We start from the raw sequence: 97684 nt of genomic DNA on the forward strand, positions 1-97684 counted from the left end.
GGCCGTCGTGCGTGCGATCCTCGACGAAGTCGTAGGACCAGACGTGGTTCGGCCGCTCCACGGCCTGCGCCACGCGCCGCACATGGCCTTCCGGCCAGCCGAGCAGACGGATCGCGGCCCCATGGCGGCCGGCGAGCAGCCAGTAGTGCATCTCGCGCACGAGCTGAGGCGCCAGCACTGGCAAGGAAGAGGGGCGCTCGAACAGCCGCATCAGGCGGAGCGCCGCGTCCGCTGTTTCCGCGTCCGTCGGATGCACGCGCACTGGCGCGCGGTCGCCGGTCTCCTCCTGCGGCATCTGCGCCGTCAGGTCGGCGATGACGGCCGGATCGAGCTCAAGCACCAGAGAGACATACGGCGCGGCCGGGCTCGCGCGGGTTATCTTGCTCAGCGTCGGCACGTCGGCGGTGACGAGCAAAGAGTCGCCGGCGGAGAAGTCGAAGGCCGTCACGCCCATCGCGACATGCTTCGATCCCTGCAGCACCAGCGCCGCCAGCGGGCGCGGGATCTGGTGGACGAGCTCGCTTGGGGCTGTGACCCGCACCAGGGTCAGGCCCGCGACGGGCGTGTCGAACACGCCGTCGCCGGCCCCTTGCAGGTCGATATGCGCGCGGACGGCGTCAAGCAAAGCGGTCATGGCCGAAAGCTAAACCGACCGCGCAGGGATTGCACGCCCCTTCGGAGGAATAGGCAAAAACCTTCGAGATTCGGGAAACAAGCCGGGACGGCGGCGGCCCATGTTCGGCCCGTCCTCAAAACGGAGCTTCCGAAGATGACCACAATCTCCCTCGTCACCGGCGCCAGCCGCGGCCTCGGGCGCAACACCGCGCTCAGCATCGCCCGCGGCGGCGGCGACGTCGTCATCACCTATCACAGCCGTTCCGAAGAGGCCGAAAAGGTCGTGGCCGAAATCGAGGCGATGGGCCGCAAGGCGCTCGCCTTCCAGCTCGACAGCGGCTCGGTCGCGGCGTTCAAGCCGTTCGCTGACACGCTGAAAGCGGCGCTCCGGCAGACCTGGCGCCGCGAGACCTTCGACCATCTCGTCAACAACGCCGGCCATGGCGACTACGCGCTGATCGCGGACGCCACCGAGGCGCAGTTCGACCGGCTCGTCGACGTGCACTTCAAGGGCGTGTTCTTCCTGACGCAGGCGCTGCTGCCGCTGATCGCCGACGGCGGGCGGATCGTGAACCTGTCGTCGGGCCTGACCCGCATGTCCTATCCAGGTTACGGGGCCTACGCCGCGGTCAAAGGCGCGGTGGAAACGCTCACCCTCTACATGGCGAAAGAGCTCGGCTCCCGCGGCATCGCGGTCAACACGGTGGCGCCCGGCGCGATCGAGACCGACTTCGGCGGCGGCGTGGTGCGCGATGACGAAAACCTCAACAAGGCCTTCGCGCAGATGACCGCTCTCGGCCGCGTCGGCGTGCCGGACGACATCGGCTCGATGATCGCGAGCCTGCTCGCCCCCGCCAACCGCTGGGTCAACGCGCAGCGGATCGAAGTGTCGGGCGGCCAGATCATCTGACCGCCGCGGACGGCGGAGTTCCACGAGATCCGCCGCGCGAGCACGAGGACCGGGCCGGCCACGCCGAACGACAGGAGCGAATACGATGAACAGGCGACACGCCCTTGCGGAACTGGCCGGCGTCGCGGCCGGGGCCGCTTTGGCCGCGCCGTGACGAGCGCGCGCGGCTTCCGAAGAGAAGGTCCGGCGACGGCAGCGATCGTCGGTGGAGGCGATCGCGTCAGCGCCCAAGCCTGATCACGCCACGGCTGGTCGCCTGGCGGCGACCGAGATTGCTGCGGCGGAATTAGGCCAACAACAGCCGAGAAGACGGCTCATGGCGATCCGGCCGAGAGATCGCACACGTTGTTCCTTAATGCGCGGCTGCGCGAGTTTGCTCGCTGAGCGTCGGCTCCGGCGGCCGCGATCGGTCTTAAGACCGCGGCCGCCGGTCGGATCGGGCTTGGGGGACGCTTTCCCGATCCGAACTCAATCCGCCGCGCCGAGAACCCGGCAGATAGCGACGTGGTTGCCACGCTCCGTCGAGGCGCAGGAGCGCCAGGGCAGCTCCGCCCGACGCGCGAGCGGCAGACGGTCGCCCTTCGCGGAGCGGTTCGAGATCTCGGCCGGCGCGCCGAGTGGAACGCGGCTTTCGGCGTATCCCACCACGGCGGGCAGAGGCAGCAGCAGCAACGACAGCCAGCCCAAAGCTGCGCGACGCAATCTGGCGGCCATCGCTTTCTCCTAGACTTGTTCGACGGACGAAAGGCGCGCCGTCGCGGCCTCCGGTCCGCCGGGCACCGCGACCGCTTCCGACGTCAGCAAGAGCGATGCGCCGAACGCGCCGGTTCGGGCGAGCAGGACCGCGCAGACCGCGGCGAATCTCATCATGCGCATGCGAGCGGCTCCTGGATGCGTGCGGAGGCGGCGATCGTGGAAGCCGCAAGCGGCCGGTTCGATCAACGACTGGCCGGCACCATGCAGGGCTGAGCGGTTGCGATGAGTTTTTGTTTGTTAAGAAATGTTGAGTCGAGCGCGGCGAGGTATTCGGACCCCGCCCCTCAGCATGGTGCGCGCCCGAACATCTCTTAACAAAGAGACATCCAAAGCAACGTCACAGCGCGGCAGGTCTGGTTCCGGCAAGCGGCGACGCGCCGACGCGACAGGACCGACCCATGACAGCCACTCTATCCTTCGACGGCATCACCTTTCTTCGCGAATGGCTGGCCGCGCCGCTGCGCGTCGGAGCTCTGGCGCCGTCCGGCGCCACGCTTGCGCGGGCTATCACGGCCGAGATCGGGCCGGAGATGGGTCCGGTGATCGAGCTGGGACCGGGCACCGGCGTCTTCACCCGCGCGCTCCTCGATCGCGGCGTGGCGGAACGCGACCTGACGTTGGTCGAGGCGGGCTCGGAGTTCGCCGTCATGCTGGAGGCGCGCTTCCCCGAGGCGCGCGTCTTGTGGATGGACGCGTCCCGGCTGCGCGCCGTGGATCTGTTCGGCGGCGGACAGGCGGGCGCGGTGGTGAGCGGCCTGCCGCTCCTCTCAATGTCGCCTCGGAAGGTTGTGGCGATCCTCGACGGCGCCTTCCGCCATCTGAAACCCGGGGGGGCGTTCTACCAGTTCACCTACGGGCCGGGCTGCCCGGCGCCGCGGCCGATTCTCGACCGGCTCGGCCTGAAGGCGAGCCGCGTCGGCCGCGCGCTGTCCAACGTCCCGCCCGCCACCGTCTACCGCATTCAGCGCCGTTCGCAGCGCCATCCCACGGAAGGCTGGCGTTGACCTCGGCTCCGGTTCGCAAAGGAGATTGCCTCATGTCCCATTCCATCTCGGTCAACGGCGAGGAGCGGAGCGTCGACCTCGACGGGCGGACCCCGCTGCTGTGGGTGCTGCGCGACACGCTGCAGCTCACGGGCGCCAAATATGGCTGCGGCGCCGGTCTCTGCGGCGCATGCACGGTTCATGTGGACGGCCGCCCGACACGGTCCTGCGCGATCCCTCTCGAGGAGGCGGCCACGGCGCGGATCGTCACGATCGAGGCCCTGAAGGGCGCCGAGGCCGAGGCCGTGCGGACTGCATGGGTCGCGCGTGACGTGCCCCAATGCGGCTTCTGCCAGTCCGGTCAGGTCATGAGCGCCGTCGCGCTGCTGCGCGAGGAGCCCTCGCCGAGCGACGACGACATCGACGCCGCGATGAGCGGAAACATCTGTCGCTGCGCCGCCTATCCGCGCATCCGCGCCGCGATCCACGACGCGGCTGAACTCTTGCGCCAGCAGGCGAGCGAGCAGGCCAGGCGATGAGAACCTCCGCATCCGACAGCCCCAATCCAAAGGGCCGCTTCCCGCTGTCTCGCCGTCGCATCCTGCTCGGCGGGGCGCTGGTCGGCGGCGCCATGATCGTCGGCTACACGGTCGCTCGACCTCTGAAGGTCGCGGGCGCCGTCCTGCAGGCCGGCGGCGAGCCCGTCGAGACCGGCGTCTTTGGGCCGTTCATCCGCATCGGTCCCGACGGCTGGGTGACGGTCGTCAACAAGCAGCAGGAGATGGGCCAGGGCGTCCATGCGGGCATCGCGGCCATGGTGGCCGAGGAGCTCGACGCCGACTGGGACAAGGTCCGCGTCGTCGACGCTGCCGGAAATCTCAGCGCGTACGGGCCGCAGTTCACGGCCGGCTCCGGCTCGATCGCGAACAACTGGGACACGCTGCGCGCCGCCGGAGCGGCCGCACGGGCGATGTTCGTGGCGGCCGCCGCCGAACGCTGGGAGGCGCCTCCGGACACGCTCGTCGTGCTGGACGGGGTCGTGTCCGACCTCGCCTCCGGCCGCTCCGCGAGCTTCGCCTCCCTGCTCGAGGAGGCGGCTCGCCAGTCCCCTCCCTCCGCCCCGGTTCTGAAGCTTCCGCCAGACTTCCGGCTGATCGGGACCGATCGCGTTCGCCGCAAGGACAGCCTGGGCAAGAGCACGGGCGAGACGATCTACACGCAGGACGTTCGGCTGCCGGACATGCTTTCGGCCGTCGTGGCGCGCAGTCCGCGCTTCGGCGGCAGGCTGGCGAGCTTCGACGACACGAAAGCCCGCGCCGTGCCGGGCGTGATCGACGTGTTCGCGATCGAGAGCGGCGTCGCTGTGGTGGCCGAAACCACATTCGCGGCGATCGAGGGCCGCAAGGTCCTCAGGACCGCTTGGGACGACCGCGACGCGGAACGGCGCTCTTCGCCGGAGCTCTCGCGTTGGTTCGGTGACATCGCGGAAGGGCGCACGGAGCTGAAGCCGAGCGCCTTCGGAACGCACGGCGACAACAGAGCTCCGTTCGGACCGAACGCCCTCGAGTTCTCGCTGGACGTCCCGTATCTCGCCCATGCGCCCATGGAGACGCTCGATTGCGTCGTCCGCGTCGATGGCTGGTCCGTCGAGGTGATGTCGGGCTCGCAGATGGCGACCGTCGATCAGATCCAGGCTGCCCGCGTCGCGCTGACGCTTCCGGGCAAGGTGGAGATCAAGGTGCTTCCGGCCGGCGGATCGTTCGGCCGGCGCGGCGTCCTGTCGGCCGACTGTCTCGTTGAATGCGTGCGGATCGCGAAGCGCATCGAGGGGCGGCCTGTCAAACTCCTCTGGACCCGCGAGGACGACATCACCGGCGGCTACTACCGGCCAATGGCCCATCACCGCGCCTGGATCGAGCTCCGTCCCAACGGCTATCCAACGCGCTGGCGCCACCATGTGGTCGCGCAGCCGTTGCTGCCGATGATGACGGGCGTCACGGCCGAAGGCGTGGAGGGGTCGCCCTACTTCTCGGGCGCTTCGGCGATCGACGGCAAGGTGTTTTCCCCGAGCTTCCCCGTGCCGGTGCAGTTCTGGCGCTCGGTCAGCCATTCGCACGCCGCGATGGCGATGGAGCACATCGTCGACCAGCTCGCCCGGCGCGTCGGCCGCGACCCCGCGGACTATCGGCGCGCGCTCTACGAGAAGGCGGGCTCTGCTCGACGCATCGCGGTCCTGGACGAGCTCCGCCGAAGATCCGGATGGGGGTCGCCGATCGAGCCCGGCTGGGCGCGCGGCATGGCGGTGCATGAGAGTTTCGGCACGGTCGTCGGCCAGGTGGCGGAGGTCCGGATCGCCGACGGCCGGCCCTCCGTGCGCAGGGTGGTCGCGGTCGTCGATTGCGGCTTGGCGATCGCGCCGGACCAGATCGCGGCGCAGATGGAAGGGTCTGTGGGCTTCGGTCTCTCGGCGGCCCTCTATGGCGCGATCACGCTCAAGGACGGGCTTGTCGAGGAGCGGAACTTCGACCGCTATCGCTTGCTGCGGATGAGGGAGGCTCCGGCGGTCGAGACGCACGTCATCCCCTCGGCCGAAAAGCCCTCCGGCATGGGCGAGCCCGGCGTGCCGCCGATCGCGCCCGCGGTCGCGAACGCGATCCTGGCCCTGACCGGCGCCCCCACGACCGCGCTTCCATTCGCACGGATCGGCGGTCGGCAGGCCGCGTTCCACCCCGCGCAGGAGGGCTGACCATGGCGCGGTGGTCGACGTCCGACATGCCCTCCCTGAAGGGCCGATCCGCAGTCGTCACCGGGACCGGCGGCCTTGGCTACGAGACGGCGCTTGCGCTCGCGCGCTCCGGCGGGGAGGTGATCGTCGCCGGTCGCGATCCGGAGAAGGGCGCGGACGCGGTCGCGCGGATCCGGCGCGAGGAGCCCTTCGCCGACGTGACGTTCAAGCAGGTCGATCTCGCGGATCTGAAATCCGTGGCGCATTTCGGCGAGCGGCTCCGCGCCCAGCGGGACAGTCTCGACCTGCTGGTCAACAATGCTGGCGTGATGACGCCCCCCGTGCGTCGCGAGACCGCTGACGGCTTCGAGCTGCAGCTCGGGGTGAACCATCTCGGCCACTTCGCGCTGACCGCGCAGCTGCTGCCGATTCTGAAGTCCGGCCAGGACGCCCGCGTGGTCTCGGTGTCGAGCGTCGCGGCGAGACGCGGGACGATCGACTTCGACGATCTGAACGCCGTGAAGGACTACCGTCCGATGCCGGCCTACGCCCAGTCGAAGCTCGCTTGCCTGATGTTCGCCTTCGAGCTCCAGCGCCGCAGCGAGACGGGCGGCTGGGGGATCTCGAGTCTCGCCGCCCATCCGGGCGTCTCGCGGACGGACCTGCTGCTCAACGCCCCCGCCCGCTGGAGCGCCGCGGGTTTGGCCCGCCGGATGCTCTGGTTCCTGTTCCAGCCGGTCCCGCAAGGCGCGCTGCCGACACTGTTCGCGGCAACGTCGCCGGAGGCGCGGCCCGGCGGCTATTACGGCCCGGACCGGCTCGGCGAAACGCGCGGCTTTCCGGCCGCCGCGGCCCCACCGCCGCAGGCGCTCTACAAGGAGGCGGCGTTGCGTCTCTGGCGCTATTCGGCCGCGCTGACGGACGCGCGCTTTGAATGACCAGGCGCTAAGGCTTCACAAAACAAAACATCTCGCCCCGTGACACCGCGGCGTCGGGCGGCGATTCTACTGCCCGACGATCGCGAGAAGGGGCGCCATGACCGCGCACATGCAGGCCTACGCCCGGGATTCGACGGCAACGATCCTCCTCGTTGAGGACGATCGTGACATCGCCGACATGCTGTCCGAGACGCTCCTCCAGAACGGCTACACGGCGGTCTCGGCGCAGTCGGGCGCCGAGATGGACCGGCTTCTGCGACGGCAGTCCTTCGATCTGGTGGTGCTCGACGTCATGCTGCCCGGCGAGGACGGTTTTAGCATCTGCCGGCGGCTGCGGGCCGCTGCGCGCACGCCCATCATCATGCTGACCGCAGTCGCGACAGACGTCGACCGCATCGTGGGGCTCGAATTCGGAGCCGACGACTACGTGACGAAGCCCTTCAACACGCGCGAATTGCTGGCGCGCATCAAGAGCCTGCTGAGGCGCGCCTCCTACGGCGCGGAACGCCCGGAGCGTCCGGGCGCGATGAGCTTCGCCGGCTGGAGGATCGATCCCGTCTCACGCACCCTGGTCGATCACGCCGGCTCGCAGGTATTCATGACGACGGCCGAGTTCGACCTGCTGGTCGCGCTGTGCCTCAACTCCGGCCGCGTGCTCACGCGCGAGCAACTGCTGTCGCTCACCCATGCCGGCGTCGCGGGGCCGGTTGAGCGCAGCGTCGACGTCCACATCAGCCGCATCCGCCAGAAGATCGAGCCCAACCCGAAGGACCCGAGCTTCATCAAGACGGTTCGCCTCGGCGGCTATCTTTTCACGCCCATGGTCGAGGCCGAGGCATGAGCCGCTGGCGGTCGCTTTTCCTCTGCGGCTCGATCCGCCGGCAGATCATCGTCCTGACGGCGCTGCCGATCATCGCGGTCGTCGTCATCGCGAGCCTGATCTACAGCAGCGAGTCCAAGACGCCCTACAAGAGCCGGGTCGCCATCAAGATCCAGACCGTCATGGCGCAGATCTCAGCCGCGCCGAGCCCCGAGATCGCGCGCGCCATCATGGCCGCGACAGGCGCGACCGGGCTGAAGGTCGATCTGCTGACGCCTCAGGCGGCCGCAGCGCAGCTCAGGCCCGCGCAAAGCTTGGACTGCGACCTCGCCGAGATCGGCTCCGAGCTCAAGACGACGCTCGGCGCGGAGCTCCGGCGCAGGACGACGCAAAGCACGACCGAGGACACGATCGCGGTTCCCTTCGGCGACGGCGCGGTTCTGACCTTCACACCGGCCGCCCGCGCGCCGCTTCCGCTCCTCCACCCGGAACGCTTCTTCTTCCTGCCCAAGGTTCTCGTCGTCGTCCTGCCGATGCTGCTGCTCGCGCTTTACGCCGGCGGGGTCATCATCGCGCCGCTGACGACCTTCGCGCGCGAGGCTCAAGGGCTCAGCCCGGACGAGGGGCCCGACCGCCCGTTCGACGAAGAAGGGCCGCGCGAGATCCGCTCGCTCGCCCGCGCGCTCAACGACATGCGGGTCCGCATCCGGGAGATGATCGACGGGCGCACGCGCATGGTGCGCGCGATCAGCCATGACCTCAGGACCCCGCTCACGCGGCTGCGGATGCGCGCCGAGCGCACGACCGACGCGGGACTGCGCGACGCCATGCTGACCGACATCAGCCGCATCGACGCGATGATCGAGGAGACGCTGACCTATCTGCAGCGCGACGTCGCCACGGAGGCCGTCCAGCGCGTCGACCTGCCGAGCCTGCTCCAGACCGTGTGCCACGATTTTGCCAATGCGGGCATGCCCGCGACCTATGACGGGCCCGACCGGCTCGTCTTCGCCTGCAAGCCGCAGGCGCTCGTCCGCGCCGTCACCAATCTCGTGGACAACGGCGTCAAGTTCGCGGGAGCCGCGACCGTGCGGCTCGAGACGCAGACCGAAGGCGGCGTACGGATCGAGGTCGTCGATCTCGGTCCGGGAATCCCGGAAGATCTGAAGGCCAAGGTGCTCGAGCCCTTCTTCAAGGGCGACGCCAGCCGCTCCGCCGCGGGTCCGAGGAGCTTCGGTCCGGGCGGCTTCGGGCTCGGGCTCTCGATCGTCCACGAGGTGGCGGGCGCCCATGGCGGAACGATCGAACTGCGTGACGGCAAGCCCCAGGGGCTCGTCGTGCGGCTGGATCTTCCCCGGCAGGCCGCCGCCGAAGCGCCCGGTCACACCGAGCGGTGGCTGCGCCGTGCAGACCTTGCGGCCTCGCCGGCGCGCACCTGACCCTCTTCGTCCGGAGGCGCGCGCCGGTTTGCCTCTCGCCAAACTTGGACGCGCATCAAGGAGACCACGCATGGCCCGCTTCGCCATCGACCGCCGCAAGGCCATATTGTCGGCCGCCGCCGGCGCGTCCGCGCTGAGCTCCGGAATCGGCTTCCAGCCGAGCGCCCTCGGCCAGCCCGCGACGCCCGTTATCGGCAACGCCTCCACCTACCGCTTCAAGGTCGGAGAAATCGTGGCAACCGTCCTCAGCGACGGGCAGATCAGCGGCCCGCCCCGCGTCTACGCCAGCGACGCGCCGGAGCCCGAACTGACCGACGCGCTCCGCCGCGCATTCCTGCCGACCGACAGAATGACGCTCGACCTAAACGTCGTCCTCGTCGAAACGGGGGGCAGGCGCATCCTGCTGGAGGCCGGCGCCGGCGGAACAATGGGCCCGAACGGCGGCAGACTGGTCGGCAATCTCGCGGCGCTTGGATTGCGCGCCGAGGACATCGACGTAATCGTGGTCTCGCACACGCATCCCGACCATGTCGGAAATCTGCGGAGCGCGGACGGCGTCAAGGCCTTTCCGCGCGCGACCGTGCTCGCGCCGAAGGCGGACTGGGACTTCTTCGTCCGGAGCGATCCCGATCTCTCCTACATGCCGGTTCCCGCCGACTTCAGGAAGCGCTTCACCGAGGCCATCAAGCGGAGCGTGGAACCGATCGCGCGGGAAATCGAACTTTACGAGGCCGGCGACGCCATCGCGCCCGGGCTCACGACGATCGCGGCCCCAGGGCATACGCCCGGGATGGCGACCTTCCTGATCGATTCGGGCGCGGAGCAGGCGATTTTGACCGCCGACCTCGCCTACCACCCGGTCGTCAACATCGACAACGCTTGGAAGCCCGGTCCCGACCGCGACAAGGATGCGGCGCTTGCTTCGCGGAAACGGATCTTCGACAGGGCGTCGGCCGACCGGATGCTCGTGCTGGGCTTCCACTACCCGTTCCCGGGGCTCGGCCGCCTCCTTAAGACCGCCACTGGGTACACTTGGGTCCCGAGCCCCTGGCGGATCTGAAGTCGCGAAACGCGACAACCGAAATCGTTTGGACGCCCCTCAACGGACCACCCCCGCGTCCGCTGTGGGTCAGCCGCGGCGGATGCCGATAAGCCGAGATGCGCCAACAGCTGACCTCTGCGGCAGCGCCAAAAGTAGACGTCGCGATCTTGTCGCCGCGCTTCCAGCTATGCGCGGTCGAGTAGTAGAAGTGTGGCGTGTTCGCTCGCCGTCGATTCTACTCTCCTGACCTCCAATCCCTCACGATCCGTGATGCCGTCGCCGGAGAGCGGTCTCGTCGTATCTGCGGGGCGTCGGACGTGCGCGCGACGGAGACCATAAATTGAGCTCGCCCGGGTCCGACGACGAGCCGCCACAGGGTGAGATTGGCCGCCAGGCGGTGGCGGCGTTGGGCGGCTACGTCTATCAGGTCTATGCCTCCACGCTGGCGTGGTTGAGGCTGTCTGACGGCGAACTGCTCTATCTCGAAGTCGCCGAGGACTACGCGATCGCAAGCCGCGGCGCGCTGACCGGCGTCCAGGTGAAGAACACGGCGGGCAGCGGCCGTGTCACCCTCCAGACCGAAGACGTCCGTACGGCCATCGACACCTTTGTCGATCTCGTGTCGCGCAATCCTGACCGCGTGGTCTCGCTTCGCTATCTGACGACGGCGGAGATAGGGCACGAGCGGATGATCGAGCACCGCGTGCCGAAAGGGCCGGCCCTCGCCTATTGGCGTCAAGCCGCGCTGTTCGCTGACTCCGCTCCGCTCCGCTCAGTCCTGCTGAAATCGAAGCTGAAACAGGACACGCTCGATTTCATCGCAGCACTCGATGAAGAGGCGTTCCGCAGCCAGTTCCTGAAGCGGATCCACTGGCTCTGCGGCGCTCCGAATCTTGCAGATCTAATATCCGACATCGACGACGAACTGATTGAATTCGCCTCGACGCAGCGTCGGCTGACGAGCAGTCAGGCGCGCCGTCTGCGCCCGGCGCTCGCCGAAAAGGTTCTGAGCGTGGCGTCCGGGGAGCCTCCACGGCGCCTGCGCAAGAAAGATCTTCTCGAGCTGATCGATCGGCACGCGCGCATCGACGTGCCGATCGGGCATTATGAAGATCTGGTCGCCAATCAGCGTGACAAAACGGTGCCGCAGGAAGCTCTCCTGGCGCCGCCCGCCGTGGCGTCGTCGCAGGATTTCTCTCCGGCCAACATCTCGACGATGAGGCAGACCGCGGAGGAGCTGCTCTCGGTTCTCGACCAGATCGGATCCGTGCTCGCCGAGAACCTTCAGACCGCACTTGAGGACGATCGAGCCGGGCGCTCGCGCAAGCTGCGTGAATGGTTGAGGCAGACGCGCAGCGACGAACCGCGCTGGAATTCGCTGTCGGCGGAAACCCGGGCCAAAGCGCTGCGGGCGCAAGCCGTGCTCGCCTTGCGCGACGTCGATGTCGCGACGGCTGAAGGCCTGTTTGACCAAGCCGACGAGTTGAGCGCTCCGGTTGATCGGTCGGATCGCGCCATGGCGTTAAGTGTCAAGGGCGAGCCGCATGAGGCGATCAAGCTTCTTTCGGACCCCGTTACGGCCCACGAGCGCGAGCTCCGTGCAGGCTTGCTGCTCGAGACCGGCGATCTGGAGTCCGCCAGTCGGGAGCTCGAGGGCGTCGCGGCAAGCGAAGTGACCGCCGAGATCGTCCGTCTGCGCGCGATCCTTGCGATGCTCAATGGCGACAGGGTCGCAGCCTTGCGCTTTGCGTCTTCTGCGGTCGAACGCGGTCGCGGCGCGTTTGCGCCCCTTATGACGCGTGGCGCGATCCGCTTTTTCTGCGCGCTCACGCCAGGCGCTGCGCCGCAGTTCGGCGGCCGGCTGCAGCCGGTTCATCCTGGCCTGCTCGCCGAGGACGCAACGGTGCGCCGAAATCTCGATCTCGCGTTGGCGGACTTCGACAGGCTGATAGAGGGGGACCGCCCCGAGACGTCCGAGGTCGAGACGTGGCGGCTCGGTTCTCTCCTGCTGCACCCGGACCTGGCGGACGAGGCCGACTTTACGTGCCGGCAGCTTCTGCGCCGCGACCCTGTCGATCCGATTGTCGTGATGTGGTGCTGGTCCTTCGGACGGCTGCAGCGTCTGGGGAAGACCAGGAAGTCGCTCGGGGACGCTGTCCGCCAAGGAAAGGGCTCCGAGACGCACCTCATCGCTTGGGCGACGCTCAGCGCCGGGGCTTCGCGACCGGAGCGCGGTCTCTCCATCATCAAGCAGCATCAAGACCGTTACCCGAAGAGCCGCGCGCTCCTCGACAGCTGGCGCATTCGTTTTGGAGACGAAACCATCGAGCCGTCGACGCCCTATGAGCGCGCGATGCGGAAGGCGGTGGCGGGAGACTACGGATCGCTGGTCGAAAGGCTTCGCGAGTCTTCGGTCCCTCCGGCGGAGGTGGCCGTTGGCGCAGATTTCCTCGCCTCTCGCTCGGCCTGGACCGAAGTCGTCAGCTTGCGGCCCGTCATGTTGTCGGTCGCCACTCCTCGGGTCCTGAGGCTAGCGGCCGCGGCGGCGCTTCAGGTCGAGGACGCTGCAGGTTGTCTCGAGGTGATAGCCGCCGCAGAGGGCGCATTGAATGGATTGCCGCCTGAGTTCCGCGGGCTGCGGATCCGCGCTTTCCAGATGCTCGGTCAGTATCAGCCGTTGATCGACGATTTACGCGCGATCCGGGGAGAGCCCGGGTCCGATCCCAAGATCGGCGGCCTCCTGCTCGACGTCTACTACAAGATCGGCGCCCTGGCGGATTTTGCAGACGAAGCTCGACGCTCGATGGCCGCCGGCGAGCTCGATCCGCATCAGACGCTGAACGTCGCGCACGTCATGCGGGGACACGACCAGGAACTGGCGAGCCAGGCGCTTCAGAAGGCGGTCGAAGCCGGGGTCGGAGCGGAAGCGTTGCAGAACGCCTTTGTCCTGGCGATCGAGCTCGGGCAGCACAAGATCCAGAAGGAGATCGTCGAAACATCCGGGCGTTCGCTCGAAAGCCAGGCGGTGCGCTCATTCCAGACCGTCGAGGAACTTCTGGGCTACCTCGAAGAGAGAAACGAGGCCTACAGAACAGATTTCGAAAGATGGCTTCGCGGCGAAGTGCCCGCCGCTGTCGCCATGCTGGGCGATCTCAAGGGCTTCGCTCGGTTGTTCCTGGCCGATCCAGCTGAACGCGAGAACCTTCTCCGTGAGCGGTTCCCGATGTTGCTGCTTTCCGGCGGGCGCAGGAAGGCGCCGCTCCCGCAAGTGGAGGAATGTCCGGTCCTGCGGCTCGACCTGTCGGCTCTGTTGCTGGCCGCCAAACTCGACATGCTCGATGCGGTCGAGCAGGCTTTCGTCATCGAGACACCCGTTTCGCTCTCGGAGGCGCTGGCCGATCTCGACGACAAATTCGTCGGCCTCGATCCGGAGGTGGCGTCTCGGTCGCGCAAGGCTCTGGCGCCTGCGGGGCCACTGCGCGTGGTCGACGCGTTCGAGCCCGATTGGGTTTCGCTCGATGGCGAAGAGGAAACCGGCGGCCTCGACCCGCAGGCGCTGCGCCGTGTGTCCGAAGCTGCGTTCTCCGAAGGCCATCTCGACCCAGATCAACTGGCGAAACTTCAAGCGCTCATCGCTCAGGGCGCCGGCGAAGTTTGGGGGACGGACATGACGCTGCGCGAGAGCCCGCCGGTCACCGTGTCCCGGCGATGTTTCTGGCGGCTCGCATCGAGCGGCATGCTCGAGCAGCTCTCTCGCTCGACCGAAATCTACATTCAGCGATCCGAGTTCGCCGCGCTTGTCCGTGGTCTGCACGAAGCCGAAGCCGACGCCAGGATCAAGGCGACGATCGGGGACCTTCGACGTCGCGTGACCAACCGTCTGATGACGGGCAAATGGACCGGCGTCCAGATCGCGCCGTCCCACGAGCACGCTCCGGCGCCGGCGCATATCCGTTGTCTGATGGAACTGCTTTGGAAGCAGGAGCGCGAGCCGACGCTGCTCTGGATCGAAGACCGCGCGGTTTCGCACAACCCGCACGAGCGGGCGCTATGCGTCACGGAGGTCCTCGCGCATCTGCGGCGGAGCGGGGTGGTCGACCACGCCTGGGTCAAGCAGCGCGTGAACAGGCTGATGACAGCCGGGTACGCCTATCTGCCGGTCGAAGCGCTGGAGGCGTCGCGAAAACTCCTGGAGACGCCGCTCGGAGAACGCGGCCTCGTTGAGACCCCAGAGCTCGTGGGGCTGCAGAGCTGGTACGCGCAGGAAAGCCAACGGTTGGGCTGGCTCGACGCGACCCCACGCCATGATCGCGAAGGCCGGGTCGTGGGGGAGATTCGCCGAGCGCTCGATCTGGATCTCGCTCATACGACGTTGATCGACATCTGGGGCCAGGCCCCCGTCGACCAGGACTACGCCGCCGCCAGAGCCCGGTCGGAATGGGCGTGGGCCCGCCTTCGCCAGCAGGCGCCGTATGCGCCGTCCAAGCTCGTCGATTCTCATGTCCGCAACTACGTCGCCATCCATCTGGCGCATGCCCTGACCATACCGTTGTCGAGCGAGCTCACGCCGAAGCCCCTGTCGCGAAGCGCGCAGTCCGAACTCGCGAACTGGTTCGTGGACTCGGTCATCGCGCCGCTTGAACGTGCAGATCCGGAGACTTTCGAGCTCGTCATGGAGACGGTCGCTCAGAGCGTCTCGCGGATCATCGATCTTGAAGGCTCCGACGACACTGGCATGGATGACGACCTTCGCGAGCGGCTGGCGCGCCGCATGAACGCCGTCGCAGGCCGCTTCCTCGACCTCCTTCCCGACAGGATGATCGAACACGTTCTCGATCATGGGGGCCTGAGAGAGACGCTCCCGCGGCGCACTTTCTCGGCCTTGCCGCTCACCGACGACGTCAGCTTGCCGCTCGAGAGCTTCACGGGAGTTGCGGAAACCTTGCTCGCCGCAGGCGTCCCGAAAACGCTCGCCGTGACGCTCAGTGATGGCAAGCCTGCACGCCTTGAGGCGCGGTTTGTCGATGACGAGCTCGAACTGGCCGTCGTGCTCAAGAAACGCCGCTTTGCGATCGCGGCCGAGACGCGTGCGATCGTTCATCCCGACGAGGCCTCGCGCCTGGCCGGCGTGGAACTGTATTTCCTCGATCGCGCCAGCGCCGTCAGCCGAGACCGACACGACGCCGTCATGCGGCTGCCGACTGCACAGGAGCGGTTCGACGCTCTGAAGCGCCTTAGAAGTCTCGATTTCTATTACCGTTCGAGACTCGTGAGATCGAAAGTCGAACGGCGGCAGCGTCTTGCCGTCGACGATCTGACGCCGCCCTCGGTCGAGGAGATGTCGCGTTTCTTGCGAAGCTCCACGGCCGATATGAGCGCCATCGTTTCACGCGAAGACGTGCTCGGTCTCTCGGAGTCGTTGGGCGCGCGGCCTGCGCTTGAACGTCTGGCTTCTCGTCCGACCGGCTTTTCAAGCGAAGCTCTGCTGGAGCTCGGGGCCCGTATTCGTGAAGAGGCGCCGCAGAGCGATCCCAACGCGATCGTGACCCCCGCCGAGGCGCTGCTCAGACTACGCGCGGCCCTCGCCGCGAAAGCCGATCTTGAGGAGCTGAGGGCGCTTGTCGCTGGTCTTGCAGCCAGTTTCGAGCGGAACGGCAAGCTGTTTGTCGCGCTGATCCGGTACGGCGCGCTTGCCGCATGCAGGATGGCGGAATGGCGTGAGCTGTCGCCAGAAGCCTGGACCGGGTTTGTTTGGGCATATGCCGACCAAATGCTGCGGGCGATAGCGCCAGACTATGTCGATGCGCAAGGCGTCGCCGCGATCATCGCCGGTCAGTCGCATCGGACATTTCGGGACATCGCCGCCGTCGAGAAGATGCCGCGCTGGGCGCGTGAGATCTCCAGCGAGATGTCGGCGGACCGCCTAATTCTTACGGCTGTCGCTGCGCTCATCGGCGACGGAGCCTCGGATCGCGACTTCGAGCTGCTTGATCCGCTTCAATTTCTGATCGGCCGAGAGAAAAACAACGCCTGGTGGCCGCCAACGGGCACGCTTGCGCCACCGCCCGAGGCGCCTGCCAACATATGGCCGGCCCGCGATGTGGTTCCCGCTTTGATCGCGGGCGGCTGGCTACCGCCTGACCATCCTTTCGCCGTGCGGGACCACGACGTCATCGCGCGTCGGATCATGGATGATGCGCCTCTCGACGAGGCCCGCCACCTGCGGTCGTGCATGCTGTCGCATGTCGATGCCAGCCGCGTCAGCCCGGAAACTCTGGCTAGGATCCGATCGACCCTCGTCGATGATCCCGTAGCGGCGGGCTTGGAGCCTCAGATGATCGGGGCGCAGATGGTTCTGTCGGCCTGGGCCGACGTCCTCGCGCAGCTTGACGACAGCGAGGGGTTTACGGCCGTTGTCTCGACTTTCGCGCGGCGTTGCGCTTCACGGTGGCCGACATATCGCACCCAGTCCGGACAGGTGAGGCCCGAGCCGTCGGGCGCGCTTCACATGGTGGCGGACAGCGCGCTTGAGCATGTTCTAGCGCTTCCGCGATCCCGCTTCGATCAGCTGACGACTTTCAGCTCGATCATGACCGCCGTGGCCGCAGCTTGGCCCAGTATGTCTCGCGAGATCGCGTCAGTCATTCGGGGACTGGCGGACGCGGCGGAGGCGCCGGATGCGGTTCCTCTGTGGCGCGCCGCATCTCGGCTCATTGCTTGTGCTGGCGGCGAACCTGATCATCCCTCGCCTTAGCCGTTGGCATTCAGCGCGGCTCGCCGCCTGCGTCCCGCGGTTGGCAGGATTGGCTGTGGCGAGTGAGGCGCCGCACGGCGACGCGACGCTTGCCTTGGTCGAGCGCCTGCAGGCGGACGTCTCCGACGTCCGATTTGGGTCAGGCCGGGACAAGTGCCTCTAGCTGAGACGCGCCAAAGGCGGACGTTCCTGCGATTGTCACAAAAAGCTGTCCAACGTGAACCTGACTAGGTGGCCAGCTATGTGACGGGTGTTGAGGCTCGACATGCGAGGATGTTGTGGATGTGAGCTAAACGACGCGATGCAGCCCGTCATCCTGAAGGCAATCTAGGTGGCGTGCGCGTTCTGATGAGGCACGATGCGATCCGAGTAGCGGTTGAATGCTGTGACGCGCGCAATCGGCAGAGCTACCTCCCGCTTGTAGATCTTGGCGCACAGGTATGCCTTCTCTGCCTCGATGTCGCTCTCAGCAACGTCTGTCCACCATGCGCGGGGCCGACCGTCCTCGCCGCCGTTCCACCGATATCCCCGGCGTTTCAGCAAATCCTTCGCGTCAAACGGCGAGTTCTCGGCCCAGCATCGCAGAGTTGTGCTTCGTGCTGAAGTGAGGAGCGCCGCCAGCGCTGTGACGCCGGATGTCGGCAACGGTCGGGAGAGCAACTCGATCGTCGCGTGGCAGTCGTGCACCGCCCGGTGCCGATCGTAGTAGAAGCCGCTGCTCATCGCGAGATAGGCGAGTTTGGTGCTCTCGAATCCCTCGTCGGCCCAGCGCACTTCGCTAAGCGAGCATGCCCATGGATTTTGCGATAACGCCGGGCAGAACCGCTCAAGGAATCTGCGGTCGAACGAGGCGTTGTGCGCGATCATTAGGGTTGTTGCCGACAAATGCGGCGACCTCAGCGGGATCGATCGACCGCCCGGCCACCATCGCGTCGTCGATGCCCGTAATCTGCGTCACCTCAGCGGGGATAGGCGAGGCGGGCTGCCTGAGAGCGTTGAAGGGCTTGCCGACCCCGACAATCTCATCGTCTGCCGTGTAGAAGAACGGGACCATCGCGAGTTGGATAATCTCGTTGATATCGGGATCCAGCCCGGTCGTCTCGACGTCTGCGAGCAGGGCGCGACGCGTGCCAGCCGGAGCCTCAGATATGGGTTCTGGTGGTCGCAGCCGCCGCAGTACACGGTAGTCGCCAAGCGCCTCCAGCGCTGTGATCATGTCGTCGAGTTGGCCGCTAATCATGGCCTTCCGCGCCATCTTCGGCGGGGCCGAGCGGAAGAAGGGACGGTCGCCCAGCTTCGTGGAACCACAAGTCAACGATCTTCGCATCGTCGCTCGCAGGAAGAGGATCGGCTTTCCGCACCCTGAAGGTAGTGGGAAGGTTGACGGAGTTTCCAAATACCAGTGCGTGCTGCTTAGGCAGTGAGGGGAGCCTGCGCAGAACACTGTCAGAGATGAAAGGTGTCATCTGGCGTATCTGGGAAAGGTCGTCCGGATTTTGAATCCGGTGGACAACAAAGTTCGAGCATTGCGACAGCACGGTCTTCGACAGTTCGCTGGGACGCTGCGATGCAACAAGCAAGAACAGCCCGTACTTGCGTCCCTCTTTTGATATCCGCTCGAAGATCCGGCTCGCGTCGACCGCGTGGCGGGACGGCGTGGACGCGACGTAGCGATGGGCCTCCTCAAGTAGCAGGTGGACGGGGAAGCGGTTGCGGGGATCGGCTTGACGGAGAAGGCGGAAGACCATGCGTGCGATCACGGCGCTGACCAGTTCGACGACCTCGTCTTCAACCGCGTTCATGTCGAGGATGACGATCTGTGCACCCTTGGTGTGACCGTCAGCGATAGGTTCCAGGCCCAGCAGCGTGGCGAGAAACATTCGTCTGTCGCCAGCGGCGACGGCGTTGTGGCGCAAGAAACGATAGTCTCCGCGTTCCTCCAGCGCCTTGAAGCGTGTGACCATCTGCGCACAGTAGTCGCGGATCTGGCGGTTGCCGTGCGCCTCCTCGTATAGCAGCGCTAGGTCGATGGCGTCGCCTAAGGCGGAGAAGTCGAAAGGCGTGCCATCGTAGTCAGGGAGCTTCAGGTTTGGAATGATGAAGCCGGCGTGCCCACCGCCACCGGCGAGATATTGGTACGCCGCCTCGATCCCGGCCATATTGCCCCAGTTGACCCCGATCATACCCCCGATCTGCGCAGGGTTGATTTGCGCCGTACTGAATCGTTGCAGGATCCCGCGGATGCGCGTCTCTTTAGCTCCTGGCGGGGTCTCATCACTGAGGATGAGGGTGATACAGGTCGCCAGCATGTGATTTCGTATGTTGTTCAGCGGACCAACATCGGCAGCACCAAACAGCGTCGCGAGGCCAAGCGCCATGCGCAAGATCGGCACCTGGGTGCGCTCGCTGGCCTGAAGTAATAGCTCCCATTCGGAGAGGTCGAGGTACCAGTGCGGAAGCCGGAACCGGTCTGGCGACGCCGTTCCGTCGAGGATAAGACGCTTGACCCCGATGTCGGCGACCTCGGGTAGCCGGGCGAACGCCCGATCGTATTCGCCGTTCACGTCCAGCACGACGAACGTGGCACCACGCGCGTGGTGCTCGTCTGGCTTCTCAAACAGCGCTTGGAGGATTGACGCGACCGTGCAGGATTTCCCGCTCCCGGTATTGCCAAGCACCGCGACGTGACCGCCGAAAAAGTCGTCAATCCTCACCTTGACCGCGTAATCTTCGAACACGACAGACTGCCCGATGCCCAAGTTCCGGTAACGAGTAGCCTCCGCAGGCACACAGTCGGCTCCGTTGTGACCAAGCGCTGGAATGGTGTCCGTCTCGGTATCGAAGATGCGGTCAAGTTCGCCGTCGAGAGCGTAAAGCGCGTCGGCGTAGAGCGAAGGGAAGATGGAGATGCCGAACCGGAACTTGCGGTCGCCATCGGCCGGCAGCATCCCAACGGGCACTACGTCGAGGTATTTGGCGGAACTGGCTTTCTCGAGTTGCCAATCGGCGGCGCCGCCGGCGACATCCCGCTCGCGCAACCCGACGACTTCGGCAACAACGTACTCGGACTGAGCGGGGATCATGATAAAGGAGCCCAGCCGGGCCACGTAGTGGAGGTCGTCGAAGCCGACGACGGTGAAGTTGTCGGTGCCGCCGAGCATCTCGATGACGAAGCGATCCGCAGCGACCGACGTGACTTTGCCGATTGCCCGGCGGCGATCGTCAGATCCCATCGTCGCCTTCGTTCGTCTTGCGACCGAAGGTCTCGAGCACAAGCTTCACCGCGTCGTCGATTCGCTCGGCTGGCCGCTGGGGGAGGAAGCGCTCGACCACGATGTCGAAGTAGTGAGCACGGGTGCCAACGGCTGGTCCGTCGCCACCAATGATCCAGACGCGGGGGTCGTTGAGTGCGCGGAGCTTAGCGATCTCTCCCGGCGAATCCGGATCGGCGAAAATGATCAACCGGAATGTCGGGATCGTCAGCGCTTGGTAGATTATGTTGTTGAGGTGTTCGTCGCCGAAGGCGAAGCCCGCGGTGATCAGGACGCTCTGCTCTCGCACGACATGCGACTGGAATTCGCGGAAGAGGTCGGCATAAGGCGATCCGAGGCTCGAATTCTGCTTCGCCGGCGTCGGATAGATCATGACCTTGTTCGGCGCGTCCTGCGGCCAGGTTTCCCGCACGGGGAAGAGCCCGTGGTCGTCCTCGGTCCAGCTGATCGATCCGTGGACCTTGCAGAGATAGACGAACCCATCGACAGCCGACCATTTGCGGTTCGACAGATCGAGCTGTTCGGCTAGGGCGTAGCGGAAGGTAGCGGGATTGAAGCGACGCTCGACGACGCCCGAGAACCCGTTAGCGTAGGGCAACCCTAGCCGATCCATCGCACGTTCGTTGAATAGGTCGTAGTTGGTAGTGAATACCCAAGGTCGCGGCAGTGAGCGGTCACGCATCACAAGCTTGCGGTAGAAAGATTCGTATAGCTTGAGCACCGCGCCGTCGCCGTGAGCGAACGCGCCGTTGGTACAACGCTCCCAAAGGAAGTCCTGGATCTTCTTAATTAGCGTCTCGACCTTCACCCTACGCTCGACGTGCTCGGGCTTGTCACTGCGCGTGAACACGAAGCGTAGGCTGTGGAGCAGCTCCATCAGGCGCTCGAGGTTGCGCGCGTATTCGGTGCCTTCGAGCTTGGCGCCGAGCTTGCCGAGAAACTCGACGTCGCTTGCATCGAGCGCCCATGCGGGCGGCGGTACGAGCTCGAGGTCGTCATCATACGTAGGTGTCGGAACGACGCAGAATTCTTTCGCCAGAGGCCCCATTGTTGGGACCCCGAGCTCCTTGCCCTCCTCCACGCGCGATGAGCAACCGGCGCCGAGCAAGAAGGCGACGTTGCGTGCATTCAGCGCTTCGCTGACGGCCTTGCGGACCTGCTCTTCGTCTTTCCCCCACTCGAGCGGCGCTCCTGGGGCATCGCCGGCCCGCACGAATTGGAACTGTTGGGCGGGCACAGGCGGAATTTCATCGGCCACGGCCAAAATCCTCCCGCAGCCTTTCATTCTCTCCACTAAAAATGGTCATTCTTAGTGCTCCCCCCAGCTGGCAACCTTACTCTGGTTGCACTTTGGATCCATCACCTCATGAGCGGCGGACTGCCCTGCCTAGCGACGATCCTGGGGATGACAGCACCGCGGCGCAATCACGATGGAGCACTGATCCTCTCTGCATGACCGGGACCGTCGAGGAGTAACGGTCCCGCAACGGCTAGTTGTGCGCTAACTCGTCAGAGTGCCCACGAGCAGACATTTCGGACGTCGGATAGGGGTCAGGAGCGGGCTGCAGCTGAGCTTCAAGCTCGCGACGGGAGCCCGGCTGTGGGCCGCCCCGTCAGCGCTAGGAAACGACTTCACTTCGTCTCCAAACAGAGCGTCAGTGCTGACGTCGCGGACGGAGGCCTGAGCATGAAATCGAAAAAGATCTGAGTTGCTTGTTTGAGCGCGATGGTCCGCCGGGTCGTCCAGAGCGGCGAGCGGGCGTAGAGTGCAGAGGAGCTTTTTTTTGAAGCTTGGCCGCTTCGACGAGGCCATGGACATCGCATTTAAGATCGAGCCCCTTCTTTACGAAGCGAACCATTTCCTTCAGAGCGCCAGTCTGTTGAGGAGCTCCGACGGGAAAGCCGAGAAACGCTGTTCAGAGTCAGCCTGACGGCGGCTTTTGGATCCAGTCGGCTCCCTTCTCCCACCCCGCACTTGCGGGGCGCCTCAGTAGCAGCGGCCCTCGCTGCGAAGATGCGATGGAGAAGTACTCATGCCCCACACCACTTCGGCGGAACCCAAGCTCACGGACGCCCAACTCGTCCTCCTGTCCGCAGCCTCGCAGCGGGAAGACGGTCTCATCGTTCTGACGGACGCTCACCCGTCGGTTGCCCGCACCATCGCTGCGCTGCTGCGGAAGGAGCTGCTGATCGAACTGGTCGTTCAGCGTCGCCAGCCCCACTGGCGCCAGGACGAGAACGGCAAACCGATCGGGCTTAAGCTCACGAAGATCGGATATTTGGCAATCGGCGCTGAAGGTGGTGTGGACGCCACCACCGAGCCCGCGCGCGCCGCTCCTGAGATCGACACCATCCGAGCCGGTACCAAACAGGCGATCATTGTCAATCTTCTGGCCAGGCCGGAAGGTGCGACACTGGGCGACCTGATCGACGCGACTGGTTGGCTGCCGCACACGACGCGGGCGGTGTTGAGCGGCCTCCGGAAACGAGGTTTCGTACTCTCGTCGGAGAAGCCCGAGCAGGGCGAGTGTCGCTATTCGATCGCCGCTTCGGCCCAAGCGTCGGCGGTCTGAAGATGTCCCGCACGCCCGGGATCGAAGTCGAGCTTCGCCGACTGGAGACGCTCGACTTTACTACGCTTAAAGCTCGTTGGCGCAGCGTCACCGGTCGCGCTGCGCCAACCGTTGTCACAAGATCACTGCTGCTAAAATTGCTGGCGTATCGAGTGCAGGCCGATGCGCTCGGCGACCTCGATCCGGACACGGCGCGGTTTCTCGACCGCGTCGCTACCGATCGAAAGTTCGCCAAAGCCAAATCACTGCCCATGCCCGACAAGGTTCGGGCGGGGCAGGGGGCGATCTTCATCCGTGAATGGGAAGGCGTCACCCATCACGTGATGCACATCGCTGACGGCTACGCCTGGAACGGCGCCACCTACCGCAGCCTGTCCGAAGTCGCTCGCGCGATCACAGGCGTCCGATGGAACGGGCCTCGCTTCTTCGGCCTGAGGGCGAGGGAGAATGTTCGGTGAGCCGCCAGCCGCCAACCATCCGACGCTGCGCGGTCTATACGCGTGTCTCGACCGATCATCGGCTGGAGATGGACTTCAACTCTCTCGACGCGCAATGCGAGGCGGCCGAGGCCTATGTGCGAAGCCAGGCCGGGGAGGGCTGGAAGCTCGTCAAAAACGGGGTGTTCTCCGACGGCGGCTTCTCCGGTGGTTCAATGGAGCGGCCAGCGCTGCAGCGGCTGCTCGATCTGGTGCGGTCACGCGGCGTTGACGTGATCGTCGTCTACAAAGTCGATCGCCTGACCCGCTCGCTCGCCGACTTCGCCAAGCTCGTTGAGCTGTTCGACGCCAACGGCGTCTCGTTCGTGTCGGTGACGCAGTCATTCAACACAACCACCAGCATGGGGCGGTTGACCCTCAACATGCTGCTGTCCTTCGCGCAGTTCGAGCGGGAGGTCACGGGCGAGCGCATCCGGGATAAGATCAGTGCCTCGAAGAAGCGCGGCATCTGGGTCGGTGGGGTCGTGCCGCTCGGCTATCGGGTCGAGGCGAAGAAGCTGGTGGTCGACGAAGCTGAAGCCGCGACCGTCAGACAAATTTTCGATCGCTATCTCGCGCTTGGATCGCTGAGCGCTCTCCAAAAGGAGCTTCGGGAGCAGGGCGTCGTCACGCGTCAGCGGATCCTTGCGTGCGGCAAGACGATCGGCGGCGTGCCACTGACAAATGGTCCGCTCGCGCATCTGCTGGCGAACCGGGTCTATCTTGGGGAGCTCAACCACAAAGGCATGAGCTATCCTGCCGAGCACCCAGCGATCATTACAACGTCACTGTTCCAATCGGTCGCAGCGAAGATCTCTGAGAACCGGAACGGCCATTGCACGAAGCGATCGAGCTCCGCCGCGCTGCTGGTCGGTCAGCTGTTCGACGATCGCGGGCATCCGATGACCCCAAGCGTCACAAACAGGAAGGGTGTTCGGTATCGCTACTATGTGTCCTGCGTCGTCGCGCAGGGGAGGGGAGATGAGGCCGGATCGATAAAGCGCATCTCAGCGCCGCAAATCGAAAACGCGATCATCGCGGCGCTTCGTGCGAGATCAGCCGAAAGCTTCGATGAGCGGGAACTGGTTGCTGAACATCTCAGCCGAGCGATCGTTGCTGCGGATGGCGTCGAGCTCACTCTCGCCAACGGTGACTCGATTCGCATCCCTTCGCCAAAACGATCAAGCGCCCAAAGCATTCTTGGGCTGGCGAACGACTCTGCTCTTCCGATGAAGGCGGAGGCGCGCGCCGTCCTGCTCAGGTGGATCGCGATCGGTCGGCAATGTGTCGCAGAGCTCGAGCGAGGCCGAACTATCGATCTCGATCAATTCGCCGAGCGTCGCGGATGCACCCGGCGTCACGTCGAGCGGATGATCGATTACGCCTTCCTGGCTCCTAGCCTTGTGAAGGCCATCGCGGATGGCCGTTTACCTCGCGGCGTCGCCGCCAAAGCGCTCGCCGACGCTCCGATGATCTGGTCGGAGCAGTGGCGGATGATCGGTTTCGAACAGCCCGCAGCCTGAGCTTCCTACGCTCGGTCAAATCCTGAAACCCAAGAAGTTTTCCACAGCCTGGCGAGCCGCGAGGTCGTCTGGCCGGCCAGTGCATCGTCGCGCGGGTACGACATGGCTTTGCAGGACCGGAGACCAGCGCGCTCGAAAGCGGATATCGCGGCTTATGACGACTTCTAGAGACCGGTAATGCGCCTCGATCGCCCGCTAAGTGGCGGGAACTGCGACGTTTTTCGTGCGACCGACAGAACCGAAATTTTCCGAGAAATGTTTGGTGGAGCCAGGCGGAATCGAACCGCCGACCTCTTGAATGCCATTCAAGCGCTCTCCCAACTGAGCTATGGCCCCACCCGGGGTGCGGTCCTTCGAAAGATGCGCGGGGCTTGGGATCCGCCGCGCGAAGAACCGGACATTTCTAACTCGCTTCTTTCGAAGCCTTCAGCCCGTCCGCGGCTGGCGCCGGGAGGGCTTGCGCCGCGTCGGGGTCCGTCGCGGCGCGTCTCTCAATCACAGTTCGCGGGGCTGTTCAAGCCTCGTCGTCTTTTTCTCTGTCGCCGATGATGTCGGTGACGTCGTCGTCGCCTTCGTCGTCGGCCTCGAGGAAGCTCTCGTCGTCGTCGTCCGAGTCGTCATCGTCGTCCGAATCGACGTCGACGTCCTCGTCGTCATCTTTTTTGGACGACGACTTCTTGGTCGCGCCGACGGTCTCCTCGTCGGCGTCCTCGAGCGAGATCGCCTCGGCGTCCTCCTCCTCGTCGACTTCCGGCTTCTCGACGTCGTCGTCATCGTCGATCGGCGCCGGCTTACGGGCTTCGGCGCGCGCCGAACGGGCGACCGCGGCGGCCGAAAGCAGGCTCACGGCCACGAACGTCGCCCCGCATTTGGGACAGGTGATCGGGTCGCGCATCAGGTCGTAATATTTGGAGCCGCAGGACTGGCAAGTCCGCTTGGCTCCGAGTTCTGGCTTGGCCATTCAGTCGTTCCAGGATCTCGAAGCGAGGCGGTGGATTGACGTGGGCGGACCGGACTGTCAAGAGCCCACCGGCTTGCCCAAGGCGAAAGCCGCCGACGCGCCAGCCCATTTGGCCGGCCCCCCGAACGTCCAGCGGAAGAGCGAGAAATCTTGTCCTCCCTAGAGCCCGCACCTGCTCGCGCCCGCCGTTCCGGCGCGCTCACCGGCCGCGTCCGCGCCCCCGGCGACAAGTCGACGTCGCACCGCGCGCTGATTCTCGGCCTGCTCGCCGTCGGCGAAACCCGGGTGGAGGGGCTTCTGGAAGGCGACGACGTCATCGCGACGGCGCGCGCCGCCCGCGCGCTCGGCGCCGAGGTGGAGCGCCTCGCGGCCGGCCGCTGGCGGGTGAGGGGCGTGGGCGTCGGCGGACTGAAGAGCCCGGCCGGGACGCTCGACTTCGGCAACGCCGGCACCGGCTCCCGGCTGATGATGGGCGTGGTCGGCGGCTCGAACGTCGAGGCGACCTTCGACGGCGACGCCTCGCTGCGCTCGCGCCCGATGCGCCGGATCCTCGATCCGCTCGAGAAGATGGGCGCGACCGTGGTCTCCCAGGCCGAGGGCGGGCGCGTGCCGCTGACGATCCGCGGGCCTGAGCGCGCGATTCCCATCACCTACGAGACGCCGGCTCCGTCCGCTCAGATCAAGTCCGCGGTGCTTCTCGCCGGCCTCAACGCGCCGGGCGTCACCACGGTGATCGAGCGCGAGGCGACGCGCGACCACACCGAGCGGATGCTGCGCGCCTTCGGGGCGCAGGTGACGGTGGAGCCCCACGGGGCCCATGGCCGCGCGATCCGCCTCGTCGGCGAGCCCGAACTGAAGCCGACCGAAATCTCCGTGCCGGCCGATCCGTCGTCGGCGGCGTTTCCCCTCGTCGCGGCGCTGATCACGCCGGGCTCGGAGGTCGTGATCGAGGGCGTGATGACCAATCCGCTCCGTTCGGGCCTTCTGACGACGCTCATCGAAATGGGCGCGGACGTCGCCTTCTCGGAGGAGCGCGAAGAGGGCGGCGAGCAGGTCGCGGACCTCATCGTGAAGGCGAGCGCGCTCAGCGGCGTCGACGTGCCGGCCGAGCGCGCCCCGACCATGATCGACGAGTATCCGGTGCTCGCCGTCGCCGCGGCCTTCGCGACCGGCGAGACGCGGATGCGCGGCCTGCACGAACTGCGCGTGAAGGAAAGCGATCGGCTCGCGGCGGTCTATGCGGGCCTGGTAGCCTGCGGCGTCGAGGCGCGGATCGAGGGCGACGACCTGATCGTGACGGGGCAGGGCGGAGTCCGGGGCGGCGGCGAGCCGATCGCCACCCATCTCGACCATCGCATCGCCATGAGCTTCCTTGTGATGGGCTTCGCCTCCGACCAGCCGGTGGCCATCGACGACGCCGCCATGATCGCGACCTCGTTCCCGGACTTCATGCCGCTGATGCGCGGGCTCGGGGCGGCGATCGACGTCGGCGGGCCGGAGGGCGCGGCGTGATCGTGGCGATCGACGGGCCGGCGGCCTCGGGCAAGGGCACGCTCGCGCGGCGCATCGCGGCGCATTACGGCCTGCCGCATCTCGACACCGGCCTGCTTTACCGGGCGGTCGCGGTGAAGCTCATCCACCGCACCATGCTCGACGACGCCGAAGCCGGCGCGGAAGAAGCCCGCCGGCTCGATCCGGCAGGGCTCAACGATCCGGAGCTTCGCAGCGAAGCCGCAGGGGCCGGCGCCTCGGTGGTGTCGGCCTATCCGCAGGTGCGCCAGGCGCTCGTCGAGTTCCAGCGCCGCTTCGCCGCGACGCCGCCCGGCGCGGTGCTCGACGGACGCGACATCGGCACGGTGATCTGCCCCGACGCCGAGGTGAAGCTCTATGTCACGGCCTCGGCCGAAGAGCGCGCCCGCCGGCGCGCGCTGGAGCTCCGCGCGCGCGGCGAGACCGTGGACGAGGCCGAGATCCTCGCCGACATTCGCGCCCGCGACGCCCGCGACATGGGCCGGACCTCCGCGCCGCTGAAGCCGGCCGAAGACGCGGTCCATCTCGACACGACGGAACTTGACGCCGACGCCGCCTTCGCCGCCGCGATCGCGATCGTCGAGCGGCGCACGAAGGCCGCGTGAGAACTGGCTGAGCAGGACAGGGGAGTTCCGACCACAGCGCCGTCCCGCTAGGGTTGAAGGGCTGACCTCAACCCGACGGCCGCTGAGAAATGCTCCCGAAGCTCTACGCCCATGTCTTTTCCTCCTACTCCCAGAAGGCCTTCATCGCCTTCTGCGAGAAGGACGAGCCGTTCGAGCTTCGTCATCTCGCGCCCGAAAATCCGTCCGCGGGCGAGGAATGGCTGAAACTCTGGCCGATCGCGAAGTTTCCGGTGCTCGAGCACGACGGCGAGACCGTCGTCGAGGCGAGTTCGATCATCGAGTGGCTGGAGCTGCGCCGCCCCGACGGACCGAAGATGATTCCCGACGATCCGCGCGCGGCGCTTCAGGCGCGGATGCGCGACCGGATCTTTGACGCTTACGTCATGGAGCCGATGCAGCGGATCGTGTTCGACCGGCTGCGTCCCGAGGGCGATCGCGATCCGCACGGCGTCGCCAAGGCGCATGAGATGCTGGGCAAGATCTACGACTGGCTCGACGGCGAGATGGCCGCGCGCGAGTGGGCGGCGGGCTCGGAGTTCGGGATCGGCGACTGCGCCGCCGCGCCCTCGCTGTTCTACGCCGACTGGGTGCAGCCTTTCGACGGGCGCAAGCACCTCATCGCCTATTACGAGCGGTTGCGCGCCCGGCCGAGCTTTGCGCGATGCGTCGAGGACGCGCGGGCGTGCCGCGACTTCTTCCCCGGCGGCGCGCCGAAGGACCGGGTGGGATAGGCAAGCAAGGCGCCCACGAATGTCGTCGAAGCTCTCCTCCTTCGTTGCGCGCCGTCCCCTGATCTGCTAACGACCGCGCGTCCGGAAAGGCGGGTCGCTCGCTTGGGCCGCGCGAGGTTTCGCGTCGCGGCCGCGAGGGGCCCGTTTCTTCGGATTGGTTCTTCGGACGCGCGCGTCCCGGCGCCGGCCTGCTTCCTTCGGGAGGCGGACACCGGACCGCGGCGGCCGACAGGGCCTCAAGATCAACCCGAACGCCGGCGCCGTCAGCCCGAAGAAGGGCACCAGGAGATTTAATGAACGCCACTGCTGCCGCGCCCTCGCGCGACGATTTCGCCGCGATGCTCGACGAGTCCTTCGAGCGCGCCGACTTTTCCGAAGGCTCCGTCGTCAAGGGCGTTGTCATCGCGATCGAGAAGGACATGGCCGTCATCGACGTCGGCCTGAAGACCGAAGGCCGCGTCGCCCTCAAGGAGTTCGGCGCCACGGGCCGCGAAAGCCCGCTGAAGCCCGGCGACGTCGTCGAGGTCTATCTCGAGCGCGTCGAGAACGCGATGGGCGAAGCCGTCCTGTCGCGCGACAAGGCCCGCCGCGAAGAGAGCTGGGTCAAGCTCGAGGTCGCCTTCAACGACAACCAGAAGGTCGAAGGCGTCATCTTCAACCAGGTCAAGGGCGGCTTCACGGTCGACCTCCAGGGCGCGACCGCGTTCCTGCCGCGCTCCCAGGTCGACATCCGCCCGGTGCGCGACGTCGGCCCGCTGATGGGCACGCCGCAGCCGTTCCAGATCCTCAAGATGGATCGCCGCCGCGGCAACATCGTCGTGTCGCGCCGCACCGTGCTCGAAGAGTCCCGCGCCGAGATGCGCCAGGAGCTGGTCCAGAACCTCGAAGAGGGCCAGGTCATCGAGGGCGTGGTCAAGAACATCACCGACTACGGCGCGTTCGTGGACCTCGGCGGCATCGACGGCCTGCTGCACGTCACCGACATCGCGTGGCGCCGCGTCAATCACCCGACCGAGCTGCTGCAGATCGGCCAGCAGGTGAAGGTCAAGATCATCAAGATCAACCACGAGACGCACCGCATCTCGCTCGGCATGAAGCAGCTGCTCGAAGATCCGTGGCAGGGCATCGAGGCCAAGTACCCGGCCGGCGCCAAGTTCGCGGGCCGCGTGACCAACATCACCGACTACGGCGCGTTCGTGGAGCTGGAGCCGGGCATCGAAGGCCTGATCCACGTCTCCGAGATGTCGTGGACCAAGAAGAACGTCCACCCGGGCAAGATCGTCGCCACTTCGCAGGAAGTGGAAGTGATGGTGCTCGAGGTCGATCCTGTGAAGCGCCGCATCTCGCTCGGCCTCAAGCAGACCATGCAGAACCCCTGGGAGGCGTTCCTCGAGAACCATCCGGTCGGCTCCGAGGTCGAGGGCGAAGTCAAGAACAAGACCGAGTTCGGTCTGTTCCTCGGCCTCGACAACGACGTCGACGGCATGGTCCACCTGTCGGATCTCGACTGGAACCGCGCCGGCGAAGTGGTCATCGAGGAGTTCAAGAAGGGCGACATCGTCCGCGCCCAGGTTCTCGACGTCGACGTCGAGAAGGAGCGGATCTCGCTCGGCGTGAAGCAGCTCGGCGGCGACCCGTTCGTCGACACCACCGGCGAGATGCGCAAGGGCTCCGTGGTGACCTGCGAGGTCATCGAGGTGAAGGAGGGCGGCCTCGAGGTGAAGATCTCCGAGACCGAGCTCACCGCCTTCATCCGTCGCGCCGACCTCGCCCGCGAGCGCGGCGACCAGCGTCCGGAGCGTTTCGCCGTCGGCGAGAAGTTCGACGCCCGCGTCACGCAGTTCGACAAGAAGGCGCACAAGATCGCCGTCTCCATCAAGGCGCTGGAAATCGCCGAGGAGAAGGAAGCGGTCGCGACCTACGGTTCGTCGGACTCGGGCGCTTCGCTCGGCGACATCCTCGGCGCCGCGCTCAAGAAGCGCGAAGGCGGCTCGGAAGACTGAGCTCTTTGAAACGCGGGGCGCTCCGGCGCCCCACATCGATCGATCAGAGGGCCCGCGCGGAGTTTCCGCGCGGGCCTTCGTCGTGTTAGGTCATCGTCTCGAAGCGTCCTGAGAGACGCGGTTTATCGCGAGACATGATCCGATGCCCCTCGACGCCGACGCCATCCTGGATCGCCGGGCGCTGCGACGGCGGCTCGCCTTCTGGCGCATCGGCGCGATCGCGCTCGTCGGCGTCGCGATCGTGGTCGGCGCGCTGGCTTACGGGGCCGGCGGCGAGCGGCGCGCGGGGCCCCGCGGAGCGCATATCGCCAAGGTCGCGATCTCGGGCGTCATCTTCGACGACGAGAAGCGCTCGAAGCTCCTCGCCGACCTCGCCAAGAGCGACGCCAAGGGCGTCATGCTGATGATCGACAGTCCCGGCGGCGGCGTCACGGCCTCCGAGGACATCTACGAGGCCGTGCGGCTGATCGCCAAGGATCGCCCGACGGTGGCCGTGGTGGGCACGCTCGCGGCCTCCGGGGGCTATGTCGCGGCGATCGCGAGCGACCACATCATCGCGCGCAAGACCTCGATCACCGGCTCCATCGGCGTGCTGGCGCAGTTCCCGAACTTCACCGGCCTCCTGAAGACCGTCGGCGTCGAGGTCGAGAGCGTGAAGTCCTCGCCGCTCAAGGCCGCGCCCTCGGGCGTCGAGCCCACGAGCCCGGAGGCGCGCAAGGCGCTCGAGGCGCTGATCCTCGACTCATACGCCTGGTTCAAGGGCGTGGTGGGCGAGCGGCGCGGCCTTCAGGGGCAGGCGCTCGCTTCGGTCTCGGACGGGCGCGTCTTCACCGGCCGCCAGGCGATCGATCTCAAGCTCGTCGACGAGATCGGCGGCGAGCCCGAGGCGCTGGCCTGGCTCGCCGGCAAGGGCGTCGACGCGTCGCTGCCGGTCAAGGAGTGGAAACCCAAGGGCGACGGCCCGTTTGGGCTCGGCGCCGCGGGCCTTGCGGCGGCTTTCGTCGACGCGCTCGGCTTCCCTGGCCTCGCCGCTTCTCTCCGTCGAACGGGGGAGGGCGTCGTCCTTGACGGTGTTTTGGCCATCTGGCACCCTGCGGCCTGATTTTCCGTACAAGTCCCTATACTTAGCGTCTCTGCACGAAACCTTCGCACTGCAGGGGAGCGGTGAATGATCAAATCAGAACTCGTCACCAAGATCGCGACGCTCAATCCGCATCTCTACCAGCGGGACGTCGAGAACATCGTCAACGCCATCCTCGACGAGATCGTCGACGCGCTCTCGCGCGGCGACCGGGTCGAGCTTCGCGGCTTCGGGGCCTTTTCGGTGAAGGCCCGTCCGGCCCGCGTCGGGAGGAACCCGCGCACCGGCGAGCACGTTCCGGTCGACGGCAAGGTCGTGCCGTTCTTCAAGACGGGCAAGGAGATGCGCGTGCGGCTCAACAAGGACGAACTCGAGGCGGGCGTGCCGGCATGAGGTTTCGGCGTTTTCTCGCCGGGCTGATCGGCATTCCGCTCGCTCTGTTCATCATCGTGTTCGCGGTGGCGAACCGGCAGTCCGTGACGGTCGGCTTCGATCCGTTCGCGCCGACGACGCCGGCCTTCTCGATCGACCTGCCGCTGTTCGCCGTGGTGCTCTTGTCGGTGATGCTCGGCGTGCTCGTCGGCGGGATCGCCTCCTGGGCGCGCCAAGGCAAGTGGCGCAAGGAGACCCGCCGCCGCCGCATCGAGGCCGAACGGCTCGAGGCGGAGACCGAACAGGCTCGCCGGGAAGCCGCCGCAGCGCGCCGTCAGGCCGCCGCGACCGCCGCGTTGCCCGCGCCGCAGAAGGCGGCGTGAGGGCGTCGAGCGTCATTCCTGTCGAAGCGAAGAGCCGGAACCATTTTTCGAGTGGGCGATTGAAGCGCCGCGCGTCGTCCCGGCCTTGAGCCGGGACCCAGAACCGACGCCGTCTGTCGGAATCCCGACGACCGCGCCTGATCCTGAAACTGCGGTGCTCATGGGTCCCGGCTCAAGGCCGGGACGACGCAGGGTGGTTCTCAAGCCAGTTTCTGCGCACGATCCCGGCTCGGCCTGCGACCGTCCGGGATGACGCGGCGGCTTCACCCGGCCTTGCCGCTCCCGACGTCCGGATCCATCCGCTCCACCACGATCTTGCCCACGATCGTCAGCAGCGCGATTCCGGCCAGAACCGTCGCGGCCGCGAAGGCGCCGGCGGCGTTGTAGTCCTGATAGAGCAGCTCGATCTGGAGCGGCGCCGTGTTGGTGACGCCGCGAATCGAGCCCGAGACCACCGAGACCGCGCCGAATTCGCCCATGACGCGGGCGTTGGTGAGCAGCACCCCATAGAACAGCGCCCAGCGGATGTTGGGCAGCGTCACCGAGAACAGCGTGCGCCAGCCGGACGCGCCGAGCGAAAGCGCCGCCTCCTCCTCGGTGGAGCCCTGCGCCTGCATCAGCGGCAGGATCTCGCGCGCGACGAACGGCGCGGTGACGAACAGGCTCGCGAGCACGATCGCCGGATAGGCGAACATGATCTTGATCCCGGCGTCCTGCAGGTAGGGCCCGAACCACCCTTGCGCGCCGTAGACGAAGAGATAGGCGACGCCGGCCACGATCGGCGAGATCGAGAACGGGAGCTCGACCAGCGCGGTGAGGAGGCCCTTGCCGCGGAATTCGAACTTGGCGATGGCGTAGGCGGCCGCGATCCCGAAGGCCGCGTTGATCGGCACCGCAAGGAGCGCGGTCGCCACCGTCAGCCAGATCGCGTGACGGGTGTCCGGCGTCGCGAGGTTTGCGAGGTACGTCCCGACGCCGAGCTTGAGCGCCTCGTAAAAGATGACGGCGAGCGGCCCGACGATGACGAGCGCCGCCGTGACGATCACGAGACCGAGGATCAGCGGCTTGGCGATCGGGCCGTCGCCGACGCGGGGACGGCGGTTCATGGCGCGGCCGGCCATCACTGCCCCTCCCGCGCGTAGCGCAGATGCCAGAGCTGGATGGCGTTGACGACGAGCAGCATCACGAAGGCCGCGCCCAGCATCACCGAGGCGATCGCGGCGGCCGCCTGGTAGTCGTACTCCTCGAGCCGGATGAAGACGAGGAGCGCGGCGATCTCGGTCTTGAACGGCTGGTTGCCCGCGATGAAGATCACCGCGCCGAACTCGCCCAATGAGCGCGCGAACGCGAGACTGCAGCCGGCGAGGAACGCCGGGAAGATCGCGGGGAAGATCACGCTCCAGAAGGTGCGCAGCTGGCCGGCGCCGAGCGTCTCGGCGGCCTCCTCGGCCTCCGACGAGAGGTCGGCGAGCACCGGCTGCACCGAGCGCACCACGAAGGGAATGCTGGTGAAGGCCATCGCGCACATGATGCCGAGCGGCGCGTAGGCGACCTGAATCCCGAGGGGGGCGAGCGCCGCCCCGTACCAGCCGTTGGCGGCGAAGAGCGCGGTGAGCGCCACGCCCGCGACCGCGGTCGGCAGCGCGAACGGCACGTCGACCAGCGCGTCGAGCAGGCGCTTCCCCGGAAACTCGTAGCGCGTGAGCGCCCAGGCGAGGCCGAGGCCGAAGACGGCGTTGAAGACCGTCGCGCCGAACGCGGCGAGCACCGTGATCTGGAACGAGGCGAGCGAGCGCGGGCTCGTCACGACCGCGAGATAGCGCTCCCAGCCCATGCCGGAGGCCTGGGCGATGAGGGCCGCCAGCGGCAGCAGCACGATCAGCCCGAGATAGGCGAGCGTGAGCCCGAGCGCGAGGCGAAAGCCGGGGAGGGGGGAGCGGGACATCAAGGGCCGAACAAGCGTGATCCCGGACGGCGCGTCCGCGCCAGGCCGGGATCGTCAGAGTGAAGCGCCTTATACGGAACGCGATCCCGGATCGCGAGCCCGCTGCCTTGTCCCGGACTTGATCCGGGACCCAGACACGCTGACGTTTGCGAGATGAGCGGCGCCGTCGCAGCTCAATCGTGAGACCGGTTCGGTTCTGGGTCCCGGAGCTGATCCGGGACACTGGGTCCCGGATCAGCTCCGGGACAAGGGCGGCGTCACCGCCCCACGAACACCTGGTCGAGCTTGCCGCCGGACGCGAAGTGGGTCTCGCTCGCCTTCTTCCAGCCGCCGAACACCTTGTCGACGGTCAGAAGCTCGACGGCGGGGAAGCGGTCCTTGTTGGCTTCCATGATCTTCTCGTCCTGCACCCGGTTGTTGAAGGACGCGATGATCTCCTGCCCCTTCGGGCTGTAGAGATAGTTGAGGTAGTCGTTGGCGATCGCCGTCGACCCGCGGCGCGCCGCGACCTTCTCGACGACCGCCACCGGGAATTCGGCCAGAAGGCTCACGGGCGGCACCACGACGTCGACCTTGTCGGCGCCGTACTCCTTCTTCACCGCGGCCGTCTCCGCCTCGAAGGTCACGAGCACGTCGCCGATCTGGCGCTCCACGAAGGTGGTGGTCGAGCCGCGGCCGCCGGTGTCGAACACGGGCACGTTCGCCAGCAGCTTCTTCACGAAGGCGTCGGACTTGGCCTCGTCGCCCGCATAGGTCTTGAGCGCGAAGGCGTAGGCCGCGAGATAGGTGTAGCGCGCGTTGCCGGACGTCTTCGGATTCGGGAACACGACCTTGACGTCGTCGCGGATCAGGTCGTCCCAGTTCTTCACGCCCTTCGGGTTGCCGGCCCGCACCACGAAGGCCGGCAGCGAATAGTAGGGCGAAGCGTTGTTCGGGAACTTGGTCTTCCAGTCGGCCGCCACCAGGCCGCCCTTGTCGGCGAGGAACTGGACGTCGAGCTCCTGGTTGAAGGTCACGACGTCGGCCTCGAGCCCCTCGAGGATGGCGCGCGCCTGCTTGGAGGTGCCGCCATGGCTCTGATTGACGGTGATGTCCTTGCCGGACTTCGCCTTCACGTCGGCGGAGTACGCCTTGTCGATCGCGACGAAGAGCTCGCGGCCGATGTCGTAGGAGACGTTGAGGATGGCGTTCGGCTCCTCGGCGCGGACAGGCGCGGCGGCGAGCAAAGCGACGCCAAGGGCGAGGGCGGCGCGGCGGGAGAAGGCGGACATTTCTGGCTCCGGTCGTAAGGCGCGCTCGGGCGCCCGGAATTCAGGCGATATTTAGACCCGGCGCGAACGGCCCGCAATCCAAAACCGATATGTTCTATGGAATTTAGTAAAAAACCAAAATTGACTTGTGTATTTGCGGCCGGGAGAGCCCTTCACCACATGGGATCGGCGACCTGCGCGCTTCGAGACGGCCGCGTGCGCGGCCACCTCACACTGAAGAACGTCCCGCCTGCCAGTCCAAGACCCTCCTCCTGCTGAGGAGGCTTCTGTAAGAAGTCGTCTCGAAGCACGCAGTTCGGCTTTGCAGAGCTCCAAATGACCGTCGCGATAAAAATCTGCGGGATTTCGACCGAGGACACGCTCGACGCCGCGCTCGACGCCGGGGCCGACGTGGTCGGCTTCGTGTCGTTTCCGAAAAGCCCGCGCCATGTCGAGCCGGACCGGTTGGCGGCGCTCGCGGCGAAGGTCGGCGGGCGGGCCAGGGTCGCGCTGTTGACCGTCGACGCCGACGACGCGCTGCTCACCGCGCTGACCGCGGTCGCCGCGCCCGACATCCTCCAGCTTCACGGGTCGGAGACGCCTGAGCGCGTGGCCGAGCTGAAGGAGCGCTACGGCCGCGAGATCTGGAAGGCGGTCGCGATCTCGGACGCCTCCGATCTCGCCCGCGCGGAGCCTTATTGGGCGGCGGCCGACCGGGTTCTGTTCGACGCCAAGCCGCCGAAGGGTTCTGTGCTTCCCGGCGGCAACGGCGTCGCCTTCGACTGGGGCCTGCTCGCCGGCCTTGACCCTAAGCGCCCCTTCGTGCTTTCCGGGGGCCTCAACCCCGGCAACGTCGCGGAGGCGTTGCGCGCCACGGCCGCTCCAGTCCTCGACGTCTCGTCCGGCGTCGAAAGCGCGCCCGGCGTGAAGGATCCGGAGCGGATCGCGGCCTTCGTCATGGCCGCCCGCGCCGTCCCTGCCTGAAGAGTTCGAAAGGTCCGCCCGTGACGGCGCAGCCCGAGCCCAATTCCTTCCGCACCGGCGCCGACGAGCGCGGCCGCTTCGGCATCTATGGCGGCCGCTTCGTCGCCGAGACGCTGATGCCGCTGATCCTCGACCTCGAGAAGGCCTACGCCGAGGCGAAGGACGATCCCTCGTTTCTCGCCGAGATGCGGGCTCACCAGACCCATTACATCGGCCGCCCGAGTCCGCTGTATTTCGCCGAGCGGCTCACCGAGCATCTCGGCGGCGCGAAGGTGTATCTCAAGCGCGAGGAGCTGAATCACACCGGCTCCCACAAGGTGAACAACGTCCTCGGCCAGATCCTGCTGGCTAGGCGCATGGGCAAGAAGCGCATCATCGCCGAAACCGGCGCGGGCCAGCACGGCGTCGCGACCGCGACCCTCTGCGCGCGGTTTGGGCTCGAATGCGTGGTGTTCATGGGCGCGGTCGACGTCGCCCGGCAGGCCCCGAACGTGTTCCGCATGAAGATGCTGGGCGCGACCGTCGTTCCCGTGCAGTCCGGCGCCAAGACGCTCAAGGACGCCATGAACGAGGCGCTGCGCGACTGGGTCACCAACGTCGCCGACACCTTCTACTGCATCGGCACGGTGGCGGGCCCGCACCCCTATCCGACGATCGTGCGCGACCTGCAGTCGGTCATCGGCGACGAGACCAAGGCGCAGATGCAGGAGGCGGAAGGGCGCCTCCCCGACAGCCTGTTCGCCTGCGTGGGCGGCGGGTCCAACGCGATCGGCCTGTTCCATCCCTTCCTCGACGACCGCTCGGTCGAGATCTTCGGCGTCGAGGCCGCGGGCTTCGGCCTCGACAAGCTCAACGCCGCCTCCATCGCTGGCGGCCAGCCGGGCGTCCTGCACGGCAACCGCACCTATCTGCTGATGGACAAGGACGGGCAGATCGAGGAAGGCCATTCGATCTCGGCCGGCCTCGACTATCCGGGCATCGGGCCGGAGCACGCCTGGCTCAACGACGTCGGCCGCGTGACCTATCTCTCGGCGACCGACGAGGAGGCCGTGGAGGCCTTCCAGGTGCTGTCGAAGCTCGAGGGCATCATCCCCGCGCTCGAAAGCGCCCACGCCATCGCCAAGGTGCTGGAGCATGCGCCCAAGCGCCCGAAGGACCACCTGATGGTCGTCAACCTCTCCGGCCGCGGCGACAAGGACGTGCCGCAGATGGCCGATCGCCTGGGAATGCCGCTGTGACCGTCCGCATCGAAGCCCGTTTCGCGCAGGCCGCCGCCGAGAACCGCGCGGCGCTCGTGACCTTCGTCACGGCCGGCGATCCCGACCACGCGACCTCGCTCGAGATCCTGAAGGCCCTGCCGGCCGCAGGCGCCGACGTGATCGAGCTCGGCATGCCGTTCACCGATCCGATGGCCGACGGCCCGGCGATCCAGGCCGGGGGCCTGCGGGCGCTCAAGGGCGGCGAGACGCTCGAGAAGACGCTTCATCTCGTGCGCGACTTCCGCGCCCATGACGCCGACACGCCCATCATCCTCATGGGCTACTACAATCCGATCTACATCTTCGGCGTCGAGCGCTTCCTCGCTGAGGCCAAGGACGCCGGCGTCGATGGGCTCATCGTGGTCGATCTGCCGCCGGAGGAGGACGACGAGCTCTGCCTGCCGGCGCTGAGCCAAGGCATCGCCTTCATCCGCCTCGCCACCCCGACCACCGACGACGCGCGGCTGCCGGCAGTGCTCAAGAACACCGCGGGCTTCGTCTATTACGTCTCCGTCACCGGCGTGACCGGCGTCGCCACGCCCGACTTCAACGTCGTGGCCTCCGCCGTTTCGCGGCTGAAGCGCCACACCAGCCTGCCCGTCGCGGTCGGCTTCGGCGTGAAGACGCCCGAGCACGCCGCCGCGATTGCGGCCGGCGCGGACGGCGTCGTGGTCGGCTCGGCGCTGGTCGAGGCCGTGCGCCAGAGCCTTGACGGCGAAGGCCGGGCGACCCCCGGAACGGTCAAGGCCGTCACCGATCTCGTTTCGGCGCTCGCCGCCGGCGTCAGGCGCGGCCGCGCGGCGGCTTGACGCCGCCCCGCCGTAAGCTCAAGGCTCTGCCCCCATGAACTGGCTCATCAACGTCGTCCGCCCCAAGATCAACAGCCTCTGGGAGCGCCGCGAGGCGCCCGCCGAGAATCTCTGGATCAAATGTCCCGAGACCGGCCAGCTCGTCTTCCACAAGGACGTCGAGGCCAACGACTGGGTGATCCCGGGCTCCGGCCATCACCTGCGCATGGGCGCCAAGCAGCGCCTCGCCGCGACCCTCGACGAGGGTTTCGAGGAGATCTCGCTCCCCGAGGTCGCCCACGACCCGCTGAAGTTCCGCGACGAGAAGAAATACGCCGACCGACTGAAGGACGCCCGCACCAAGACCTCGATGCAGGACGCGGTGAAGATCGCCGTGGGCGCGATCGACGGCGCGCCGGTCACGGTCGTGGTGCAGGACTTCGACTTCATGGGCGGCTCGCTCGGCATGGCGGCTGGCGAGGCCATCGTGAAGGGGCTCGAGACCGCCGCCGCGCGCGGCACGCCGCTGGTGCTGTTCGCCGCGTCCGGCGGCGCGCGCATGCAGGAGGGCATCCTGTCGCTCATGCAGATGCCGCGCACCACCGTCGCGGTGCAGATGCTGCGCGAGGCCAAGAAGCCCTACATCGTCGTGCTGACGAATCCGACCACCGGCGGCGTCACGGCGTCCTACGCGATGCTCGGCGACGTCCACATCGCCGAGCCCGGCGCGCTGATCGGCTTCGCGGGCCCGCGCGTCATCGAGCAGACGATCCGCGAGAAGCTGCCGGCCGGCTTCCAGCGCTCGGAATATCTGAAGGACCACGGCATGGTCGACATGGTCGTGCACCGCAAGGACATGCGCGCGACGCTCGCCAGGCTCTGCCGGCTGCTGTCGGGCGGCGCCGTCGCCAAGGCGCCGCATGACGACCAGGCGTCGGAGGAGGCGCAGGCGACGGCCGCCCACGCGTGAGCGCGGCGCGTTCTGAACCTGCGGTCGAGCCCATGGGCGGCAGCGACGCGTATCTGGAGCGCTTCCTCGCGCTTCATCCCAAGGAAATCGACCTCTCGCTCGGCCGCATCGAAGAGCTGCTGAGCGAGCTCGGCGGCCCGCATCGCGCGATGCCGCCCGCGATCCAGATCGCCGGCACCAACGGCAAGGGCTCCACGACCGCGTTCCTGCGGGCGATGCTGGAGGCGTCCGGCCGCCGCGTCCACGTCTACACCTCGCCTCATCTGGTGCGGTTCCACGAGCGCATCCGGCTCGCCGGAACCTATGTGGACGAGGACCGTCTGGCCGCGACCTTCGAGGAGGTCGAGCGGGTGAATGGCGGACGGCCCATCACGCTGTTCGAGATCACCACCGCGGCCGCGATGCTGCTCTACGCACGCGAGCCCGCCGACGTTCTGCTGCTCGAGGTCGGCCTCGGGGGGCGTTTCGACGCCACCAACGTCGTCGAGAAGCTGCTCGCCAGCGTCATCACGCCGGTGAGCCTCGACCACCAGAAGTTCCTGGGCGACGACATCGCCCAGATCGCCCATGAGAAAGCCGGCATCCTGAAGAGCCTCACCCCCGCGGTGATCTCGCGTCAGGAGGGCGCGGCGCTCGAGGCGATCGAGCGCGAGGCCGCCCGCGTCGGCGCGCCGCTGTCGATCTCGGGACAGGACTGGCAGGCCCGCGAGGAACGCGGCCGCCTCGTCTTCGAGGACGGCGACGGTCTGCTCGACCTGCCGCTGCCGCGCCTCGTCGGCCGCCACCAGATCGAGAACGCTGGCGCGGCGATCGCGGCGCTCAGGGCGTCGTCCGCGCTGAAGACCGAGACCGCGGCCATCGAGACGGGCCTCGGCTCCGTCGACTGGCCGGCGCGCATGCAGCGCCTCGCCTCGGGACGCCTGCCGACGCTCCTGCCTGCCGGGTCCGAGCTCTGGCTCGACGGCGGCCACAATCCCGACGGCGGCCGTGCGATCGCCTCCACCCTCGCCGAGCTGGACGAGCGCTCTCCCAAGCCGATCGTGATGGTGGTGGGGATGCTCAACACCAAGGACTCCGACGGCTTCCTCGAGGCCTTTGCGGGCCTTGCGGGGAGGGTCTACGGCGTGCCGATCGGCTCGTCGACGGCCGCCCGTTCTCCCGATGAGGTCACGAGCGCGGCCGAGCGCGCGGGGCTTGCGGCCGAATCCTGCGGGTCTGTCGAGGAAGCGCTCGCGCGCATCAGTCGCGCCGCCGGCCCGACGCCGCCGCGCGTGTTGATCACCGGCTCGCTCTACCTCGCCGGCGAGGCGCTTGCGGCGAACGGGACCTGGCCAGGCTGATCCCAGCTCGAGCCTCGCCGTCATGCCCGGCGAAGCCGGGTATCCACGACATTCTTGCCGCGCCGCTCTCCGATCACGTCGTGGATGCCCGCGCGAAGGCGCGGGCATGACGGTGGAAGCGACCGCGTCTCAATTTCGGTCATGCTGAGCCCGCCTCATCCTGAATGGGACCCCGGCTCGCGCGTCGCTCCTGCCGCCGTGGCGCGGGCCTCAAACAAAAAGCCCCCGGATCGCTCCGAGGGCCTTTCAGACGCCGTCTCCGGACACGCCGGTGGTGGGATCAGCTCAAACCGAGGTCTCGATCCAGCTGACGAGCTTGGACTTCGGAGCCGCGCCGCGCTGGGTCGCGACATGCTCGCCGCCCTTGAACATCATCAGCATCGGGATTGCCGAGATGCCGAACCGCGTCGCGGTCTCGGGATTCTCGTCGACATTGAGCTTCACGATCTTCACCTTGCCGGCCATCTCCTCGGAGATTTCCTCAAGCGCCGGGCCGATCGCGCGGCAGGGGCCGCACCACTCGGCCCAGAAATCCACCACGACGGGTTCGGCGGACTTCAGGACGTCGTTCTCGAAGCTGGCGTCGGAGACTTTCGCGGTCGCCATGGGGGGCACCTTTCTCATAAAACGGGCGAGCCGACCCCGACACCCGGGGCGGGCCCGCCGCTGCGTTGCCCAAAACGTATGGACGCCCCCAAGGGCCGTCAAGGAAGCGCGACGTCGATCCGATCAAGCCTGGGGACGACGGTCCACAGGATCGCGGCGCGCACGGGGCGGTTGGGCCAGATCGCGGCCAGAAGCTCGGCGTAGGCCTTGAGCTGCGCCGCATAGGCCTCGGGCGCCGGCGCGCCGTCTTCCGGCGGCTTGCGGTCGGTCTTGTAGTCCACCACCAGAACCTCGCTGTCCGTCACCGCCAGCCGGTCGACGCGGCCGGAAACCGGACGGCCGTCCGCGAGTCGCCCGATGATCGGCACCTCTCCGCGTCCCTCCGGGGCGAACACTGCGGCGAAGGCGGGGTCGTCGACGATCGCGAGCGCGGCGCGGCGAACCGCCTCCGCCGCCTCGGCGTCGAGCGCCGCCGCCCCGCGCGCGACGATCCGCGTCGCAGCCTCCGCGCGGCGCTCCGGCGCGATCTCGGGCAAGGCCTTCAGAAGCCTGTGGAGAAGCACGCCGCGCGCGCGGCCGGCGTCGGCGCCGGGCGATCTGGCGAAGGCGCGCGCGGTCTCGTCCTCCGCCACCAGCGCCGAGGGCGACAGCGGCCGGCCGGGCGCAGGCTCGAACGCCGCGGCCTCGCCGAGCCAGGCGGGCGGCGGCGCTTTTTCTTCCACGGCTTTCGGAAGCGGCGCGAGGTCGAGCGCGAGCTGCGGCGCCGAGCCGGATCGCAGCCGCAGGATCGGGCCCGCCTCGGTCTCCAGCGTCTCGACCCCGGCCGCGGCCGCAAGCCCCTCGCGCACGAGGTCGTACCAGGCGCCCTCGGGCCGCGCCCGCCCGATGTCGTGGCCGCAGACGACCAGCCGGTCCTTGGCGCGCGTCATCGCGACATAGAGCAGGCGGCGATGCTCCTCCTCGGCGCGGCGGGCGCGCTCGGCCCGGGCGGCCTCGAGCGCGGGCGGATCGTCGTCCTTGCGTCCGGCCCAGACCGGGATCGGCGGCGCGTCGTGGCCGGCGTGGAGGCGGGGCGCTGCGAGCAGCGCCGATCCGCGTCCGGAACTCGCCGGGCCGCAGGTGTCGGCCAGCACAACGAATTCGGCCTCCAGTCCCTTGGCGCCGTGCACAGTCATCACCCGCACCTCGCCGGACGAGACGTCGAGGTCGCGCTTGATCTCGGCCGGCGCCGCCCGCATCCAGCGCAGGAACCCGGCAAGCGTCGGAGGATTGGACCGGGAGAACGCCTCGGCGAGGTCGAGGAACGCGTCGAGCGGATCATCCACCTCCGGTCCGAGCCGGGCGCGGAAGGCGCGCCGCCCGCCGGCGCTCGCCAGCAGGAAGGCGAAGAAATCGAAGGGCGATCGTTTGCGCGCCTCGGCCGCGAAGCGCCGCACCCTCTCGGCCGCCGCCTGCGCGCGCGCCGCTCCCTCTCCGAGCGCGTCGAGCAGCCGCGCGCCGCCGCGTTCGGGCGCGACCGCCATCAGGTCGTCGTCGTCGAGGCCGAACAGAGGGCTCTTGAGCGCGCAGGCGAGCGCAAGGTCGTCGTCGGGCGTGACGATGGCGTCGCCGAGCGCGAGCAGATCCATGACCGCGATGTGCTCGCCGACGACCAGCCGGTCCGCGCCCGCGACCGGCACGCCGAGCCGCTTGAGCGCCCGCAGCACCGCTTCGAACAACGCCTTGCGCTGGCGGACGAGCACGAGGATCTCGCCCGGCGCCGTCTCGCCGGCGTCGATCGCGCGGCGGATCTCGGCCGCGATCTGCTCGGCGAGCCGCACCACGGCGCTCGTCGGGTTCACGCGGTCGAAGGGGGCGTCCCAGGCCTCCTTGGCGCGCTCGGCCTCCTCTGCGACCACGATCGGCCAGAGCTCGACCGAGCCGAGCGCGGACACGCGCGTCGTTTCGTGATGTGTGCCCACCCCCTCGTCGGAGGAGAGACCGGCGAACGCCTCCTTGCGGGCGAACACGGCGTCGACGGCGTCGAGAACGGCCTTGGCCGAGCGGAAGCTCTCCTGAAGCCGCACGTCGTGGAAGGCGCGATCCACGCCGATGTGCGAGACCTCGTAGGCCTTGCGGGTCGCGCCGAAGGCGGCGGGCTCGGCCCCCTGGAACGAGAAGATCGACTGCTTCTCGTCCCCGACCGCGAACACCGTCCGCTCGACCGCCTCGCGGGCGCTCGATCCAGACAGGAAGTCCTCGGTGAGCTTGCGGACGATGTCCCACTGCTCGGGCGCGGTGTCCTGCGCCTCGTCGACGAGGATGTGGTCGAGGCCGCCGTCGAGCTTGAACAGCACCCAGGCGGCGTCCGCGCGCGACAGCAGCGCGCGGGCCCGCAGGATGAGGTCGGCGTAGTCGAGCAGGCCGCGGGCGGACTTGCGCGCCCCATAGGCGCCGATCGCCGCGTCCGCGAGGGTGAGCAGCGCGTGGGTGCGCTCGACGATGACGGCGGCGCGGACGCGCTTCACGAGCTCGGCCACGCGCAGGAGTTCAGCGTCGAGCAGGGCCGCCAGCCCGGGCTCGGCCTTGCGGGTCGCGGCGGTCACGAAGGCGCGTTGCGCGCGCGGCTGGCCAGAGCCGGTGAGGAAGACCGAGAGATAGGCGGCGCGCCGGTCCTTCTCCGCCTCGGCCGCCGCCGCGCGGGTGAAACAGTCCGCGAGCTTCACGTCATTGGCCGACCCCTGCGCAAGCGCCGCTGCGATCGAGGGCCATTCCGACGAAGACAGGCCGCCGGCGAGGATCTCGCGTTCGAGCGCGTCCGCGCTGTCGGTCGGAGCGAGGCCGAACATGACGCGCAGCTCCTTCGCCGCGCCGTCGGCGTCGTCGAGACCGCCCTCGACGAACAGCCGCGCGATCGCGTCGCGGCGCGCCACCGCCTCGGCGAGCGCCTCGTCGATCGTTCCTTCCGCATGGCGCGCCACGAGGCTTGCGAGCGCCCGCCCGATCGGCCGGTCGGGATCGCGCGCGGCCTTGGCGAGGGTCGCGGCGCGCGCCTCCGCCATCAGTTCGGCCTGGTCGCGTTCGTCGAGCTCGGAAAAGCCCGCCGGCACGTTCGCCTCGAACGGGAACTGGTGCAGCAGGCGGCCGCAGAAGGCGTGGATCGTGTAGATCTTCAGCCCGCCCGGGGTCTCGAGCGCCCGCGCGAACAGCTTTCGGGCGCTGGCGAGCCGTCCGGGCGAGGGCCGCGCGCCCTCGACGCCGGCGATCTCGGCCGCGAGCGTCTCGTCGTCGACGGTCGCCCAGCCGCGAAGCCGCGCCACGACCCGGTTCTGCATGTTGGCGGCGGCGGCCTTGGTGAAGGTGAGGCAGAGGATCCGCGAAGGGTCCGCGCCCGCAAGCAACAGCCGCACCACGCGCTGGACCAGCACGTAGGTCTTGCCCGAGCCGGCGTTCGCCGACACCCAGGCCGAGCTCGCGGGGTCGGAAGCGAGCGCCTGCCGTTCGAGCGTCTTCGCCGAGGGGCCGCTCATTCCGCCTCGCCCTCCGCCGCGCCGCCGGTCGCCGACCATTCCTTCACGCGCGCAAGATGGGCGTAAGGCCCGTCCGGACGCCGCAGGAACTGGGGGTGGGACAGCGAGCGGTAGGGCTCGCGCGGATCCTCGAAGCGGTTCACCACCGCCTTGAAGCGCGCCAGCGCCTCGATCGCGACGGCGTCGGGCGAGAGCTCCTTGGACCGCAGTTCGACGGTTTCGCCCGCGGGATCGCGGCCCGCGAGCTTGATCAGGCTCAGTTCGCCGATCGGACTTCCGGCGTGGGTGACCGTCGCAAAGCCGCCCTCGCGCAGGATCGCGCCTTCGAGCGGAAGCTGCGGGGCGAAGCCGGCGAGCGCCTGCTTCGCGGTCGGGACAGCGCCGGTTTTGTAGTCGAGCACCGAAAACGTCCCGTCGGCGAAGGCCTCGATGCGGTCGGCGCGGGCGGTGAGCTCGAACGTCCGCCCGCCCACGGTCTCGAAGCGGTAGGCTCCGTCGCGCTCGACGAAGACCTCCGTGACCTGGGCCGCTCGGGCGCGGTGGAAGCCGAGCGCCCAGTCGGCGACGGCGACGAAGCGCGGCCACCAGAGCGTTCGCGCGTCGTCGCGCTCCAGGAGATCGCCGAACGCGTCGACGCCGAAGGCGAGCAGCCGGTCGAGCGCCTGCGGATCGTCGAGCGGGACGGCCTCCTTCACGAAAGTCTCGAGCGCCTTGTGGATCACGTTTCCGAGGTCGCCGGGACCGGGTTCTGGTCCGACCGGCTGCAGCTCCTCGAGCCTCAGGATGTGGCGGGCGTAGATCGAATAGGGGTCGCGCAGCCAGGTCTCGACCGCCGTGACGCTCAGGCGGCGCGGCCGGGCCGCGAGCGGCGGCCGGGGCTCCGGCGGCCGCGGGGCGGGCTCCCGCTCGGCGTCGTCGAGCCGTTCGGCGAATGCGAGCAGGCGGCGTCCTCTGGCCAGCGCCGCCTCATGCGCCGGACCCGCGGCGACGGCCGCCAGCCGCTGCAGCCAGCGCGCCGGGATGGTGGGCGCGCCTCCGACCTTGGCGGCCCGGGTCAGCACGACTTCCGGAGCGCCGAGCCCTTGCGAGAAGTCGTGCGCCGAGAGGCCGATCCGCCGCTCTGGCGGGGCGAGGCCGAGCGCGGCCCGCAGGGGGCGGTTGATCCAGGGGTCGGCCTGCGGCACGGGCGGCCAGACGCCTTCGTTCAGTCCGCCCAGGATCACGAGGTCGAAGCTCAGGAGTCGCGCCTCGAGCGGCCCGAGGATCCGCAGGCGCGGATGGCGGTCGCGCGGCGGTCGCAGCGCCCGGCCGGCGAGCAGCGCCTCGAGGACGCCCGGAAAGGCGAGGGGAGCGATCGGGTCGGCCTCGGCCGCGCCGCCGCGCAGCTCGTCGAGCGTCTCGTGGACGGCCTCGACATCCTCGCCCTCGGTCCCGGCCAGCGCTTCGAAGGCGCCCGACAGCGCGCCCACAAGCCGTTCGAGCGGAGCCTCCGCCTCCGCCGCGACTCCCGCGAGAGGGGCGAGCGCGGTTTCAAGGCGTTCGACCAGCGAGGCGGCCGCGGCGAGGTCGTCGGGTCCGAACCGGCGCGCGACGCCGCGCCGACGGGGCGGGGCGTCGTCGGCGGCGTCTGCGGGCTGCGACGACAGCGCTGCGAGCGCGGCCCGAAGTCCTTTGAGGCCGGTCGCCGGCCACATCGCGCGGAAGACCGCGACGTCGAGCGCGTCGACGGCCCGCGGCGCCTCGGAGGCGAGGCGGCAGGCCGGCGCGCGCAGCAGCGCGAGCAGGGCCGCGGGCGTCGGCGCGAGCGCGGCCTCGGCCGCAAGCCGCAGCAGCGCGCCGGCGGGCGTCGAGGCGAGAGGACGGCCGGCGCTGTCGTCGACCAGGACGCTCCAGCGCTCGAGCTCGGCGGCGACGCGCGCCGCAAGGGCCCGGTCCGGCGTGACGAGCGCCGCGGTCTTGCCGGGCGTCGCGACCGCCTCGCGCAGCGCCACCGCGATCGCGGCGGCCTCCGCGCGGAACGTCGGCGCCTCGACGATCGACACGCCGTCGAGCGCCGCCGCGACATCCGCCGGCGAGAAGCGCCGCGTCGCCCAGGCGTCGGTCGTCTCGGCCGGCCGCAGCGCGTCGGCCGCAAGCCGCGCCCTGAGGCCGAGCGCCGCCGCGGCGCCGCCAAGCTCCCGGACGTCCTCGCGGCGGATCTCTAGCGTCTCGAGCAGCTGCGCGAGCCCGCGCTGGGGATGGCCGTAGAGGCCCGGCCCGCGCCCGGAAACGAGCTCGCGCCAGGCCGCGTCTTCGAGCCCGTCGCGGTCGAGGCCCGGCAGCACCACGGCGCCCATGGGGTGGGTCGAGATCGCCCTCATCAGCCGCCGCACCGCGGGCGCGGAGCCGGTGGAGCCCGCGGCGATCACAGGTCCGCGGGAGGCTGCCACGCGACGGGTCGCGGCCTCGATCTGGAGGCGGCGGCGCGCGCTCGGATCGAGTTCTCCGCGCTCGGCGAGGTGCTCGGGCCAGCGCGCCAGCGCGACCCGCAGGAACGCCTGGGTGATGGCCCAGTACTGGTCGTGCTCACCCGGAATCAGGGCGTCGAGCGCGCGGGCGTCGACCTCCTCGGTCTCGATCGCGTCGATCAGGCTTTCGAGGTCGCCGGCGAGGTGGATGGCGTCGGCGGCGGTCGAGGGCACCAGCGGCCCGTCCTCGGGGCGCAAACGCAGGACCGAGCGGTCGAGCGCGCCGGCGAAAGCCTTCACGAGCCGCGCGAGCGCGAGCCGCCGCGCGAAGGGTTGCGCGGCGGAGGGGAGGTCTCCCTCCGCCTCCTCGAGCGGCTCGACCACGTCGGCGTCCTCGTCGACGTCTCCAAGCGGGGCGATGCGCGGAAGCAGCGTCGCGCGGCCGTCGAGCGCCTCGAGAAACGCGTCGCGCAAGGCGCGGGCGGCGCGCCGGGTCGGCAGGAAGACGGTGGCGTCGGCGAGCGCGATGGGGTGGTGGCGCGGCGCGAAGCCCGGCACGAGCGCGCCGTCCAGCAGCCCGGCGACGAGCGTCGGCAGGAACGCCGCGCCCGGCGCGATCGTCAGGACGTTGGCGCGGGGAGAATCGACCGGCATGGCGCGCAGCATAGCGCGGGCGCGGGGCGTTTTGAGAGGGCGCAGGCCTCTTGTCCCGGGCTCGAGCCGGAATCCGGACGCGCTAACGGAAACCGGAAGAAAAGTCGGCGAAGTTGGAGATCTTTAGCGGAAGGCGTCTCGGTTCTGGGTCCCGGCTCAAGGCCGGGACGAAGGCGGCGCGCTTAAGCCGCCGACGCCGCGATCGCCTCCTCGGCTTCCAGGATCGCCTGCGGCGTGCCGACATGCAGCCACAGGCCGTCGAGCCTGAGGCCGAACAGGCGGTCGGCCTCGATCGCCTCGTTCCAGAGACGGTTCAACGAGAACGGACCTTCCGGCGCATTGGCGAAGGCCGCGCGGCTCATGATGGCGACGCCCGCATAGGCGAAGGGCGTGACCTCGCGCTCGGGCCGGCGCCTCAGCCGCCCGTCTTGCGACAGGAAGAAGTCGCCGGCGCCGTCGAAACCGACGCTCGCGGTTAGCGCCGCGACGAGGAGGAGGGCGTCCATGCGCGCCGGGTCCCAGACTTCCCGCATCCGCTCGACGTTCTGGCTGGCGCCGTCGAGCCAGAAGGTGTCGGCGTTCAGGATGAAGACCGCGTCGCCGGCAAGGCGCGGCAGCGCCTTGACCACGCCGCCGCCGGAGTCGAGCAGCCTGTCGCGCTCGTCCGAGATCTCGATCGCCGGAGAGGTCCGGCCGGCGAGATGGGCCTCCATCTGGTCGGCGTGGTGGTGGACGTTCACGACGGCCTTGGCGATCCCGCCTTCGGCGAGCTTGTCTAGCACATGGTCGACGAGCGTCTTGCCGCCGACCTCGACAAGCGGCTTCGGCTTGCTGTCCGTGATCGGCCGCATGCGGGTGCCGAGGCCCGCGGCCAGCACCATGGCGTCGGTGGGAGCGCTCACGCCGGTTGATCCGCAGGCGGCATGCGCTCGGCGTACCAGGCCGCGAGCGGGGCGAGGTCGGGATGCGCGAGGTTGGCGTCGAGCGCGCGGCGCAGGCGCGGCAGGTGGCGCAGATAGCCGGGCTTTCCGTCGCGTTCGGCCAGACGGACGAAGATGCCGAGGATCTTGGTCGCGCGCTGGGCCCCGAGCGTCGCATAGGCGCGGGCGAAGTCGCGCGGCTCGAAGCTCGGGTCGGCTTTGCGGCGCGCCGCGAGATAGCGGGCGGCGAGCTGCATCTCGAGCTCATCGGGAAGGTCGACGCGCGCATCTTGGAGCAGCGAGACGACGTCATAGGCGGGCGGGCCCATGCAGGCGTCCTGGAAGTCGATGACGCCGAGGCGGAGGATGCCCTCGCGGTCGTCGCGCCAGGTGAGGTTCGGCGAATGGTAGTCGCGCAGCACCCAGGTGCGGCCCATGGCGAGCACGGGCTCCAGCGCCTGCCGCCACAGTCCGCGGAACGCTTCGCGCGCTTCCGGATCCGGCGAGACGCCGGTCATGCGCGGCAGATACCAGTCGCAGAGCAGCTCGCATTCGATCAGGAAGGCTGGCGCGTCGTAGTCCGGCAGGCGGTAGAGCTCGCCGCCCACGGGGGTCTCGGCGGGAACGGCCTTGGCGTGGAGATCGGCGAGCAGGTCGGTCGCCGCCTCGTAGCGGCTCGCGATCGGCGAACCGAGAGCGACCACCGGCTCGACGCCGACGTCCTCGACCAGCAGGAAGCCGGTCGTGAGGTCCGCGGCGTAGATCTCCGGCGCGCCGTAGCCGAGCGCGCGCAGGCCGTCGGCGATGGCGACGAAGGGTTTTGAGTCGAGCGCGAGCTTGGCGAGCTCCGAATAGCTCCTGCCGTCGCGGATCGCGACGCCCGGCGCCCTGGCGGGCGCGTCCATCAGGATCGCGGAGCGGTCGCCGAGCGTCAGGCGCTCATAGAGGCGCGTCGAGGCGTCGCCCTGGATGTGGTCGCGCCGCGCCGCGCCCCAGCCGGCCCTGTCGAGGAAACGCTGGCCGTCGCGCAGGCGCTTCAGCCGCTCGACGAAACGCCCGTGGCCGGTGATGGCCGCGGTGCGCGCGGTCGGCTGGTCGGCGAGGCTGAGCTCGATCTGGAGGCGGTCGGGCGGCAGCACGGGCCCGAGCCGGTCCGGCCATTCGACGAGCACGATGGCGTCGTCGCCGGCCTCGTCCCAGCCGAGTTCCTCCAGCTCGTCCGGCCCGGAGAGCCGGTAGAGGTCGGCGTGGACGATCGGGCCGCGCGGCAGGTCGTAGGTCTGGAGCAGCGTGAAGGTCGGGCTCGGGGCTTCGAGCTCCGGATCGCCGGCGCGGGCGCGCACGAGCGCGCGGGCGAAGGTGGTCTTGCCGACGCCGAGCTCGCCGCCGAGCGTCACGAGGTCCCCGGGCTTGAGCGCGCGCGCGATGAGATCCGCGAGCGCCTGGGTCGCGGCCTCGTCGGGAAGCGGCAGCTTCCATTCCGGCGACGCGGCGGCCTCCGCCGCGCGGGCGGCCGCGGTCGCGGCTTGCGTTCTGGCGGCGGGACCCTTCATCGGACGGCCTTGATCGCGGCGCCGCCAACGGGAAAGCGGCAGGTTACGACGGTGCCCTCGCCGGGCGCCGACTGCAAGGCGACCGTGCCGCCATGAAGCTCGACGAGCGAGCGGACGATCGAGAGCCCGAGGCCGACGCCGCGGGCATGGCTGCCCGCCGACTGGCTTTCGAACCGGTCGAACACGCGCTCGAGACGCTCGGGCGGGATGCCGGCGCCGCGATCGGCGACGCGCAGCACGACTTCGTTGTTCTCGCGCATGGCGCTCACAAGCACCGCGACGCCGGGCTTGGAGAAGCCGATGGCGTTGGCGAGCAGGTTGAACAGGATCTGGCGCACGCGCTTTGGGTCGCCCTCGAAGGTTCCGACATTCGGCGCGACCTCGATCTCAAGCCCGAGGCCGGCTTCCGCGAGGCGGTCGCGGACGCCCTCCACGGCCGCGTCGATCGCGGCGCGCGGATCGACCGGCGAGCGGTCGAGCTCCATCGCGCCGGCGTCGATGGTGGCGAGGTCGAGGATGTCGTTGATGATGGCGAGCAGAGCGGAGGCCGACGACACGATGTGGTCGACATACTCCTTCTGCTTGGTGTTGAGCTCGCCCATGCGCGGGTCGCCCAGAAGCTGGCCGAAGCCGATCGTGTTGGTGAGCGGCGCGCGCAGCTCGTAGGACACGTTCTTGACGAAGTCGTCCTTGAGGCGGTCGGCGGCCTCGAGCGCTTCGGCGCGGTCGCGCAGCGCGCGCTCGACGTTCACCGAAGCCGAGACGTCCGTGAAGGTGGTGAGCGTGCCGCCGTCCGGCAGGGGAAGGGTGACCACGTCGACGATCGCGCCATCGTCGAGATCGATGCGCGCGGCGACGGGCTTGCGCTCCTCCGGCATCGCGGTCATCGCCATCTTGAGCCGGCTCCACAAGGCGGGATCGGCGTGGCGTGCGCCGCAGGCGCCCAGCACCTGCTCGGCGTGTGGCCGGTCTTCCAGCGCCGCTGGAGACAGCTTCCACAGCGTCTCGAAGGCGGGGTTGTGGAGCCGCAGCCGTCCGTCCGAGCCGAACACCGCGACCGCCTCCTTGAGGTGGTCGATGGTCTCGCTCTGGACCTTCAGAAGCGCGTTGAAGCGGCTTTCGAGCGCGAGACGCTCGGTGACGTCGTCGAAGAGATAGGTGACGCCGCCCTGCGGGTTCGGGGCCGCGACCACGCGGATCGTGCGGCGGTCGGGCAAGTGCCACCAGTGCTCCCGCGCCTCGATGGCCTGATAGGCTTGGTGGAGGGCCGCCTTCCAGGTGCGGAAGTCGGCTTCCTCGGGCAGCTTGCGGTCGGCGCGCAGGCGATCCAGCACGGCGGCGTCGGACGGGCCGCTTTCGAGAAAAGCAGGATCGAGCGCCCAGAGCTGCGCGAAGGCCTGATTGTGGAAGGCGAGCGCGCCGTTCGCCCGGAAGATCGCGACCGCGGTGGTGAGCTCGTCGAGCGTGCGGCGGTGCGCGTCCATCTGGCGCGACAGGTCCGCTCGCACGTCCTCGAGCTCCGACACGTCGACCGCGATGGCGGCCGAGCCGCCCTCCGAAGGGGCCTCGACGACGTCGAAGATGCGGCGCTGGCCGGCGAAGACCGCGGGCGCGCGCTTGCGGAACACATGGCCGGCCTCGACTGTCCGTCGCGCGGCGGCGCGGTCGGCCTGATCGAGGAACTCCGCCTGGGCGTCGGTCGCCGCGACCCCGTCCTTGGCCTCCACCGCGCGGGCGTAGGCCTCGTTGGCGTAGACCAGCCGGCCGCGATCGTCGCGCAGCCACACGGGCTGGATCAGCGCTTCCACCAATGCGGTGAGGCGGGCGAGCGCGCCGCGCAGCTCCGCGTTGTCGGCCTCGATCTCGGCCCGCGCGAGGCGCTCGCCCGTGACGTCGCGCAGGCGCAGCGTGACGGCCGCGCCGATCGGCCGTCCATCGGCCTCAAGATGGCCGCCCTCGACGGTCGGAAGCATCAGCCTAAAGGGTTCGCCGCGCTCGCGCAGCGCCGCGATGCGGTCTTCGAGGGCGTTGGCGACCTTCGGGTCGAGCCATGCGCCGAAGGCGAGGAGCCGGCGGCCGGCGGTGAGGCCCGCGATGCGAGAGGCGTCGCCGACCACGACCGGTTCGGTCGCGCCCGCGGCCCAGGTGACGGTGACGCGGTCGTCGGCGGCGAGCTCGGCTTCGGCGCGGTCGAGCCGTGAGCGCAGGTCTCGCTCGGCGAGCGCGGTGGAGTCGGAGAGCGTCGCGAGGCGGTGGCGGGCTCGCAGCAGGAGCACGGACGCCGTGACGGCGACGAAGATCGCGCCGAGGAACAGCGACAGCGCCGCGGCTTCCGAGGCGCCGAGCGCCGCGGCCTGCGCCGGGCTGCTGGCGAGCGCCACGCCCGCGGCCGCCGCCGCGAAAGCCGGCGGCGCCGTCCTCGACCTCGAGCGTGCGGACATTCGCGTCTTGAAGCCCCCTCGGCCGGCGTGCGTCACCGAACGCCGCCGGCTTGCCGCGCGCGGCGTCCCCGAATCGGTCCGACGATACTGGCTCGGGACTCCCGCCGACAGAGGCGCGCGCGCCACGGAGCCGTCAAAATTCACCCTGTGGAAAAGAGCTTTCGCACGATCGGGGGCGGGCGCGAAACGAAAACGCCCCCGGCCGTCCAAAGGGGAGGGCCGGGGGCGCGGTCAGACGTCAGGGACGCGGGCGCGCGGAAGGCGCGCCCGCGCGAGATCAGTAGCGGTAGGTCTCGGGCTTGAAGGGGCCCGCCTGCGGCACGCCGATATAGGACGACTGCTTGTCCGAGAGCTTGGAGAGCTTCACGCCGATCTTGTCGAGGTGCAGCGCCGCGACCTTCTCGTCGAGAGTCTTGGGGAGCACGTAGACCTGGCGCTCGTACTTGCCGTCCTTGTTGTTCGCCCAGAGCTCGATCTGCGCGAGCGTCTGGTTGGTGAACGACGCCGACATCACGAAGGAGGGGTGGCCGGTCGCGTTGCCGAGGTTCACGAGGCGCCCCTCGGACAGCACGATGATCTTCTTGCCGTCCGGGAACTCGACCTCGTCGACCTGCGGCTTGATGTTGTCCCACTTGAAGTTCTTCAGCGCGCCGATCTGAATCTCGCTGTCGAAGTGGCCGATGTTGCAGACGATCGCCCGGTCCTTCATGTCGCGCATGTGATCGACGGTGATGACGTCGACGTTGCCCGTCGCGGTCACGAAGATGTCGGCGCGCTTGGTCGCCTCCTCCATCGTGACGACCTCGTAGCCTTCCATCGCGGCCTGAAGCGCGCAGATCGGATCGACCTCCGAGACCAGCACGCGGCAGCCGGCCTGGCGGAGCGAGGCGGCCGAGCCCTTGCCGACGTCGCCGAAGCCCGCGACCATCGCGACCTTGCCCGACATCATGACGTCGGTGCCGCGGCGGATGGCGTCGACCAGCGATTCACGGCAGCCGTAGAGGTTGTCGAACTTCGACTTGGTGACGCTGTCGTTGACGTTGATGGCCGGGAACAGCAGCTCGCCCTTCTTGGCGAACTCGTACAGGCGATGGACGCCGGTCGTGGTCTCTTCGGTCACGCCCTGGATGGCGTCGGCGTTCTTCGTGTACCAGCCCGGATGGGTGCCGAGGCGCTTCTTGATGGCGGCGAAGAGGATGGTCTCCTCCTCGTTGGTCGCGCCTTCGAGGAACGCGACGTCGCCGGCCTCGGCGCGCTTGCCGAGGTGGAGGAGCAGCGTGGCGTCGCCGCCGTCGTCCAGGATCATGTTCGGGGTGCCGCCGTCGGCCCACTCGAAGATCTTGTGGGTGTACTCCCAGTACTCCTCGAGCGTCTCGCCCTTCACGGCGAACACCGGGGTGCCGTTCGCGGCGATCGCGGCGGCGGCGTGGTCCTGGGTCGAGTAGATGTTGCACGAGGCCCAGCGGACGTCGGCGCCGAGGGCTTTAAGCGTCTCGATCAGCATCGCGGTCTGGATTGTCATGTGCAGCGAGCCGGCGATGCGCGCGCCCTTCAGCGGCTGCGACGGACCGAACTCCTTGCGGCAGGACATCAGGCCCGGCATCTCGGTCTCGGCGATCGCGAGCTCCTTGCGGCCCCAGTCGGCGAGCGAGATGTCCTTGACGATGTAGTCGACGGCGGCGGTCATGAGCGCTCCTTGGTGGATCGACAGGCCGGCGCGCTGAAGCCGACCCTCGGGGATGAGGTCGGCGACCTCGTAGCACGCCCGTGACGCCCATTCAATAAAGACATAAAGAAGTCTTTATGTCGGATCGGCGACGGGACTTTTGCGCCGGACGAGCGACGACGCGCCCTTCGCGTGGAGACGAAGGGCGAGGAGCAGTTGGAAAAGGCGATGTTCGGGACTGAAGCGGCGGGCGCCGGTCCGACGGTCGTCGACCGAAGATTCAGTCGCCGAGGGAAAGATTGAGCGCGACGCGCGAGGGGCCCTCGATCGGCCCTTGCGCGAACCGCGTGGGTTCGGCGGCGGCGCGGGCGACGTCGAGCGTCGCATAGGCGAGGCCGTCGCGGCCATAGCGCACGAAGCCGCCGAAAGCCTCGCCGACGCGCCCCTCGGCGTCGACCGGCGCGTCGCCGGCTCCCGCCGCGAGCCTGTCGCGGTCGATCCGCTCGGCGATCACGAGCGCCTCGGGAGCAAGCTGCGAGGAGTCGGAGACGTCCTCGAACAGATAGGCGTCGTCCGGGCCGAAGGCGGCCGACGCATGCGCCGACGCCCAGGGGGCGAAGCCGATGAGGCCGACGCTTTCGACGCCGCTCGACTGCGCGAACGCGGTCCCCGGACCGATCGCGAGCAGGGCGGCGAAGAGGGCGGTGCGGATCAAACGCGAATCTCGGCAGGCGAAGTCGTTGAACCTCTCTTAAGACGAAGGTCGCGTCAGGTTCGAGACAGAATGCGTCATCTGGGTCGGTTCGCCGCGGACGTGACATTTGGGCCGCATCCGGGCGGATCCGCGGCGACGTCGCGGCGAGTTGACCGTGGCCACGACAACGTGAGGCCGCTCGGCCTTCCCGGGCGGCCCGCAGTGGTGACAAAGCTCGGGCGCCTGACCATCTAAGGTGCGCCCGCGTGATGCGGGAGCCGACACGAAGGGATCCGATGCGCCACGCTTCCGTCTCCATCCGCCGTGCGTTCGCCGTGTTCGCGGCGGTCGTTCTTGTGGGCGCGACCCTCGTGCCGGAAGACGCCGATGCTCGCGCCGGCCGCAGCGGCAGCATGGGCAGCCGCGGCTCTCGCACCTTTGACGCCGCGCCGCCGACCGCGACCGCTCCGGGCGCGCAGCAGATGCAGCGCTCCGCCACCCAGCCTGGCCAGCCCGGCGGAATGCAGAACAACGCCGCCGGCCGTCCCGCCCAGGCGCCGGGACGCGGCATGTTCGGCGGTGGTCTCGCCGCTGGCCTCATGGGCGGCCTGCTTGGCGCAGGCCTGTTCGGTCTGCTCTCTGGATCCGGCCTGTTCGGCGGCCTCGGCTCGATGGCCTCGATCCTCGGCCTTATCATCCAGATCGGCCTGATCTTCCTCGTCGTGAGGCTTGTGATGAACTGGATGCGCCGCCGCAACGAGCCGCAGGCGGCCTCGGCGGGCGCAAACGCCGGCGCGTCGCCTTACTCCGCGAGCCGGCCCCAGCCGCAGTCCGTCTCACGTGACGGCGCGTCTTATGGCGGCGGTTCGTACGGATCGGGCTCCGGCGGGGGCTTCGGTTTCGGCCAGACTTCTGGCCAGAGCGCCGACCGCGGCATCGATATCGAGCTTGAACCGCAGGACTTCGAAGTCTTCGAGCGGATGCTGAGCGAAGTCCAGGAAGCTTGGTCCAATCAGGACATGGCTCGCCTGCGCGGCCTTGCGACGCCCGAGATGATGGAGATGTTCGGCAACGACCTCGACGAGGACGCCAGCCGCGGCGTCATCAACAAGGTCAGCGGCGTGAAGCTTCTGCAGGGCGATCTCGCCGAGAGCTGGCGCGAGGGCTCGCGCGACTACGCCACTGTCGCCATGCGCTACGAACTGATCGACGTCACCGAGGAGGTCTCCACCGGCCGCGTGGTCGAGGGCAACCCGAGCCGTACCGAAGAAGCCACCGAGCTCTGGACCTTCGTCCGAGTGCTCAATGGCGGACGTTGGATGCTCTCGGCGATCCAGCAGTCGGAATGAGGGGGGCGGGCCTGTCGGGCCCGCTTTCTCGCCGATGAAAAAAAAAAGNTGTCCTTTTTTATTCCTCTTCGCCGAACTTGTCGGCGACGAGCGCCGCGAGCGCCTCGACGGCGGCCTCGGCGTCCGCGCCCTCGGCCTCGACATGGATGGTCGTTCCGGGCCCGGCGGCGAGCATCATCAGCCCCATGATCGAGGTGCCGACCACGGTCTCGCCGGCGCGGCTCACATGCACGGTCGCGCCGAACTTCTCGACGGTCTGAACGAATTTCGCGGAGGCGCGGGCGTGCAGTCCGCGCTTGTTGATGATGGCGAGTTCGCGGGCCGGGCGCGCGTCCGTCATGGCCAATACGCCGCGCGGCGGTCGGTTCGGGCGAGTGCGGTCATTTCACCGAAAGGACCTGGCTCGCCACATTGATGTATTTCCTGCCGGCTTCCTGGGCCTGCGTCACCGCGGCTTCGAGCGGAAGATTGGGCCGCACGGTCGCGAGCTTGATCAGCATCGGCAGGTTGATGCCGGCGATCACCTCGACCTTGCGGCCGTCCATGCAGGATATGGCGAGGTTGGAGGGCGTGCCGCCGAACATGTCGGTCAGCACCGCGACCCCGTCGCCCCTGTCGACCTCGCGCACCGCCGCCAGGATGTCGCCGCGGCGCACCTCCATGTCGTCTTCCGGATCGATCGTGATCGTCGCGATCTGATCCTGCCGACCCACGACATGTTCGAGGGCTGCGCGAAACTCACAGGCGAGCCGCCCGTGAGTGACTAGTACGAGGCCAATCATGCAGTCTCCGCGCAAAACTCATTGCGCTCCATGCAGGACCGACGCGCGCCGCCATTGCGCGGCCGCAGGGGCGTCGGCGACGTCTCAGGACGCCGATCGCGCGATCTTTTCATGTTGCGGCGCGAACGCAAGGGCGAAACGGTCACAGTTCGGCATGTTGAGTCCCGGTTCGAGACTCCGCAATGCGTGTCCGGGGGCTTCCGGGTCGCGTGGGTCGAGGGCGAGCGCGGGGAGCCTGACGCCTTCGATCTCCCGGAACATCGCTTCCGGCGCTGGCAGCCTCTCGGCCTCAGGATCGAGTTCGATCACGAGCCTGACGACCGTCGCGGCGAGATGCGGTTCGCCCACGATCCCGAGGCCGCGCCGCTCCATCAGGCCTGCGAGCGCCGGGTGGGGCCGGGCGATCAACCTGCCGTGAGCCGCCGAGAGCAGGACGCGGTCGTCCGCGACGAGCCGCGCGAACCGCCCCGCGGCGCGGGCGCGGGCGAGAAGCGCGGCTGAGAACCCCGACTTTCCCGCTCCCGAAGCGCCGAAGACCAGGATCCCGCGCTCCCCGCACACGACGCAGTTGGCGTGGATGGACGGAGACCGGCTCACGCCGTCGCCGCCGGAAGGCGGACGGTGAAGCGCGCGCCCAGCACCTTGGCGTCGCCGTCCGCCGTTTTGGTGCGGTTCTCCGCCGTGATGCGGCCGTTGTGGGCCTCCACGATCTGCTTGGAGATCGACAGGCCAAGGCCCGAATTCTGGCCGAAGCCCTGCTCGGGGCGGTCGGTGTAGAAACGCTCGAAGATCTTCTCCAGCGCGTCCTCGCGGATGCCGGGGCCTGAGTCGTCGACGACGATCTCCACGAATTTGCGCGTGCGCCGGCAGGCGACCGTCACCGCGGCGCCGTCGGGGGAGAACGAGCGGGCGTTGTCGATCAGGTTCGTGATGACCTGGGCGAGGCGGCTGTCGTGGCCGAGGACCAGGAAGGCGTCGCGGCCCTGGGCGGGGTCGGACACGTTGAGCTTCACCGTCACCCCGTTGTCGCGCGGCGCGCCGTTCTGCATGTCGATGACGGTGCTGAGCAGTTTCACGACGTCGACCGGCTCGGCGTCCTGGCGCTGGAGCTCGGCGTCGAGGCGGCTCGCGTCGGAGATGTCGGAGATCAGCCGGTCGAGGCGCTTCACGTCGTGCTGGATGACCTCGAGCAGGCGCGCGCGCGACTCGTCGCTTTTGGCGAGCGGCATGGTCTCGACCGCCGATCTGAGCGAGGTCAGCGGGTTCTTGAGCTCGTGCGCGACGTCCGCCGCGAAGCGCTCGATGCCCTCGATGCGGGCATAGAGCGCGTTGGTCATGTCGCGGAGCGCCCCCGACAGATGGCCGATCTCGTCGGTGCGGCTGGTGAAGTCGGGGATCTCGGCGCGGTGCGACACGCGGTGGCGGACCCGCTCCGCGCCGTCGGCGAGCTTGCGCACTGGGCCTGCGATGGTGCTTGCGAGCAGGAGCGACAGCACGATCATGACGCCGGCGGCGACCAAGAAGACACGCAGGATGCCCATGCGCTCGGCGCGCACGATCGAATCGATGTCGCCGCCTTGCGTGGAGAGCAGCAGCGCGCCCGTGACCGCGCGGAAGCGCTGGATCGGCACCGCGACCGAAACGATGATCTCGCCGGCGTCGTTGACGCGCACGATGCTGCCGGGCGAGCCCGACAGCGCCTTCGACACCTCCGGATAGCCGCGCCCGTTGGCGGCGCCGAGCTCGGGATAGAGCGGCAGGTCGGTCCGGCGGAACAGCCCCGTCAGGAAGTGGCCCGCGCGTTCGAGAAAACTCGGCTCCCGGGTGGTGGGCGGCGGCAGGTCGAAGCGCAGGATGTCGCCGCGGGCGTAGAGCGAGCGGCTGTCCAGCAGCAGCGCGCCGTCGCGATCGTAGATGCGCGCGCGGGTGCGGGTCGGCGTCACGAGGCGCCGCAGCACCGGCGCGACCCGCTCCGGATTGATCGGGAATTCGAGGCTCTGCAGCCCTTCCTCGCCGGGCGAGGCGGTCTGGCCGAGCTGAAGCTCGAGCAGCTTGTCGGGGTCGACGTAGAGCTGGTTGGTCTCGACCGTCGCCGAGGAGGCGATCGCGCCGGCGATGATCTCGCCCTGGATCAGCAGGCTCTGGACGCGGGCGTCGATGAGGCCTGCGCGGAACTGGTTGAGGTAGAGGATCCCCGAGACCAGCGCGACGAGGCCGGCGAGGTTCAGCACCAGGATACGCCGCGTGAGGCTGGAGAAGCCGACGAGCCGGGCGGCCGTCAGCCAGCCGCGGACGCGCCGGCCGAGCGGCTCCTTGCGGACCTCGTCCTCGCTCTCCGTCTGGGGAATCTCGTCGGCGCGCTCGGCTTCGACGCTCATGGGCTTATCGACGTTCGACGCTGCGGAACCGGACGAGGTGCTTCGAGACGCCCGCCAGCGGCGCGCTCCTCAGCATGAGGACCGTGGGAGTATCGGATAGCACAAAAAGTTCTCATGCCGAGGACGCCCGGCAGGGGCGCCTCGAAACACGCAGTCCGGTTCCACATGGCGATACGGATCGCGCTTCAGGTCTCCTTGAAGCGGTAGCCGACGCCGTAGAGCGTCTCGATCATGTCGAAGTCGTCGTCGACCGCCTTGAACTTCTTGCGCAGCCGCTTGATGTGGCTGTCGATGGTGCGGTCGTCGACATAGACCTGGTCGTCATAAGCCGCGTCCATCAGGGCGTTGCGGCTCTTCACGACGCCCGGGCGCATGGCGAGCGCCTGCAGAATCAGGAACTCGGTGACGGTGAGCGTCACCGCCTCGCCCTTCCAGGTGCAGGTGTGGCGCTCGGGGTCCATCATCAGCTGGCCGCGCTCGAGGGCCTTGGAGTCCGGGCCCTTGACCGCGCCGCCGGGGGCCGTCGGATCCTTGGCGCTCGCGCGCCGCAGCACCGCCTTGACGCGCTCGACCAGGAGGCGCTGCGAGAACGGCTTCCGGATGAAGTCGTCCGCGCCCATCTTGAGGCCGAACAGCTCGTCGATCTCCTCGTCCTTCGAGGTGAGGAAGATCACCGGCAGCTCGGACTTCTGGCGCAGGCGCCGCAGAAGCTCCATCCCGTCCATGCGCGGCATCTTGATGTCGAAGATGGCGAGATCCGGCGGGGTCGAGCGAAGACCTTCGAGCGCGGTCGCGCCGTCATTGTAGGTCTGTATCCTGTAACCCTCGGCTTCAAGCGCGATGGAGACGGACGTGAGGATGTTTCGGTCGTCGTCGACCAGGGCGATCGTCGGCATGGCGCCTTCTTCTATAGCATAGACTGTGCGGCTTGAACCGGGCCGGCGTGGCTGAAATGTGACGCTCGGGCGTTCGCCCCAAGAAATTCAGGCGGTTCCCTCGATTTTGACAGGGGCCGGCATCCGAAGGACCGATCCATGACTGAGTTGAACGTCGCGCAGCCGTCGTCCCCTGCGGCGCCGGCTTTCGATCCTGTGGCCTCCGCGCGCGCGCTGCTGCGTTCCGCCAGGCGCGCGAGCCTTGCGACCGTCGACGCCGGGACCGGGCGACCTTACGTCTCTCTCGTCGCAATGGCGACCGCCCCGGACGGCGCGCCGCTTTTGCTCGTCTCGGATCTCGCGCGCCACACGCGAAACCTGAAGGCCGATCCGCGCGCGAGCGTGCTGTGCGCCGACGTGGGGCAGGGCGATCCGCTCGCCCACCCGCGCGTGACGCTGTTCGGCGTCTGCGAGGCGATCGACAAGGAAGGCCACCGCGCGCGCTGGCTCGCGCGTCAGCCCGAGAGCGGCGGCTATTTCGACTTCGACGACTTCCACATGCTGCGCCTTTCCCCCGAAGGCGCGCATCTCGTCGCCGGCTTCGGACGGATCGTCGATCTCAACTGGGATCGGCTGCGGACCGAGACCTCGGGGGCTGCGTCGCTCCTCGAGGCGGAGGCGGGCATCGTCGAGCACATGAACGAGGATCACACCGACGCGACGCGGCTCTACGCCACCGCGCTCCTCGGCGCGGCCGACGGCGCATGGCGCTTCGAGGGCTGCGATCCGCTCGGCTGCGAGATCGGCCTGGCGGGCGAGGCCCGCTACCTGCCGTTCCCGTCTCCCGCCGCCACCGCCGGCGACGTCCGCAAGGCGCTGGTGGCGCTTGTGGGCGAGGCGAGGGCGAAGACGGCGGCCGGATGACGCGCCGGCGACGCGGCGGCGGAGACGCCGTTGCGGCTCCTCTCGCCGGCGACGATCGATAAAATTCACCGCCTCATACGAAAAGCCGATGACGCTATGGTTGTTCATCGGTATTAAATGCGCCTGTCAGGCGGATTGAATGATAGGGCAGGGATGCTGACGCGATTTTAGCGTCGCGGAGGCCCAAAAGGGCATTTTGGTCCGCCGTCGCCCACCGCTTCATGACGTCTTGTCATGATCGCGCCGATTTTCGCTGTTTCGTGAGGATGACCCGAAATGACTTCTGCCACCGCGAACGAGTTCGGCGGCGTCCACACGGAGGACTTGGAATTGCGACAGACGGGCGTATGGAACGCGTCGCACGGCGCCGAAGCCTTCGGCTTCGAGAAGCTGGGCGGCGTGAACTGGAACCTGCCTGCGGCGGTCCTCGTGGAGCGCGCGGTGCGTCGTGGCGAAGCGCAGCTTTCGGCCTCTGGCGCGTTGACGGCCGAGACGGGCGTCCACACCGGCCGCTCGCCCAAGGACAAGTTCGTGGTGCGCGACGAGTCGACCGAGAACGAGGTCGAGTGGACCACCAACGCGTCGATGACGCCCGAGCAGTTCGAGAACCTGCGGCAGGACTTCCTGGCCCATGCTCAGGGCCGGGAGCTCTTCGCCCAGGATCTCTATGGCGGCGCTGACGCCGGGCATCGTCTGCCCGTGCGCGTCTACACCGAATACGCCTGGCACTCGATGTTCATCGCCACGATGCTCATCCAGCCCAAGCGCGACGAACTCGAGGGTTTCGTTCCGAAGCTCACGATCCTCGACTTCCCGAGCTTCACCGCTGATCCCGCCCGGCACGGCTCGCGCGGCGGCACGATCATCGCGGTCGACTTCACGCAGGGGATCGTGCTGATCGGCGGCACCTCCTACGCTGGCGAGATGAAGAAGTCGGTCTTCACCTTCCTGAACTACCTGCTGCCGAAGAAGGGCGTCATGCCGATGCACTGCTCGGCGAATGTCGGCGAGGACGGCTCGAGCGCCGTGTTCTTCGGCCTTTCGGGAACGGGCAAGACGACGCTCTCGGCCGATCCCGCCCGCGCGCTCGTCGGCGACGACGAGCATGGCTGGGGCCCGGAGGGCATCTTCAACTTCGAGGGCGGCTGCTACGCGAAGACGATCCGCCTCACGGCCGAGTCCGAGCCCGAGATCTTCGCGGCCGCGCATCGTTTCGGCGCGATCCTCGAGAACGTGCCGCTCTCGGCCGACACGCGCGAGCCCGACTTCGACGACGTCTCGAAGACCGAAAACACCCGCGTCGCCTATCCGCTCAAGTTCATCCCGAACGCGAACGAGACGGGCAAGGCCGGCCATCCGAAGAACATCGTGATGCTGACCTGCGACGCTTTCGGCGTGCTGCCGCCGATCTCGAAGCTCACGCCCGCGCAGGCGATGTACCACTTCCTCTCGGGCTACACCGCCAAGGTCGCGGGCACCGAGAAGGGGGTGACCGAGCCGCAGGCGACGTTCTCCACCTGCTTCGGCGCGCCCTTCATGCCCCGCAACGCCGCGGTCTATGGCGAGCTGCTCAAGAGCCTGATCGCCGAACACGGCGTCGATTGCTGGCTGGTCAACACCGGCTGGACCGGCGGCGGCTTCGGCTCGGGCAAGCGCATCTCGCTCAAGGCGACGCGCGCGCTGCTGACGGCTGCGCTCGACGGCTCGCTTAAGGACGCCGAGTTCCGCGCCGAGCGTTTCTTCGGCCTCGAGGTTCCGAACGAGGTCGAGGGCGTCGACGCGTCGATCCTGCGGCCGCGCCGCACCTGGGCCGACAAGGCGGCCTATGACGCGGCGGCCGCCAAGCTTCGCGGCATGTTCCAAGCGAACTTCCGCACCTATGAGGGCCATGTGGACGACGAGGTCCGCGCCGCCGGCCCGCAGGAGTTCCGCGAAGCCGCGGAGTGACGCTTTCGGGGGCCGCGTCCGCGCGGCCCTAGATCTTCTGGAGCCTACTTCTGGCCCCCGGCTCCCTCCGGGGGCTTTTTTCGTTCAGTCCACGAGGCGCGCGATCGCCGCGTCGACGACCGCGTCGCGATCCTTGGCCGGCGGGAAGCCGAGCACCCGCGGCCAGAACAGCGCTTCCTTGACCATGCCGAGAAACTGCACGGCGCGCGCCTCGGCGGTCAGCCCGAGCGCGTCGGCCTTGCCCTCGAAATAGCCGGTCAGCTCCGCGACCGCCGGAGCCTTGCCGGCCTGGTAGTAGATGTCCGACAGCTCCGGAAAGCGCGTTCCCTCGGCGATGAGCAGGCGCAGGAACGGCAGAACGTCGGGATGGCGCCAATGCTCCTCGAGCCGGGCCACATAGCCGCGCAGCGTGTCGCGGACGTCGTCCTCGGGGCGGACCGGCGGAGCTTCGGACAGATTCGCCCAGGAGATCCGCAGCACGGCGAGAAACAGCGCCTGCTTGCTCTCGAAGTGATTGTAGAGCGTGCGCTTGGAGACCGGCGCGTCGCGCGCGACCGCGTCCATGCTGGTCGCGCCGTAGCCGTGCGCAAGGAAGAGCTCGCGCGCCGCCGCGACGATCTGGTCGCGCTTTGAGGCGCGGCCGGGACCCGTGGGCGCGGCCGGCGGGCCCGCCTCGTTCGCCCCGCGATCTCCGGATTCCATGACGCTACGCCTTGACGTGTGTAAACGGTACGGTGTAGTTTACACCTGCCGCCGGTCGGATGGAAGTTTTTCGTCTCCGCCCGGTTTCCCCCAAACTACTCGACAGGCAGCTCAGATGAAACAGCGTCCGCTCGGCCGCACGGGCCGACTCGTCTCCGAAATTGGCCTCGGCTGCATGGGCATGTCCGAATTCTACGGCGTTCGCGACGACCATGAGAGCATGGAGACCCTGCACGCCGCAGCCGACTATGGCGTCACCTTCTTCGACACCGCCGACATGTATGGCGCGGGACACAACGAAGAGCTGGTGGGTCGGTTCCTGAAAGAACGCGCCGACGACCTTCTGGTCGCAACAAAGTTCGCGATCGTGCGCGGCGCGAACCCGGCGGACCGCCGGATCGACAATTCGCCCGCCTATATCAAACAGGCCTGCGAGGCGTCGCTGAAGCGGCTCGGCGTCGAGGCCATCGACCTCTATTACTGCCACCGCTTCACCGGCGAGACGCCGATCGACGACGTCGTCGGCGCGATGGCCGAACTCGTCTGGGACGGCAAGGTCAAGGCGATCGGCCTCTCGGAAGTGACCTCCGCGACGCTGCGCCGGGCCTGCGAGACCCACCACGTCGCTGCGCTTCAAACCGAGTATTCGCTCTGGGCGCGCGATCCCGAGAGCGACCAGATCGCGACCTGCCGCGAGCTCGGCGTGACCTTCGTGCCCTATTCGCCGCTTGGCCGCGGTTTCCTCACGGGCTCGGTCCCGCAGCGGGGCGACCTCGCGGCGGGCGACTTTCGCCTCATCGATCCGCGCTTCTACGGCGAGGCCGGGGAGGCGAACGCCGAACTCGTCGAACGCGTGAAGGATCTGGCCGCCGAACGGGAGTGCGAACCGGCGCAGATCGCGCTTGCCTGGGTTCTGGCCAAGCAGCCGGACGCGATCCCGATCCCCGGCACCAAGCGCCGCACATGGCTGATGCAGAACATCGACGCCGCCAAGGTCGAGCTGACGCCCGACGAAGTCGCGGTCCTCGACGTCGCCTTCGACCCGTCGAAGGTCATCGGAGCCCGCTACCCGCAGGCCTCGATGACGGGCATCAACGCTTAGAGCGTCAGAGGAAGAACAGCCAGGTCGCGAGCAGGAAGCACGGGCCGAGGACGCCGAAGCTCCAGGCCATGTAGCCGAAGAAGCTCGGCATCTTCACGCCGCGGTTCCGCGCGATCGCCAGCACCATGAAGTTGGGGGCGTTGCCGATATAGGTCAGCGCCCCCATGAACACCGCGCCGCTCGACACCGCGGCGAGGGTGGACGCCAGCGGGCCCATCAGCTCCTGCGCGTTTCCGCCCGCGAGGTTGAAGAACACGAGATAGGTGGGGGCGTTGTCGAGCACGCTCGACAGAAGGCCCGTCATCCAGAAATAGATTTCGTCGCGCGGGCTCCCGCTCTCGTCGGACACGAGCGCGACCAGCGGCGCGGCGGCGCCTTCCGTCCCGGCTTTGAGGATCAGCAGAGCCGGAATGAGCGTCGCGAAGATGCCCGCGAACAGCTTCGCTACCTCCTTGATCGGCTCCCAGTCGAAGCCGTTCGCCTCGCGCACCTCCGTCGGGGTGATCTTCAGCGAGATGAGCGCGAGCGCGATCAGGATCGCGTCGCGAACCAGCGACTGCAGCCCGACATGCGTGCCCCAGAGATCGAGCTCGATCCCCGGTTTCCAAACTCCGCTCATCAGGATCGCGGCGACGACGCCGGCCAGCAGCGGCAGGTTCTGGAGGCCGACGAGCCGCACCCGGCTGTCCGGCGTGGGATCGGGCTTCGGCGCGTGCTCCTCGCGACCGTAGAGCCAGCGGTCGAGCAGATAGAAGATGACGAGCAGCGTCACGACCATGAAGCCGGTCTCGGCGGCGAGATGCGTCGTGGTCCAGAAGAACGAGACCCCCTGCAGGAAGCCGAGAAACAGCGGCGGGTCGCCGAGCGGCGTCAGCGAGCCGCCGATGTTCGACACGAGGAAAATGAAGAACACCACGACATGGACGTTGTGGCGGCGATTGTCGTTGGCGCGCAGCAGCGGGCGGATCAGCACCATGGACGCGCCGGTGGTGCCGATGACGCTCGCAAGCAGGGTGCCGATCGCCAGCAGCCCGGCGTTCACCGCCGGCGAGCCGTGGATGTTGCCCTTCACCAGAAGGCCGCCCGAAATCGTGAAGAGCGAGAACAGCAACACGATGAAGGGGATGTATTCGAGCGCGGCGGCGTGAACGACTTCCGACGCCACCGCGCCGGGGCCCTGGGTCGCGGCGAAGGGGATCAGCAGCGCCAGCGCCCAGAAGGCCGAGACCTTGCCGTAATGGTGGTGCCAGAAGTGGGGCGCCGCGAGCGGCAGGACGGCGATCGATCCCAGCATTCCGACGAGCGGCAGCGCCCAGATCGGCGAGAGCCCACGGCCATCGACATGGCCATGAACCAATGGCCGGACGAGCGGATCGATCACGGAAACCAACAGGGCGACCGCGACGACGGCGCCCACGACCCAAATGAGCGGCGACGGACGTGTGCGGCCGGACTCCAAGCTCGTCATGACGCCTTCCAAAACCGACGAAGGCCCCGCGGCGGAGCCTCGAAAGTGTTAGGCCGCGCGCGGCCGACGGCCAAGGCCTTTGGAGCGGAACCGTGTGGACCGCGCGCGAAGCGCCGCCCGACATGCGGCGGAAATCAGGTGGTCGTCCGACCAGAATGTGTCTGTTCAAGTCGAGACGTACGTGCGACGTTTTGTCCGTGAGAGGGCGAACAACGCCCCCCGGGAGGAAACGATGAAGCATTCGGTAGGAGTTCGACTTCGTTCATTGCTTTGCGCGGCGGCCCTCGGCGCGACGCTTGGCGCCGCGCCGGTCGAGGCGCAGGAGGCGCGCTGGTTCGCCACCTGGTCGGCGAGCCCCGGCTGGGGACAGCCGGAGGCCGACACGCCGACCGGCGGGCTCGACGGAGACACCGTCCGCACCGTCCTTCAGACCAGCCTTGCGGGCGACGCCGCGCAGCTGCGGATCTCCAACCTCTATGGCGACCGGCCGCTCAAGATCGGCCGCGCCACCATCGGCCGCGCGGGTTCGGGCGGATCGGTCGAGGGCGGCGTGGTCGAGGCGCGGTTCAACGGCGGGAAGGGGATCCTCATCCAGCCGGGCGGCTCGGCGATCAGCGACCCCGTCGCGTTCGACGTGCCGGCGCGTCAGGACCTCGCGGTGAGCCTGTTCCTCGAAGACGCCGAAGGTCCGGCGACCGCCCATGACCTGGGCGTCCAGACCTCCTACGTCGCGGCCGGCGACCAGACGGGAGCGTCCGCGCTCAACGGCGCCGCCACGACCGCGAGCCGCTACTTCCTCACCGGCGTCGACGTGCTCTCCCGCAAGGGGCGCGGCACGATCGTGGCCTTCGGCGACTCGATCACCGACGGCTACATGATCACGCTCGACAGCGACAAGCGCTGGCCGGACCTGCTGGCCAAGCGCCTCGCGCGCGCCGGCATGCCGTTCGCCGTCGCCAACGCCGGCATCAGCGGCAACGGCCATGTGGTCGAGAGCCTGCCCCAGTTCGGCGACAATGCGCAGGAGCGCTTCGACCGCGACGTGCTGAGCCTGCCGAACGTCACGCACATGATCGTTCTGCTCGGCATCAACGACATCGGCCAGCCGGGCGGGGAGGGCGAGCCGCCCACCAAGGCCAAGCTGATCATCGACAGCCTCGCCCAGCTCGCGGCGCGCGCCCGCTCCCACGGGATCAAGGTGTTCGGCGCGACCCTGACCCCGTTCGAGGGCACGGTTTTCCCGGGCTACTACACCGAGGAGGGCGAGGTCGTGCGCCAGAAGGTCAACGCCTGGATCCGCTCGACCGACGCCTTCGACGGCGTGGTGGACTTCGAGACGGCGCTCGCCGATCCGAAGAACCCGACCAGGATCCGGCCGGCCTACGACTATGGCGACCGGCTGCACCCGAACGACAAGGGCTTCGCCGCGATGGCGGAGGCGATCGACCTCGGGCTGTTCCGCTGAATGACGGCCGGCGGGGCGGTCGGGCGTGGTCCCGTCCGTCCCTCCGGCCTATGGTCGGCCCTTCTCGGAACGGAGGGCGCGGCCGTGGACGTCATCTGGAAGGGCGCGCTCGGCGGCCTCGTGACCGCGCTGATCGTGCTGGCTTCGAAGAAGGGAGACGTGCTGCCGGGCATCCTGCCGCTCGCGCCGACCTTCGCGTTGATCGCGCTGCTGGCCGTCGGCTCGAAGGGAGACCCGGAAGGATTTCGGACCGCGTGCCTCGCCGGGGCGAAAACGATCCCGGCCTATCTCGCCTTCCTCGGCGCCTGCTGGCTGCTCATCGGAAAGCTGGACTACCGGCTCGCGGTGCTGGGCGGGCTCGCGGCCTGGCTCGTGGTCGCGCTCGCGATCTTCGTCTTGCCGCAGCGCGGCTGAGGCCGTCTCAGGGCTTGAGATTCATCGGCACGACGCCCGGCGCCGCGGTCAGCGAGATCGTCACGCGGCGGTTGGCGGCGATCTGCGGGGCGTCGGGGAACATCGGCTCGGTCGACGAGCGCCCGACGACGCTGCGGAAGCGCGCGTCCGGAACGCCGGCCGAGGCGAGCAGGCCGCGCACCGCGCTCGCCCGGTCGGCCGAGAGCTTCCACGGGTCGACGTTGGAGGCTTCCGAGACGCCGGCGGCGGTGTGGCCCGAGATCGCGATCGGATAGTTCAGCGCGCGCAGCGACGGCGCGACGGCGGCGAGCGCGTCGACGACCCGGCGGGACGGCGTCGAGGAGCCGGCGGGGAACATCGACCGTCCGTCCTCGTCCACGATCGCGATCGAGACGCCGTCGGTCGAGCTTTCGACGACGATCTGGCTCGACATGTCGGCGATTTCGGGCATGGAGCGCAGCGCCTGGCGCAGCGTCGCGGCGGCGCGGGCGTAGCCGCGGGCCGCGGCCTCGGTGTCGGCGCGGCTCGCCGAGAGCGGCCCGGCGAGGTCGGAGGTCTCTTCCGGGCTCCGCGCCTCGTTGTATTTGAGCTCGGTGCGGGCCGGCGAGCCGCCGATGTCGATGATGCCGTCGGCGATGATCGTTTTCTGGGTGCCGAAGGCCTCGCGCATCGAGCCGGCGACGATCGACATTTTCTTTTTGTCCTGCGTCGAGAAGGCGACGAGCACGACGAAGAAGGCCATCAGCAGACCCATGAGGTCGGCGAAGGTCACGAACCAGCCGTGGCCGCCGCCGTGGTCGGCGTGTTTCTTCTTGGCCATTTCAGGCGGCCGCTTCCATCAGGTCGGCGCGTTGCTTCTCGGGCAGGTAGGCGATCAGCATTTCCTTGATGACGGCGGGGCTCTTCCCGGCGCGCAGCTGCAGCACGCCGTCGATGACGAGCGTCTGGTTCAGCTCCTCATGGGCGAACTTGATGTTCAGCTTGTCGGCGATCGGGAGGAAGAAGAAGTTGCCCACGACCGCGCCGTAAAGCGTCGCGAGCAGCGCGATGGCCATGAACACGCCGAGCTTCGACGGGTCCGACATTTCGGCGAACATCTGCACCATGCCGATGAGCGTTCCGATCATGCCGAACGCCGGGGCGCAGTCGCCGATGCCGCGGAACACCTTGCCGGCCATCTCGACGCGGTGGAGGTGAAGGTCGCGCTCGCGCTCGAGCGTCTCGCGGATGAAGTTCTCGTCGAACCCGTCGGCGACGTAGCGCACGCCCTTGGCCAGGAACTTGTCGTGCGGCGTCGCCTTGTCGAGGCCGACCGGGCCGGACTTGCGCACGATGTTCGCCATGTCGGCGATTTCGGCGATCAGGTCGCGCGGATTGGCGTGGCTGCCGCCGAAGCCGAACACGGTCTTGAGCGCGGTGGGGAACGAGGACAGGAAGGCGCCGAGCTCGAAGCGGATCAGCGTGGCGGTGATCGAGCCGCCGAAAATCACGATCACGGCGTGTTCGGAGTAATAGCGCTCGAGGCCGCCGCCCTCGTGGATCAGGAAGGACAGCACGCCGATGCCGCCCACGAAGCCAATTATAGTGGCGAAATCCATGTCCGGTCCTCAAGGCGCGCTCGGGTGCGAGGCGGCCGTCGGGCGGCATGGTGAAGATTTGGAGTTAAGGCCCGGTGAAGCGCGCAGGTTCGCGCGCTTCACCGCCGCTCAGGCGATCCCGAGCTTCAGCAGGTCGTGGATGTGGACGAGGCCGACCGGGCGGCCGTTCTCCACCACGAACAGCGCGGTGATCGCGCGGCCCTGAAGCTCGCTCATCGCGCCGGCCGCGAGGTCGTCGGGCGCGATCGTATGGGGGGAGCGGCTCATGACCTCGTCGACGCGGGCCTCGATCAGCCGCGGGCCCATGTGGCGGCGCAGGTCGCCGTCGGTGACGATGCCGAGAAGCGCTCCGGTCTCGTCCGTCACGCCCACGCAGCCGAAGCTCTTCTGCGACATGACGATGAGCGCCTCGGACATCTTCGTGCCGGCGCCGACCAGCGGGACCGCCGGGCCGACATGCATGACGTCGCGCACGAAGGCGAGCACGGCGCCGAGCTTGCCGCCGGGGTGGAAGCGCTTGAAGTCGCCGGGCGTGAACTGGCGGCCCTCGAGCAGCGCCACGGACAGCGCGTCGCCGAGCGCGAGCTGCATGGTGGTCGAGGTGGTGGGAGCAAGGCCGTGCGGGCAGGCTTCGCCGACGCGCGGCAGGATCAGCACGACGTCGGCGGCGCGGCCGAGCGCGCTGTCGACCTTCGAGGTGACGGCGACGACGGGCACGCGGAAGCGGGTGGCGTAGTGCAGCATGTCGCGCAGCTCGGCCGTCTCGCCCGACCAGGACAGGGCCAGCACGACGTCGTCGGACGTGATCATGCCGAGGTCGCCATGGCTCGCCTCGGCCGGATGCACGAAGAAGGCCGGCGTGCCGGTGGAGGCGAGCGTGGCGGCGATCTTGCGCCCGACATGGCCGCTCTTGCCCATGCCGCTGACGATCACCCGGCCGTTCGAGCCGGCGATGATCTCGACGGCGGCCGCGAAGGAGACGCCGAGCGCGCCCTTCAAAGCGCCGCCGAGGCTCGCCAGGCCTGCCTGCTCGATCTCGATCGTGCGGACCGCCGACGCGATCGCCTCGACCCGCGCGCGCGTCGCGTCGGCGCTGCGGAAGTGCGTCGGAGCGGCGGGCGCGTCGGCCGGCTGGCGAAGCGGCTGGTTCATGGACGGTGGTGCTCCCGAAAAACAATCGCGCGAAAGGCGTCGCGAGGGTTGTACCACACGACGTCTCGCCCGCGCATCCGTGCGCCCACATACGACGCCGCATGGCGGCCCCGCAAAGGCATGACGCGAAAGGGAATATTAACCACGTCCGGCGAGGATCGTTAACCATGCCGCATCGCGCCGGCCGGCGCAGCCGTCCCCGCGAACAGTCAAGGACGTCATGTCGCGCCGGGCGATCTTCCGCGCCGTTCTCCTCGCTTCGGCCGTCGCGGTCGTCGGGGACGCGCGCGCGCAGAGTTCTGGAGAGCCGTTGCGCCGTCTCGACGAGCGTACGCTCGGTCTGCCGGTGCAGGGCGGACGACCCGCGGCCGGAGGCCGCTCCACGCCCCAGGCCGCGACGCAGGACGGGCTGGCGGGCGGCGACTACGGTCAGACCCCCGCCTCGCCGACCCCGCTCGCGGGCGGGGATTTCGGCGTCGAACCTGCAGATCCCGGAACGCTTGCGGGCGGCGGCTATGGCGAGCCCGCGACGCCCGAGGGCGAAGGCGAACGCACGGCCCCGATCGCCCCGTCCTATCTCGCCGATCCGCTCGCCGCGGGTCCTGGCGGCTTCGACCGCACGCGCCTGCGTCGCCCGGCCTCGCCCGTCGACGACGCCTATGCGCCGACGGGGGTGACGGCCGGCGCCTTCACGCTGCGGCCGAGCCTCGAGACCGCCGCCGGATACGACGACAACCCGAACCGCGTCGACGGGAGCGCAAAGGGGTCGGGGTTCGTCCGCCTGAAGGGCGAGCTCGACGCGCAGTCGAATTGGTCGCGTCACGCGCTCGACTTCGAATCGAGCGCCCAGATCCGCAGATATGAAAGCGTCCGGCCGGGCTACGAGCCGGACCTGAACGCCGCGCTGTCGGGACGGCTCGACATCAGCGAGCGCACCCAGATCAACGCGCAGTTGCGCGGCTCCGTCATCGCCTCGCAGCCTGGCGACCCTGAGACGAGCGGCATCAAGGGCGACGAGATCTCGCGCTCCGTCGGCGCGACGCTCGGCGTCGCCCAGCGCTTCAACCGGCTGAGCCTCCGGCTCGACGGCCTGGTCGACCGGTACACGGTCAAGGATTCCAAGCTCACCAATCCGGACCCGGTCACCGGCGACGACATGCGCGACAATTCCGATCGCGCCTACAACAGCTATCAGGCGCGGCTGCGCGCCTCCTACGACCTGTCGCCGAAGCTGCAGCCCTTCGTGGAGACCTCGGTCGACACCCGCGACTACGACCAGAAGATCGACAACACCGGTCTGCGCCACCTCGGCTCGGACGGCTTCGCGGTGCGCGGCGGCGCGCAGTTCGAGGCCGGGCGGCTGGTCACGGGCGAGCTCGGCCTCGGCTATGGCCGCCAGACGCCCAAGGACGGCGGGCTGAAGCCCGTCGAGGGCGTGCTGATCGACGGCAACGTCGCCTGGACCCCGACCGCACTCACCACCGTTCGGGGAACCGTGCGGACGAGCCTGCAGGAGACCAGTCTCGTCAATTCGAGCGGCATCCTCGACCGCAGCGGCGAGCTGTCGATCGAGCACCAGTTTCGCCGGAACTTCATCGGAACCGCCCGGCTCGCGTTCGACCGCGCTGAATACAAGGGCGGCGCGAAGCTGACGCAGGACCAGCTCACCGCCGGCCTCGGCTTCGAATACAAGATCAACCGCAACGTCGCGTTGACCGGCAAATTCGATCGCGTCTGGATGGACAGCACCGCCCAGGGCGCCGACTATGTCGCCTCGATCGTCGAGTTCGGGCTTAAGTTCCGGCGCTGAACGCCGGGCTCCAGCGCCCGGCGCCGTCGCGGGTTCGAGCGTCAGCCCTTCAGCAGCGCTTCGATCTCGGCCCGGAAATCGGCCGAAACCTCTTCGCGCGCGAGGCCGTAGGCGACGTTGGCGGCGAGGAAGCCGAGCTTCGAGCCGGTGTCGAACACCTTTCCGGAGAACTGGAAGCCTGAGAAGGGCTGGGCGTCGGCGAGCTTCAGCATCGAGTCGGTGAGCTGGATCTCGCCGCCGGCGCCCGGCTCCTGCTTCGACAGCAGGTCGAAGATCTCGGGCTGGAGAATGTAACGGCCGGAGATCGCCAGATTCGACTGGGCCGTGCCTTTCTTGGGCTTCTCGACCATCGAGGTCATGGCGAAGCCCTTGCCGACGTCCTCGCCCCGGCCGACGATCCCGTACTGATGGGTCTGGTCGTCCGGCACCTCGTAGACCGCCACGACATTTCCGCCGCCGGCCTCGTCATAGACGTCGATCATCTCGGCGAGGCAGCTCTTCTTGGCGAGATGCAGCATGTCGGGGAGGATCAGCGCGAAGGGCTCGTCGCCCACGATGTCGCGCGCGCACCAGACTGCGTGGCCGAGGCCGAGCGGCTCCTGCTGGCGGGTGAAGCTCGTCGTGCCGGCCGCCGGAAGCTGCTCCTTCAGGATCGCGATCGCCTCCTTCTTGTCGCGGCGCGCGAGCGTGTCGTCGAGCTCGTAGTTCTTGTCGAAATGATCCTCGATCACGCCCTTGCCGCGGCCGGTGACGAACACGAAGTGCTCGATGCCTGCGGCCTTCGCCTCGTCGACCACATGCTGGATGACGGGTCGGTCGACGACGGTCAGCATTTCCTTCGGGGTCGCCTTGGTGGCGGGCAGGAAACGCGTGCCGAGGCCGGCGACGGGAAACACGGCCTTGCGGATCTTCTTGGCAGGCATCGGGGCTCCGGGGATCGGCGGCCGTATATTGGCCGTCATGGACACGTAGTTTGGGGGCGTATGTGGGAGGCTTCGGCCCGTCGTAAAGCCCACGCGTCCGTGAAGCCTTGGTTAACCGAAAGCTAACTTCCGCGCGTATCCTTGGTTAATTCGATGCTAACCCGCCGCGAGAGCGTCGGCCTCGAAGGAGACGCCAAATGACCTTCCGGCTCCGGTCCGTGCTTGCGATCGCCGCGGCGAGCCTCGCCCTTGCGGCGAGCGCGCCCGCGTCGGCTTTCGCGCAATCGTCGCAGGCGCGCTTCGACGCCTACGTGCAGCGACTGAAGCCGGAAGCCATGAAGGCGGGCGTGTCGTCCGCGCTCTACGACCGGGCCTTCCGTGGGCTCAAGGTCGACCAGGAGGCGATCGACAAGTCCAACACTCAGCTCGAGTTCAAGCAGTCGATCGCGGTCTATATCGACACGCAGGTCTCCGACACCCGCGTCGCCAACGGCAAGGCGAACGCGGCGAAATACGCCGACCTGCTCGCCCGCATCGAGCGGACCTACGGGGTCGACCGCTATGTCGTGCTCGGCGTCTGGGGCATGGAGACCAACTACGGTTCCTCGATGGGCGGCCACAACGTCATCGAGGCGCTGGCGACGCTCGCCTGCTGCGCGACGCGGCGGCCGGAGTTCTTCCGCAAGGAGCTAATCGCCGCGCTGCAGATCCTCCAGCAGGGCAACGTCGCGCCGGAGAACATGATCGGCTCCTGGGCCGGCGCCATGGGCCAGACCCAGTTCATGCCGACGAGCTTCAAGGCCTACGCGGCCGACGGCGACGGCGACGGCAAGCGCGACATCTGGGGCTCGACCGCCGACGCGCTCGCCTCGACGGCGAACTATCTCAGAAAGCACGGCTGGAAGTCGGGCGTCCGCTGGGGCCAGGAGGTCACCGGCGGGGGCGGGGAGGGCAAGCTGTTCCGCCCCGGCGGGCCGAACGGGCCGGCCTTCATGACGACGTCGAACTACCGCGTCATCAAGCGCTACAACAACGCGGACAGCTACGCGCTCGCGGTCGCGCATCTCTCCGACCGCATCCGGGGCGGCGGCCCGATCCAGACGCCCTGGCCGAACCACGACAAGCCGCTCGACGAGCCCGGCCGCTTCGAGCTTCAGGCGCTGCTCGCCCGGCGCGGCTACGACGTCGGCGAGCCGGACGGCAAGATCGGACCGGCGACCCGCACCGCGATCATTTCCTACCAGCGCCAGCAGGGCATCCTGCCGGACGGCTACGCCAGCGTCTCGCTGCTGCGCCGGATGAAGTCCGGCCGTTGACCGTCTTCCCGCCTCGGTGGCCCGCGGCGCGGGGCCGTGTTATCGTTTGAAGATGACACGGCTCGCTCTCGGCGCGATCGCGGCGTTCATGCTGGCGGCCCTCTTCGCAGGGTCCGGCGGGGAAGCGCGCGCCCAAGGGTATTCCCAGCGCTATTACGAAGCCGCGCCGCGCGAGCGCGTCTATCGCGAGCGTCGGGTCTACGACGAGGACGACGACGCCTATTTCGAGCGACGCCAGCGCTACTACAGCCGTGACGCCGTCGCGCGCCGCAACGCCCAGCGCCGGATGCGCGAGGTCGAGGTGGAGCGGCCGAGAAGCCTGAACTTCTTCCAGCGCCTTTTCGGAGGCGGCTCCGCCGACACAGACCAGCGCTCCGACCAGGGCGCGGTCGAGGTCAGGCCGGCCAAGCGTCCCCCGCGTCGTCGTCCCGCAGTCGCCGCCCGACCGCCTGCTCCGATCCCGGCCGATCCAGGCGCCGCCGCGGCCGCCGCCGCTGCTGGGGCGAGCGTCGGAGCCGCCGCGGCGCTTCAGCCGGGAGCCGCGCCCGCGCCGGCGCCCGTCCAGCCCACAACCTTCGTGGCCGTCGTCGGCGACAGCATCGCGGACCAGCTCGCGGTCGGCTTGCAGGAGGGCTTTGCAGACGCGCCCGAGCTTGCGGTGAAGCGCATCGTGAAGCCGAATTCCGGGCTGGTGCGCGACGACTATTTCGACGTCGTGGCCGAGGCCCGGAAAGTTCTCGACCAGGGTCCGTTGACCTACGCCGTCTTCGAAGCGGGCGTGAACGACCGACAGCCCTTCCTCGACATGCGAAAGGAGCCGCCCCTCTCCGACGCCTGGCGCAAGCGCTATGCCGAGCGGATCGACGCGGTGCTCGCGCCCTTCAAGGAGCGCAAGATCCCGATCTTCTGGACGGGCCTCACGGCGAGCGAGTCGACGCGCGCCACCGCCGACCACGTCGCGATCAACGCCATCGCCCGCGAGCGCGTCGAGGCGGCGGGCGGGACCTACGTGGACGTGTGGGAGGGCTTCGTCGACGAGGACGGCCTTTACATGGAGAGCGGGCCGATGCTCGACGGCCAGATCGGCCGTCTCCGGCTCGACGACGGCGTGCATTTCTCGAAGGCGGGCGCGCGCAAGCTCGCCCATTACGTCGAGCAGGAGATCCGCAAGGTTTTCCAGCCGAAGTCAGTCCAGCCCGACGCTGTGATGGCGGCGATCGCCCCGGAAGCGGGCGCGACCGCGATCCAGCCGGCGCCGACCGCGGAGCAGCCGCGGCCGATCTCCAGCCCGCTCATGGTTCTCACGGCTCCGCGCCGGAGCCAGGGCGGCGCGCTCGCCGCCGCCACGCCGATGCCGATCCCGGCGCGCGACGCCTCGCAGTCGGCCGCGAAGGTGCTGGTCAACGGCGAAGGCATGGAGGCGGACGCCGGCCGCATGGACGACCACCGCTGGCCGGGCGCGGAGCAGCCTGCGCCCGCAGGTCCGAAGACGACCGAGATCAAGGCCTCTCCGGCCGCGCAGACGGCGCAGCCCGCGACGCTGATCGACCCACGCCCGGTCGAACAGCAGGGACGGTAGCCGGGGCGGTCATCCCGGGCTGAGCGCCGGGGTCAATCTCAGGAAGAAGCTCGTCATGCCCCGGACGATCCGAGGCATGACGGAGCAAGGTTCGAGCGTCTCTACCGACCCGTGATCCCGGCTTTCGCCGCGCTTCGCCGAGGGCCGATCACCTCGGCAGCGTCGTCGATCCCATCAGAAAGATGTCGATCGCGTGCGCGGCCTGCCGGCCCTCGCGGATCGCCCATACGACGAGCGACTGGCCGCGGCGCATGTCGCCGGCCGCGAACACCTTCGGGTTCGACGTCACGTAGCTCTGCTCGTCGGCGAGAACGGCGCCGCGCTTGTCGAGCGCCACGCCCGACTCCTGCACCAGGCCCTCGAGCAACGGCCCGCGGAAGCCGAGCGCGATGAAGACGAGGTCGGCCTTGAGGATGAACTCCGAGCCCGGGACCGGCTGGCGCTTGGCGTCGGCGCGGGCGCATTTGATGCCCGTGACGCGGCCCTTCGCGCCCTCGATGCCGAGCGTCACGGCCGCGAATTCGCGTTCCGCGCCCTCGGCCTGGGACGACGAGGTGCGGAACTTCATCGGCCAATAGGGCCAGGTGAGGAGCTTGTCCTCGATCTTCGGCGGCACCGGGCGGATGTCGATCTGCGTGACCGTGATCGCGCCCTGGCGGAACGAGGTGCCAACGCAGTCGCTGGCCGTGTCGCCGCCGCCGATGACCACGACGTGCTTGCCTGCGGCGCTCACCGGCGCCTCGGGGATCGAGCGTTCGTCGCCGACGCGGCGGTTCTGCTGAACGAGGAACGGCATCGCGTAATGGACGCCGGTAAGCTCCTGACCGGGAAGCGAAGGATTGCGCGGATCCTCGGCGCCGCCGGCGAACAGCACGGCGTCGTGGCCGTCGACGAGCTCCTGCACCGGCGTCGTGACGCCGACGTTCACGCCGTAGTGGAACGTGACGCCCTCGGCCTCCATCTGCTTCACGCGGAAGTCGATGTGGCCCTTCTCCATCTTGAAGTCGGGAATGCCGTAGCGCATCAGGCCGCCGGCCTTTGGCTCGCGCTCATAGACATGGACGTCGTGGCCGGCGCGCGCGAGCTGCTGGGCCGCCGCCATGCCGGCGGGGCCGGAGCCCACCACCGCGACGCGCTTGCCCGTCTTGGTCTCCGGCGGCTCGGGCTTCACCCAGCCCGCAGCGATCGCCTTGTCGGCGATCGCCTGCTCGACCGTCTTGATCGCGACCGGCGTGTTCTCGAGGTTCAGCGTGCAGGCTTCCTCGCAAGGCGCGGGACAGATGCGGCCGGTGAACTCCGGAAAATTGTTGGTCGAATGCAGGTTGCGCGCGGCCTCCTGCCAGTCGTCGGCGTAGACGAGATCGTTCCAGTCCGGGATCTGGTTGTTGACCGGGCAGCCCTGCGGCCCATGGCAGAACGGAATGCCGCAATCCATGCAGCGCGCGGCCTGCTTGGCGACCTCGGCGTCCGACAGCGGGAGGGTGAACTCCCGGAAATGACGGATGCGGTCGGAGGCGGGCTGATAGCGCGCTTCCTGCCGTTCGATCTCAAGAAAACCAGTGACCTTGCCCATTTTGGTCTCCGCCGGAGGCCCTTTGCAACGCACGGCCTCAGGCCGGCGTCGACGCGGTCCACCCGAAAGCGGACGCGCCGATGACGAATTAGATCATTTCTGAAGACGTGTCCCGCAGGGCCTCCATAGGCCCTGCGGAAATGCTGCGCCAGTGGGCGTTCCGCCTCACTCAGCCGCCTGCAGCGCGCGCGCCTTCTCCATCTCGCGCAGCGCCTTGCGGTACTCGACCGGCATCACCTTGACGAACTTCGACCGGTAGTCGGCCCAGTTGTCGAGGATCTGCTTGGCGCGGGTCGACTCGGTGTGGACGTGGTGCGCGGTGATCAGCTGCTTCAGCCGGTCCTCGTCGTGGCGCGTCATGTCCGGGTCGACCTCGATACGGCCCTTGAACTCGAGGTCGCCGCCGTGGTGGTGGAGCTCCTGCATGAGCTCCTCCTCCTCCGGCACCGGCTCGAGATCGACCATCGAGAGGTTGCAGCGCGCGGCGAAGTCGCCGGCCTCGTCGAGCACATAGGCGACGCCGCCCGACATGCCCGCCGCGAAGTTGCGGCCGGTCTTGCCGAGCACCACGACCACGCCGCCGGTCATGTATTCGCAGCCATGGTCGCCGGAGCCCTCGACGACCGCGATCGCGCCGGAGTTGCGGACAGCGAAGCGCTCGCCGGCGACGCCGCGGAAGTAGCACTCGCCCTCGATCGCGCCGTAGAGCACCGTGTTGCCGACGATGATCGACTCCTCGGCCACGATGCCGGCGTTCTTGGCCGGCCGCACGATGATGCGGCCGCCCGAGAGGCCCTTGCCGACATAGTCGTTGGCTTCGCCCGTGAGGTCAAAGGTCACGCCCGCGGCGAGGAACGCGCCGAACGACTGGCCGGCGGTGCCGGTCAGCTTCACCGTGATGGTGTCGTCCGGCAGACCTGCCGATCCGTAGGCCTTGGCGACCGCGCCGGACAGCATGGCGCCGGCCGAGCGGTTGCGGCTCGCGATGGTTCGCTCGATCGTCACCGGCTCGCCGCGCTCGATCGCGGGCGCGGCGGCGGCGATCAGGTCGCGGTCGAGCACGCTCTCGAGATGGTGGTCCTGCGTCTCCGCATGGCGGATCGCGACGTCGGCCCCGACCACGGGCTTGGCGAACAGCTTCGAGAAGTCGAGGCCGCGCGCCTTCCAGTGGTTGATCGCCTCGCGCTTGTCGAGCAGGTCCGAGCGGCCGATGACGTCGTCGAGCTTCGAGAAGCCCATCTCGGCCAGAAGCCCGCGGACCTCTTCGGCCACGAAGAACAGATAGTCGATGACGTTCTCGGGCGTGCCCTTGAAGCGCTTGCGCAGCACCGGATCCTGCGTGGCGATGCCCACCGGACAGGTGTTGAGGTGGCACTTGCGCATCATCAGGCAGCCGGCCGCGATCAGCGGCGCGGTGGAGAAGCCGAACTCGTCGGCCCCGAGCAGCGCGCCGATCAGCACATCGCGCCCCGTGCGCAGTCCGCCGTCGACCTGCAGCCGGACGCGGCCGCGCAGCTTGTTCATGACGAGCGTCTGCTGGGTCTCGGCGAGGCCGGTCTCCCAGGGGCCGCCCGCATGCTTCAGCGAGGTCAGCGGGCTCGCGCCGGTGCCGCCCTCGAAGCCCGAGATCGTGATGTGGTCCGCGCGCGCCTTGGCGACGCCGGCCGCCACCGTGCCGACGCCGACTTCCGAGACGAGCTTCACCGAGATGTCGGACGCCGGATTGACGTTCTTCAGGTCGTAGATGAGCTGCGCCAGATCCTCGATCGAGTAGATGTCGTGGTGCGGGGGCGGCGAGATGAGACCCACGCCTTGGGTCGAGCGGCGCACCTTGGCGATCGCGGCGTCGACCTTGTGGCCGGGCAGCTGCCCGCCTTCGCCGGGCTTGGCGCCCTGCGCGACCTTGATCTGGATCATGTCGGCGTTGACCAGGTACTCGGCGGTCACGCCGAAGCGGCCCGAGGCCACCTGCTTGATGGCCGAGCGCTTCGAGTCGCCGTTCGCGAGCGGAACGAAGCGCTCCGGCTCCTCGCCGCCCTCGCCGGTGTTCGACTTGCCGCCGATCCGGTTCATGGCGATGGCGAGCGACTCATGCGCCTCGCGGCTGATCGAGCCGAACGACATCGCCCCGGTGACGAACCGCTTCACGATCTCGGCCGCCGGCTCGACGTCGTCGACGGCGACGGGATCGCGGCCGCGCTCCTTGGCGTTCTTCACGCGGAACAGGCCGCGCAGCGTCAAGAGCTTCTCGGACTGTTCGTTGAGGTCGCGGGCGAACTCCTCGTACTTGGCGTAGGAGCGCGTGCGCACCGCGTGCTGAAGGTTAGCGACCGAGTTCGGCGTCCAGGCGTGGTCCTCGCCGCGGATGCGGTAGGCGTACTCGCCGCCGACGTCGAGCGCCGATCGCAGGATCGGAACGTCCGAGAAGGCGAGCGTGTGACGGCGCACCGTCTCTTCCGCGACCTCTGCGAGGCCGACGCCGCCGACCGGCGTCGCGGTGCCCGAGAAGTACTTGTCGACGAACTCCTTCGACAGACCGACCGCGTCGAAGATCTGCGCGCCGCAATAGGACTGATAGGTCGAGATGCCCATCTTGGACATGACCTTGAGCAGGCCCTTGCCGATCGACTTGATGTAGCGCGTGCGCACCTCATAAGCGTCGACGCGCTCGGGGAAGTCGAGCGCCTGATGCATCTCCTCGAGCGTCTCGAAGGCGAGATACGGGTTGATGGCTTCCGCGCCGTAGCCCGCGAGCACCGCGAAGTGATGCACCTCGCGCGGCTCGCCCGACTCGATGACGAGGCCGACCGACGTCCGCAGACCCTTGCGGATCAGGTGATGATGCACGGCCGCGGTCGCGAGCGCGGCGGGGATCGCGATGCGGCCCGACCCGACCAGACGGTCGGACAGGATCACGATGTTGAAGCCGCCATGGACCGCCGACTGCGCGCGCTCGCACAGCCGCTCGAGCGCGTCAGCCATGCCGGCCGCGCCCTTCTCGGCCGGATAGGTGGTGTCGAGCGTGCGCGACTGGAACTGGCTCTCGGCGAGGTCGTCGATCGCGCGGATCTTCTCCAGATCTTCGTTGGAGAGGATCGGCTGGCGCACCTCGAGCCGCTTCTTCTTCGAAGAGCCTTCGAGGTCGAACAGGTTCGGGCGCGGACCGATGAACGACACGAGGCTCATCACGAGCTCCTCGCGGATCGGGTCGATCGGCGGGTTCGTGACCTGCGCGAAGTTCTGCTTGAAGTAGGAGTAGAGCAGCTTCGACTGGCGCGACAGCGCCGACAGAGGCGTGTCGGTGCCCATCGAGCCGACGGCTTCCTGGCCCGTGGTCGCCATCGGCGACATCAGCAGCTTCACGTCTTCCTGGGTGTAGCCGAAGGCCTGCTGGCGATCGAGCATGCTGGCCTGCGTGCGCGGCCGCGGGGCCGGCGCGTCGGGCAGGTCCTCGAGGACGAGCTGGGTCTTCTTCAGCCACTCCTTGTAGGGGCGCGCCGAGGTGAGGCTCGCCTTGATCTCCTCGTCGGAGACGATGCGGCCTTCGGTCAGGTCGATCAGCAGCATGCGGCCCGGCTGGAGCCGCCACTTGCGCACGATCTTCTCTTCCGGGAAGGGCAGCACGCCCATCTCGGAGGCCATCACCACGAGATCGTCGTCGGTGACGTACCAGCGCGCAGGACGCAGGCCGTTGCGGTCGAGGGTCGCGCCGATCTGGCGGCCGTCGGTGAAGGCGACCGCGGCCGGTCCGTCCCACGGCTCCATGACGGCGGCGTGGTACTCGTAGAAAGCGCGGCGCTGCTCGTCCATCAGCGGGTTGCCGGCCCAAGCCTCAGGCACCAGCACCATCATGGCGTGGACGAGGCTGTAGCCGCCGCGCACGAGGAATTCGAGCGCGTTGTCGAGACAGGCGGTGTCGGACTGGCCCTCATAGGAGATCGGCCAGAGCTTCGAGATGTCGTTGCCGTAGAGCTCGCTGTCGACCGACGCCTGCCGCGCCGCCATCCAGTTCACGTTGCCGCGCAACGTGTTGATCTCGCCGTTGTGGGCGACCATTCGGTAGGGATGGGCGAGCGACCAGGCCGGGAAGGTGTTGGTCGAGAACCGCTGGTGAACGAGCGCGAGCGCGCTCTCGAACAGCGGGTTCTTGAGGTCGGGATAATAGGCCGCGAGCTGGTCGGCCAGGAACATGCCCTTGTAGACGATGGTCCGGCAGGAGAGCGACACGGGATAGTAGGACGAGGCCTGCGGGTGGTCCCCATAGACCTCGTTCGAGACGATCTTGCGCAGGATAAACAGGCGGCGCTCGAACTCGTCCTCGTCCTCGATGGAGGGCGAGCGTCCGATGAACACCTGAAACTGCGTCGGCTCGGTCGGCTTCACGCTCTCGCCGAGCGAGGAGTTGTCGGTCGGCACCTCGCGCCAGCCCAGCAGCGTGTGGCCCTCGCTCGCGATCGCGCGCTCGAGCGCCGCGCGCACATGGTCGATGCCCTGCTGGTCGCGCGGGCCAAAGCCGTGGCCGACCGCATACATCCCGGGCTCGGGCAGCTCGAAGCCGAGCCGTTCGGCCTCGGCCGCGAAAAACTTGTGCGGAATCTGCACCAGCATGCCTGCGCCGTCGCCTGCGCGCGGGTCCGCGCCCACGGCGCCGCGATGCTCGAGGTTCTCGAGGATCTTGAGGCCATGCTCGATGATCGTGTGGCTCTTGCGGCCCTTCATGTCGGCCACGAAGCCGACGCCGCACGAATCCTTTTCATGGCGCGGGTCGTAGAGGCCCTGCGCCTTCGGAAGACCGTGATCGACCACGATGGTTCGGACGGCAGAGCCGGCGCGGCCGTCGAGGTCGGTCGCGGGAGCCGGAACTCGCTTCGTCACGGGCGTCTCCATGGCGATCTCCTTGGATCCGTTCAAGCCAACGGCCCGAAGGCCATGCACGATGGGCGCCGAGACGCCCCTTAGAACAATTCCTACGCAGGACGCGCGCAGCCGGAGCGCCGGCGAAGTCCGGAATTCCGGAGCTTCCGCCGTCTCGCCCCGGCCGGGATGTCGAGCAGCGCGCGACCTTCGTCGCAAATGGACAGTCTTGCTGTCCTAATTGCCGCGCACCTTAATCAGAAAACCCTTGGCGGGTAAAGCGGCGACGTCAAGCCGGGTGGCGCCTCTTTGAAGCTCGCCCCATGTTGCGCGGCTCGGGCCACGGAAACGGGTTTCATGAATCTCACTAGCGACAACATCGCGCCAGCCCATGAGGCGGTGCTGGAGGCGCTCGCGGCCGCCAACCGCGGACCGGCGCGCCCCTACGGCCATGACGACGTGAACGCCCGCGTGGAAGCCATGCTGTCGGAGATCTTCGAGACGGAGGTCGCGGCGTTCCTGGTGACGACGGGCACGGCCGCCAACGCGCTCTCGCTCGCCCAGATGGTTCCGCCCTGGGGCGCGGCGATCGGGCACGCCGAAGCCCATGTCATGCACGACGAATGCGGCGCGCCGGAATTCTTCACCAACGGCGCCAAGATGGTGGGCGCGCCGGGCCTCGACGGCAGGCTGACGCCGGCGTCGCTTTCCGCGCTTCTCGCCCGCGACTTCTGGACGCCTCCAACCCATGTGGCGCCAGCCGCCTTGACGCTTAGTCAGGCGACCGAGGCCGGAACCGTCTACCGGCCGGGCGAGATCGCGGCGCTGACCGAGATCGCTCGGGACAAGGGCCTGCGCGTCCACATGGACGGCGCGCGCTTCGCCAACGCGGTCGTCTCGACCCGGGCCGCGCCCGCGGACCTCACCTGGAAGGCCGGCGTCGAGGCGCTGTCGTTCGGTTTCACTAAGAACGGAGCGATGGCCGCGGAAGCGATCGTGCTGTTCGCGCCGGACCTGATCAAGAACCTCGCGGAGCGTCGCAAGCGCGGCGGGCACACCTGGTCGAAGGGCCGCTTCGTCGCCGCGCAGATCGAGGCGCTGCTGGCAGACGGCCTCTGGCTCGACCTCGCGAAGACCGCGAACGCGCGCGCCGCGGAACTCGCGCTCGGCCTGCAGGCGCGCGAACTTCGGCTCGCCTTCCCGGTCGAGGCCAACGAGGTGTTCGTCTGGCTGCCTGCCGCTCTCCACGAGGCGCTGAAAGCCAAAGGCGCGGCCTATTACGTCTGGAGCAGCGACTCGACCGCGCCTGAGCGACGGGGAGGGAAGGACGAGGTCATCGCCCGCTTGATCGCCTCTTTCGCCACGACCTCAAAGGAAATCGCAAGCTTCCTCTCGGCGATCGACGCCGTGCGCGCGCCGGGCAAAAAGGCGTCCCGGTCTCCCGGGACGCCCTTGTTCTAGGCCGCAAGAGCGGCGGTCAGGCCGCCTGCTTGTCGACCACCTTCGACTCGATCGTGGCAGGCTTGGCCGAGCCGATCGGAATCGAACGCGGCTTCTTGGCTTCCGGAACCTCGCGCACGAGCTCGACATGGAGCAGGCCGTTCTCAAGGCTCGCGCCTGTCACCTGGACGTGGTCGGCGAGCTGGAAGCGGCGCTCGAACGCGCGGGCCGCGATGCCCTGATGGAGCACCTCGCTCTTCTTGTCCTCGGCGGCCTTCTCGCCGCGTACGGTGAGCGAGTTCTCCTTGACCTCGATGTTGAGGTCGTTCTCGCCGAAGCCCGCCACCGCGACGGTGATGCGATAGGCGTTCTCGTCGGTGCGTTCGATGTTGTAGGGCGGGTAGCCGGGCGAGGCTTCGCCGCCCGCGACGTTGTCGAGCAGCGAGAACAGCCGGTCGAAACCGACGGTGGAGCGATAGAGCGGGGCGAGATCGAACTGACGCATTCTGGTATCCTCCTCGGAGAAGCGACACACATGACGGCCCGCCAACTGGCCGGGCCGGTTTTCCCAATGATCGCAGCCGTTTGGCCTGCGACACTGTTCAGATGGTGAGGCCGATGACGCCGTTCAAGGGCGAAGGCGCGGCGGGCGGCGCGCTCGTCGGCGGCAAGGCGGGGGCGGCGCTCGCCGCGGCGTCCCGCCGCGCGGCCGCGGTGGTGGACGCGCTGGTCCGGAGGCCGGAGCCGAAAGCGGTCGAGCGGCCCCGGTTCCGTCCGGTGCGCGATGGCCTCGTGACAGTCGCGGGCGTGCCGGCCCCGGCGGGCGCGCATGGCCGCACCCTCACCACCGCTGACGGCGTCCGGCTCCGCAGTTCGTTCTGGCGCCCGGAAGGGGCGGCCCGCGGCACGGTCGTGCTGCTTCAGGGACGCGCGGAGTTCATCGAGAAGTATGGCGAGCTGATCGAGGATCTGCTCGGCCGGGGCTTTGCGGTCGCGACCATGGACTTTCGGGGGCAGGGCGGCTCCGAGCGACTCGCCGCGAACGCGCTCAAGAGCCACGTAAGCGACTTTGGCGACTATCGCGCCGACGTCGACGCGCTGATGCGCCAGGTGGCGCTGCCGAGCTGCCCGCCGCCGTTCTATGCGCTGTCCCACTCGATGTCCGCGCCCGTCGCGGTGGCGGCGGCGCTTCGGCAGCCGCAATGGTTCGAACGCATCGTGCTGATCGCGCCGATGATCGGCCTGCCGCTCGCCCGGATGGAGTTTTTCGCCCGGGGGCTCGCCACCGGGCTCGGGAGCATGGGGCTTGCAAGCGCCTACATTCCGGGCGGCACGAACCGGGTGATGGCGCTGAGGGATTTCGAGCGGAACCCCGTGACGTCGGACTTCGCGCGGTACGATCACGCCCGCCGGCTCATCGGCGCGGCGCCGGAGCTCGCGCTCGGGTCGCCGACCATCGGCTGGGTGCATTCAGCCTTCCGCGCCATGACCGCGACGGCCCTTCCGGGCGTGCCCGAAAGCTTCCGCGTGCCGACCCTCGTGATGTCGGCGGGGCGGGACCGGATCGTCGACGCCCGCGCGAGCGAGCGCTTCGCGACGCGCATCCGCGGCGGCGGCCATCTGATGGTCCGCGGCTCCCGCCACGAGATCATGATGGAGCGCGACGACGTCCGCGACATGTTCTGGGCGGCGTTCGACGCCTTCGTGCCGGGCAAGCGCGGACTGGCGTGAGCCTTCAGTCCGCGACGGGGTCGGGCCCGTAGGCGTTCGGCCCGCGCATGCCGGGAACGAAGCCGACATAGATCGAGAGCGCGAGCCCGACGACGCTCGAAAGCGTCATGGCGGGAAGCCCTGCGCCGACCCAGTGGCCCGCCGAGCCGATGAGGGCGGCGGCGAAAAGCGCCGCCAGTCCGATCCAGCCGTGCCGGCCATGGTCGTGGAAGCGGCGCACCACGAGGGTCGCGCAGATCCAGCCGCCAATGCAGATCGCAAGCGCCGCGAGCGCGATCGCGGCGGCGGGCGAAAATGGCCGTACGAGCGCGCCGAGCCCCGCCACGGCCCCGACGACCGGCGCGGCCGCGAGGGAGCGCAGCCAATAGCTGCGGCGGCGGATCCTGCCGCGCCAGGAGAAATAATCGGCCGCCAGTCGTTCGAGCATGCCGGAGATACGCGTGGACCCCTGCTTGAGGTTCAGCCGCGGGAGAGACGCTCGAGCGCGGCTTCGTGGATGCGCGGGTCGCCGGCGGCGACGATGCGTCCGCCGTTCGCCGCCGGGCCGCCGTCCCAGGTCGTGACGACGCCGCCGGCGCCTTCCACGATCGGGATCAGCGCCACGATGTCGAACGGCTTGAGATCGGCCTCGACCACGAGGTCGAGATGTCCGGCCGCCAGCATGCAATAGGCGTAGCAGTCGCCGCCCCAGCGGGTGAGCCGCGCTTCGTCCGAGACGCGGTCGAACGCCTCGCGCTCCTCGCCGGTGAACATTGTGGGGGAGGTCGACATCAGCATCGCGTCGGAAAGGCTTGCGCAGGAGCGCGTGCGCAGACGCCGCGAGCCGTTGCGTCCCCGATAGCTCGCCGAGCCGCCGTCGCCCGAGAAGCGTTCGCCGATGAAGGGCTGGTGCATCATGCCGAAGCATGGCGCGCCGCGGCGAGTGAGGCCGATCAGCGTGCCCCACACCGGCAGCCCGAGGATGAAGGAGCGGGTGCCGTCGATCGGGTCCAGCACCCAGACATATTCGGCGTCGACCGCGAGGTCGCCGTGCTCCTCGCCGATGATGCCGTGGCCCGGAAAGGTCTCGCGGATCATCGCGCGCATGACGCTTTCCCCGGCCTTGTCGGCGGCGGTCACCGGGTCGAAGCCGGCGCCGTGGGTCTTGTCCTCGACGCCGAGAGACGTGCGGAAGAAGGGCAGGATCGCGTCCGCCGAGGCTGTCGCCAGTTTGTCCACGAAGGCGGCGAAGTCGACGGCGGTCATGCGCGCTCCCTTGAGATTCGAGGGCGGAACGCCGCGGCGGCGCGCCCCTTCGCAGCCCGTGTATATGTCTGAATGGGACGTAAGCGGGAGGCCAAAAAAAATCGCCGGATTCTGCGACAGGCAGTCGCATCCGGCGATTTAGGCGAATAGCCCTTGCTTTTTGTGCGGCGCGGCCGCATTTTATTGCAGCGCGGCAATGCGATCTCGCGATCGTGTCGCCGCTGCCCTCCTTGGGCGTTTCCTCCCTAGACTTGGGCCGTTCGCCTTGCGCGGACGGCCTTTTTTCTATGTCTTTTTGTCCAGGCGGGGCGGACATTGGCCGCTTCCGCGGCCTTTTGCAAGGCGTTTCCTATCAAACGATCGGCGTAGGCCTTCAACCGTCGGCGGCGCCTCTACTCGGCGGCCGCGCGAAGCGCCCCGAACAGGCCGAGAGGCGCGGTCGCGATCGCCTCGACGAGGCGCGCGAGCTTCGCCGAAAGCTCCTCGAATCCGCGGTGCTTCTCGTGAGTCTGCTCGTTCATGTAGAGCGCGCGGTTGATCTCGATCTGCAGCGCATGGACGTCCGTCGCAGGCGCGCCGTAGTGCTCGGTGATGTAGCCGCCGGCGTAAGGGCGATTGCGCGTGACCTGCAGCCCAAGAGCGCGCAACTCGTGCTCCACGAAGTCGACGATCGCAGGCGAGCACGCCGCGCCGTAACGGTCGCCGAGCACGATGTCGGCGCGCGTCCGGTCGTCGCGGGAGACGCCGATCGAAGGCATCGAGTGGCAGTCGATCAGCAGCGCCAGGCCGTGGGCGCGATGCGCCCGCGCGACGAGCCGCCGCAGGGCTCGGTGATAGGGCTTGTAGATCCGCTCGATCCGGTCGAGCGCCTCCTCGACCGGCAGGCGCGCGCCGTAGATCTCCTGCGCGTCGCCGACGATGCGGGCGATCGTGCCGAGGCCGCCCGCGACCCTGAGCGAGCGCGTGTTGGCGAAGGGCGGCAGCCGTCCGTCGAACATGCGCGGATCGAGTTCGTAGGGCTCGCGGTTGACGTCGACGAAGGCGCGCGGGAAATGGGCGCGCATGAGCGGGGCCCCGAAGCTCGGCGCGGACGTGAACAACTCGTCCACGAAAGCGTCTTCGGAGCGGCGCAGCGCCCTCGGATCAAGCCGCGAGGCGGCGAGGAAACTCGCCGGATAGCGCGCGCCGGAATGCGGAGAATTGAACGTGACAGCGGACGAACGAATCTCCGGCTCGAGAATTTCGAACGCCGGATCGAGCGCTTCGAGATCGTCCACAGCCGTCACCGCGCCAGCCGCTCCCTTAATGATTTGGCCCTAGAGATTGTCGCCCACGCCACGCGCGTCTGTCCATCTCCGCGACGCGATAAACCATCTGTTTACCAAACCGGCGGCTTATGAAATGAATTGCGGCCGACCGAGACTGAACCGAGTCGAAAGTCAGTGAATCCCAGCTCAAAGATCCTCCTTGCCGAAGACGACGACGACATGCGCCGGTTCCTCGTGCGCGCGCTCGAGAACGCCGGTCATTCGGTGGTGTCCTTCGACAATGGCCTGTCGGCCTATCACCGGCTGCGCGAGGAGCCGTTCGAGCTCCTGCTCACCGACATCGTGATGCCGGAGATGGACGGCATCGAGCTCGCGCGCCGCGCGACCCAGCTCGATCCGGACATCAAGGTGATGTTCATCACGGGCTTCGCCGCGGTCGCGCTGAACCCGGATTCTCAGACCCCCAAGGACGCCAAGATCCTGTCGAAGCCGTTCCACCTGCGCGAGCTGGTGACCGAGGTCGACAAGCTGCTGGCGGCCTGACGGGCCTCATCCCATGAGCCAATGGTATCCGCCGGGGCTGATCGTCGCGGCGCTCGTGCTTGGCCTCACGGGCCTTCCCGACAGGCTCGGACTTCTCGGCGCGAGCCAGGGCCTGCTGATCGGCGCGCTGGTCTGCGCGCCCATCTGGCTGTTCAAGACCTGGCGGGAGAACCGCCGGCCGCGGGGCGAATAGCGCGTCGTCCTGAAGCGCGGACGCGCATTCCGTTCGTCATGCCCGGCTTGTTCGAGGCATCCGCCGCGCCGGCCCGCGATGCTCTGCAATTAGACATAAATCTCCCCGAAAAGCCGTGGGACGACGGTCGGGGTTTTGGCTCAAGAACGGCCGACATGCGGACCGCTTGCGTCTCCGCTCTTGCCCCCCGGCCCGCCGGGCTGTAACTCCCTGCCGCCTGCTTCGAGCTTCCGGAGGGCTGATGACCGTCGCCGTCTCTCATCGCGGCGTCGCGGCCGCGCCGCATTCCGCCGCCTCCGAAACCGGACGCGCCATCCTCGCCGAAGGCGGCAACGCCTATGAGGCGATGGCCGGCATGGCCGCGACCATCGCGGTCGTCTATCCGCACATGAACGCGATCGGCGGCGACGGCTTCTGGCTGGTCCGCGAGCCCTCCGGCGAGGTCCGCTACATCGAGGCCTGCTCCGTCGCGGGCTCGCGCGCCACGATCGGTTTCTACCGCGACCGAGGATATGAGGCGATTCCCGCCCGCGGGCCGCTGGCGGCAAACACCGCGCCGGCCGCCGTCGACGGCTGGCGGCTCGCCCTCGAACTGTCGCGCGAGGCCGGCGGGCGCCTGCCGCTCAGCGCGCTGCTGTTCGAGGCCATCCGCCACGCGCGTGAGGGCTTTTCCGTCTCCCCCTGCCAGGGCCGCACGGTCCCCAAGGAGTTCGCCGCGATCGTCGAGGCGCCCGGCTTCGCGGACGCCTTCATGCGCGACGGCAAGATGTTCGAGGCCGGCGAGACCCTGCGTCAGCCGAGGCTCGCCGACACGCTCGACCATCTCGCAAGGGCTGGCCTGCGCGACTTTTTCGATGGCGACGTCGGGCGCGAAATGGCCTCCGATCTCGACCGCATCGGCGCGCCGGTGACGCGAGAGGATCTCTCCAACCGCCGCGCGAGGCTGCGGCCGCCGCTCGAGGTTCGGCTGAAGGGCGTCAGCGTCTTCAACTCCCAGCCGCCGACCCAGGGGCTGGTTTCGCTGATGATCCTCGGCGTGCTCGAGCGTCTCGGCCTCAGCGACGACGAAAGCGCGGACTTCGTGCATCTCACCGTCGAGGCGACGAAGCGCGCTTTCCTGATCCGCGACCGGATGTGCGTGGACTTCGAGCGCATGCCGGCCGACCCGTCCGAGTTCCTGACGGCCGCCGCGCTCGATCGCGAGGCCGCGGCCGTCGACCGGACGCGCGCGCTGCCCTGGCCGCCCACGAAGCCCGGCGACGGGGACACCATCTGGATGGGGGCGATCGACGCGCAGGGCAGGGCGGTCAGCTACATCCAGAGCATCTACTGGGAATACGGCTCCGGCTGCGTGCTGCCGTCCACCGGCGTCCTCATGCAGAACCGCGGCGCGGCGTTTTCGCTCGACGAGACCGACCCGAACGCGCTCGCGCCCGGCCGCCAGCCGTTCCACACGCTCAATCCCGCGCTCGCCGTCTTCGACGACGGCCGGACCATGGTCTACGGCACGATGGGCGGCGAGGGGCAGCCGCAGAGCCAGGCGCAGATCTTCGCGCGCCACGCCTGGCTCGGCCTCCCGGTCGACGAGGCGGTGGCGCGTCCCCGCTTCAGGCTCGGCCGCTCCTGGGGCGACAACGATTCTTCGCTCAAGCTCGAGCCGCGCTTCGGCGGCGAAGAGTTGGACCGGCTCGAGCGGATGGGACACCGGCTGGGGACCTTCGATCACGAATTCGACGACGAGGCGGGACACGCAGGCATGATCGTGCGTTATCCCGACGGGCGCATCGAGGGCGCGCATGATCCGCGCGCCGACGGCGGGGCCGCCGGGGTCTGAACGCATGGAAGCGATCCTCACCAACGCCCGGCTCGTGCTGGACGACCGCTGCGTCTTGGGAACGCTCGTCCATGAGAACGGGCTGATCCGGGACGTCTCTGACGGCCTGAGCCGGGCCGCCGGCGCGGTCGACCTCGAGGGCGACCTCCTCGCCCCCGGCCTCGTCGAGCTCCACACCGACAATCTCGAGAAGCATTTCGTGCCGCGGCCGGGCGTGATCTGGCCCGATCCCCTCGCGGCGGCGCTCGCCCATGACGGTCAGATGGCGGCGTCCGGGATCACGACCGTCTACGACGCGGTCTTCGTCGGCGGCTACGAGGTCGAGAACGACGCCCGCAAGGGGCTGCTGCCCAAGATGGTCTCGGCGATCGAGAGAGGCGTCGCCGCAAGCCTTTTTCGCGTCGACCATCGCGTTCATCTGCGCTGCGAACTGACCGATCCCGGCCTGATCGAGCACCTGTCGCCTTTCGCCGACGGTCCGCTCGTCGCGCTCGCCTCGCTCATGGACCACACGCCCGGCCAGCGGCAATGGCGCGACGTGAACCAGTTGAAGCGCTTCATGATCCGCGAGGGCCTCAGCCCAGCCGACGCCGACCTTCTGGTGGAAAGGCGCAGGGCCGACGGCGCGGCGGCCGCCTCCGCCAACTGGCCGCGGGCGGTCGCGCTGTTCCGCGACCAGGGCGTGCCGATCGCGAGCCACGACGACACCACTGCGGAGCATGTGGCGGAGGCCGCCGAGGCGGGCTGCGCCATCTCCGAGTTTCCTACCAGCCTCGAGGCCGCCCGCGCGGCCCGGGCCGCAGGACTCGGCGTGGTCGGCGGCGCGCCGAACGTGGTGCGCGGCGGCTCGCATGCCGGCAACGTTTCGGCTGTCGAGCTCGCGCGCGAGGGCGCGCTCGACGCGCTGTCCTCTGATTATGTTCCCGCCAGCCTGCTGCAGGCGGTGGCGGCGCTCACGCGCGATCCGGGCCTCGAACTCCACGAGGCCTTCGCGCTTGCGACGTCCGGACCGGCGCGGCTGCTCGGCCTCGATGACCGTGCCCGCCTCGCGCCGGGTCTCCGCGCAGATCTGCTTCGCGTCAAACTCCACGAGGGGACGCCCGTCGTGCGCGGGCTGACAGTGGCCGGACGGAGCGTCTGATGAGCGGTCCGCGCTACGCCATCTACTTCGCGCCGTCGCCCGAGAGCCCGCTCTGGACGTTCGGGTCCGCAGTTCTCGGCTATGACGCGGCGACCGGCGAACGCCGCCCGCCGCTTGCGCCTGCGGGCGTCGCGGTGGCCGACTGGGAGGCGATGACCGCCGCGCCGCGCCGCTATGGTTTCCACGCCACGCTGAAGGCGCCGTTCCGTCTCGCCGAGGGCGCGAGCGAGAACGACCTCATCGCGGCCGGCCATGCTTTCGCGAGGAGGCGTCGCGGCTTTGAACTTCCCGAACTCGAGGTGAGCAATCTCGACGGGTTCGTCGCGCTGTCGCCGGTCGAGCCGTCCGACCCTCTCGATGCGCTCGCGGCCGGCTGCGTCGAGGCGTTCGAGCCGCTGCGCGCGCCGCTCAGCGAGACCGAGCTCGCCGCCCGACTGAAGGCGCCGCTGACCGAGCGCCAGCGCGCCGCGCTCTCGACCTGGGGCTACCCGTACGTCTTCGAGGATTTTCACTTCCACATGACGCTGACGGGCCAGCTTCCGCCGGCCGTGGCGCCGGGCGTCGTCGAGGGCCTCTCGGACCTCTACGCCGAGCATGTCGGAGAGGCCGCGATGAGCGTCGATGCGCTCACGCTCTATGTCGAGGAAGACCCTGCGCTCGGCTTCCACATCGTCGAGCGTTTCGTGTTTCCGAACTGACGGCTCAGCTGAAGTCGGACATCAGGCGGCTCCAGCCTTCGCCCGCCAGTCCGCCGACATAGATGTCGTTGCGGATCGCGGCCTCGACGATCTCGGGATGGCGCGTGCTGATGCACACGAAGGCGCGGTGGCGGAACGTCAGGGCGCGCTGGTCGGCGAGGCCCTCGATCAGCCAGGGCTGGACGTTGCCGCTGGCGCCCACCATGCCGTCCTCGTCGAAACGCTGGAACATGCGCCCGAGCACGGCCGTCTCCATGCCTTCGTCGGCCAGCACGTTGAGCACCCGCGCGATTTCGCCCGGCGCGCCGTAATAGGCGATGCAGCCGATCGTGCGCCGCTGCGCGTTTCGCACGCCGAGCAGCCGCAGGGGGCCGAGCGTCTTGTTGCCGTCCGTCATGGCGAGCAGCCAGCCGAGCTCTTCGGGCGACCATTCCGGGCGCACAGCGTAGCGCGCGACGAAGCCGGGAGCCTGGGCGATGAAGTCGGCCCGGCTCATCTCGAAATCTTCCAGCCCCTTCGTCTGGGCCGCGTGGAAGCGCGGATGAAGCGCGCGCAGCGCCCAGTCGAGCGGCGTCGCGAGCGCGACGAGTGCGTTCGTCGCGCGGCGGGCGGGCAAGGGAAGGAAGCGCCCGAACCGCCGCGCCGCGAAAGAGGCGGGCTTGAAGGCCCGGCGCCATTCGAGCCCCTGGACCGGCACCAGCGCGCCGCCCACGGTGGCGAACAGCGACTTGGTGATGGGCGAGGCGCTGTCGGTGAAGCAGAGGTCGACGCGCTTCGGCCGCAGCTTCATCGTGATGTCGAGAATGCCGCTCGATCCGTCCGGATCCGCCATCAGCGACGACACGACCTGCGCCACGACCGGCCGGTCGCCGATCATGAAACGCATCGGAACGGAAAAGAAGGCGCTGTCGATCCGGCCGTCGGCGCGCTCATGGGCGAACCCGCCCTTGTCGACGTCATGCATCGGGCTGGTGAACAGAAGATCGTGAAGATAGGCGCTTAGTTCCGCCGACGGCGCCGCCCTGCGTCCCCGGAACACGCGGCTGAACAGAGCGCCGACCCTTGGAAGGTCGGTCACCGTGATCGGCCTTAAGACGCCCGCCTTACGCACGTTCGAAGATCCCCAACCGCACGCGGCCAGCCGCATACGCGGCGTGAACGCTAGGCCGCGATGTGTTGACGGATCCTCAAACCGGTTTCGCCGGATGATCGGCAGGGTTAATGACGCAGGCCGTCCAGCGTCTGGGATGCCAAGAACCTAGGCAGCCCCCTAGTATCTCTTTCAAGCGATCGGCGGCCAGTTGTGTGGATGACGATCGGGAAGCCTGCATTGATCGAAGCCCGCCATGTCGACGGGGCCCCCCGCCTTGGCGAGGCCTCGCGCCTCATCCTTGGCCTTTGAGGCGGGACCGGGGCATGAGCCTTCTCGAGACCGCCGAGAAAGCCGAAACCGCCCGACGGATGGCGCAGGCGCTCGCCTATCTGATGAAGGTTTCGATCGCCGCGGGTCTGCCCCGCGTCACCGCCAAGCTCGCTGTCGCGCAGGCGGAGTTGCTCGCCTCCGCGGGACAGGCGTCGATTGACCGTGCGGAGACGGCGCGACCGGACGGCGCGCCCAAATCCCCCGCAAGTCATCAGGGGTCGTCCAGTCGTCATTGACGATGCCGGGGGCGGGCGGGGAAGGCCGGCGAGTCTCCCCGCAGTCGGATCAATGCGTCAGGCGGTTTCCGCTTCGCGCCACGCGCAGGCCTTCAAGTTCGATCGCGATATAACCGAGGCTGACGTCGAGCCGGCGATCGGCGACGTCCTGGCGAACGTAGCTCAGGAGCCGCCTGCAGAGTTCGAGCGCCTCGCGACGGTCGCCCCGCCATGTGTCCCGCGCGCAGGCCGGACGCGGGCCCAGGATGTTCGCCAGCAAGCCGGCGAGCATCGGATCGGACGCCGCCGCGACGGCGTGCGCGTCCGCGACGAACATGAGCAAGGGATCGCGAGCCTCCTGTGCGAAGGCTGCGGATCGGCCGGTCGGCGAATGAGACATGTCTGTGGACATGGCTGCCATGACAAGCCCAATAAATCTTCGGGGTAACTAGGCTGGTTCCTAGGTTGCTGGCATGCCATGCGGGTCAGAGCGTGATGAGGCCGGTCTGCAACGCCACGACGATCGCCTCGAGCCTCGAGTTGACGCCGAGCGCCCGGAAGATGTTGGCGGCGTGGAACTGGACGGTCTTTTCGGAGATCCCGAGGATCTCGGCGATCTCCGAATTGGTCTTTCCGTCCCGCATCCAACGAAGCGTCTCGAGTTCGCGGCGCGACAGCACGGCCTTGGGGCGCTCGAATTCGAGCTCGAGCTCCGAATGGCGCAGCCAGGTCTGCACCGCCATGGCGTAGACGATCGACAGCCGTGCGGCGGGAGGCTTGTCCTTGGTCCGCACGCTGACGCTGACGAGGTCGAGCTGGTTGGAGGCCGTGCGCAACGGGATCGTCAGCCCGGAATGCACGCCAAGCACACGACACTCCTCGAAGAACGCCTTCACCTTGTCGTCTTCGCGGCCCCGGCGCGCCTGCGCCCAGGTGAAAGGCTGCGCAGTGGCGGCCGCGAACTTCAGGACCGGATCGACCCGGTCCCAGGCGTTCTCCTGATAGGCGGGCGCATAGCCGTCCGGCAGCTCGGCCCAGACGATCCGCTGGAGAAGCATGTTCCGTGTCTTCACGAACACGACGTTCTCATAGCCTTCGGCGATGAGCTCGCGCTTGAGGATCTCTCCGACGTCCCGCGCGGTCGCGGCCCGCATCGTGGCCTCGATGAAGTCCTCGAGCCGGCGCTCCATCGCTCAGGCCTCCCCGTCCGCGTCGCCGCCAAGCGCCGCCCGACCTGCGCTCTTCGGCGTCGGTCTGCGCCCATGGCGGGAATAAGAGTGGAAAACGCCGCGAAGCCGTCTACGACTTTTGGACCAATGGTCGCAGGATAGGGTCCCGAACGCGCGCCGGGAGCGAAGGTCCGAGATGTCGGCGGCCGCGACCGCAGTCGTCGAAGCATGCGCCATTCGTTGACTCACGAGGGTGCAGCGCAGTGATTCCGCGCCTCAGGCGTGTGGTTCGATCTAAAAACTATCGACGAATGTCAAGTGAACGCAACGGTTTTCGCCACAATCGCCACAATGGGCAATCTTGACTAGAAACTCGTCCTGTCATCAGTGTGGGCCTACACCTCGGGCGGGCGTAATGGAGACTGACTGACATGCTGGACGCTGCGTCCGCCAACGCGAACAAGGGTGACAAGGCCGAGTTCGCGAACATCGACAAGCTGGTGGGGCAGCGCGTTCGCGCTCGCCGAACTGCGCTGAGAATGAGCCAGACCGAGCTGGGAGAGGCCGTCGGCGTCTCGTTCCAGCAGATCCAGAAATATGAGAAGGGCGTGAACCGGATCGGCGCGAGCCGGCTGAGCGCGATCGCCGCCGTGCTGCAGGTGCCGGTGACGCATTTCTTCGAAGAGCCGCGTCGCGCGGGCGCCGGCGTGTCGTCGCTCGAGGATCCGGCCGCCGTCGACCTGATCCGCGCTTTCGACGAGATCGCCGACGCCGACGTGCGCGACCGCCTGGTCGAGCTCACCCGCTCGGTCGCAAGCGCCCTCGGCGGCGCCCGTTCGTCGGGCAACGCCTGACGCCGAAGGCGGGTCATCGCCGAACGTCGATATGAAGAGGGCGGCCTTCGGCCGCCCTTTTGCTTTCTGAAGATGACGAAAAGCTCTGGCGTCGCTTAACGACGCCGCCAGCAGGACGCTGTCACTTCTCGACGAAGGCCTTTTCGATGACGAAGTGGCCTTGTTCGCCGTGGTTTCCTT

Annotated in this window: 81 protein-coding genes and 1 tRNA gene; 42 read left to right on the forward strand and 40 right to left on the reverse strand. The window is 68.4% G+C overall.

All coding sequences use genetic code 11. From position 1 onward, the window contains the following. Positions 1-634: AraC family transcriptional regulator (locus ACFOWB_RS19980; RefSeq protein WP_378148945.1), on the reverse strand; the 634-nt coding region annotated here is incomplete at its 3' end. Positions 635-769: 135 nt separating this feature from the next. Here ACFOWB_RS19980 and ACFOWB_RS19985 point away from each other — a divergent pair. Continuing rightward, positions 770-1525, forward strand: coding sequence for an SDR family NAD(P)-dependent oxidoreductase (locus ACFOWB_RS19985; protein WP_378148947.1), 756 nt, complete (start codon positions 770-772; stop codon positions 1523-1525). A gap of 468 nt (positions 1526-1993) precedes the next feature. Here the strand turns inward: ACFOWB_RS19985 and ACFOWB_RS19990 are convergent, their stop codons facing one another. Then, positions 1994-2239 carry a hypothetical protein gene (locus ACFOWB_RS19990; protein WP_261404488.1) on the reverse strand — a complete coding sequence of 82 codons (246 nt, stop codon included), beginning with the start codon at positions 2237-2239 and terminating at the stop codon, positions 1994-1996. Positions 2240-2248: 9 nt separating this feature from the next. Next, positions 2249-2401: a hypothetical protein gene (locus ACFOWB_RS19995; RefSeq protein ID WP_261404487.1), complete on the reverse strand. Its 153-nt coding sequence runs from the start codon at positions 2399-2401 to the stop codon at positions 2249-2251. A 278-nt stretch (positions 2402-2679) separates the two neighbouring features. Here ACFOWB_RS19995 and ACFOWB_RS20000 point away from each other — a divergent pair, with 278 nt between their 5' ends. The 8 genes from ACFOWB_RS20000 to ACFOWB_RS20035 all read left to right on the forward strand — a co-directional run bounded on the left by ACFOWB_RS20000 (position 2680) and on the right by ACFOWB_RS20035 (position 16982). Then, a complete protein-coding gene (locus ACFOWB_RS20000) occupies positions 2680-3285 on the forward strand; it encodes a class I SAM-dependent methyltransferase (RefSeq protein ID WP_261404486.1) in 606 nt (201 codons plus the stop codon). Positions 3286-3317: 32 nt separating this feature from the next. Further along, positions 3318-3803, forward strand: a complete 486-nt coding sequence (locus ACFOWB_RS20005) for a (2Fe-2S)-binding protein (protein ID WP_261404485.1) — start codon at positions 3318-3320, stop codon at positions 3801-3803. After that, the gene (locus ACFOWB_RS20010) at positions 3800-6010 is read left to right on the forward strand and encodes a xanthine dehydrogenase family protein molybdopterin-binding subunit (RefSeq protein WP_261404484.1); all 2211 of its coding nucleotides are present in this window, start codon (positions 3800-3802) and stop codon (positions 6008-6010) included. The genes ACFOWB_RS20005 and ACFOWB_RS20010 overlap by 4 nt, the downstream gene beginning before the upstream one ends. A gap of 2 nt (positions 6011-6012) precedes the next feature. Continuing rightward, the gene (locus ACFOWB_RS20015; protein ID WP_261404483.1) at positions 6013-6927 is read left to right on the forward strand and encodes an SDR family oxidoreductase; all 915 of its coding nucleotides are present in this window, start codon (positions 6013-6015) and stop codon (positions 6925-6927) included. A gap of 97 nt (positions 6928-7024) precedes the next feature. Then, positions 7025-7768, forward strand: a complete 744-nt coding sequence (locus tag ACFOWB_RS20020) for a response regulator (protein ID WP_378148951.1) — start codon at positions 7025-7027, stop codon at positions 7766-7768. After that, positions 7765-9186 carry an ATP-binding protein gene (locus ACFOWB_RS20025; protein ID WP_261404482.1) on the forward strand — a complete coding sequence of 474 codons (1422 nt, stop codon included), beginning with the start codon at positions 7765-7767 and terminating at the stop codon, positions 9184-9186. The genes ACFOWB_RS20020 and ACFOWB_RS20025 overlap by 4 nt, the downstream gene beginning before the upstream one ends. Before the next feature lie 70 nt (positions 9187-9256). After that, positions 9257-10246, forward strand: a complete 990-nt coding sequence (locus tag ACFOWB_RS20030; protein ID WP_378148953.1) for an MBL fold metallo-hydrolase — start codon at positions 9257-9259, stop codon at positions 10244-10246. Positions 10247-10568: 322 nt separating this feature from the next. Further along, a complete protein-coding gene (locus ACFOWB_RS20035) occupies positions 10569-16982 on the forward strand; it encodes a hypothetical protein (protein ID WP_378148955.1) in 6414 nt (2137 codons plus the stop codon). A gap of 327 nt (positions 16983-17309) precedes the next feature. Here the strand turns inward: ACFOWB_RS20035 and ACFOWB_RS20040 are convergent, their stop codons facing one another. Genes ACFOWB_RS20040 through ACFOWB_RS20055 form a run of 4 tightly spaced genes read right to left on the reverse strand, consistent with a single transcriptional unit; the run spans position 17310 to position 21512 of the window. Continuing rightward, positions 17310-17849 carry a 3'-5' exonuclease gene (locus ACFOWB_RS20040; RefSeq protein WP_378148957.1) on the reverse strand — a complete coding sequence of 180 codons (540 nt, stop codon included), beginning with the start codon at positions 17847-17849 and terminating at the stop codon, positions 17310-17312. Further along, a complete protein-coding gene (locus ACFOWB_RS20045; RefSeq protein WP_378148959.1) occupies positions 17809-18222 on the reverse strand; it encodes an exonuclease domain-containing protein in 414 nt (137 codons plus the stop codon). Before ACFOWB_RS20045 ends, ACFOWB_RS20040 begins: the two co-directional genes overlap by 41 nt. Beyond that, a complete protein-coding gene (locus ACFOWB_RS20050) occupies positions 18215-20215 on the reverse strand; it encodes an ATP-binding protein (RefSeq protein ID WP_261404476.1) in 2001 nt (666 codons plus the stop codon). The genes ACFOWB_RS20045 and ACFOWB_RS20050 overlap by 8 nt, the downstream gene beginning before the upstream one ends. After that, positions 20205-21512 carry an SIR2 family protein gene (locus tag ACFOWB_RS20055; protein ID WP_261404475.1) on the reverse strand — a complete coding sequence of 436 codons (1308 nt, stop codon included), beginning with the start codon at positions 21510-21512 and terminating at the stop codon, positions 20205-20207. Before ACFOWB_RS20055 ends, ACFOWB_RS20050 begins: the two co-directional genes overlap by 11 nt. Before the next feature lie 775 nt (positions 21513-22287). Between ACFOWB_RS20055 and ACFOWB_RS20060 the strand changes: the two genes are divergently transcribed. The 3 genes from ACFOWB_RS20060 to ACFOWB_RS20070 are packed head-to-tail and all read left to right on the forward strand — an operon-like array spanning position 22288 to position 24826. Next, positions 22288-22827 (forward strand): DUF3489 domain-containing protein, encoded by a 540-nt coding sequence (locus tag ACFOWB_RS20060; RefSeq protein WP_261404474.1) that lies wholly within the window; start codon positions 22288-22290, stop codon positions 22825-22827. A 2-nt stretch (positions 22828-22829) separates the two neighbouring features. Next, on the forward strand, positions 22830-23285 hold the full coding sequence (locus ACFOWB_RS20065; RefSeq protein WP_261404473.1) for a DUF2924 domain-containing protein: 456 nt from the start codon (positions 22830-22832) through the stop codon (positions 23283-23285). Beyond that, entirely contained in the window at positions 23282-24826 is a 1545-nt protein-coding gene (locus ACFOWB_RS20070) for a recombinase family protein (RefSeq protein ID WP_261404472.1), read from the forward strand. Before ACFOWB_RS20065 ends, ACFOWB_RS20070 begins: the two co-directional genes overlap by 4 nt. Before the next feature lie 260 nt (positions 24827-25086). Here the strand turns inward: ACFOWB_RS20070 and ACFOWB_RS20075 are convergent. Both ACFOWB_RS20075 and ACFOWB_RS20080 read right to left on the reverse strand, forming a co-directional pair. Continuing rightward, a tRNA-Ala gene (locus tag ACFOWB_RS20075) sits at positions 25087-25162 on the reverse strand. A 178-nt stretch (positions 25163-25340) separates the two neighbouring features. Then, entirely contained in the window at positions 25341-25787 is a 447-nt protein-coding gene (locus ACFOWB_RS20080; RefSeq protein WP_378148964.1) for a TIGR02300 family protein, read from the reverse strand. Between the two features lie 150 nt (positions 25788-25937). Between ACFOWB_RS20080 and aroA the strand changes: the two genes are divergently transcribed. From aroA to ACFOWB_RS20115, 7 genes are all read left to right on the forward strand, one after another. Next, positions 25938-27299, forward strand: a complete 1362-nt coding sequence (gene aroA / locus ACFOWB_RS20085) for a 3-phosphoshikimate 1-carboxyvinyltransferase (protein ID WP_378148967.1) — start codon at positions 25938-25940, stop codon at positions 27297-27299. Then, positions 27296-27922, forward strand: coding sequence for a (d)CMP kinase (gene cmk / locus ACFOWB_RS20090; protein ID WP_261405671.1), 627 nt, complete (start codon positions 27296-27298; stop codon positions 27920-27922). Before aroA ends, cmk begins: the two co-directional genes overlap by 4 nt. An 89-nt stretch (positions 27923-28011) precedes the next feature. After that, entirely contained in the window at positions 28012-28674 is a 663-nt protein-coding gene (locus ACFOWB_RS20095) for a glutathione S-transferase family protein (protein WP_261404470.1), read from the forward strand. A 293-nt stretch (positions 28675-28967) separates the two neighbouring features. After that, positions 28968-30677 (forward strand): 30S ribosomal protein S1, encoded by a 1710-nt coding sequence (gene rpsA / locus ACFOWB_RS20100; RefSeq protein ID WP_261404469.1) that lies wholly within the window; start codon positions 28968-28970, stop codon positions 30675-30677. Between the two features lie 142 nt (positions 30678-30819). Next, positions 30820-31779, forward strand: a complete 960-nt coding sequence (gene sppA / locus ACFOWB_RS20105) for a signal peptide peptidase SppA (protein ID WP_261404468.1) — start codon at positions 30820-30822, stop codon at positions 31777-31779. A 66-nt stretch (positions 31780-31845) separates the two neighbouring features. Continuing rightward, entirely contained in the window at positions 31846-32151 is a 306-nt protein-coding gene (locus ACFOWB_RS20110) for an integration host factor subunit beta (RefSeq protein WP_261404467.1), read from the forward strand. Further along, positions 32148-32513, forward strand: a complete 366-nt coding sequence (locus ACFOWB_RS20115) for a LapA family protein (protein ID WP_261404466.1) — start codon at positions 32148-32150, stop codon at positions 32511-32513. The genes ACFOWB_RS20110 and ACFOWB_RS20115 overlap by 4 nt, the downstream gene beginning before the upstream one ends. 263 nt (positions 32514-32776) lie before the next feature. Here the strand turns inward: ACFOWB_RS20115 and cysW are convergent, their stop codons facing one another. The 3 genes from cysW to cysP all read right to left on the reverse strand — a co-directional run bounded on the left by cysW (position 32777) and on the right by cysP (position 35729). Then, positions 32777-33634 (reverse strand): sulfate ABC transporter permease subunit CysW, encoded by an 858-nt coding sequence (gene cysW, locus ACFOWB_RS20120; RefSeq protein ID WP_378148973.1) that lies wholly within the window; start codon positions 33632-33634, stop codon positions 32777-32779. Then, positions 33634-34458, reverse strand: a complete 825-nt coding sequence (cysT, locus tag ACFOWB_RS20125; RefSeq protein ID WP_261404465.1) for a sulfate ABC transporter permease subunit CysT — start codon at positions 34456-34458, stop codon at positions 33634-33636. The genes cysW and cysT overlap by 1 nt, the downstream gene beginning before the upstream one ends. Positions 34459-34715: 257 nt before the next feature. Next, the gene (gene cysP, locus ACFOWB_RS20130; RefSeq protein WP_261404464.1) at positions 34716-35729 is read right to left on the reverse strand and encodes a thiosulfate ABC transporter substrate-binding protein CysP; all 1014 of its coding nucleotides are present in this window, start codon (positions 35727-35729) and stop codon (positions 34716-34718) included. 315 nt (positions 35730-36044) lie between these two features. On the opposite strand from cysP, the gene ACFOWB_RS20135 reads away from it, so the two are divergent. The 5 genes from ACFOWB_RS20135 to ACFOWB_RS20155 are packed head-to-tail and all read left to right on the forward strand — an operon-like array spanning position 36045 to position 41049. Beyond that, the gene (locus ACFOWB_RS20135; RefSeq protein ID WP_378148976.1) at positions 36045-36692 is read left to right on the forward strand and encodes a phosphoribosylanthranilate isomerase; all 648 of its coding nucleotides are present in this window, start codon (positions 36045-36047) and stop codon (positions 36690-36692) included. Between the two features lie 20 nt (positions 36693-36712). Beyond that, entirely contained in the window at positions 36713-37930 is a 1218-nt protein-coding gene (trpB, locus tag ACFOWB_RS20140) for a tryptophan synthase subunit beta (RefSeq protein ID WP_261404463.1), read from the forward strand. Beyond that, positions 37927-38760 (forward strand): tryptophan synthase subunit alpha, encoded by an 834-nt coding sequence (trpA, locus tag ACFOWB_RS20145; RefSeq protein ID WP_378148978.1) that lies wholly within the window; start codon positions 37927-37929, stop codon positions 38758-38760. The genes trpB and trpA overlap by 4 nt, the downstream gene beginning before the upstream one ends. Before the next feature lie 34 nt (positions 38761-38794). Continuing rightward, positions 38795-39709 carry an acetyl-CoA carboxylase, carboxyltransferase subunit beta gene (gene accD, locus ACFOWB_RS20150; RefSeq protein WP_378148980.1) on the forward strand — a complete coding sequence of 305 codons (915 nt, stop codon included), beginning with the start codon at positions 38795-38797 and terminating at the stop codon, positions 39707-39709. Positions 39710-39741: 32 nt separating this feature from the next. After that, a complete protein-coding gene (locus ACFOWB_RS20155) occupies positions 39742-41049 on the forward strand; it encodes a bifunctional folylpolyglutamate synthase/dihydrofolate synthase (protein ID WP_378149013.1) in 1308 nt (435 codons plus the stop codon). A gap of 285 nt (positions 41050-41334) precedes the next feature. On the opposite strand, the gene trxA is transcribed toward ACFOWB_RS20155, so the two are convergent. The 8 genes from trxA to ACFOWB_RS20195 form a co-directional block, all read right to left on the reverse strand. After that, a complete protein-coding gene (trxA, locus tag ACFOWB_RS20160; protein ID WP_261404462.1) occupies positions 41335-41655 on the reverse strand; it encodes a thioredoxin in 321 nt (106 codons plus the stop codon). A 98-nt stretch (positions 41656-41753) separates the two neighbouring features. Further along, positions 41754-45164 (reverse strand): double-strand break repair helicase AddA, encoded by a 3411-nt coding sequence (gene addA / locus ACFOWB_RS20165; RefSeq protein WP_378148983.1) that lies wholly within the window; start codon positions 45162-45164, stop codon positions 41754-41756. Beyond that, entirely contained in the window at positions 45161-48277 is a 3117-nt protein-coding gene (addB, locus tag ACFOWB_RS20170; RefSeq protein WP_378148985.1) for a double-strand break repair protein AddB, read from the reverse strand. The genes addA and addB overlap by 4 nt, the downstream gene beginning before the upstream one ends. A 170-nt stretch (positions 48278-48447) precedes the next feature. After that, the gene (locus ACFOWB_RS20175) at positions 48448-49146 is read right to left on the reverse strand and encodes a nucleotidyltransferase family protein (protein WP_261405668.1); all 699 of its coding nucleotides are present in this window, start codon (positions 49144-49146) and stop codon (positions 48448-48450) included. A 17-nt stretch (positions 49147-49163) separates the two neighbouring features. Next, the gene (gene tsaE / locus ACFOWB_RS20180; RefSeq protein ID WP_261404459.1) at positions 49164-50738 is read right to left on the reverse strand and encodes a tRNA (adenosine(37)-N6)-threonylcarbamoyltransferase complex ATPase subunit type 1 TsaE; all 1575 of its coding nucleotides are present in this window, start codon (positions 50736-50738) and stop codon (positions 49164-49166) included. Next, on the reverse strand, positions 50735-53179 hold the full coding sequence (locus ACFOWB_RS20185) for a PAS domain-containing sensor histidine kinase (RefSeq protein WP_261404458.1): 2445 nt from the start codon (positions 53177-53179) through the stop codon (positions 50735-50737). Before ACFOWB_RS20185 ends, tsaE begins: the two co-directional genes overlap by 4 nt. A gap of 277 nt (positions 53180-53456) precedes the next feature. Further along, positions 53457-54866 (reverse strand): adenosylhomocysteinase, encoded by a 1410-nt coding sequence (gene ahcY, locus ACFOWB_RS20190; RefSeq protein WP_261404457.1) that lies wholly within the window; start codon positions 54864-54866, stop codon positions 53457-53459. 259 nt (positions 54867-55125) lie between these two features. Beyond that, positions 55126-55560, reverse strand: coding sequence for a hypothetical protein (locus tag ACFOWB_RS20195; protein ID WP_261404456.1), 435 nt, complete (start codon positions 55558-55560; stop codon positions 55126-55128). Positions 55561-55835: 275 nt separating this feature from the next. On the opposite strand from ACFOWB_RS20195, the gene ACFOWB_RS20200 reads away from it, so the two are divergent. Next, a complete protein-coding gene (locus tag ACFOWB_RS20200; RefSeq protein WP_261404455.1) occupies positions 55836-56888 on the forward strand; it encodes a Tim44 domain-containing protein in 1053 nt (350 codons plus the stop codon). A 58-nt stretch (positions 56889-56946) separates the two neighbouring features. Here ACFOWB_RS20200 and ACFOWB_RS20205 read toward each other — a convergent pair whose 3' ends face one another. The 5 genes from ACFOWB_RS20205 to ACFOWB_RS20225 all read right to left on the reverse strand — a co-directional run bounded on the left by ACFOWB_RS20205 (position 56947) and on the right by ACFOWB_RS20225 (position 60944). Further along, positions 56947-57228, reverse strand: coding sequence for an HPr family phosphocarrier protein (locus ACFOWB_RS20205; RefSeq protein WP_261404454.1), 282 nt, complete (start codon positions 57226-57228; stop codon positions 56947-56949). 40 nt (positions 57229-57268) lie between these two features. Next, positions 57269-57670, reverse strand: a complete 402-nt coding sequence (locus ACFOWB_RS20210; protein WP_261404453.1) for a PTS sugar transporter subunit IIA — start codon at positions 57668-57670, stop codon at positions 57269-57271. 84 nt (positions 57671-57754) lie between these two features. Continuing rightward, positions 57755-58267: an HPr kinase/phosphorylase gene (locus ACFOWB_RS20215; RefSeq protein WP_261404452.1), complete on the reverse strand. Its 513-nt coding sequence runs from the start codon at positions 58265-58267 to the stop codon at positions 57755-57757. Further along, complete coding sequence (locus ACFOWB_RS20220) at positions 58264-60048, reverse strand: sensor histidine kinase (RefSeq protein WP_261404451.1); 1785 nt, start codon at positions 60046-60048, stop codon at positions 58264-58266. The genes ACFOWB_RS20215 and ACFOWB_RS20220 overlap by 4 nt, the downstream gene beginning before the upstream one ends. A gap of 185 nt (positions 60049-60233) precedes the next feature. After that, positions 60234-60944, reverse strand: a complete 711-nt coding sequence (locus tag ACFOWB_RS20225; RefSeq protein ID WP_261404450.1) for a response regulator transcription factor — start codon at positions 60942-60944, stop codon at positions 60234-60236. Positions 60945-61082: 138 nt separating this feature from the next. Here ACFOWB_RS20225 and ACFOWB_RS20230 point away from each other — a divergent pair, with 138 nt between their 5' ends. Further along, entirely contained in the window at positions 61083-61847 is a 765-nt protein-coding gene (locus ACFOWB_RS20230; RefSeq protein WP_261404449.1) for a HugZ family pyridoxamine 5'-phosphate oxidase, read from the forward strand. Between the two features lie 330 nt (positions 61848-62177). Then, on the forward strand, positions 62178-63794 hold the full coding sequence (locus ACFOWB_RS20235; RefSeq protein WP_261405667.1) for a phosphoenolpyruvate carboxykinase: 1617 nt from the start codon (positions 62178-62180) through the stop codon (positions 63792-63794). 84 nt (positions 63795-63878) lie between these two features. Here the strand turns inward: ACFOWB_RS20235 and ACFOWB_RS20240 are convergent, their stop codons facing one another. Beyond that, the gene (locus ACFOWB_RS20240) at positions 63879-64496 is read right to left on the reverse strand and encodes a TetR/AcrR family transcriptional regulator (RefSeq protein ID WP_261404448.1); all 618 of its coding nucleotides are present in this window, start codon (positions 64494-64496) and stop codon (positions 63879-63881) included. Positions 64497-64611: 115 nt separating this feature from the next. Here ACFOWB_RS20240 and ACFOWB_RS20245 point away from each other — a divergent pair, with 115 nt between their 5' ends. Then, a complete protein-coding gene (locus ACFOWB_RS20245) occupies positions 64612-65598 on the forward strand; it encodes an aldo/keto reductase (protein WP_261404447.1) in 987 nt (328 codons plus the stop codon). Between the two features lie 4 nt (positions 65599-65602). On the opposite strand, the gene ACFOWB_RS20250 is transcribed toward ACFOWB_RS20245, so the two are convergent. Then, positions 65603-67066: a sodium:proton antiporter gene (locus ACFOWB_RS20250; RefSeq protein WP_378148992.1), complete on the reverse strand. Its 1464-nt coding sequence runs from the start codon at positions 67064-67066 to the stop codon at positions 65603-65605. Between the two features lie 232 nt (positions 67067-67298). Between ACFOWB_RS20250 and ACFOWB_RS20255 the strand changes: the two genes are divergently transcribed. Both ACFOWB_RS20255 and ACFOWB_RS20260 read left to right on the forward strand, forming a co-directional pair. Continuing rightward, positions 67299-68531, forward strand: coding sequence for an SGNH/GDSL hydrolase family protein (locus ACFOWB_RS20255; protein WP_261404446.1), 1233 nt, complete (start codon positions 67299-67301; stop codon positions 68529-68531). Between the two features lie 84 nt (positions 68532-68615). Further along, positions 68616-68945 (forward strand): GlpM family protein, encoded by a 330-nt coding sequence (locus tag ACFOWB_RS20260; RefSeq protein WP_261404445.1) that lies wholly within the window; start codon positions 68616-68618, stop codon positions 68943-68945. 7 nt (positions 68946-68952) lie between these two features. Here ACFOWB_RS20260 and ACFOWB_RS20265 read toward each other — a convergent pair whose 3' ends face one another. The 3 genes from ACFOWB_RS20265 to ACFOWB_RS20275 all read right to left on the reverse strand — a co-directional run bounded on the left by ACFOWB_RS20265 (position 68953) and on the right by ACFOWB_RS20275 (position 71695). Continuing rightward, on the reverse strand, positions 68953-69765 hold the full coding sequence (locus ACFOWB_RS20265; protein ID WP_261404444.1) for an OmpA/MotB family protein: 813 nt from the start codon (positions 69763-69765) through the stop codon (positions 68953-68955). Between the two features lies 1 nt (position 69766). Then, on the reverse strand, positions 69767-70543 hold the full coding sequence (locus ACFOWB_RS20270; RefSeq protein ID WP_261404443.1) for a motility protein A: 777 nt from the start codon (positions 70541-70543) through the stop codon (positions 69767-69769). Positions 70544-70651: 108 nt separating this feature from the next. After that, positions 70652-71695, reverse strand: coding sequence for a KpsF/GutQ family sugar-phosphate isomerase (locus ACFOWB_RS20275; RefSeq protein ID WP_378148995.1), 1044 nt, complete (start codon positions 71693-71695; stop codon positions 70652-70654). A 220-nt stretch (positions 71696-71915) separates the two neighbouring features. Between ACFOWB_RS20275 and ACFOWB_RS20280 the strand changes: the two genes are divergently transcribed. After that, complete coding sequence (locus ACFOWB_RS20280) at positions 71916-73505, forward strand: outer membrane beta-barrel protein (RefSeq protein WP_378148997.1); 1590 nt, start codon at positions 71916-71918, stop codon at positions 73503-73505. A 41-nt stretch (positions 73506-73546) separates the two neighbouring features. Here the strand turns inward: ACFOWB_RS20280 and ACFOWB_RS20285 are convergent, their stop codons facing one another. Further along, entirely contained in the window at positions 73547-74428 is an 882-nt protein-coding gene (locus ACFOWB_RS20285) for a UTP--glucose-1-phosphate uridylyltransferase (protein ID WP_261404441.1), read from the reverse strand. 197 nt (positions 74429-74625) lie between these two features. Between ACFOWB_RS20285 and ACFOWB_RS20290 the strand changes: the two genes are divergently transcribed. Both ACFOWB_RS20290 and ACFOWB_RS20295 read left to right on the forward strand, forming a co-directional pair. Beyond that, positions 74626-75744, forward strand: a complete 1119-nt coding sequence (locus ACFOWB_RS20290; protein WP_261404440.1) for a lytic murein transglycosylase — start codon at positions 74626-74628, stop codon at positions 75742-75744. A gap of 52 nt (positions 75745-75796) precedes the next feature. Beyond that, positions 75797-77323: an SGNH/GDSL hydrolase family protein gene (locus tag ACFOWB_RS20295; protein WP_261404439.1), complete on the forward strand. Its 1527-nt coding sequence runs from the start codon at positions 75797-75799 to the stop codon at positions 77321-77323. 148 nt (positions 77324-77471) lie between these two features. Here ACFOWB_RS20295 and ACFOWB_RS20300 read toward each other — a convergent pair whose 3' ends face one another. Next, the gene (locus ACFOWB_RS20300; protein WP_261404438.1) at positions 77472-78896 is read right to left on the reverse strand and encodes a glutamate synthase subunit beta; all 1425 of its coding nucleotides are present in this window, start codon (positions 78894-78896) and stop codon (positions 77472-77474) included. A gap of 165 nt (positions 78897-79061) precedes the next feature. Then, positions 79062-83783 carry a glutamate synthase large subunit gene (gene gltB / locus ACFOWB_RS20305; protein WP_261404437.1) on the reverse strand — a complete coding sequence of 1574 codons (4722 nt, stop codon included), beginning with the start codon at positions 83781-83783 and terminating at the stop codon, positions 79062-79064. Between the two features lie 324 nt (positions 83784-84107). On the opposite strand from gltB, the gene ACFOWB_RS20310 reads away from it, so the two are divergent. After that, positions 84108-85211 carry a threonine aldolase family protein gene (locus ACFOWB_RS20310; protein ID WP_261404436.1) on the forward strand — a complete coding sequence of 368 codons (1104 nt, stop codon included), beginning with the start codon at positions 84108-84110 and terminating at the stop codon, positions 85209-85211. Between the two features lie 16 nt (positions 85212-85227). On the opposite strand, the gene ACFOWB_RS20315 is transcribed toward ACFOWB_RS20310, so the two are convergent. Beyond that, positions 85228-85695, reverse strand: coding sequence for an Hsp20 family protein (locus tag ACFOWB_RS20315; protein ID WP_261404435.1), 468 nt, complete (start codon positions 85693-85695; stop codon positions 85228-85230). A gap of 113 nt (positions 85696-85808) precedes the next feature. On the opposite strand from ACFOWB_RS20315, the gene ACFOWB_RS20320 reads away from it, so the two are divergent. Continuing rightward, complete coding sequence (locus tag ACFOWB_RS20320) at positions 85809-86921, forward strand: alpha/beta fold hydrolase (protein ID WP_378149002.1); 1113 nt, start codon at positions 85809-85811, stop codon at positions 86919-86921. 4 nt (positions 86922-86925) lie between these two features. Here the strand turns inward: ACFOWB_RS20320 and ACFOWB_RS20325 are convergent, their stop codons facing one another. The 3 genes from ACFOWB_RS20325 to ACFOWB_RS20335 all read right to left on the reverse strand — a co-directional run bounded on the left by ACFOWB_RS20325 (position 86926) and on the right by ACFOWB_RS20335 (position 89452). Further along, positions 86926-87348 carry a DUF805 domain-containing protein gene (locus tag ACFOWB_RS20325; protein WP_261404433.1) on the reverse strand — a complete coding sequence of 141 codons (423 nt, stop codon included), beginning with the start codon at positions 87346-87348 and terminating at the stop codon, positions 86926-86928. 32 nt (positions 87349-87380) lie between these two features. Beyond that, positions 87381-88166, reverse strand: a complete 786-nt coding sequence (gene hisN, locus ACFOWB_RS20330; protein ID WP_378149004.1) for a histidinol-phosphatase — start codon at positions 88164-88166, stop codon at positions 87381-87383. Between the two features lie 392 nt (positions 88167-88558). Continuing rightward, on the reverse strand, positions 88559-89452 hold the full coding sequence (locus tag ACFOWB_RS20335) for an N-formylglutamate amidohydrolase (protein ID WP_261404432.1): 894 nt from the start codon (positions 89450-89452) through the stop codon (positions 88559-88561). A 156-nt stretch (positions 89453-89608) separates the two neighbouring features. Between ACFOWB_RS20335 and cpdR the strand changes: the two genes are divergently transcribed. The 5 genes from cpdR to ACFOWB_RS20360 all read left to right on the forward strand — a co-directional run bounded on the left by cpdR (position 89609) and on the right by ACFOWB_RS20360 (position 93843). Then, a complete protein-coding gene (cpdR, locus tag ACFOWB_RS20340) occupies positions 89609-89977 on the forward strand; it encodes a cell cycle two-component system response regulator CpdR (protein WP_378149007.1) in 369 nt (122 codons plus the stop codon). Between the two features lie 13 nt (positions 89978-89990). After that, a complete protein-coding gene (locus ACFOWB_RS20345) occupies positions 89991-90170 on the forward strand; it encodes a hypothetical protein (protein ID WP_261404430.1) in 180 nt (59 codons plus the stop codon). A 241-nt stretch (positions 90171-90411) separates the two neighbouring features. Beyond that, a complete protein-coding gene (locus ACFOWB_RS20350) occupies positions 90412-92004 on the forward strand; it encodes a gamma-glutamyltransferase family protein (protein WP_261404429.1) in 1593 nt (530 codons plus the stop codon). Next, complete coding sequence (locus tag ACFOWB_RS20355; RefSeq protein WP_261404428.1) at positions 91967-93145, forward strand: alpha-D-ribose 1-methylphosphonate 5-triphosphate diphosphatase; 1179 nt, start codon at positions 91967-91969, stop codon at positions 93143-93145. The genes ACFOWB_RS20350 and ACFOWB_RS20355 overlap by 38 nt, the downstream gene beginning before the upstream one ends. Next, positions 93145-93843 carry a DUF1045 domain-containing protein gene (locus tag ACFOWB_RS20360; RefSeq protein ID WP_261404427.1) on the forward strand — a complete coding sequence of 233 codons (699 nt, stop codon included), beginning with the start codon at positions 93145-93147 and terminating at the stop codon, positions 93841-93843. The genes ACFOWB_RS20355 and ACFOWB_RS20360 overlap by 1 nt, the downstream gene beginning before the upstream one ends. Before the next feature lie 4 nt (positions 93844-93847). Here ACFOWB_RS20360 and ACFOWB_RS20365 read toward each other — a convergent pair whose 3' ends face one another. Continuing rightward, positions 93848-94954, reverse strand: coding sequence for a GNAT family N-acetyltransferase (locus tag ACFOWB_RS20365; protein ID WP_261404426.1), 1107 nt, complete (start codon positions 94952-94954; stop codon positions 93848-93850). Positions 94955-95259: 305 nt separating this feature from the next. On the opposite strand from ACFOWB_RS20365, the gene ACFOWB_RS20370 reads away from it, so the two are divergent. Next, positions 95260-95502, forward strand: coding sequence for a hypothetical protein (locus ACFOWB_RS20370; protein ID WP_261404425.1), 243 nt, complete (start codon positions 95260-95262; stop codon positions 95500-95502). Positions 95503-95551: 49 nt separating this feature from the next. On the opposite strand, the gene ACFOWB_RS20375 is transcribed toward ACFOWB_RS20370, so the two are convergent. Continuing rightward, positions 95552-95824, reverse strand: coding sequence for a hypothetical protein (locus ACFOWB_RS20375; protein WP_261404424.1), 273 nt, complete (start codon positions 95822-95824; stop codon positions 95552-95554). Between the two features lie 142 nt (positions 95825-95966). Further along, positions 95967-96671, reverse strand: coding sequence for a helix-turn-helix transcriptional regulator (locus tag ACFOWB_RS20380; protein ID WP_261404423.1), 705 nt, complete (start codon positions 96669-96671; stop codon positions 95967-95969). 410 nt (positions 96672-97081) lie between these two features. Here ACFOWB_RS20380 and ACFOWB_RS20385 point away from each other — a divergent pair, with 410 nt between their 5' ends. After that, positions 97082-97504, forward strand: a complete 423-nt coding sequence (locus ACFOWB_RS20385) for a helix-turn-helix domain-containing protein (RefSeq protein ID WP_261404422.1) — start codon at positions 97082-97084, stop codon at positions 97502-97504. Positions 97505-97684 lie beyond the last annotated feature (180 nt).

It is taken from the genome of Chenggangzhangella methanolivorans, from assembly GCF_042648545.1.
In the GTDB taxonomy this organism is placed as follows: domain Bacteria; phylum Pseudomonadota; class Alphaproteobacteria; order Rhizobiales; family Methylopilaceae; genus Methylopila; species Methylopila methanolivorans.

What these genes read in the sequence shown, in the direction of transcription:
- hisN (WP_378149004.1), bottom strand. Translation starts at nt 88,166, where the DNA reads ATGACCGCCGTCGACTTCGCCGCCTTCGTGGACAAACTGGCGACAGCC.
- ACFOWB_RS20010 (WP_261404484.1), top strand. Translation starts at nt 3,800, where the DNA reads ATGAGAACCTCCGCATCCGACAGCCCCAATCCAAAGGGCCGCTTCCCG.
- ACFOWB_RS20210 (WP_261404453.1), bottom strand. Translation starts at nt 57,670, where the DNA reads ATGATTGGCCTCGTACTAGTCACTCACGGGCGGCTCGCCTGTGAGTTT.
- ACFOWB_RS20300 (WP_261404438.1), bottom strand. Translation starts at nt 78,896, where the DNA reads ATGGGCAAGGTCACTGGTTTTCTTGAGATCGAACGGCAGGAAGCGCGC.
- ACFOWB_RS20265 (WP_261404444.1), bottom strand. Translation starts at nt 69,765, where the DNA reads ATGGCCAAGAAGAAACACGCCGACCACGGCGGCGGCCACGGCTGGTTC.
- ACFOWB_RS20225 (WP_261404450.1), bottom strand. Translation starts at nt 60,944, where the DNA reads ATGCCGACGATCGCCCTGGTCGACGACGACCGAAACATCCTCACGTCC.
- ACFOWB_RS20005 (WP_261404485.1), top strand. Translation starts at nt 3,318, where the DNA reads ATGTCCCATTCCATCTCGGTCAACGGCGAGGAGCGGAGCGTCGACCTC.
- ACFOWB_RS20020 (WP_378148951.1), top strand. Translation starts at nt 7,025, where the DNA reads ATGACCGCGCACATGCAGGCCTACGCCCGGGATTCGACGGCAACGATC.
- ACFOWB_RS20325 (WP_261404433.1), bottom strand. Translation starts at nt 87,348, where the DNA reads ATGCTCGAACGACTGGCGGCCGATTATTTCTCCTGGCGCGGCAGGATC.
- ACFOWB_RS20280 (WP_378148997.1), top strand. Translation starts at nt 71,916, where the DNA reads ATGTCGCGCCGGGCGATCTTCCGCGCCGTTCTCCTCGCTTCGGCCGTC.
- ACFOWB_RS20370 (WP_261404425.1), top strand. Translation starts at nt 95,260, where the DNA reads ATGAGCCTTCTCGAGACCGCCGAGAAAGCCGAAACCGCCCGACGGATG.
- addB (WP_378148985.1), bottom strand. Translation starts at nt 48,277, where the DNA reads ATGCTGCGCGCCATGCCGGTCGATTCTCCCCGCGCCAACGTCCTGACG.
- ACFOWB_RS20205 (WP_261404454.1), bottom strand. Translation starts at nt 57,228, where the DNA reads ATGACGGACGCGCGCCCGGCCCGCGAACTCGCCATCATCAACAAGCGC.
- ACFOWB_RS20315 (WP_261404435.1), bottom strand. Translation starts at nt 85,695, where the DNA reads ATGCGTCAGTTCGATCTCGCCCCGCTCTATCGCTCCACCGTCGGTTTC.
- ACFOWB_RS19990 (WP_261404488.1), bottom strand. Translation starts at nt 2,239, where the DNA reads ATGGCCGCCAGATTGCGTCGCGCAGCTTTGGGCTGGCTGTCGTTGCTG.
- ACFOWB_RS19985 (WP_378148947.1), top strand. Translation starts at nt 770, where the DNA reads ATGACCACAATCTCCCTCGTCACCGGCGCCAGCCGCGGCCTCGGGCGC.
- ACFOWB_RS20050 (WP_261404476.1), bottom strand. Translation starts at nt 20,215, where the DNA reads ATGGGATCTGACGATCGCCGCCGGGCAATCGGCAAAGTCACGTCGGTC.
- ACFOWB_RS20295 (WP_261404439.1), top strand. Translation starts at nt 75,797, where the DNA reads ATGACACGGCTCGCTCTCGGCGCGATCGCGGCGTTCATGCTGGCGGCC.
- ACFOWB_RS20175 (WP_261405668.1), bottom strand. Translation starts at nt 49,146, where the DNA reads ATGGTGCTGGCCGCGGGCCTCGGCACCCGCATGCGGCCGATCACGGAC.
- ACFOWB_RS20310 (WP_261404436.1), top strand. Translation starts at nt 84,108, where the DNA reads ATGAATCTCACTAGCGACAACATCGCGCCAGCCCATGAGGCGGTGCTG.
- ACFOWB_RS20000 (WP_261404486.1), top strand. Translation starts at nt 2,680, where the DNA reads ATGACAGCCACTCTATCCTTCGACGGCATCACCTTTCTTCGCGAATGG.
- ACFOWB_RS20320 (WP_378149002.1), top strand. Translation starts at nt 85,809, where the DNA reads ATGACGCCGTTCAAGGGCGAAGGCGCGGCGGGCGGCGCGCTCGTCGGC.
- accD (WP_378148980.1), top strand. Translation starts at nt 38,795, where the DNA reads ATGAACTGGCTCATCAACGTCGTCCGCCCCAAGATCAACAGCCTCTGG.
- ACFOWB_RS20360 (WP_261404427.1), top strand. Translation starts at nt 93,145, where the DNA reads ATGAGCGGTCCGCGCTACGCCATCTACTTCGCGCCGTCGCCCGAGAGC.
- rpsA (WP_261404469.1), top strand. Translation starts at nt 28,968, where the DNA reads ATGAACGCCACTGCTGCCGCGCCCTCGCGCGACGATTTCGCCGCGATG.
- gltB (WP_261404437.1), bottom strand. Translation starts at nt 83,783, where the DNA reads ATGGAGACGCCCGTGACGAAGCGAGTTCCGGCTCCCGCGACCGACCTC.
- ACFOWB_RS20285 (WP_261404441.1), bottom strand. Translation starts at nt 74,428, where the DNA reads ATGCCTGCCAAGAAGATCCGCAAGGCCGTGTTTCCCGTCGCCGGCCTC.
- ACFOWB_RS20240 (WP_261404448.1), bottom strand. Translation starts at nt 64,496, where the DNA reads ATGGAATCCGGAGATCGCGGGGCGAACGAGGCGGGCCCGCCGGCCGCG.
- ACFOWB_RS20250 (WP_378148992.1), bottom strand. Translation starts at nt 67,066, where the DNA reads ATGACGAGCTTGGAGTCCGGCCGCACACGTCCGTCGCCGCTCATTTGG.
- ACFOWB_RS20230 (WP_261404449.1), top strand. Translation starts at nt 61,083, where the DNA reads ATGACTGAGTTGAACGTCGCGCAGCCGTCGTCCCCTGCGGCGCCGGCT.
- ACFOWB_RS19995 (WP_261404487.1), bottom strand. Translation starts at nt 2,401, where the DNA reads ATGCGCATGATGAGATTCGCCGCGGTCTGCGCGGTCCTGCTCGCCCGA.
- ACFOWB_RS20095 (WP_261404470.1), top strand. Translation starts at nt 28,012, where the DNA reads ATGCTCCCGAAGCTCTACGCCCATGTCTTTTCCTCCTACTCCCAGAAG.
- ACFOWB_RS20135 (WP_378148976.1), top strand. Translation starts at nt 36,045, where the DNA reads ATGACCGTCGCGATAAAAATCTGCGGGATTTCGACCGAGGACACGCTC.
- ACFOWB_RS20380 (WP_261404423.1), bottom strand. Translation starts at nt 96,671, where the DNA reads ATGGAGCGCCGGCTCGAGGACTTCATCGAGGCCACGATGCGGGCCGCG.
- ACFOWB_RS20185 (WP_261404458.1), bottom strand. Translation starts at nt 53,179, where the DNA reads ATGTCCGCACGCTCGAGGTCGAGGACGGCGCCGCCGGCTTTCGCGGCG.
- ACFOWB_RS20385 (WP_261404422.1), top strand. Translation starts at nt 97,082, where the DNA reads ATGCTGGACGCTGCGTCCGCCAACGCGAACAAGGGTGACAAGGCCGAG.
- addA (WP_378148983.1), bottom strand. Translation starts at nt 45,164, where the DNA reads ATGAGCGGCCCCTCGGCGAAGACGCTCGAACGGCAGGCGCTCGCTTCC.
- cysT (WP_261404465.1), bottom strand. Translation starts at nt 34,458, where the DNA reads ATGTCCCGCTCCCCCCTCCCCGGCTTTCGCCTCGCGCTCGGGCTCACG.
- ACFOWB_RS20355 (WP_261404428.1), top strand. Translation starts at nt 91,967, where the DNA reads ATGATCCGCGCGCCGACGGCGGGGCCGCCGGGGTCTGAACGCATGGAA.
- sppA (WP_261404468.1), top strand. Translation starts at nt 30,820, where the DNA reads ATGCCCCTCGACGCCGACGCCATCCTGGATCGCCGGGCGCTGCGACGG.
- trxA (WP_261404462.1), bottom strand. Translation starts at nt 41,655, where the DNA reads ATGGCGACCGCGAAAGTCTCCGACGCCAGCTTCGAGAACGACGTCCTG.
- ACFOWB_RS20015 (WP_261404483.1), top strand. Translation starts at nt 6,013, where the DNA reads ATGGCGCGGTGGTCGACGTCCGACATGCCCTCCCTGAAGGGCCGATCC.
- ACFOWB_RS20275 (WP_378148995.1), bottom strand. Translation starts at nt 71,695, where the DNA reads ATGAACCAGCCGCTTCGCCAGCCGGCCGACGCGCCCGCCGCTCCGACG.
- ACFOWB_RS20065 (WP_261404473.1), top strand. Translation starts at nt 22,830, where the DNA reads ATGTCCCGCACGCCCGGGATCGAAGTCGAGCTTCGCCGACTGGAGACG.
- ACFOWB_RS20045 (WP_378148959.1), bottom strand. Translation starts at nt 18,222, where the DNA reads ATGATTAGCGGCCAACTCGACGACATGATCACAGCGCTGGAGGCGCTT.
- ACFOWB_RS20110 (WP_261404467.1), top strand. Translation starts at nt 31,846, where the DNA reads ATGATCAAATCAGAACTCGTCACCAAGATCGCGACGCTCAATCCGCAT.
- ACFOWB_RS20255 (WP_261404446.1), top strand. Translation starts at nt 67,299, where the DNA reads ATGAAGCATTCGGTAGGAGTTCGACTTCGTTCATTGCTTTGCGCGGCG.
- ACFOWB_RS20060 (WP_261404474.1), top strand. Translation starts at nt 22,288, where the DNA reads ATGCCCCACACCACTTCGGCGGAACCCAAGCTCACGGACGCCCAACTC.
- ACFOWB_RS20290 (WP_261404440.1), top strand. Translation starts at nt 74,626, where the DNA reads ATGACCTTCCGGCTCCGGTCCGTGCTTGCGATCGCCGCGGCGAGCCTC.
- ACFOWB_RS20030 (WP_378148953.1), top strand. Translation starts at nt 9,257, where the DNA reads ATGGCCCGCTTCGCCATCGACCGCCGCAAGGCCATATTGTCGGCCGCC.
- ACFOWB_RS20025 (WP_261404482.1), top strand. Translation starts at nt 7,765, where the DNA reads ATGAGCCGCTGGCGGTCGCTTTTCCTCTGCGGCTCGATCCGCCGGCAG.
- ACFOWB_RS20200 (WP_261404455.1), top strand. Translation starts at nt 55,836, where the DNA reads ATGCGCCACGCTTCCGTCTCCATCCGCCGTGCGTTCGCCGTGTTCGCG.
- ACFOWB_RS20270 (WP_261404443.1), bottom strand. Translation starts at nt 70,543, where the DNA reads ATGGATTTCGCCACTATAATTGGCTTCGTGGGCGGCATCGGCGTGCTG.
- ahcY (WP_261404457.1), bottom strand. Translation starts at nt 54,866, where the DNA reads ATGACCGCCGCCGTCGACTACATCGTCAAGGACATCTCGCTCGCCGAC.
- tsaE (WP_261404459.1), bottom strand. Translation starts at nt 50,738, where the DNA reads ATGAAGGGTCCCGCCGCCAGAACGCAAGCCGCGACCGCGGCCGCCCGC.
- ACFOWB_RS20155 (WP_378149013.1), top strand. Translation starts at nt 39,742, where the DNA reads ATGGGCGGCAGCGACGCGTATCTGGAGCGCTTCCTCGCGCTTCATCCC.
- ACFOWB_RS20245 (WP_261404447.1), top strand. Translation starts at nt 64,612, where the DNA reads ATGAAACAGCGTCCGCTCGGCCGCACGGGCCGACTCGTCTCCGAAATT.
- ACFOWB_RS20345 (WP_261404430.1), top strand. Translation starts at nt 89,991, where the DNA reads ATGAGCCAATGGTATCCGCCGGGGCTGATCGTCGCGGCGCTCGTGCTT.
- ACFOWB_RS20115 (WP_261404466.1), top strand. Translation starts at nt 32,148, where the DNA reads ATGAGGTTTCGGCGTTTTCTCGCCGGGCTGATCGGCATTCCGCTCGCT.
- ACFOWB_RS20040 (WP_378148957.1), bottom strand. Translation starts at nt 17,849, where the DNA reads ATGATCGCGCACAACGCCTCGTTCGACCGCAGATTCCTTGAGCGGTTC.
- ACFOWB_RS20350 (WP_261404429.1), top strand. Translation starts at nt 90,412, where the DNA reads ATGACCGTCGCCGTCTCTCATCGCGGCGTCGCGGCCGCGCCGCATTCC.
- ACFOWB_RS20080 (WP_378148964.1), bottom strand. Translation starts at nt 25,787, where the DNA reads ATGGCCAAGCCAGAACTCGGAGCCAAGCGGACTTGCCAGTCCTGCGGC.
- ACFOWB_RS20220 (WP_261404451.1), bottom strand. Translation starts at nt 60,048, where the DNA reads ATGAGCGTCGAAGCCGAGCGCGCCGACGAGATTCCCCAGACGGAGAGC.
- cysW (WP_378148973.1), bottom strand. Translation starts at nt 33,634, where the DNA reads ATGGCCGGCCGCGCCATGAACCGCCGTCCCCGCGTCGGCGACGGCCCG.
- cysP (WP_261404464.1), bottom strand. Translation starts at nt 35,729, where the DNA reads ATGTCCGCCTTCTCCCGCCGCGCCGCCCTCGCCCTTGGCGTCGCTTTG.